The 115,343-nt window shown below is 72.5% G+C and carries 8 protein-coding genes and 1 pseudogene (2 of these 9 cut by a window edge); 7 read left to right on the top strand and 2 right to left on the bottom strand.

The genetic code is table 11. The features are described from left to right. On the bottom strand, positions 1-31,428 hold the 5' portion of the coding sequence (locus tag OG257_RS32635) for a type I polyketide synthase (RefSeq protein ID WP_329213248.1). 1,449 nt of this gene lie to the left of the window's left edge; only the first 31,428 of its 32,877 coding nucleotides appear in the window; the start codon lies at positions 31,426-31,428; the stop codon falls past the left edge of the window. Between the two features lie 439 nt (positions 31,429-31,867). Between OG257_RS32635 and OG257_RS32630 the strand changes: the two genes are divergently transcribed. The 4 genes from OG257_RS32630 (at position 31,868) to OG257_RS32615 (ending at position 87,508) form a co-directional block, all read left to right on the top strand. Beyond that, on the top strand, positions 31,868-32,668 hold the full coding sequence (locus tag OG257_RS32630; protein WP_329213246.1) for an ABC transporter ATP-binding protein: 801 nt from the start codon (positions 31,868-31,870) through the stop codon (positions 32,666-32,668). Continuing rightward, positions 32,653-34,578: a hypothetical protein gene (locus OG257_RS32625; RefSeq protein WP_329213244.1), complete on the top strand. Its 1,926-nt coding sequence runs from the start codon at positions 32,653-32,655 to the stop codon at positions 34,576-34,578. Before OG257_RS32630 ends, OG257_RS32625 begins: the two co-directional genes overlap by 16 nt. Before the next feature lie 295 nt (positions 34,579-34,873). After that, complete coding sequence (locus tag OG257_RS32620) at positions 34,874-68,716, top strand: type I polyketide synthase (protein ID WP_329213242.1); 33,843 nt, start codon at positions 34,874-34,876, stop codon at positions 68,714-68,716. Positions 68,717-68,764: 48 nt separating this feature from the next. Continuing rightward, positions 68,765-87,508 (top strand): type I polyketide synthase, encoded by an 18,744-nt coding sequence (locus tag OG257_RS32615; RefSeq protein ID WP_329213240.1) that lies wholly within the window; start codon positions 68,765-68,767, stop codon positions 87,506-87,508. Positions 87,509-87,612: 104 nt separating this feature from the next. Here the strand turns inward: OG257_RS32615 and OG257_RS32610 are convergent, their stop codons facing one another. After that, positions 87,613-88,812: a cytochrome P450 gene (locus OG257_RS32610; protein WP_329213238.1), complete on the bottom strand. Its 1,200-nt coding sequence runs from the start codon at positions 88,810-88,812 to the stop codon at positions 87,613-87,615. Positions 88,813-89,059: 247 nt separating this feature from the next. On the opposite strand from OG257_RS32610, the gene OG257_RS32605 reads away from it, so the two are divergent. From OG257_RS32605 to OG257_RS32595, 3 genes and pseudogenes are all read left to right on the top strand, one after another. Further along, a complete protein-coding gene (locus OG257_RS32605) occupies positions 89,060-105,529 on the top strand; it encodes a type I polyketide synthase (protein WP_329213236.1) in 16,470 nt (5,489 codons plus the stop codon). After that, positions 105,526-109,837 (top strand): annotated as a pseudogene (locus tag OG257_RS32600) (type I polyketide synthase); the annotation flags it as partial. The gene OG257_RS32605 and the pseudogene OG257_RS32600, both read left to right, overlap by 4 nt. A 300-nt stretch (positions 109,838-110,137) precedes the next feature. After that, positions 110,138-115,343, top strand: partial view of a type I polyketide synthase gene (locus tag OG257_RS32595; RefSeq protein ID WP_329213232.1) — the 5' portion only. The gene runs 9,830 nt beyond the window's last position; 5,206 of the gene's 15,036 nt are visible here — the first part of the coding sequence; the start codon lies at positions 110,138-110,140; its stop codon lies beyond the right edge, outside the window.

The raw sequence follows: 115,343 nt of genomic DNA, 5'->3' as shown, positions 1-115,343 counted from the left end.
GGCATCCATGACCTCAGGAAGATCGACCAGACCACCCCAACGGTCCGGCACCTCCAACGCCGCAACCCTGCCCAGACCCCACACCGAGGCAAGGCCGGGGTTCACCAGCCGGTCCGAACCACCCACCGACACAGCGCCACGCGTCACCACCCACAACGGCGCCGTGACCTCACCCAGCCCCTGCACCACGGCCAGCGTCTCCGCCATCCCGGACGCAGACAGCACCACACCAGCCAGGCCAGGCAGACCCGACACCTCCTCGACCGGGACACTGACCACGGTCGCACCAGCCAAGGACAGGGCCTCGGACACCTCGGGGTCCTCGGTACCGACGACCGCCCACACACCAGTCAGCACCGCCGACGACGACAGGCCGTCCAGCGGCTTCCACGTGACCCGATAACGCCACGAGTCCTGGACCTCCTGCATCGGCAGCTGCGGCCAGTAGCGCTCGCGCTGGAAGGCATACGTCGGCAGATCGACCACCCGGCCGCCCCAACTGGCGAACAACTTCGTCCAGTCGACGTCGGATCCGGACGTCCACAAGCGGCCGGCCGTGGTGAGCGCGGTGTCGGTCTCGTCCCGATCCTTGCGGAGGACGGAGATGAACTCGGCCTCGACAGCGTTGTTTTGGGCCATGGCTGACAGGACGCCGTCCGGGCCGAGTTCCACGTACTGCGTCACACCCATCGCATCGAGCGCCGCGATACCGTCGGCGAAACGCACCGCCTGCCGCGCCTGGTTCAGCCAGTACTCCGGCCGCTGCATGACACCGGGCTCGGCCACCGCGCCGGTCAGGTTCGACACGACCGGAATCCGCGCTGCGTGGAACGTCAGGCCGGACAGCACCGTGGCGAACTCGTCCAGCATCGGATCCATCAGCGCGGAGTGGAACGCGTGCGACACCGACAGGGCACTGACCCGCAGACCGCGCTCCGCGCACTCGGCCGCGTAGCGGTTGATCCTGTCGAGGTCACCGGAGAGGACCACAGACCGGGGGCCGTTGACGGCCGCGAGATCCAGTCCGGAGTCGGCGACGTCGGCTTCGGTCGCCTCGACGGCGAGCATGCCGCCGCCAGCAGGCAGTGCCTGCATCAGTCGGCCGCGCTCGGCGACCAGCACGCACGCATCGTCCACATCGAGGATCCCTGACACGTGCGCGGCGGTGATCTCGCCCAGCGAGTGGCCCAGGAGCACATCCGGGATCACGCCCCAGGACTCAAGGAGCCGGAACAGGGCGACCTCGAGAGCGAACAGGCCCGCCTGCGCCCACATCGTCCGGTCCAGGTCCACACCGTCGGTCAGAACCTCCCGCAGCGGACGCTCCAGCCGGACGTCGAACCGGGCGCACACCGCGTCGAAGGCTTCCGCGAACACCGGGAACGCCCCGTACAACCCCAGCCCCATACCCGCGCGCTGCGAACCCTGACCGGTGAACAGGAACGCCAGACGCCCGTCACCGGCGGCGCCGGTGGCCAGGACCGCATTACCGGCCAGCACCGCGCGGTGCTCCAGCACGGCCCGGGTGGTCGCCAGTGACCACCCCACGTCCACCGGATCCAGCTCAGGCTGCTCGGCCGCGAACCACCGCAGTCGTTCCACCTGCGCCCGCAGCGCGGGCTCGGACTGCGCTGAGACCGGCCACGGCACCAGATCCGGAGCCTTCGGCGTCACATCGAACGCTCCCGGTCCGGACTGAGGCGGCGACTCGAGGATCACATGCACGTTGGTACCGCTGATACCGAAGGACGAGACACCCGCACGCCGCGGCCGACCGGACTCCGGCCAGGAACGCGCCTCGGTCAGCAGCTCCACCGCACCCGCCGACCAGTCCACCTGAGGCGACGGCTCATCCACATGCAGCGTCGCCGGCAGCACACCGTGCCGCATCGCCATCACCATCTTGATCACACCGGCCACGCCAGCGGCCGCCTGGGTGTGACCGATGTTCGACTTGATAGAGCCCAGCCACAGCGGCACGTCGCCCTCGCCACGGTCCTGGCCGTAGGTGGCCAGCAGCGCCTGCGCCTCGATCGGGTCACCGAGCCGCGTGCCGGTGCCGTGCGCCTCCACGACGTCGACATCCGCGCCGGTGAGACGGGCACTGGCGAGTGCCTGGCGGATCACCCGCTGCTGCGACGGACCGTTCGGCGCCGTCAGACCGTTCGAGGCGCCGTCCTGGTTCACCGCGCTCCCGCGCACCACCGCGAGCACCTGATGCCCGTTGCGCTGAGCGTCCGAGAGCCGCTCCACCAGCAGCAGACCTGCACCTTCGCCCCAGCCCGTCCCGTCCGCCGCACCCGCAAACGCCTTGCACCGACCATCCGCAGCCAGCCCGTCCTGCCGGTCGAACTCCGTGAACGCAGCCGGGGTGGACATCACCGTCACACCGCCCACCAGGGCGAGTTCGCACTCACCGGCCCGCAGTGCCTGCCCCGCCCAGTGCAGAGCGACCAGCGACGACGAGCACGCCGTGTCCACGGTGACCGCCGGGCCCTCCAGCCCGAACGCGTACGAGACCCGGCCGGACAGCACCGCCGCCGCGTTCCCCACAGCCGCGTGCCCGTCACCGGCGTCCTGCGACGCCGCGAGAACCTGTGCGTAGTCCTGGCCGTTGGTTCCGGCGAAGACCCCCACACTGCGGCCGCGCTGCGACCGCGGGTCCAACCCCGCCGACTCGAACGCCTCCCACGCAGTCTCCAACAGCAACCGCTGCTGCGGATCCATCGCCAGCGCCTCACGCGGCGAGATCCCGAACAACGCGGCATCGAACCGGTCAGCATCGGTGACGAACGCGCCTACGCCGCCGGGTGCGTCGGACGGCCAGCCGCGGTCGGCCGGGAACGGCGACATGCCGTCCACTCCGTCGGCGACGAGGTCCCACAATTGGGCGGGAGAGGTGACGCCGCCGGGGAACCGGCACGCCATTCCGACGATCGCGAGCGGCTCGTCCACCGGCGCGAGCACCGGGGTCGCGGTCTCGGGCGCCGCGGTGACGCCGATGTCGGTCAGTTCGGCGGACAGGTACGCGGCCAGGACTGCCGGTGCCGGGTGGTCGAAGACGAGGGTGGCGGGCAGTCGTAGCCCGGTCCGCGCGGACAGCAGGTTGCGCAGTTCGACTGCCATCAGCGAGTCGAAGCCCAGATCCCGGAACGCCCGCCCCGGCTCCACCGCCTGCGCACCGGAATGCCCCAGCACCGCAGCCGCCTGACCCTGCACCAGATCCAGCAGCACTTGCTGGCGCTGCCCCGCCGGAACCATCGCCAACTGCTCCCGCAGGCTCGGCCCACCGCCACCTGCAGGCAACACCGGTGCAACAGCAGCTACTTCGGGAAGTTCCGCCAGCAGACGACTGGGACGCGCCGACACGAACCCGGGAACAAACCGCTCCCAGTCGATGTCCGCCACCGTCACATCCACACCACCACGAACCGCCTCACCGAACACCCGCAACGCAAACTCCACGTCCAACGGACGCACCCCACCACGCCGCAACCGCTCCACCACCACACCGCCAGCCGCCATACCCCCCTCAGCCCACGGACCCCACGCCACCGACACAGCCGGCAGACCACGCCCACGACGCCACTCCACCCACGCATCCACACACGCATTAGCCGCCGCGTAATTACCCTGACCCGCACTACCCACCGTCCCCGCCAACGACGAGAACACCACCAACCACTCCACCGGCAAACCCGACGTCACCACATCCAGATTCACCAACCCATCCACCTTCGGCGCCATCACCGACACCAAACGCTCCGACGACAACCCCTCCAACAACCCGTCATCCACCACACCCGCCGCATGCACAACCCCGGTCAACGGCAAGCCGACGGGAACACCCGCAACAACCTCCGCCAACGCCTCCCGATCAGCCACATCACAAGCCACAACAGTGACCCGCGCACCCAGCGCCGACAACTCCTCGACCAGACCCTCCGGCGCCACACCCCGCCGACTCGTCAACACCAGATGCGGCACACCCCGACCCGCCAGCCAACGCGCCACCTCCACACCCAACGCACCCGTACCACCCGTAACCAGCACCGTCCCCGACGGACACGGATTCCACGACGCATCCACCGCCCCCGCCGGAACCGCACGAACCAACCGCCGACCGAACACCCCGGAACCACGAACCGCAACCTGATCCTCACCACCACCGGCAGCCAGAACCCCCACCAAACGGGCACCCGCCCGGCCATCCAGAACCTCAGGAAGATCGACCAGACCACCCCAACGGTCCGGCACCTCCAACGCCGCAACCCTGCCCAGACCCCACACCGAGGCAAGGCTGGGGTTCACCAGCCGGTCCGAACCGCCCACGGACACCGCGCCACGCGTCACCACCCACAACGGCGCCGTGACCTCACCCAGCTCCTGCACCACGGCCAGCGTCTCAGCCACCCCGGACGCCACCAGCACCACACCCGCCAGGCCAGACAGCCCCGACACCTCTTCGGCGGGAACACCGACCACGGTCGCACCAGCCGAGGACAGGGCCTCGGACACCTCGGGGTCCTCGGTACCGACGACCGCCCACACACCAGTCAGCACCGCCGACGACGACAGGCCGTCCAGCGGCTTCCACGTGACCCGATAACGCCACGAATCAAGCGTCGAGCGTTCCTGGTGACGCTGCCGCCAGGCGGACAGCGCCGGCAACGCCGACTCCAGACCCGCAAGTTCCTGCAGATCCTCACGCTCGACTGCATCCCAGAACGCCGAGTCCATGCCATCTCCGGCGGCCGACGTCGCCGACGGCTGCGGCCAGTACCGCTCACGCTGGAAGGCGTAGGTGGGAAGCGGCACCGCTCGGCCGCCCCAGCCGTTGAACACACCGGGCCAGTCGATGTCGGTCCCGGCGGTCCACAGGCGGCTGATGGCGGTCAGGGCGGTGTCGGTCTCGTCGCGGTCCTTGCGAAGGACCGGCGCGAAGAGCATGTCGTCGGCGGTGGCCTGGGCCATGCCGGACAGGACACCGTCCGGTCCGAGTTCCAGGCAGGTCGTCACGCCCATGGCCGCGAGGGCCGCAATGCCGTCAGCGAAACGGACCGTCCGACGGACCTGGTCCAGCCAGTACTCCGGCCGCTGCATGGCACCGGGCTCGGCCACCCCACCGGTCAGGTTCGACACAACCGGAATCCGCGCCGAGCGGAACGTCAATCCGTGCACCACGTCGGCGAATTCGGCCAGCATCGGTTCCATCAGGGCGGAGTGGAACGCGTGCGACACCGACAGGACACTGACCCGCAGACCGCGCTCCGCGCACTCCGTCGCATATCGTTCGATCGCGCCCAAGTCACCTGACAGCACCACGGAGTCAGGACCATTTACGGCGGCGATGTCCAGGCCGGAGTCCGAGACATCCGCCTCGGTCGCCTGCACCGCAAGCATGCCTCCGCCCTCGGGCAGCGCCTGCATCAGTCGGCCGCGCTCCCCTACCAGCACGCACGCGTCATCCAGGTCGAGGATGCCCGCGACATGGGCTGCGGTGATCTCGCCCAGGGAGTGCCCCAGGAGCACGTCAGGGGCAACCCCCCAGGACTCAACCAGCCGGAACAGGGCGACCTCAAGGGCGAACAGGCCCGCCTGCGCCCACATCGTCCCGTCCAGGTCGACGCCGTCGGTCAGGACCTCCCGCAGCGGACGCTCCAGCCGGACGTCGAACCGGGCGCACACCGCGTCGAACGCCTCCGCGAACACCGGGAACGCCTCGTACAACCCCAGCCCCATACCCGCGCGCTGCGAACCCTGACCGGTGAACAGGAACGCGGTCCGGCCCTCGTTCGCCACACCCGTGGCGAGCACGTCCCCGGTGGCGGCGAGGACGACCCGATGTTCCAGACCGGCCCGGGTGGTGGCCAACGACCAGCCGACGTCCACCGCGTCCAGCTCGGGACGCTCGGCCACGTACGACCGCAGCCGCTCCACCTGGGCCCGCAACGCGGCATCGGACTTCGCCGAGACCGGCCACAGCACCGGGGCCGGAGCCGAGACGTGCGGCGCCACATCGGCCGCCGGTTCGGGCTCGGGCGGCGCCTCGAGGATGACGTGCGCGTTGGTGCCGCTGATGCCGAACGACGACACCGCCGCACGGCGCGGCCGATCGGACTCCGGCCAGGAACGCGCCTCGGTCAGCAGCTCCACCGCACCCGCCGACCAGTCCACCTGAGGCGACGGCTCGTCCACGTGCAATGTCGCCGGCAGCACACCGTGCCGCATCGCCATCACCATCTTGATCACACCCGCGACACCAGCAGCCGCCTGGGTGTGACCGATGTTCGACTTCACCGACCCCAGCCACAACGGCTCGTCGCCGTCACCGTGGCCTCGCTCCTGGCCGTAGGTGGCCAGCAGTGCCTGCGCCTCGATCGGGTCCCCCAGACGCGTACCGGTGCCGTGAGCTTCGACGACGTCGATGTCCGCGGTCGTGAGCTCGGCATTCGCCAGTGCCTGACGGATCACCCGCTGCTGCGACGGACCGTTCGGCGCCGTCAGACCATTGCTCGCACCGTCCTGGTTGATGGCACTGCCGCGCACCACCGCCAGCACCTGGTGCCCATTCCGCCGCGCGTCCGACAACCGCTCCACCAGCAGGACACCGACGCCCTCGGACATGCCCGTGCCGTCCGCGGCGGCCGCGAACGACTTGCAGCGGCCGTCCGAGGCGAGGCTGCCCTGCCGGTCGAACTCGGTGAAGATGCCGGGCGTCGCCAGGACGGTCACACCGCCTGCGAGGGCCAGCGAGCATTCGCCGGCGCGCAGCGCCTGGACCGCCGAGTGCAGGGCCACCAGGGACGACGAACACGCCGTGTCGACCGTGATCGCCGGTCCTTCGAGACCGAAGGCGTACGCGACGCGGCCGGACAGGACACTGCCCGCGTTGCCGGTGCCGAGGAAGGCCTCGACGCCTTCCGGGACGTGGCCCATGCTCGCGGCGTAGTCGTGGTACATCACGCCCGCGTAGACGCCGGTGCTGCTGCCACGCAGAGACGTCGGATCGATGCCCGCCGACTCGAACGTCGCCCAGGCGGTCTCCAGCAGCAACCGCTGCTGCGGGTCCATGGCCAGGGCCTCGCGCGGCGAGATGCCGAACAGTTCGGCGTCGAACCGGTCCGCGTCGTGGACGAACCCGCCGACGGGTGCGAACGGCGCGCCGCGCAGGGCTTCGGCCCAGCCCCGGTCCGCCGGGAACTGGGACATCGCGTCGCCCGCGCCGGCCACCAGTTCCCACAGGTCGTCCGCGGAGGCGACTCCGCCTGGGAGGCGGCAGGCCATGCCCACGATCGCGATCGGCTCGTCGGAGGTGCTGACGGCGGTCGGGGACGCGGCGGCCGACCGGGTTCCGGCGACCTGGCCGCGCAGGTGCTCGGCGAGGACGAGTGCGCTGGGGTGGTCGAACACGAGCGTGGCCGGCAGCCGCAGGCCGGTCGCCGCCTGGAGGCGGTTGCGCAGGCGTACGGCGAGGAGCGAGTCGAAGCCGAGGTCCTTGAAGGGGCGACCGGGCTCGACGTCCTGCGGCCCTGCGTGCCCGAGGACCGCGGCAATCTCGGTACGGACGAGGTCGAGGACAGCTCGGGTCCGTTCGGCTTCGGGAAGTTCGGCCACTCGCCGCGTCCACGTGCCGGCTTCGGCCACGTCGGCGGCGCGGCGCAGTCGGCGGCGGGCCAGGGCCCGGAGCATCGGCGGTGTGTCGCCGTCGACGCTTGCCGCGGTGTTGAGCCGGACGGGAAGGACGTGCGGGCGGGTGGAGGCGCGGGCGACATCGAACAGCGCCATACCGTCCGCGGCGGACAGCGAGCCGGTCAGCTCGGCGGCGCGCGCCGCATCGGCGTCCGCCAGGTGGCCGGTCAGGCCGGTCGCCTGCTGCCACAGACCCCACCCGAGCGAGATGCCCGGCCGGCCCTCGGCGCGGCGCAGGTGGGCCAGGGCGTCCAGGAACGCGTTCGCCGCGGCGTAGCCGGCCTGGCCCGCCGCTCCGAACGTGGCGGCGGCGGACGAGTAGAGGACGAACAGGCCCAGGTCCGCGTCCGCGGTGAGTTCGTGGAGGTTGACCGCTCCGTCGGCCTTGGCGCGCAGAGCGGTCTCGACGCGCTGCGGGGTCAGCGACTCGATCATGCCGTCGTCGAGCGTCCCGGCCGCGTGGATCACCCCGGTCAGCGGGGCGTCGTGCGGGACGGCGGCCAATACGTCCGCCAGGGCGGCTCGGTCCGCGATGTCACAGGCCACGATGTCCACCGCGACGCCGGCGTCACGCAGCGCCTCCGCCAGGCCGGCCGCGCCGGGGGCCTCGGGGCCCTGCCGGCTGAGCAGCAGGAGCCGCTGTACGCCGGGGTCGTCCGCGAGCCGCCGTGCCACGAGACCGCCGAGGACGCCGGTCCCGCCGGTGATCAGAACTGTTCCCCGCAGGCTTCCGGGCTCCGGCACGGCCCGGCGTTCGGCCGGTGCCGTCCGGACGACGCGCGGGACGAGGAGCTCGCCGCCGCGCACGGCCAGTTGTACCTCGCCGTCCGCCACGGCCTGCCTGATCAGCGCCCAGGGCAACGGCGCGGCCGGGTCCTCGACGTCGAGCAGGACGAAGCGGCCGGGGTGCTCGGTCTGCGCGGTACGGGCCAGACCCCATGCCGCCGCGGCGGCAGGGTCGGTCGACGCGCCGTCGGTGCCGGTCGCCATGGCGGAGCGGGTCAGCAGGACCAGCGGGGCGGCCTGCTCGCTTTCGCCGCGCAGCCGCTGCTGGATGACCTCCAGGGCCCGGACGGTCAGGGCCCGTGCCCGGTCGGCTGCCCCGTCGTGTGCCTGCCCGGACGCGGTCGAGGTGAGGTCTGCGGAGGTGAGGTCTTCGACCTGCCACGACACGTCGGCGGGCGTGGGGCCGTCGTGGACCGTGGTGTCGTGAGCAGCGGGCAGGGGCTGCCATTCGACGGCGAAGAGCGAGTCGCCGACGGCGGGCCCGGCGTCCCCGGCGCTCCACGGACGGACGTTCAGCGAGCGGACCCGCGCCAGGGGCGCACCGGTGCCGTCGGTGATCTGGAGCGACACGGTGTCAGGACCTGCCGGGGACAGCCTGGCTCGCAGGACCGTCGCACCGGTGGCCTGGAGCGAGACCCCGGACCATGCGAACGGCACCGGGGTCGCGCTCGGATCCTCGAGGAGCCCGGCGACGCCGAGCACGTGGAGCGCGGCGTCCAACAGGGCGGGGTGCAGACCGAAGCGGGCGGCGTCCTCACCCGCGGACGCGGGAAGCCGTACCTCGGCGAAGGCGTCGTCTCCGGCGCGCCACGCGCGGCTCAGGCCCTGGAACGCCGGTCCGTAGCCGTAGCCCGAATCTGCCAGCGCCGGGTAGAACCCGTCGAGGTCGACCGGCGTCGCGCCCGGGGGCGGCCAGGCGGAGAGATCGAACGCCTCGGCGGCCGGGACGTCGGAGGCCGAGTCGCCGGCGAGCACGCCGTCGGCGTGCAGGACCCAGTCTGCGGCGGCGGAGTCGACCTGGGCGTGGACGGAGACGTCGCGATTGCCGCCCGGCCCGGGCGCTCCGACCCGCACCTGGATGCGCGCACCGCCGGTCGCCGGCAGCAGCAAGGGCTCGTGGAGCGTCAGTTCCAGGACCTCGGCGCAGCCGGCCTCGTGGCCGGCCCGCAACGCGAGCTCCACGAAAGCGGTTCCGGGGACCACTACGCGACCGTGGAGCGTGTGGTCCGCCAGCCATGGCTGCGCCGACACCGACAGCCGGCCGGTGAGCACCACGTCGTCGGCGGCGGCCAGGGCGACCGACGCGGACAGCAGCGGATGGTCCGCCCCGACCAGGCCCGCCGCAGCGACGTCCCCGGCGCCGGCTCGGGGGCTGAGCCAGTACCGCTGGTGCTGGAACGCGTAGGTGGGGAGCGGGACTTGGTGCCCCGTGAGCACCGTAGCCCAGTCGACGTCGACGCCGGCTGTCCATGCCTCGCCCAGGGAAGCCAGGACACGGCTCATCCCGCCCTCACCACGCCGCAAGGTGCCCAGGACCACGGCCTCGACACCAGCCGAGTCAACAGTCTCCTCAACGCCCACCGTCAACACCGGGTGCGCGCTGACCTCGATGAACGTGCGCATGCCCTGTTCGAGGAGGGAGCGGACAGCGGTCTCGAACTCCACCGTGGAACGAAGGTTGTCGAACCAGTACTGGGCGTCGAGATCACCGTTGACAGCGTCACCGGTCAGCGTGGAGAGCATCGGAACCGTACCGGCAGCCGGGGACAACCCGGCCAGATCCGCAAGGATCCGCTCCCGCAGCTGGTCCATCCGCTGCGAGTGGGAGGCGTAGTCCACCGGGATCCGGCGTGTGCGGATTCCCCGCTGTTCGCACTCGGCCATGAACGCGTCGAGGGCTTCGTCATCGCCGGAGACCACGGTGGAGGACGGGCCGTTCACCGCCGCCACCGACACCCGGTCCGACGTCAGCTCCTCGACCGTCTCCCGCCCAGCGGCGACGGACATCATGCCTCCGCCGCCGGCCACAGCAACCAGTGCCTTCGACCGCAACGCCACAACCCGGGCAGCGTCGTCCAGCGAGAGCCAGCCCGCCACACACGCGGCGGCGATCTCACCCTGCGAATGACCGACGACCGCGGACGGCATCACGCCCGCAGACCGCCACACCTCCGCCAGAGCGACCATGACCGCCCACAGCACCGGCTGGATCACGTCCACCCGGTCCACATCACCGTCCTGCAGGACGACGTCGGTCAGAGACCAGTCCACAAACGGGGCCAGTGCCGTCTCGCACTCGGTCAGCCGCTCCCGGAACACCGCCGACGTGTCCCACAACTCCCGTGCCATGCCAACCCACTGCGACCCCTGGCCCGGGAACACGAACACCACACCACCAGAACCCGCAGCAGACCCGACGGCCGTGGGCAGGGCAGCCAACAGCTCGTCCCGGTCCTCCCCCACGACCACCGCACGATGCTCCAGCGCCGCCCGCGTCGTCGCCAGCGACCAGCCGACGTCCACCGGTTCCAACTCCGGCCGCTCCGCGACATACGCCCCGAGCCGATCCACCTGCGCCCGCAAAGCTGTCTCGGACTTCGCCGACACCACCCACGCCGACACACCCGTCACAGAGGCAGCCGGAGCCTGGGCCGGAGCTCCGGCCGACGCCTGCTCCAGAATCACGTGCGCGTTCGTGCCGGACATCCCGAACGACGACACCGCCGCACGCCGCGGACGATCCACCTCGGGCCACGGACGGGACTCCGTAAGAAGCTCCACCGCACCCGCCGACCAGTCCACCTCCGGCGACGGCTCATCCACATGCAACGTCGCCGGCAACACACCATGCCGCAGCGCCATCACCATCTTGATCACACCCGCGACACCAGCAGCCGCCTGCGTATGACCGATGTTCGACTTCACCGACCCCAGCCACAACGGCTCATCGGACTCGCCCCGCTCCCGGCCATACGTCGCCAGCAACGCCTGAGCCTCGATCGGATCACCCAGCCGCGTCCCCGTCCCGTGCGCCTCCACAACATCGACATCCGCACCCGTCAACCGCGCATTCACCAACGCCTGCCGGATCACCCGCTGCTGCGACGGACCATTCGGCGCCGTCAGACCATTGCTCGCACCGTCCTGGTTGATCGCGCTGCCGCGCACCACCGCGAGCACCTGATGCCCGTTGCGCTCGGCATCCGACAGCCGCTCCAGGACCAGTACACCGACGCCCTCGGCCCAGCCGGTTCCGTCGGCCGCCGCGGCGAACGCCTTACAGCGCCCGTCGTCGGCCACGCCGCCCAGTACCTGGAACTCGGTGAAGATGTCCGGGGTGGTCATGACCGTGACCCCGCCCGCGACGGCCAGTTCGCACTCCCCGGCACGCAGCGCCTGCGCCGCCAGATGCAGGGCCACCAGCGACGACGAACACGCCGTGTCCACCGTCACCGCAGGGCCTTCGAGCCCGAACGTGTAGGAGACGCGGCCGGAGATGACGCTGGTGGCGGAGCCGGAGACGACGTGTCCCCTGACCTCGGGCGGGAGGTCGGCGCTGACGCCGTAGTGGCTGGAGCCGGCGCCGAGGAACACTCCGGCCGGTCGGCCCCACAGGGTCGACGAGTCGATCCCGGCGTCCTCGAAGGCCTCCCAGACCGCTTCCAGGGCCAGGCGCTGCTGTGGGTCCATCGCCAGGGCCTCGTGCGGGCTGATCCCGAACAGGCCGGCGTCGAACCGGGTCGCGGTGCCGAGGAAGCCGCCGCGCAGGGCGAAGCGGGCGTCGGCGAGGCCTGTCTCCCAGCCGCGGTCGGCGGGGAACGAGGTCATCGCGTCGGTACCGCCGACGAGGAGCTGCCAGAAACGGTCGGCGCTGTCCGCGTCGCCGGGGTACCGGCAGCTCATGCCGACGATGGCGATGGGGTCGTCGGTGGGCGCCGGCTGCGCCGGTGCCTTCGGCGGCGCGGCGGCCATGCTGCCGACGAGCTCTCCCAGCAGGTACTCGGCGAGCGGGGCGGGGGCCGGGTGGTCGAAGACGAGGGTGGCCGGCAGTCGCAGGCCGGTCTCGGCGGCGAGGCGGTTGCGGAGTTCGACGGAGGTGAGCGAGTCGAAGCCAAGGTCCTTGAAGGCGCGGCGTGGTTCGACCGCTTCGGCGGAGGCGTGGCCGAGGACCAGGGCGACCTGGGTCCGGATGACGTCGACGACCAGCGCGATCCGCTCGTCGCGCGGGAGCCCGGCAAGGCGGTGGGCGAGGGACGAGGCGTCGGTGGCGCGGTCGCTGACCGCCCGTCGCGGTGCGGGGCCCGCCAGTGCGGCCAGGATCGGCGGAACGGGCGCGGCGGCGGAGTTCAGGGCCGCGACATCCAGGTTGGCCGGGACGATGTGCGAGCGGTGCGTGGTGCCGGCCTCGTCGAACAGGGCCAGGCCCCGTTCGGCCTGCAGAGGCGCGCCCAGGCGGGTGGCCCGCGCCAGGTCGACGTCGGTCATCCGGCCGGTGACGCCGCTGTCCTCGGCCCACAGGCCCCAGGCCAGTGACACCGCGGGCAGCCCGTGGGTGCGCCGGTGCCGGGCCAGGGCGTCCAGGAAGCTGTTGGCCGTGGCGTAGCCGCCCTGGCCGGCCGGTCCGAGTTGCGCGGCCACGGAGGAGTAGAGGACGAAGGCGGTCAGGTCGTGTCCGGCTGTCAGCTCGTGCAGGTTGACGGCCGCGTCGACCTTGGGCCGCAGGACGTCGTGCAGCCGCCCGCTGTCGAGTGTCTCGAGGACTCCGTCCTCGGCGACTCCGGCGGCGTGGACCACGGCGGTGAGCGGGTGGGCTGCCGGGATGCCGGCGAGCGCCGCGCCGAGGGCCGTGCGGTCGGCGGCATCGACGGCCAGGACGGTGGCGTGGGCGCCGAGCCGCTCGATGTCTGCGACGAGCTCGGTCGCGCCCGGCGTGGCGGGGCCGCGGCGGCTGAGCAGGAGCAGGTGCCGGATTCCGTGTTCGGTGACGAGGTGGCGGGCCAGAAGCGCGCCGAGGGTACCGGTGCCGCCGGTGATCAGTACGGTGCCGTCGGGGTCCGGGGCCGCGGGGACGGTGACGACGTTCTTGCCGATGTGGCGGGCCTGGCTGATGTGCCGGAACGCGGCGGCGCTGTCACGGATGTCCCAGACCGTCGCCGGGGGCAGTCGGAGTGCTCCGTGCTCGAAGAGGGCGAGGATCTCGGTCAGGATCTCGCCGAGCCGGTGCGGGCCGGCCTCGGAGGGGTCGAAGGAGCGGTAGCGGACGCCGGGGTGGTCGGCCGCGACCTGGCCGGGGTCCCGCAGGTCGGCCTTGCCCATCTCGGCGAGCCGGCCTCCGGAGGTGAGCAGGCGCAGGGAGGCGTCGAGGATGTCGCCGGTGAGCGAGTTGAGGACGATGTCGACGCCGCGCCCGCCGGTGGCGGTCCGGAACCGGGCTTCGAAGTCGGTCGTACGGGAGGACGCGATGTGTTCGTCGTCGAGGCCGGCCTGGCGCAGGGCGTCCCATTTGGCGGGGCTCGCCGTGCCGAAGACCTCGAGTCGGAGGTGGCGGGCGAGCTGGACGGCGGCGGTGCCGACGCCGCCGGTCGCGGCGTGGATCAGGACCGATTCGCCGGGCAGGGCGCCCGCGACGTCGACGAGTCCGTAGAACGCGGTGACGAAGGCGACGGGCACGGTGGCGGCCTGGCTGAACGACCAGTCCTGCGGGATGCGGGCGAGCTGGGCCCGCGGGGCGGTGGCGAGGCTGCCGAGACCTGCGGGAACGAGGCCGAAGACGCGGTCTCCGGGGGCCAGGTCGGTGACGGCGGTGCCGACCTCGACGACGATGCCGGCCGCTTCGGAGCCCATCGGGGCCGGTTCCGGGTACATGCCCAGGCCGATGAGGACGTCGCGGAAGTTGACGCCGGCCGCGCGGACGGCCACGCGGACCTGGTCGGGCTCCAGCGGTGGGGCGTCGACGGGGACCAGGGCCAGGTTCTCCAGGGTGCCGGGTCCGGAGGTGTCGAGGCGCCAGGCGGGTGCGCCGTCGGGGAGCGGCAGGCCGTCCGGGGCGGGCACGCGGACGAGGCGGGGTGCGCGGAGTTCGCCGCCGCGCAGCGCGAGCTGGTGCTCGCCCCGGTCGGCGGCGTCGCGGACGGCGGTCCAGTCGACGCCGTCGGCGACGGATCCTTCGGAGTCGGCGGGTACTTCGGTGCCGGAGAGGTCGAGAAGGACGAAGCGGTCCGGGTTCTCGGACTGCGCGGTGCGCATCAGTCCCCATACGGCGGCGGCGGCCAGGTCCGGTCCGGCCTCGCCCGGTCCGGCCTCCACGGCGCCCCGGGTGACGAGGACGAGCCGTGACGACGCAGGCCGTCCGTCGGCCAGCCAGCGCTGGATGAGCCCGAGGACGGCGGCGGCGGTCTCGTGGACGTTCTCGGCGAGGTCGCCGCCGCCCGGGCCGACGGGGCACACGACGAGGTCGGCCACGGCCTCGTCGAGGTCCTCGGTGGCCGGGCCGTCGGGCAGGACGCTCACGCCGACCGGCTCGCCGGAGTCGGAGCCGGTGCCGGCCGGCACCGTGGTCCATTCCACGGCGAACAGCGACGAGTTGGCCGTGGCGGCCACCGCCAGCTGCTGGGGGCGCACCGGGCGCAGGGTCAGTGACCGCACCTCGGCGACGGGGCGGCCGGTGGTGTCGGCCGCCTGGATCGACAGGGTGTCAGGGCCGGCGCCGGCCAGTCGCACCCGCAGTGCCGTCGCGCCGGTGGCCAGGAGCGTCACGCCGGACCACAGGAAGGGCAGCGGGGTGGCGCCGGTGTCGTCGAGGAAGCCGCCGATGGTCGTGGCGTGCATGGCCGCGTCGAGGAGAGCGGGGTGCAGGTCGAATGCGTCGGCGTCGGGTGCGGCTGCCGTTGGCAGGACGATCTCGGCGTAGACGGCGTCGGCGGCCCGCCAGGCGCGGCGCAGGCCGCGGAAGACCGGTCCGTAGTGGTATCCGGCACCGGCCAGCGTGGCGTCGTAGTAGCCGTCGAGGTCGACCGGTTCGGCGCCGGGCGGCGGCCAGGCCGACAGGTCGAAGCGGGTGGCTTCGGCCTCGGGGGCGAGCAGGCCTGAGGCGTGGCGGATCCAGGTGCCGTCGCCGTCCTCGGGCTGGGAGTGGATCGACACCTCACGGTCGGCGGTCCCGGCCTGGGGGCTCACCCGGACCTGGACGCGGACCCTGCCGGTGGGGGGGACGACGAGAGGGGCCTGCAGGGTCAGTTCGCGGATCGCCCCGCAGCCTGCCTCCCGCGCGGCGCGCAGAGCCAGCTCGACGAATCCCGTGCCGGGCAGGATCGCGGCGCCGAGGACCTGGTGGTCGCCGAGCCAGGGCTGGGCGGACAGGGACAGGGTCCCGGTGAGGACCAGGCCGCCGTCCTCGGCGAGCGGAACCGCGGCGGTGAGGACGGCGTGGCCGGTGCTCAGCCCGCCGGCCGCGCCCGCGGAGGCCGGCCGCAGCCAGTACCGCTCCCGTTGGAAAGCGTAGGCGGGGAGGTCGACGCGTGTGCCGCCCCGGCCGGCGAGGACCGCGGCCCAGTCGACGTCGGCGCCGCGGGTCCAGCCGGCGGCAACCGTCCGCAGCAGTGTGGCGGTCTCGGGCCGGTCGTCGCGCAGCGCGGGGGTGATCGTCATGGTGCCGGCGTCGTCGCGTTCGGCGAGGGTGTGCTGGGCCATCGCGCTCAGTACGGTGCTCGGGCCGATCTCGAGGAACCGGGTGGTTCCGTGGTCGGCCAGCCAGGTCACACCGTCGGCGAACCGGACGGCGTGCCGCACATGCCGCACCCAGTAGGCCGGCGAGCAGTATTCCTCGACGGGCAGCGGGGCGCCGGTCAGGTTCGACACGATCGGGATGACGGGCGGCCGGAACGTCACGGCGGAGGCGACCGCGGCGAACCGTTCGAGCATCGGGTTCATCCGCTGGGAGTGGAAGGCGTGCGAGACGCGCAGCCGGGTCGCCTTGCGGCCGGAGAGGGTCCAGCGGGCGGCCAGTTCGGCGATGGCGTCCTCGTCCCCCGACATCACCAGGGCGGACGGGCCGTTGAGGGCCGCGATGTTGACGCGCCCTTCGAAGGCGGCGAGGGCCTCGGCCGCCTCGGCCTCGGAGGCGGTGACGGCGAGCATCGCGCCGCCGGGCGGCAGATCGGCCATCAGCAGGGCACGGGCGGTGACGAGTTTGCAGGCGTCGTCGAGCGACAGGACGTCGGCGACGTGCGCGGCCGCGAGTTCGCCGACGGAGTGGCCGAGGAGGTGGTCGGGGCGGACGCCCCAGGACTCCAGGAGCCGGAAGAGCGCGACCTCGAGGGCGAACAGGGCGGTCTGGGTGTAGGCGGTCCGGTCGAGCAGGGCCGCCGCGTCGGTGCCGGGTTCGGCGAACATCACCTCGCGCAGCGGGTGGCCGAGGTGCGGGTCGACGCGGGCGCAGACGGCGTCGAGCGCGTCGGCGAACACGGGGAACGCCCGGTACAGGTCGCGGCCCGTGCCGGGGCGCTGCGAGCCCTGGCCGGAGAACAGCATCGCCTGCCGCCCGTGCCCTGTGGCGCCGGTGACGACGGCGGGGTGGGGGCGGTCCGCGGCGATCGCGTCGAGGCCCGCGAGCAGGGTGTCACGGTCGTCGGCGAGTACGGCGGCCCGGTGTTCCAGGCCGGTACGGGTGACGGCCAGCGAGTGGGCGATGTCGTGGATGCCGTGGGGGCCGCCGTCGGCGGCGGCGAAGTCGCGGAGCCGGGCCGCCTGGTCGCGCAGCGCGGCGGGGCCGGCCGCCGATACCAGCCACGGCGCCACCGGTCCGTGGGAAGGCGCCTCGGCGGGCACGGGGACGGCAGGGTCGGGGACGACGGCGGACGGAGGGGCCTGTTCCAGGATGACGTGGGCGTTGGTGCCACTGACGCCGAAGGACGACACGCCGGCCCGGCGCAACCGGCCCGCTTCTGGCCAGGCCCGGTTCTCGGTCAGTGGCACGACGGCGCCGGTGGACCAGTCGACGTGGCCGGTCGGTTCCTGCAGGTGGAGGGTGCGGGGCAGCACGCCGTGCCGCATGGCCAGCACCATCTTGATCACACCGGCGACGCCTGCGGCTGCCTGGGTATGGCCGATGTTCGACTTGAGCGAGCCGAGCCACAGCGGTTCGGCGTCGCCACGGCCCTGGCCGTAGGTGGCCAGCAGGGCCTGTGCCTCGATCGGGTCGCCGAGAGCGGTTCCCGTGCCGTGCGCCTCGACGGCGTCCACGTCGGCCGGGGCGAGCCGCGCGTTCGCCAGGGCCTGCTGGACGACCCGCTGCTGCGCGGGCCCGTTGGGCGCGGTGAGGCCGTTCGAGGCCCCGTCCTGGTTGACGGCGCTCCCGCGCAGCGTGGCCCAGATCCGGTGCCCTTGACGCTGTGCGTCCGAGAGGCGTTCCAGTACCAGGACACCGGCGCCTTCGGACCAGCTGGTGCCGTCCGCGGCCGCAGAGAACGGCTTGCAGCGGCCGTCGGCGGCCAGCCCGCGCTGGCGGCTGAACTCGACGAACGCCTCAGGGGTGGCCATCACGGTGACGCCGCCGGCCAGGGCGACGGCGCACTCGCCGTTGCGCAGCGCCTGGGCGGCCAGGTGCAGGGCGACCAGGGAGGACGAGCAGGCGGTGTCGACCGTGATCGCCGGGCCCTCGAGACCGTAGGTGTAGGCGAGGCGGCCGGAGGCGACGCTCGTGGCGGTGCCGGTGAGGAGGTGCCCCTCGACGCTGTCCGGCAGTCTGGCGGCGCGGCCGTAGCCGGAGGCGGTGACGCCCATGAAGACGCCGCCGGGGACACCCCTGATCGCGGCCGGGGCGATGCCCGCGTCCTCGAGCGCCTCCCACGACGCCTCGAGCAGCAGCCGCTGCTGCGGGTCCATGGCCAGCGCCTCGCGCGGGGAGACTCCGAACAGTTCGGCGTCGAAGTCCCCGGCGTCGGGCAGGAATCCGCCGTGGCGGGTGTAGGTCGTGCCCTGGCGGTCCGGGTCGGGATCGAAGAGCGCGTCGGTGTCCCAGCCCCGGTCGGAGGGGAATTCGGTGATGGCGTCGCCGCCGTCGCTCAGCAGCCGCCACAGCGCCGCCGGGTTCGTGGCCCCGCCAGGGAACCGGCAGCTCATGCCGACGATGACGATGGGGTCGTCGTCGGTGGCGGACTCGGCCACGGCCGCCGGGGCGCCGGGGACGGTGAGGCCGCGGGCGAGATGGCCGGCCAGGATCCGCACGCTGGGGTGGTCGAAGACGGCGGTGGCGGGCACCGCCACTCCGGTCGCCGCCCGCAGCCGCTTGCCGAGTTCGACGGCTGTCAGTGAGTCGAAGCCGAGGTCCTTGAACGAGCGGCCCGGGTCGACGCTTTCGGGGCCGGAGTGGCCGAGGACAGCGGCGACCTGCGCGCGGACCACGGTGAGCATCTCCTGCTCGCGTTGGACGCCGGTCAGGGCAGCGACGCGGCCGGCCCGGTCCGGCTCGTCGTACCGGTGGGTCGGCTGAGGCGCGGGCTGCAGGTCCGGCAGGTCCGCGAGCAGCCGGCTGGGTCGCGTCGAGGTGAACGTCGCGACGAACGCCGGCCAGGTGATGTCGGCGACCGCTACATACCCGTCGCCGTGGTCGACGGCCCGGTCGAGCGCGGCCAGCGCCATCCCGGGAGCCATCGCGGTCAGGCCCCGGCGATGCAGGTGTTCGAGGCTGTGGCCGTCGGGAACCTGGGCGCCGTCGTCCCAGGGGCCCCAGGCGACGCAGGTCGCCGGCAGGCCGCGGCAACGGCGGAACTCGGCGAGGGCGTCCAGGTAGGCGTTGGCCGACGCGTAGGCGCCCTGTCCGGCGCCGCCCCACGTTCCGGCGACCGAGGAGAAGAGGACGAAGGCGTCCAGCGGGGTGTCGCCCAAGGCCCGATGCACGGCGGTGGCGCCCAGGACCCTGCCTGCCAGCGCCTGGCCGAACCCTTCAGGGCCGGTCTCGTCGACGGGGCCGCTGGACGGTACGGCGGCGGTGAACACCACTGCGGACAGCGGCTCTTCCGCCGGTATCGCGGCCAACAGGTCCTGGACGGCGTGCGAATCGGTTACGCGGCAGGCAAGGACGGAGACCGGGACGCCGGCGCCCGACAGCTCGGTGGCGAGCTCCGCCGCGGCTTGGTCGTCGGGTCCGTTGTCACTGACGAGCAGCAGCCGTGACGGACTCCGGCCGACGGCCCAGCGCGCGGCGTGAGCGCCCAGCGGACCGTCGGCGCCGGTGACCAGCACGGTGCCGCCCGGCTGCCACCGCTCGGCGGTCCGCTCGCGCAGCGGCGCTCGTCGCAGCCGGCGGGCGTAGGCGCCGGAGGGGCGCAGCGCGACCTGGTCCTCGCCGGTGCCGCCGGCCAGGAGAGCGGCGAGCCGGCCGCCCGTCCGCGCGTCGACGTCGGCGGGCAGGTCTATCAGCCCGCCCCACAGGCGCGGGTGCTCAAGTGCGACGACCCGGCCGAGGCCCCACAGCTGTGCCTGGACCGGGGCGTCCAGCCGGTCGGAGCGGCCGGTGGAGACCGCCGCACAGGTGGCGGTCCACACCGGCGCGCCGAAGCCGGCGACGCCGAGGGCCTGCACCAGGGTCAGGGTCGCCGCGACGCCGGCCGGCAGCGCGGCGGTGGGAAGGCCTTCGTCGGCGAGTGCGGCAAGGTTGAGCACGCCGGCCGGGTTCGGGTCGGAGGCTTCGCGGATCTTGGCGGCGAGGGCGGCGGGATCGGTGTCCTGGGCGCCCACCGTGAACTCGACGACGTCGGCGCCGGCGCGGCGGAGCGCGGTCACCACGGGGCCTGCCATGTCACCCTGAGCCGGGGTGACCTCGGGGAGGACGACCAGCCAGGTGCCGGAAAGGGTGGCGGTCGTCGGCAGGTCGGTGAGCGGTTTCCAGGCGATCCGGTAGCGCCAGGTGTCGATGACGGAGCGCTGCCGTCGCTCCCGCCGCCACGACGCCAGCGCCGGAACCACCGACCCCAACAGTTGCGGGGCCTCCGACAACTGGAGCGTGCCCGCGAGCTCGTCGAGATCACCGCGCTCCACAGCGTCCCAGAACCGGGACTCGACCGCGTCCACCACCCCTGCGGCGCCCTGGACCGACGGCGACGGCACGTCCAGCCAGTACCGATCGTGCTGGAACGCGTAGGTGGGGAGCGGGACTTGGTGCCCTGTGAGCACCGTAGCCCAGTCGACGTCGACGCCGGCCGTCCACGCTTCGCCGAGGGAAGCCAGGACACGGCGCATCCCGCCCTCACCACGCCTCAGCGTCCCCAGTACCACGGCCTCGACACCGACCGCGTCGACCGTCTCCTCGACACCTACCGCCAGTACGGGGTGCGCGCTGACCTCGATGAACGTACGCATGCCCTGTGCGAGGAGAGACCGGACAGCGGTCTCGAACTCCACCGTCGACCGCAGGTTGTCGAACCAGTACCCGGCATCGAGACCGCCCTCGACGACGTCACCGGTCAGCGTGGACAGCATCGGAACCGTACCCACAGCCGGCGTCAGCCCGGCCAGATCCGCAAGGATTTGTTCCCGCAGCTGGTCCATCCGCTGCGAGTGGGAGGCGTAGTCCACCGGGATCCGGCGTGTGCGGATCCCACGCCCCTCGCACTCCGCCATGAACGCGTCGAGAGCTTCAGCATCGCCGGAGACGACAGTGGACGACGGACCGTTCACCGCCGCCACCGACACCCGGCCCGCCCAGCCCGACACCAGGTCCTCGACCGCGTCCCGCCCGGCCGCCACGGACACCATGCCTCCGCCGCCGGCCACAGCGACAAGCGCCTTCGACCGCAACGCCACCACGCGCGCGGCGTCGTCCAGCGACAGCCAGCCCGCCACACACGCGGCGGCGATCTCACCCTGGGAGTGACCCACCACCGCGGACGGCATCACACCGGCCGACCGCCACACCTCCGCCAGAGCGACCATCACCGCCCACAGCACCGGCTGGATCACGTCCACCCGGTCCACATCACCGTCATGCAGGACGACGTCGGTCAGAGACCAGTCCACGTACCGGGAGAGCGCGGTCTCGCACTCGGTCAGCCGCTCCCGGAACACAGGGGAGGTGTCCCACAACTCCCTTGCCATGCCCACCCACTGAGAGCCCTGGCCCGGGAAGACGAACACCACACCACCAGAACCAACGGTGCCCGAAGTGGCCATGGGCAGGGCAGCCAGCAGCTCGTCCCGGCTCTCACCGACGACCACCGCGCGGCGCTCCAGCGCCGCCCGCGTCGTCGCCAGCGACCACCCCACATCCACCGGATCCAGCCCCGGATCATCCGCGACATACGCCCCGAGCCGCTCCACCTGCGCCCGCAAAGCCGCCTCGGACTTCGCCGACACCACCCACGCCGACACACCCGTCACAGAGGCAGCCGGAACCGGAGCCGGGACCGGAGCCTGCTCCAGAATCACGTGCGCGTTGGTCCCGCTGATCCCGAACGACGAAACGCCCGACCGGCGCGGACGATCCACCTCAGGCCACGGACGGGCCTCCGCCAGCAGCTCCACCGCACCCGCCGACCAGTCCACCTCCGGCGACGGCTCGTCCACGTGCAGCGTTGCGGGCAGGACGCCGTGGCTCATCGCCATGACCATCTTGATCAGCCCGGCCACGCCCGCGGCGGCCTGGGCGTGGCCGATGTTCGACTTCACCGAACCCAGCCACAACGGACCGACCTCGTCGCGGTCCTGGCCGTAGGTGGCCAGCAGTGCCTGCGCCTCGATCGGATCCCCGAGACGGGTTCCGGTGCCGTGCGCCTCCACCACGTCGATGTCGGCGCCGGTGAGCCGGGCGTTCGCCAGCGCCTGACGGATCACCCGCTGCTGCGACGGACCGTTCGGTGCCGTCAGACCGTTCGACGCACCGTCCTGGTTCACCGCACTGCCACGTACCACCGCCAGCACCTGATGCCCGTTGCGCACGGCGTCCGACAGCCGCTCCAGCAACACCAGGCCGACGCCCTCGCCGAGGCCGAAGCCGTCGGCTTCCGCGCCGAATGCCCGGCACCGGCCGTCCTGGGACAGGGCGCGCTGGCGGCTGAACTCCACGAACAGTCCGGGGCCCGCCATCACCGTCACGCCGCCGGCGAGAGCGAGGTCGCAGTCGCCGTTGTTCAGGGCCTGGACCGCCAGGTGCGTCGCCACCAGTGACGACGAACACGCGGTGTCGACCGTGATCGCGGGGCCTTCCAGACCGAGGGCGTAGGCGACTCGTCCGGACGCGACGCTGCCCAGGCCGCCGCTCAGCCGGTAGCCCTCGGATCCTTCCAAGGGCTGGTCGAGCGGCGGGCCGTACTCCTGGGTGGCCGCGCCGGCGAAGACTCCGGTCCGGCTGCCGCGCAGCGTCGTCGGGTCGATACCGGCGCGTTCGAGAGCCTCCCACGCGGTTTCCAGCAGTACCCGCTGCTGGGGGTCCATGGCCAGGGCCTCGCGCGGCGAGATACCGAAGAACGCCGGGTCGAACTGGTCGGCGTCGAGGAGGAATCCGCCTTCGCCGGTGTAGGAGCGGCCGGGCTCGTCAGGGTCGGGGTCGTAGAGGGCGTCCAGGTCCCAGCCGCGGTTGTCGGGCAGGGCCGAGATGACGTCGCCCCGGCTGGTGACGAGCCGCCAGAGGTCTTCGGGAGAGGCGACGCCGCCGGGGTACCGGCAGGCCATGGCGACGACGGCGACGGGTTCGCCGACGTGGGTCGTCGTGGGCGTGGCCGCGTCGGCGGACTCCGTCGGCCGCTGCAGCAGACGCGCGACGAGCTGCTCGGCAAGGGCGTTCGGCGTGGGGTGGTCGAAGGCGATCGTGCTCGGCAGCCGCAGACCGGTGGCGGCGTTGATCCGGTTGCGGAACTCCACCGCGATGAGCGAGTCGAAGCCGAGGCTCTTGAAGGCCTGCGCGGCATCCACGTCACCGGTGGCGGTCCGGCCCAGTACGGCGGCGGCGTGACCGCGGACGAGGTCGAGCACGGTGCGGTGCCGCTCCGCTTCCGGAAGCGCCGCCAGGTCCAGGCCGAGGCCGGTAAGGGCCTCGGGGGCTGCGGCGGCACGCCGCCGTGGCTCGCCGACCAGACCGCGCAACGGTGCGGCGACGGCGTCCGGGTCGGTCCGGGCGGCGGCCCGCAGTTCCGGCAGGTTCAGCCGGGCGGGCGCGAGCAGCGGTTCGCCGCCGGGCAGCGCCGCGTCGAAGAGGGCGAGAGCCTGTTCGGGGCGCATGGGGGCGAGTCCGGTGCGCGTCAGCCTGGCCCGGTCGGCGTCGCCGAGCCGGCCGCCCATGCCGGTGTCCCACAGCCCTGACAGCAGCGACACCGCGGGCAGGCCTCGGGCGTGGCGGTGCTGGGCGAGGGCGTCGAGGAAGGCGTTGGCCGCGCCGTAGCTGCCCTGTCCGGCGGTTCCGATGGTGCTGGCCAGCGAGGAGACGAGGACGAACGCCGCGAGATCGAGGTCCGCGGTGAGTTCGTGCAGATGCCAGGCCGCGTCGGCCTTGGGCCGCAGCACCGTGGTGAGCTGGTCGGGGGTGAGCGTGTGGATCGCGGCGTCGTCGACGACGCCGGCGGCGTGGACGACCACGCGCAGCGGGTGTTCGGCGGGGATGCCGTCGAGGAGCGTGCGGAGCGCCTGCGGGTCGGCGGCGTCGCAGGCGGTGACGGTGACGTCGGCGCCGAGTCCGGTGAGTTCGGCGGTGAGTTCGGTGGCTCCGTCGGCGTCCGCGCCGCTGCGGCTGGCGAGCACGAGGCGGCGGGCGCCGTGCGTGGTGACCAGGTGCCGGGCGATGAGCCGGCCGAGGGCGCCGGTGCCGCCGGTGATCAGGACCGTGCCGTCGGCGTCGACGGGGCTTGCCTGGGGCGTGGTGGTGACGCGGGCGAGTCGCTCGGCCAGCACGCGGTTGCCGCGGAGCGCGAGTTGGGGCTCGTTGCGGTGGATCGCCTCGGCCTGCGCCCGGTCGATGGGTGTGCTGTCGTCGAGGTCGACGAGCACGAACCGCCCGGGGTGTTCGGCCTGGGCGGTGCGGATGAGGCCGCGAGCGGTGGCGACGGCCAGGTCGTGGACGTACTCGTCGCCGCCGGTGGCGACGGCGCCGCGGGTGAGCAGGACGAGCCGGGTGCCGGTCAGGCGCTGGTCGGATAGCCAGGTCTGGAGCAGTGTCAGCGTGTCGAGGGCGGCGCGGTGGGCGTCGGCGACCGGGTCGCCGGTTCCTCCGGTGAGGTCTCCTCCGACGAGGTGTGCGGCGACTGCTTCCGGTGCTGTCCCGCCGGCGGTGAGGGCGGCCTGCAGGGTGGCGAGGTCCGGGTAGTGCCTGGCGGGGGCGTCGGAGCCGGTGGCCGGTTCGCCGATGAGCGCCCAGTCGCCGGGCGTGGCGGGGATGTCGTCGTGGAGCGTCACCCACTCCAGGCGCCAGAGCGGGTCGGGGCCGGTCGTCGCGGCCGCGAGCTGCTTCGGGTCGACCGGGCGCAGCGTGAGCGCTTCGATCGTGGCGACCGCGCCGCCGGAGGGGTCGGTCAGTTCGACGGTGACCGCGCCGTCGCGGTCGGGGGCCCCGATGCGGGCCCGCACGGCGCTCGCGCCGGTGGCGTGCAGTTGGACGCCGCTGAAGCTGAAGGCCAGCCGGGTGTCGGCCGGGCCGCCGTCGAGGGGCAGCAGGGCGTGCAGCGCGGCGTCGAGAAGGGCGGGGTGGAGCTCGAATCCGGCGGTGTGCTGCGGGTCGGTGTCGGGGAGGGCGGCCTCGGCGTAGATTTCCTCGCCGTGCCGCCAGCAGGCGCGCAGCCCTTGGAAGGCGGGGCCGTACGCGTAGCCGAGGTCGGCGAGCCGGGGGTAGGCGCCGTCGAGCGGGACGGCCGTCGCGCCGGGGGGCGGCCAGGCGGCCGGGGCCGGACGGGGCGACCGGGCGGGGCCGGCGGCGCGGAGTGCGCCGGTGGCGTGCCAGGTCCACGGGACCCGGTCGGCGCCGGTGGCCGGGCGGGAGTGCATGGTGACGGGCCGTCGGCCGGCGTCGTCGGGCGGCAGCACCACGATCTGCAGCTGCAGCGGCTCGTCCTCGGGCACGATCAGCGGCGTCTGCAGCGTGAGTTCGTCCACGCGGGGGTGGCCGCACCGGCGGCCGGCGTACAGCGCGAGGTCGATGAGGGCGGAGCCGGGCAGCACGGTCCGGCCGAGGAGCGTGTGGTCCGACAGCCACGGCTGGGCCGCCGCCGACAGGCGGCCGGTGAGGAGGAGCGTGCCGTCCTCGGCGACGTCGACCATGGCGCCGAGCAGCGGATGGTCGGCGCTGTCCAGGCCGAGGGCGTCGGCCCCGGCGCGCGGCCGGGCGGGAGCGAGCCAGAAGCGTTCGCGCTGGAAGGGGTAGGTGGGCAGTTGCACCTTGCGGGCAGGTGCGGTGAGCACGGTCGTCCAGTCGGGCCGTACGCCGTGGGTCCAGGCGTCCGCCATGGCGGTCACGAACTGGGCGTGGTCGCCATGGTCGCGGCGGAGGGTTCCGAGTGCGGCGCCGGACCGGCCCATGGCGTCGAGCGTGTCGGCGACGGCCGCGGTCAGCACCGGGTGGGCGCTGGATTCGAGGAACACGTCGTGCCCGGCGGCGCGAAGGGCGCGCACCGCCGGCTCGAAGCGCACGGTCTCGCGCAGGTTGCGGAACCAGTAGTCGGCGTCCAGGTGCGCGGTGTCCAGTGGTTCGCCGGTGACCGTGGAGTAGAACGGGACGTCGCCCGTGCGCGGGGTGAGGGCGCCGAGCGCGTCGAGGAGTTCGTCGTGGAAGGCGTCCACGTGGGGCGAGTGGGACGCGTAGTCGACCGGGAGGCGGCGTGCCCTGATCCCCTCGGCCTCGCAGTCGGTGAGGAGTGCGTCGAGTGCTTCCGCGTCGCCGGAGACGACGGTGGCGGAGGGGCCGTTGAGGGCGGCGACTCCGATCAGGCCGCTTCGGCCGGCCAGCCGGGACCGGACGTCGGCGGCGGGCAGCGGTACGGACACCATGCCGCCGGTGCCGGCGAGGGTTCGTACGTACTGGCTGCGCAGTGCGACGATCCGGGCGGCGTCGGGGAGCGTCAGGCCGCCGGCGACGTAGGCCGCGGCGATCTCGCCCTGGGAGTGGCCGACGACTGCGGCCGGTTCGACGCCGGCCGAGCGCCACAGGGCTGCCAGCGACACCATGACCGCGAAGAGGGCGGGCTGGACCACGTCGTCCCGGTCCAGGGGCGGTGCGCCGTCGGCGCCGCGGAGCACGTCGACGAGGGACCAGTCCGCGTAGGGCTCGAAGGCTGCCGCGCAGGCGTGGATCTCGTCGCGGAAGGCCTCGCTGGTGTCCAGCAGGGAGGCGGCCATGCCGGCCCACTGGGAGCCCTGCCCGGGGAAGACGAACACGGTCCCGTCCGGCCGGCCGGCGGTCCCCTCGACGACGCCGGGCGCGGGAAGCCGGGCCGCCAGCGCGTCGAGTCCGGCGAGGATCCCGTCCCGGTCGCCGGCGACGACGGCGGCCCTCCGGTCGAACGCGGCGCGGCCGGTGGCCAGGGTGTGGCCGAGGGCGGCGAGGTCGAGGTCGTTCCGGTCGCGCAGGAATCCGGCCAGCTGGTTCGCCTGGGCGCGCAGCGCGGCGTCGCCGTGCGCGGAGATCAGCACGGGCACGGCGGGCGGCGGGTTGCCGGGTTCGGGGGCGGGGGGCTCCGCATGGCCTTCGAGGATCAGGTGGGCGTTGGTGCCGCTGATGCCGAAGGAGGAGACGGCGGCTCGCCGCGGCCGGTCGAGTTGCGGCCAGGGCGTCGTCTCCGTCAGCAGCCGCAGCTCGCCTGCGGACCAGTCGACCCTGGGGGTGGCTTCGTCGATGTGCAGGGTGCGGGGCAGAACGCCGTGCCGCATGGCCAGCACCATTTTGATGACGCCGGCGACGCCGGCGGCGGCCTGTGTGTGCCCGATGTTCGACTTCACGGAGCCGAGCAGAAGCGGGTGTCCGGCCGGGCGCTGCCTGCCGTAGGCGGCCAGCAGCGCCTGTGCCTCGATCGGGTCTCCGAGGGCGGTGCCGGTGCCGTGGGCCTCGACGGCGTCCACGTCGGCGCTGGTCAGCCGGGCGTTGGCCAGGGCCTGCCGGACGACGCGTTCCTGGGAGGGTCCGTTCGGCGCGCTGAGGCTGTTGGAGGCCCCGTCCTGGTTGACGGCGCTGCCGCGTACGACCGCGAGGACCTCGTGGCCGAGGCGCCGGGCGTCGGAGAGGCGTTCGAGGACCAGGAGGCCGGCGCCCTCGCCCCAGCCGGTGCCGTCGGCTGCGGCGGCGAACGGCTTGCAGCGGCCGTCCGGGGCCAGGCCCTGCTGGCGGCTGAACTCGGTGAACATGCCCGGGGTCGCCATCAGTGTCACGCCGCCGGCCAGCGCCATGTCGCACTCGTCGGCCCGCAGGGCCTGTGCGGCCAGGTGCAGTGCCACGAGTGAGGACGAGCACGCGGTGTCGACGGTGACGGCCGGGCCCTCCAGGCCGAGCGTGTACGCGATACGGCCGGAGGCGACGCTCGGCGTGCTGCCGGTCAGCAGGTGGCCTTCCAGCTCCGGGGGCGCCTCGTGCATGCGAGGGCCGTAGTCCTGAGCGGTGGCGCCGACGAACACGCCGGTCCGGCTGCCCCGGAGCGAGTCCGGATCGACGCCCAGGCGCTCGACGGCCTCCCACGCGGTTTCCAGGAGCAGCCGCTGCTGGGGGTCCATGGCCAGTGCCTCGCGCGGCGAGATACCGAAGAAGGTGGCGTCGAAGTCGCCTGCGCCGTCGAGGAACGCGCCGGCGGGGCGCAGCGTGCCGTTCGGGTTGCGGGCGGCGTCGCGGTAGATGTCCTCGGCGTTCCAGCCCCGGTCGGTGGGGAAGCCGGTGACGGCGTCGCCGCCGTCGAGCAGGAACTGCCACAGCTGTTCCGGGGTGGCGATCCCGGCGGCGTAGCGGCAGCTCATCGCGACGATCGCGATCGGCTCGGCGGGATCGGCGGCCGCGGCCGGCGTGACGGGAGGCAGGGCGGGGTCGGCGCCTCCCTCCAGCCGGTCCTGGAGGTGTGAGGCGAGCCGGGCCGGCGTCGGGTGGTCGAACAGCAGCGCGTCCGGCAGCGACAGGGTGAGCGCCGTGGCGAGCCGGTCCCGCAGCTCGACGGAACCGAGCGAGTCGAATCCGAGGTCGTGGAAGGTCTGCCGGGCGTCGACGTCGTCGGGGCCGTCATGGCCGAGCACGGCGGCGATGTGTTCCAGGATCAGCCGCAGCACGGCGCGGGTCCCGGCTCCGGGACGCTCCGGCACCGACGTCGGCTCCTGCGCCTTCGGACCGGGGGCCGGCGCGGCTTCGGCGGTCGGCTCCGGCGGGGCGGGCAGTGGGCGGGCGGGGAGGTTGTCGAGCCAGTACCGGCGCCGCTGGAACGCGTAGGTGGGCAGGGCGACCTGGCGAGGGCGGTGAGCGGCGAGCAGCGCCGTCCAGTCCAGGCCCACGCCCGCCGCGTACATGCGTCCGATCGCACCGATCAGGGTCTCGGCCTCGTCCCGGCCCTTGCGCAGTGCCGCTGCCAGCACGGGGCCGTCGGTGCGGCAGGTGCTCGCCATGGCGGCGAGCACGCCGTCGGGGCCGAGTTCGAGGTAGCGGGTGACGCCCAGTGCGGCGGTGGCGGCGACGCCGTCGGCGAAGCGGACGGTGTCACGGACCTGCCGCAGCCAGTACTCGGGCTCCTGCATCAGCCCGGGTTCGGCGATCGCTCCGGTGAGGTTCGACACGACCGGGATGCGCGCCTGACGGAACGTCAGTCCGGCGAGCACTGCGCCGAACTCCGCCAGCATCGGCTCCATCAGGGCCGAGTGGAAGGCGTGCGACACGGGCAGGACGGTGGACTTCCAGCCCCGCGCCGCGCACTCGGCGGCGTAGCGGCCGATCGCCTCGGCGTCGCCGGACAGCACGACCGAGCGCGGGCCGTTCACCGCCGCGACATCGAGGCCGGAGTCCGTGACGTCGGCCTCGGTGGCCTGCACGGCCAGCATGCCGCCGCCGGCCTGCAGTTCCTGCATCAGCCGGCCGCGCTCGGCCACCAGCACGCAGGCGTCGTCGAGCGACAGGATCCCGGAGACGTGTGCCGCGACGATCTCGCCGAGCGAGTGGCCCAGCAGCACGTCCGGGGTGACTCCCCACGACTCCACGAGCCGGTACAGGGCTACCTCGAGGGCGAACAGACCCGCCTGGGCCCACATCGTCCGGTCCAGGTCGACGCCGTCGGTCAGGACCTCGCGCAGGGGACGCCCCAGCCGCGGGTCGAGGCGCTCGCACACCGCGTCGAAGGCTTCCGCGAACACCGGGAACGCCTCGTGGAGCCCCATCCCCATGCCGGGGCGCTGCGCGCCCTGGCCGGTGAACAGCAGGGCCGTCCCGCCGGTTTCGGCGGCGCCGGTCACGACGCCCGGGTCCTGGCGGGCGTGGACGAGGCTGTCGAGCCGCCCGAGCAGTTCCCGCCGGTCCCGGCCGACCACGACCGCCCGGTGGTCGAACGCCGACCGGGTCGTGGCCAGCGAGAACCCGACGTCGGCGGGGTGCAGATCGGCGCGGTCCGCGAGGTGCTCCGACAGCCGCCGCGCCTGGTCGCGCAGGGCTTCGCCGGTCCGCGCGGACAACGGCCAGGCTACGGGAGCGCCCGGGCCGGCGGGCCGTCCGGCGGCACCCGGCCGGGGCTGCTCCCATCCGGTGAGCACCAGGTGGCAGTTGGTGCCGCCCATGCCGAAGGAGCTCACGCCTGCGATACGCGACTGCTCGTCGGCGGGCCAGGGCGACAGCTCGGTCTGGACGGTCAGGCCGAGGTCGTCGAGGGGGATCGCGGGGTTCGCCGTGACGAAGTTGAGGCTGGGCGCGAGCTCGTTGTTGCGCAGGGACAGTGCGACCTTCAGCAGTCCGACGGCACCGGCGGCGCCCTCCAGGTGCCCGACGTTGGTCTTGGCCGATCCCACCCGCAGGCGGCTGCCCGCAGGCCGTCCCCCGCCCAGCACGGTCCCGAGGGCGCGCGCCTCGACGGGATCGCCGGTCGGCGTTCCGGTGCCGTGCAGTTCCACGTACTGGACGTGCTCGGGCCCGACGCCCGCCGCCCGGTACGCGCCGCGCAGGACCTCGGCCTGGGCGTCGGCGTCGGGCACGGTCAGGCCGCTGCCGCCGCCGTCGTTGTTGACGGCACCGCCGCGGATGACGCAGTAGATCTCGTCGCCGTCGGCGACGGCCTGCGACAGGGTCTTCAGAGCGACGACGACCCCGCCCTCGCCGCGCACGTACCCGTTGGCGCGGGCGTCGAAGGTGTGGCAGCGGCCGTCGGGTGACAGTGCGCCGAAGGCCGCAGCGGCCACGGCGCTCTCGGCGGCGATGTTGAGGTGCACGCCGCCGGCGAGCGCGAGCGTCGACTCGCCGCGGCGCAGACTCTCGCAGGCCACGTGCACGGCCACCAGCGAAGAGGCCTGTCCGGCGTCGACGGTCATGCTCGGGCCGCGCAGGCCGACGGCGTAGGAGACCCGGTTCGCGATGATGCCGCGCTGCACACCGGTCAGCGAGTGACGGCCGACGGCGGCGAGGCCGGCGCGGTGGCTCAGGGTGGCGTAGTCGTTGCCCATGACGCCGACGAACACGCCGGTCCGGCCGCCGGTCAGCCGCTGGGGAACGATGCGGGCGTCCTCCAGGGCCTCCCAGCTCAGTTCCAGCATCAGCCGCTGTTGCGGGTCCATCGCCGCGGCCTCGCGCGGCGAGATTCCGAAGAACCGGGGATCGAATTCGTCGACGCGGTCCAGGAAACCGCCGCGGCGCACAGCACGGTCCGCATTCGGGTCGTCGTCGGTGAAGTCCCAGCGATGTTCCGGAATTTCGCCGACCGCGTCCACGCCGTTCCGCAGGAGCTGCCAGAAAGCGTCCGGGGTGGGGGCACCGGGAAGCCGGCAGGCCAGCCCGACCACGGCTACCGCTTCCTGCATTTCGGCAGAGATTTCAGGCATGGAAACTCCAACTACCTCTGAATGCGCCATGGATACCGCTGCCGTGATCCGGGTCGGCACCCGACCCTAACCAGGCCCTGTCGGAGCACCAACCCCTATTGGGAGTCTGACCAGCCCCTACGTGCCTGGCGTGAACTTCCGGAAAGGCACGCCGCCGAGCCGGCGCGCCTTTCCTGGCGGGGGCCGTGCGGCCGCCTGCCGCGGGTGGTGACCGCCGGGTGCGCGACCAGGAAGATCACTGTCCTCCACCGGAGTTCTAGGGGTACTCGGTAGGGGCGTCGTGCCGGGTAGGGTCCTCCAGCGGCGCCCGCGGCGCCACGGTACGTGTGCTGCCGGGAACATCCGGAACCCCTTCCGCCTGTTCACCTCTCCTCGCCGCCGCGCCCTGCCAGGCTGGGCCCGACGGGGACCGGCCGGTGCTATCAGGAAGGAACGGGAAGTGACGGAGCAGAAAGCCGACGATCCGGGATCCGCCCCAGGCAGCGAGCCGCCCGCGCTGCGGCTGATCGGCCTGCACAAGGAGTTCGGTGACAACGTCGCCGTCCGGCACGTCGATCTGACCATCCCTCAGGGTTCCTTCTTCGGCCTCGTCGGGCCCAACGGCGCCGGCAAGACCACGGCCCTGTCCATGGCCGTGGGCCTGCTGCGCCCGGACGGCGGCCGCTGCGAGGTCTTCGGCGTCGACGTCTGGTCCGACCCGGTCCGGGCCAAGTCCGTGCTGGGCGTGCTGCCCGACGGCCTGTCGATGCCCGAGCGGCTCACAGGCCGTGAAGTCCTGACGTACATCGGCCAGTTGCGCGGCATCGAGCCGACCGAACTCACCGGGCGTGTCGACGAGCTGCTGGAGGTCATGCAGCTCACCGAGGCCGAACGCACCCTCGTCGTCGACTACTCGACCGGGATGCGCAAGAAGATCGGCCTCGCCACCGCGCTGCTGCACCGGCCGCGGCTGCTGGTACTGGACGAGCCGTTCGAGGCGGTCGACCCGGTCTCGGCCGTCGCGCTCAAGACGATTCTGCAGCGCTTCGTCGCGTCCGGCGGGTCGGCCGTCCTGTCCAGTCATGTCATGCCCCTGGTCGAGCAACTCTGCGACACGGTCGCCGTCATGGCCGGCGGCGACGTCGTGGCCGCCGGGCCTCTGGACGAGGTGCGCGGCGACAGCACACTCGAGGAGGCCTTCGTCCGCCTGGTCGGGGCCGCCGCGACAACGGGAGAGGGCCTGTCGTGGCTGGCGTCCTGATACGGATGAAGCTGCGGATCATCCGCAACTCCATGACCGGCGGCAAGGCCGTCTGGATGGTCGTCGGCGCCGTCCTGGGCCTGGCGTTCGCCGCTGCCACCGTCGCCCTGGCATTCGTGCGGCTCGACACGCCGGGTCTGGTCGCCGACCTGCTCGCCACGACGTACCTGATCTGGACGCTCGGTTGGATGGTCGGTCCGCTGTGGGGCGGCTCCGCGGTTCTGCGCAGCGATCACTTCGCGCTGCTGCCGCTCCCCCGCCGCCGACTCGCCCTGGGGCTGCTCGCGGCCGGGCTCGTCGGCATCACCACCGTGGTGACCGCACTGGCGTTCCTCGGCCTCGTCGTCCACGGCGTCCGCACCGGCGTGGGGCCGGCCCTGGTGTCGGTCCCGGCCGCCGCCGCGCAACTGGCCTTCGTGGTCCTGCTCTCGAGGGTCACCCACGCCCTGTTCGGTGCGGTCGCCGGCTCCCGGTTCGGCGCTGCCGTCACCGGTCTGCTGTTCGCGGCGATGCTGGTGCTCACCCAGTCCGGCTGGATGCTCATCGTGGCCGTCGTCTCCTCCCGGGTGACCGAGACCGGCTTCTCCACCTTCGTGTCGGCCGCGATCCGTGCCGTCCCGTCCGGGTGGGGCGTCGTCGCCGTCGACGCCGCCGGCCGCGGCGACTGGTGGCAGTCGCTCGGCGCCCTGGCCGGACTCCTCGCCCTGTGCGCGCTGCTGCTGGCCGCCTGGGGCCGTGCTCTCGGCCGTGCCCGTAGCGGCCGTTCGGTCGTCCGCGGGAGCGCCCGCCGGGCGGCACCTGTGCGCGGCGCTCTGTCCGGCGCGACCGGGGCGGTGCTGCGGAAGGAACTGAGGACGTGGCTGCGGGACCCGCAACGCGTCACCATGGCGGTCACCCCTGTGGCCTGGGCCCTGGGAACGGCACTGCTGCCGCTCACCTTCCACACCGGGGCGCTGCTGCCCTGGGCGGGCCCGGCCCTGCCGGTGATGCTCGTCGCGACCGCCTACAACCTGTACAGCCAGGACGGTACGGGCCTGTGGCTCACCCTCACCACGGGAAGCCAGCGCGCCGACGTCCGCGGCCGGCAATGGGCGTGCCTGCTGCTGTTCGGCCCGCTCACCGTCGTCGTCACCGTCGTGTTCACCGCCCTGAGCGGGTACTCCTGGGCCTGGCCCTGGGTCGCCGCGCTCGTCCCGGCCCTGCTCGGCGGCGGCATCGGCATGATGGCGTACGCCTCGGTCACGGCCCTCGTGCCCGGCCCCGACGCCCACAAGCGCCCGGACAGCCCGCTCGACCGGGCCGACACGACCGGGCCGTCCAACATGTTGTTCTTCGCCGCCCTCCTCCCCGCCCTGCCGGCGGCCGGCCTCGTCACCCTCGGCACCGTCCTCGACAACCCCGTCGTCAGCTGGCTCGGCGTCCCGGTCGGTGTGGCCACCGGTGCCCTGCTCGCCCGATGGCTGGGCCGGGTCGCCGCCGACCGGCTCACCGCGAACGGCCCCGAACTGCTCGTCCTCATGCGGACCGGGCGCGCCGGAACGTCGGGCGCAGGGACATCGGGCGCAGGGACGTCGGGCGCAGGGCCTCGGGTCAAGCCGCAACTGACCAAGCGCCAGGAAGTGGTCGCACTCCTGTCCTGGGTGTTCGGCGGCCTGGCGCTCTTCCCGCAAGGTCTGGTGCCCCTGCTCTTCCTGATCTTCGACGTCCAGGTGAAGGTCTGGTTCCTAGCTCTCTACACGCCCCACCCCTGGTCCTGGGCGGTCGCGTTGGTGATGATCGCGATCGGCCTCACGCTGTTCACGAAGGCCGTCCGGCTTTCCTCCGGCCGCGCGGGCGACGTGGCGGCGCGGGACGGCGGAGAAACCGCGGACACTTCCGGCAGCCGTCGCGAAGAATACGAATCCGCCTGACATCCCCTGACCCGTCCCTACTGAATCACAATTCCGCCATTCCGCGATTTCATGATTCCGTGATTTCGCCGTTCCGCCGCTTCGCCGTTTCGCCGTTCCATCATTCCGCCATTCGCCAGGAATTCATTTCCCGCGGACGGTCAGGGGTCCGTTAGGGGTTGTCGAATTGGCACATTGACCTCCTAATCTAATCCCGGTCTCCGTTCTCTGCAGCTCTTGGCTGCTGGGTCACAGAGGGCTGTTGGGGTCTGGCTTGACCTTTCTACCCACTGCCCCGGAAGTAAGGTGGATTCGGGTGGAGAATGAAGAGAAGTACGTCGAGTACCTGAAGCGCGTGATGGCTGATCTCCGCCACACACGCAGCCGCCTGCAGTCGGCGCAGGACCGGGAAACCGAGCCGATCGCCATCATCTCGATGGCCTGCCGGCTTCCCGGGGACGTGCGCTCTCCCTCCGACCTGTGGCGTCTGGTCAGCACGGGCGGGGACGGCATCACGCCGTTTCCCTCCGACCGCGGCTGGTCCTCCCAACTGCCCGCCGACGTGGCGGCGATGGGCGGCTTCGTCCACGACGCCACCGACTTCGACCCCGGCCTGTTCGGCATCTCGCCCCGCGAGGCCGTCGCCATGGACCCGCAGCAGCGTCTCCTCCTGGAGACCGCCTGGGAGACGTTCGAGACGGCCGGGCTGGACCCGCGTTCGCTGAAGGGTCGCGGTATCGGAGTCTTCGCCGGGGCGGCCACCTCCGGCTACGGCGACGCACCACTGCCCGAAGCCGGCGAGGCGTTCCGCGGGACGGGCAACGCGACCAGTGTCGCGTCCGGCCGCGTCTCCTACACCTTCGGCCTCGAAGGCCCCGCCGTCACCATCGACACCGCCTGCTCCTCCTCCTTGGTCGCCCTCCACCTGGCCGGACTCGCCCTGCGGGCCGGCGATTGCGACATGGCGTTGGCCGGCGGTGTCACCGTCATGGTCGGCCCCGGCATGTTCGTCGAGTTCGACCGGCAGGACGGACTGGCGGCCGACGGGCGCTGCAAGTCGTTCGGGCAGGCCGCGGACGGGACGGGCTGGGGCGAAGGCGTCGGCCTGCTCCTGCTGGAGCGGCTGTCGGACGCACAGCGCAACGGTCACGAGATTCTCGCGGTGGTGCGGGGCAGTGCGATCAACCAGGACGGCGCGTCCAACGGCCTGACGGCGCCGAACGGTCCGTCGCAGCAGCGGGTGATCCGGCAGGCGCTCGCGAACGCCCGGCTGACCGGTGCGGACGTCGACGCCGTCGAGGCCCATGGGACGGGCACGCGTCTGGGCGACCCGATCGAGGCGCAGGCGCTGCTGGCCACGTACGGCCAGGAGCGGGGCGACGGCGGTGAACCGCTGTGGCTCGGCTCGGTCAAGTCGAACATCGGGCACACGCAGTCCGCGGCAGGTGTCGCAAGCGTGATCAAGATGGTGATGGCACTCCGGAACGGTGTGCTGCCGGCGACGTTGCATGTGGATGAGCCGTCGCCAGAGGTGGACTGGTCGACGGGTGCGGTGGAACTGCTCACCGAGGCGCGCCCGTGGCCTGCGGCGGACCGGCCGCGCCGAGCGGGGGTCTCGTCGTTCGGAATCAGCGGCACCAATGCGCATGTGATTCTGGAGCAGGCTCCGGAGTCCGAGCCGGCTGAGGCCTCTGGGAAGACCAGCGAGCCTGGTGTGTCTGCGTGGGTGGTGTCGGCACGGTCCGAGGCGGCTTTGCGGGCGCAGGTGGAGCGGCTCGGGGCATATGTCGCCGATGATCCGGGGCTGGATCCGGTGGATGTGGGGTGGTCGCTGGCGACGGCGCGGGCGGCGCTGGAGCACCGCGCGGTGGTCGTCGGCGAGAGCCGGGACGAGCTGCTGGCTGCCCTGCCCACGGCCGTCGGGTCTGCTGCGGGTTCTGGTGGTGTGGTGTTCGTGTTCCCGGGCCAGGGCTCGCAGTGGGTGGGCATGGCACACGAGCTGTGGGACACCTCGCCCGTCTTCCGCGAGCGGCTGACCGAGTGCGAGACGGCACTGGCCCCGTTTGTGGACTGGTCTCTGACCGACGTCGTCCTGCAGGACGGTGATTTGGACCGAGTGGACGTGGTCCAGCCGGTGCTGTGGGCGGTCATGGTCGCTCTGTCGGAGGTGTGGCGGTCTGCGGGTGTGGTGCCGTCCGCGGTCGTGGGTCATTCGCAGGGTGAGATCGCCGCTGCCTGTGTGACGGGCCGGCTGTCGTTGGACGACGCCGCACGCGTCGTGGCGCTGCGGTCGAAGGTACTGATGGCCGTGGCCGGCGAGGACGGCATGGTCGCCGTTGCGGCGGGGCGGGAGACGGTCGAGGACCTGGTCTCGGGCTGGACGGGCCACGTGTCGGTGGCAGCGGTGAACGGCCCGTCCTCCACCGTGGTCTCAGGTGACGCCGAAACCCTCGACGCGCTCATGGTCGAGTGCGAACAGCGGGAAATCCGCGCGCGCCGCATTGCGGTGAACTACGCGTCGCACTCGCCGCGGATGGAGGAAGTGCGGGAGCGGATCCTTGCGGATCTGGCCGGGCTGTCCCCTGCCGTCGGCACGATTCCGATGATCTCCACGCTGACGGGCAGCCCCGTCGAGGGCGGTCTGGACGCGCAGTACTGGTTCGACAACCTTTGTTCCACGGTCGAGTTCGAAACCGCGGTCCGTTCCCTGCTGTCGCAGGGGAAGCACACGTTCATCGAGGTCAGCGCCCACCCGGTTCTCACGGTGGGTGTCGAGGAGACCATCGACGCGGTCGGTGTCGAGGCTGTGGTGCTGGGCACCTTGCGGCGTGGCGAGGGCGGGATGCGCCGCGTCCTGACTTCCCTGGGCGAGGCATGGACGGCAGGCGTCGACGTGGACTGGACTGCGGTGCTCACCGGCCGCCAAGTCTCTTTGCCGACATATGCGTTCCAGCATGAGCGGTTCTGGTTGGACGTCCCGTCGCCGTCGGCCCAGAGCGCCGGGGTGGTGGATCCGGTCGAGTCCCGATTCTGGGACGCCGTGGAGCGCGGTGATCTCGACGAGCTCGCGGGCACGCTCCAGCTGTCGGAGGCCCCGCAACTGCTGGGGTCGGTGGTTCCTGCGCTGGCGTCATGGCGCCGGGAACGACAGCAGAGGTCCGTCATCGACACCTGGCGCTACCAGGTCGTTTGGAAGCCCTTGGACACTGTGCCTGACACCTCTCTGTCGGGCACCTGGTTGGTGGTGGGGCCTGAAGGCAGCGATGTGGCCGGGGCGTTGACCGGTGCGGGTGCCGAGGTGGTGGGCCTGCCGGTGGAGGCGGTGTCGGACCGTGCCGCTCTGGCCGGGCGGATCGCCGAGGTCCGGGACGTGCGTGGTGTCGTGCTGGTGGCCGGGTCGGCTTCAGCCGCCCGAGCTGCCGGTGGCGGCGTGGTCGCGGACGAACTCACCCATCTGACGGTCCTGTTGCAGGCGCTGGGTGATGCGGGGGTCGACGCGCCGTTGTGGGTGGCGACGCGGGGTGCGGTCGCTGTGGGCGCCTCTGACCGGGTGGTCGATCCGGTGCAGGCTGCGGTGTGGGGTCTGGGCCGGGTCGCTGCCCTGGAGTTCCCGCAACGCTGGGGCGGCATGATCGACCTGCCCGAGGTCCTGGACGCACGCGCCGGTGCCCGGCTCGTGGGCATCCTGACTGCCGACGGTGGCGAGGACCAGGTCGCGGTCCGCGGCTCCGGGGTGTACGGCCGCCGTATGGCACGTGCGGTGCCGACGGCTGTGGCGGATGAAGGATGGCAGCCCTCGGGGACGGTGCTGGTCACCGGCGGTACCGGTGCGCTGGGTGTGGAGGTGGCGCGCTGGCTAGCGGGCACGGGTGTGCCGCACCTGGTGCTGACCAGCCGCCGCGGCATGGCGCCGGAGGGCTTGGTGGAAGAGCTGGCCGCGCTCGGCACTCGTGTCAGCGTCGTCGCATGCGATGTCGCCGACCGGGATGCGCTGGCTGAGGTGATCTCCGGTGTTCCGGCCGAGTGGCCGCTCACGGGTGTGGTGCATGCGGCTGGTGTCGGGGATGCGCAGTTGCTGGAGGTGGCCGATCGGGACACGACGGCCGCGGTGGTCGGTGCGAAGATCGACGGCGTCGTGCACCTGGACGAGCTGACGGCCGGCCTGCCGCTGGACCTGTTCATTGTGTTCTCCTCCGGCGCCGCCATTTGGGGCGGCGCGGGCCAAGGCGCCTACGCAGCTGGCAACGCGTTCCTCGATGCCTGGGCACAGGACCGCCGCGAGCGGGGCCTGCCCGCAACGTCGGTGGCCTGGGGACCCTGGGACGGCGCCGGAATGGCCGTCCAAGGCGACACGCAGCAGCTCCTGCGCAGGCGCGGCATGTCGCCGATGGATCCGGCCCTGGCTCTGCGGGCACTCGCGGCAGCCGTCGACGCCGACGAGTCGGGACTCACGGTCGCCGACATCAACTGGTCTGCTTTCGCCGCATCGTTCACCGCGATCCGCCCCAGCCAGCTCCTCACCGAACTACCGGAAGCCACCGCCGCGCCGGACACGCCGGTGTCGCCGGAGAAGGATGCCGGGTCGGCCGGTCTGCGACAGCAGCTCGACGGGATGCACGCCGGACAACGTCGGCAGCTGGTGCTCGGCGTGGTGCGCACGCACGCGGCGGCGGTCCTGGGACACACCGGATCGGAGTCGGTGGAGGCGGGCCGGGCGTTCCGGGACTTGGGCTTCGACTCCCTGATGGCCGTAGAAATCCGCAATCGCCTGCAGTCAGTCACGGGCCTGCGGCTTCCCGCCAGCCTGGTCTTCGACCACCCCACCCCACTCGTACTGACAGAGTTCCTCCTGGCCGAACTCACAGACGGGGAACCGAGGGTGACGGCCCCCGCGGTCGCGGTGTCCGTGGCTGCGGACGAGCCGGTCGCGATTGTGGGCATGGCCTGCCGCTTCCCCGGCGGTGTGACCTCCGCCGAATCCTTGTGGAACCTGGTCGAGAGTGCGGGCGACGCAGTCGGCCCGTTCCCGGCGGACCGTGGCTGGCCCGCCTCGATCGCCGGCTGGGGTGCGTTCCTCGATGGTGCCGACGAGTTCGACGCCGACCTCTTCGGCATCAGCCCCCGCGAAGCCCTCGCCATGGACCCACAGCAACGGCTCCTGCTCGAAACAGCGTGGGAGGCGTTCGAGTCGGCAGCTCTCGACCCCGGCAGGCTGCGCGGGTCTTCGACCGGCGTGTTCGTGGGCGGCACCGCGTCCGGCTACGGCACCGGCACACAGATGCCGCAGGGCGCCGAAGGCCACCTGCTGACCGGTAACGCGACCAGCGTCATGTCGGGGAGGGTTTCCTACGCGTTCGGCCTGGAAGGCCCCGCGATCACCGTCGACACAGCCTGTTCCTCATCCCTGGTCGCCCTGCATCTGGCCGCACAAGCCCTGCGTACCGGTGAGTGCGACATGGCGCTGGCCGGGGGTGTGACCGTGATGGCCAGCCCCGGCGTGTTCGCCGAGTTCGACCGCCAGGGCGGACTCGCCTCCGACGGCCGCTGCAAATCCTTCGCCGCCTCCTCCGACGGCATGGGCTGGGGCGAAGGCGTCGGCCTCCTCCTCGTCGAACGCCTCTCCGACGCCCACCGCAACAACCACCACATCCTCGCCGTCCTGCGCGGCAGCGCCGTCAACCAGGACGGCGCCTCCAACGGCCTCAGCGCCCCCAACGGCCCCTCCCAACAACGCGTCATCCAGCAGGCTCTCGCCAACGCGCAGCTGACGACCGCGGACGTCGATGTCGTCGAAGCCCACGGCACCGGCACCCGCCTCGGCGACCCCATCGAAGCCCAAGCACTCCTGGCCACCTACGGCCAAACCCGGGACGAAGGCAGCGAACCCCTCTGGGTCGGATCCGTAAAGTCCAACATCGCCCACACCCAAGCCGCCGCGGGCGTCGCCGGTGTGATCAAGATGGTCATGGCCCTGCGCCACGGCCTCATGCCCGCCACCCTCCACATCGACGCACCCACCCCACAGGTCGACTGGACCGCCGGCGCGGTAGAACTCCTCACCGAAGCACGCCCCTGGCCCGAAACCGACAACCGGCCCCGCCGCGCCGCAGTGTCCTCCTTCGGCATCAGCGGCACCAACGCCCACGTCATCCTCGAACAAGCCCCCACCCCGGAACCCCAGCCGACTGTTCCGACACAGCAGGCACCAGGACTGGTTCCGTGGATGATCTCGGCGAAGTCCGACACCGCCCTACGAGCCCAGATCGCACGGCTGCGGTCCTTCGTGGCCGAAAAGCCCGAGCTGAAACCCGTCGACGTGGCCTGGTCCCTCGCGACCAGCCGGACCGCGCTGGAGCACCGCGCCGTGCTGGCCGGGGAGACGACCCTCGCCACGGGTGTCGCGGGCGAAGGCCGGACCGCGTTCCTGTTCACCGGACAAGGCTCCCAGCGAACCGGCATGGGACTCGGGCTGCACAAGCAGTTCCCAGTGTTCGCCGAAGCCTTCGACGCAGTCTGCGCCCGCCTCGACATACGGCTGCAACGCCCCCTGCGCGACGTCCTCACCGACGGCACCGACCTGGAACAGACAGCATGGGCACAAGCCGGGCTGTTCGCTCTTGAGGTCGCACTGTTTCGGCTCGTCGAATCGTGGGGCGTCACCCCCGACGTGCTGCTCGGCCACTCCCTGGGTGAGATCACCGCCGCGCACGTCGCAGGAATCCTCGACCTGGACGACGCATGCACCCTGGTCGCCGAACGCGGCCGGCTGATGCAGGCACTGCCCACCGGCGGAGGCATGCTGGCGGTGCAGGCGACCGAGGCCGATGTCGCGGACTCCGGCCTCGACATCGCCGCCGTCAACGGCCCCAACTCCGTAGTCCTCTCCGGCACCACCGAAGCCATCGAGCACTACGCAGCCCAATGCACCGCCCGCGGCCTGCGGTTCAACGTCCTGTCCGTATCGCACGCGTTCCACTCCGCCCTCATGGAACCGATGCTCAACGAGTTCGCGACCGTCCTGACCGGCCTGACATTCCACCCGGCCCGGATCCCGGTCGTCTCGAACCTCACCGGAGCCATCGCCGAGGCCGACGCCATGCAGCAGCCGGAGTACTGGCTGAACCAGGTGCGGAACACCGTCCGTTTCGCGGACGGGGTCGCGGCTGCCGCTGAGCTCGGCGTGACACGGTATGTGGAGCTCGGCCCCGACGGCGTCCTGTCCGCCATGGCCCAGGACACCACCTCCGACGCCGAGTTCGTCCCCGTCCTGCGCAAGGACCGCGACGAGACCCACACCGCGCTCACCGCGATCAGCCGCTTGTGGACGTCCGGAGTCGACGTCGACTGGCCTGCGGCGTTCGCCGGTTGGGGCGGCGGGGTCGTCGACCTGCCGACCTATGCGTTCCAGCGGGAACGGTTCTGGCCGGACGTTTCACTGCCGTCCGCAACGGGCACTGGCGGTGACCTGGTCGATGCCGCGTTCTGGGACGCGGTCGAGCGCGAGGATCTGCAGGAACTCGCGGGTCTGGAGTCGGCGCTGCCGGCACTGTCCGCGTGGCGGCGGCGTCACCGGGAACGGTCGACGCTCGACTCGTGGCGATACGGGGTCACCTGGAGGCCGCTGGACGGTCTGCCGTCGTCGGCGGTGCTGACCGGGGTGTGGGCGGTCGTCGGTACCGAGGACCCGCAGGTGTCCGCCGCGTTGGAGGCTGCGGGCGCGACCGTGGTCAGTGTCCCGGTCGAGGAGATATCGGGTCTGCCTGATGTGGCGGGTGTGGTGTTGTCCGCGTCGGGGTGGGCGGAGACGCTGGCCGTGGTGCAAGGGCTGAGCGAGGTCACGGCGCCGTTGTGGGTGCTGACGCGTGGTGCGGTGTCGGTGGGCGGTTCGGACCGGCTGGAGAGCCCGGACCTGGCGGCGGTGTGGGGTCTGGGCCGGGTCGCGGCACTGGAGTTCCCACAACGCTGGGGCGGTCTGGTCGACCTTCCCGAGGTCATGGACGCCCGGGCCGGTGCCCGGCTCGTGGGCGTCCTGGCTGGTGAGGCTGGTGAGGACCAAGTCGCTGTGCGCGGGTCCGGTGTGTACGGCCGGCGGCTGGCACGTGCGGTGCCGGCGGCTGTGGTCGGCGAGGGGTGGCAGCCCTCGGGAACCGTCCTGGTCACCGGCGGCACCGGCGCCCTGGGCACGGAGGTGGCCCGCTGGCTGGCGGGCCGGGGTGTGCCGCACCTGGTGCTGACCAGCCGTGGCGGCGTGGCACCTGAAGGCCTGGTTGAGGAATTGTCCGGGCTGGGCGCACAGGTCACGGTCGCCGCCTGCGACGTGGCCGACCGCGACGCCCTTGCCACAGTGATCGCCGGTGTCCCGGAACAGTGGCCGCTCACCGGCATCGTGCACGCGGCCGGACTCGACGTCCCGCAATGGCTGGAAGGAGTCACCGCGGATGCGTTCGCGTCGGTGTTGCGGGCCAAGGTCGACGGAACCAGATACCTCGACGAGCTGACCGGCGATCTGCCGCTGGACTTGTTCGTGGTGTTCTCCTCCATCGCCGCGACCTGGGGCAGCGGCGGCCAGGCCGCCTACGCAGCAGGCAACGCCTTCCTCGACGCCTGGGTGCAGCACCGCCACGACAGTGGGCTTCCGGGAACGTCGGTGGCGTGGGGCCCGTGGGCCGGGGCAGGGATGGCGGTCCAGGGCGAGACCGAACAGGTACTGCGGCGGCGTGGGTTGCTGCCGATGGATCCGGCCCTGGCGGTCCGGGCCCTGGCGGCAGCGGTGGACGGCCAGGAATCGTGCGTGACCGTCGCCGACATGGACTGGTCGGTGTTCACCCCGGCCTTCACCTCCTCCCGCCCCAGCACCCTGCTCTCCGACCTCCCCGAAGCAGCCGACGCACTCAAGACCACATCCAGCGGTGGCGCCGAACCAGCTTTGCTGCAGCAGCTGTTGGACGCACCTCCCGTGGAACGGGCACGGATCCTGCTGGATCTGGTGCGCGGCCGGGCCGCCACGGTACTGGGACACGCAGGCGCGGAAGCGGTCGAGCCCGGCAGGGCGTTCCGGGACCTGGGCTTCGACTCGCTCATGGCGGTCGAGCTGCGCAACCTGCTGACCACGGACACCGGACTGTCGCTCCCTGCGACCCTGGTCTTCGACCACCCCAGCCCGACCGTTCTCAGCGACCACCTGCTGTCACAGTTCTTTGACGGGTCCGCAGCACAGCCCGACGTGTCCCGGCCCGTGCTCACCACCGGAAGCGACGAGCCGGTGGCGATCGTGGGCATGGCCTGCCGCTACCCCGGCGGTGTGACGTCGCCGGAACACTTGTGGGATCTGGTCGCCACCGGATCGGACGGGATCACTCCGTTCCCCGACGACCGGGGCTGGCCCACCGGCCTGGTCGACGCAACCGCCGCGGTGGGCGGGTTCGTCCACGACGCCGACGAGTTCGACGCCGCCCTCTTCGGCATCAGCCCCCGAGAAGCCCTCGCCATGGACCCCCAGCAGCGCCTACTCCTGGAAACGGCGTGGGAGACCCTCGAATCAGCCGGCATGAACCCCCGCTCGCTCCGTGGTGAGCGGGTGGGTGTGTTCGCGGGAGCGTCCTCGTCGGGATACGGCACCGGGGTGACAGGCGCCGAGGGACACCTGCTGACCGGCACCGCGAACAGTGTGATCTCCGGCCGCCTCGCCTACGTCTTCGGGCTGGAGGGCCCGGCGATGACGGTGGACACCGCGTGCTCGTCCTCCCTCGTGGCCCTGCACCTGGCCGCACAGGGACTGCGGACAGGTGAATGCGACCTGGCGCTCGCCGGTGGCGTCACCGTGATGGTCTCCCCGGGCGCGTTCGCCGAGTTCGACCGCCAGGACGGACTGGCCTCCGACGGCCGCTGCAAATCCTTCGCCGCCACCGCCGACGGGACCGGCTGGGCCGAAGGCGTCGGCCTGCTGCTGGTCGAGCGGCTGTCGGACGCCAAGCGCAACGGCCACCACATCCTCGCCGTCATGCGGGGCAGCGCCGTCAACCAGGACGGCGCCAGCAACGGCCTCACCGCACCCAACGGCCCCTCCCAGCAACGCGTCATCCACCAGGCTCTCGCCAACGCCCAGCTGACGACCGCGGACGTCGACGTCGTCGAAGCCCACGGCACCGGAACACGGCTCGGTGACCCGATCGAAGCCCAGGCACTCCTGGCCACCTACGGCCAGAACCGTGGTGAGGGCAACGGACCCCTCTGGCTCGGCTCGATCAAGTCGAACATCGGCCACACCCAGGCCGCCGCCGGCGTCGCCGGCATCATCAAGATGATCATGGCCATGCGCCACGGACTCATGCCCGCCACCCTGCACATCGACGAGCCCACCCCCCAGGTCGACTGGACCGCCGGCGCGGTGGAACTCCTCACCGAAGCACGCCCCTGGCCCGAGACCGACAACCGGCCACGACGCGCCGCAGTCTCCTCCTTCGGCATCAGCGGCACCAACGCCCACGTGATTCTGGAACAGGCTCCGGAGCTGGAACCGACTCAGGAGCCTGTACGGACTTACCCCCCGGGGCAGGTGCCGTGGGTGGTGTCGGCGAAGTCCGAAGCCTCTCTGAGGGCGCAGGTGGAGCGGCTGCGGTCCTTCGCGGCCGAGCGACCGGAGCTGGATCCGGTGGACGTCGCCTGGTCCCTGGCGACCACCCGAGCCGCGCTGGAGCACCGTGCGGTGCTGGCAGAGGACTCCACACTCGCCACAGGCCTCGCCGGTGAAGGCCGGACCGCGTTCCTGTTCACCGGACAGGGCTCGCAGCGCCCCGGCATGGGCATGGGCCTGTACGAACAGTTCCCCGTCTTCGCGGAAGCCTTCGACACGGTCTGCACACGGCTCGACGTCCGCCTGGAGCGCCCACTACGCGACGTCCTCACCGACGGTGTCGACCTGGACCACACCATGTGGGCGCAGGCAGGCCTGTTCGCCCTCGAGGTCGCCCTGTTCCGGCTGGTGGAATCCTGTGGAGTGACCCCGGACGTCCTGCTCGGCCACTCCCTGGGCGAGATCGTCGCCGCGCACGTTGCCGGGATCCTGTCCCTGGACGACGCGTGCACCCTGGTCGCCGAACGCGGCCGGTTGATGCAGGCGCTGCCCGAGGGCGGTGGCATGCTCGCAGTCCAGGCGGCTGAGGCCGACGTCGCGGACTCCGGCTTGGACATCGCCGCCGTCAACGGCCCCCGGTCCGTGGTCCTCTCCGGCGATGCCGCGGCCATCGAGCGGTACGCGGCCCAATGCGCCGAGCGGGGCCTGCGGTTCAACGTGCTGTCCGTGTCGCACGCTTTCCACTCCGCCCTCATGGAACCGATGCTGGAGGAGTTCGCGACTGTCCTGTCCGGACTGACGTTCAAACCGGCACGGATCCCGGTCGTGTCGAACCTGACCGGTGCGGTGGCCGAAACCGGCGTCATGCAGCAGCCGGAGTACTGGCTGAACCAGGTGCGGAACGCGGTCCGTTTCGCGGACGGAGCCGCGGCTGCTGCTGAGCTGGGCGTGACGCGATATGTGGAGTTGGGACCTGACGGCGTCCTGTCCGCCATGGTCCAGGACACCACCAGCGATGCCGAGTTCATCCCCGTCCTGCGCAAGGACCGCGACGAGACCCACACCGCACTCACCGCGATCAGCCGCCTATGGGCCACCGGCACCGAAGTCGACTGGACGGCCGTGTTCACCGGTTGGGGCGGCCGCGTGGTCGACCTGCCGACGTATGCGTTCCAGCGGGAGCGGTTCTGGCCGCAGCCGGGCGTGTTCGGCGGGGATGCGGGTGCGCTAGGTATCGAGGGCGCGGGGCATGCGCTGCTGGGTTCTGTGGTGGCGTTGGCCGAGGGCGACGGAGTTGTGCTGACCGGTCTGCTGTCGGTGGGTGCGCAGCCGTGGCTGGCTGATCACGTGGTGTCGGGGCATGTGGTGGTGCCGGGCACGGCGTTGGTGGAGATGGTGCTGCGGGCAGGCCAGGAGGTGGGTTGCGGTTTGCTGCGGGAGTTGGTGCTGCAGGCGCCGCTGGTGCTGCCGGAGTCGGGTGGCGTCCAGGTTCAGGTGCGGGTCGAGGACCCGGACGCCTCGGGCGACCGGCCGGTCCACATCCACGCCCGTGCCGAGGGCACGGACGAGTGGACGCTGCACGCGTCCGGCTCGCTGGCTGAACAGACCGCTTCGCACGCGGATTTCGATCTGAGTGTGTGGCCTCCGCAGGGTGCGGATGCGGTGGACGTCGACGGGTTCTACGAGGCGTTGGCCGGGGCGGGTTTCGGTTACGGCCCGGCGTTCCAGGGTGTGCAAGCGGCCTGGCGCGACGCATCCGGTGTCTACGCCGAGGTCACGATCGCGGAGTCGGCGGACGGGTTCGGTATCCACCCGGCACTGTTCGACGCCGCACTCCACCCCTCCGGCCTCATCCTCAGCAACGGAACCGAGACCGACGGGCCGCGACTGCCGTTCGCGTGGTCGGGTGTGGAACTCTTCGCGGTCGGGGCGACGGCCTTGCGGGTTGCGATCCGCCCGGAGGGCGAGGGCGTCAGTGTCCGGGCGGCCGACGGTATCGGTGCGCCGGTCGCGGTCGTGCGCTCGTTGGTGTCGCGTGCGGTGTCGACGGAGCAACTGTCCTCCGCCGGGCATTCCGACGAAGCACTGTTCGCGGTGGAGTGGGTGACGTTGCCGCCGGGTGCTGCTGTCTCCGGCGAGGCGGCAGAGGTTCCGGCGTGGACGGTGCTGGCGGCCGGTGACGGCCCGGTGGAGCAGGTGCTCGGTGACGTCCTGCACGGTGTGCAGGAGTGGCTGGCGGACGAGAGCACGTTCGGCTCACGCCTGGCAGTGGTGACCCGGGGCGCGGTTCCGGCTGGTTCCGGTGCGGTCGATGTGGTGGGTGCGGCGGTGTGGGGTCTGGTGCGCTCAGCCCAGTCGGAGCACCCGGACCGGATCGTCCTGGTCGACACCGACCCGGCCACCGAAGAGCAACTAGATGTTGCGCTGCTGGCCGGTGTCGACGAGCCGCAGGTCGCCATCCGTGACGGTGCACTCCTGGTGCCCCGCCTGACCCGGGCCGTGCGCGGTGGGCTGGTGCTGCCGGACCACAACTGGCACCTGCTGCCCGGGACGGACGGCACGCTGGAGTCTCTCCACACCGAGGCAGCCGGCACGTTGCCTCTGGAGAACGGCCAGGTACGGATCGAAGTCCGTGCGGCAGGCGTGAACTTCCGTGACGTACTCCTCGGCCTGGGGATGTACCCGGAGCCCGGCACGATGGGTTCGGAAGCGGCCGGTGTGGTCATGGAAACCGGCCCCGGTGTCGACGACCTCGCCGTCGGGGACCGGGTGTTCGGGTTCTTCGACGGAGGTTTCGCTGCCGAGGCGGTGACCGGCCGGGAACTGATCGTGAAGGTGCCCCAGGGCTGGTCGTGGGCGCAGGCGGCAGCAGTACCGCTGGTGTTCGCAACGGCCTGGTACGGGCTGCGGGACCTGGCCGGGGTCAGGGCCGGTGAGTCGGTACTGATCCACGCTGCCGCCGGCGGCGTCGGCATGGCCGCGGTGCAGCTGGCCCGACACTGGGGACTGGAGGTGTTCGCCACCGCCAGCCCCGGCAAATGGCCCACTCTCATCGCCAACGGAGTTGACCCCGCAAGGATCGCCTCCTCCCGCGACCTCGACTTCGAGGAGCGGATCCGCACCGCGACGGGCAGCCGTGGCATCGACGTCGTCCTCAACTCCCTCGCAGGCGAGTTCGTAGACGCCTCACTACGCCTTCTGACACCGGGCGGCCGATTCATCGAAATGGGCAAGGCTGACGTCCGCGCCGGTCTCGACGTCCCGTACTTCGCGTTCGACCTCACCGACGCAGGCACCGAACGCATGGGCCAGATCCTCGCCGAGGTCGTCGCACTGTTCGAACAAGGCGTGCTCGAACCCCTGCCGCTGACCGTGTGGGACGTACGCCAAGCGGTCACCGCCTGGCGTCACATGGCACAGGCCAAGCACATCGGCAAGAACGTCCTGACCCTCCCCGTCCGCCCGAACCCGGACGGCACCGTACTGATCACCGGCGGCACCGGCACGCTGGGCGGGCTGCTGGCCCGCCACCTTGTGACCGAACACGGCATCCGCAACCTTCTCCTGCTCTCCCGCCAGGGCTCTGACGCGTCTGGCGCGTCCGATCTCGTCGCAGATCTCGCCGAACTCGGCGCCCAGACACGGATCGTGGCCTGCGACGCCGCCGACCGCGACGCCCTCGCAGCCGTCCTCGCGACCATCCCCACCGAGGCTCCCCTGACCGGCGTCGTCCACGCGGCGGGTGTCCTCGACGACGGCATCTTCACCGCCCTCACCCAAGAACGCCTGGAAACCGTCCTGCGGGCCAAGGCCACCGCCGCCACGAACCTCGACGAACTGACCCGCGACACCGATCTCGCCATGTTCGTCCTCTACTCCTCGGCATCGGCGACCTTCGGCACTCCCGGCCAGGCCAATTACTCCGCCGCCAACGCCTACCTCGACGCCCTCGCCACCCGCCGCCGCACGCAAGGCCTCCCCGGCCTCTCCCTCGCCTGGGGCATGTGGGAACAGACCAGCACCATGACCGGCGCACTCGCCCACACCGACCGGGCCCGCGCGACCACCGCCGGCACCACCCTGTCCACCACCCAAGGCCTCGCCCTCTTCGACACAGCCCAGAAACACCCCACCGCACACCTGGTACCCATCAATCTCGATCTGGCAGCGGTACGGGCGGCCGGTGAAGTCCCCCCGTTGTTGCGGGGGCTGGGCGCCGGCCGGGTGCGGCGTGCGGTCGCGCAGGAGTCGGTCGTGGGTCTGGCGCTGGTGCAGCGGCTGCGGTCGGTTCCTGAATCCCAACGGCCGCAGATGTTGCTGGAGTTGGTGCGCGGCAGCGCCGCTACCGTACTGGGCCACGGTTCTGCCGACGCGATCGGTGAGCGTCAGGCGTTCAAGGACCTGGGCTTCGACTCGCTCACCGCAGTGGAGCTTCGCAACCTGCTGACCTCGGCCACCGGCCTGCGGCTGCCCGCAACCCTGGTGTTCGACTACCCCACACCGGCTGCTCTCGGCGACTATCTGCTGTCACAGTTCTTCGGAGCCTTGGAAGCACAGCCGGACACTCCGCGACCCGCACTCACCATCGGGAACGATGAGTCGATCGCGATCGTGGGGATGGCCTGCCGCTACCCCGGCGGCGCGACCTCTCCGGAGCAGTTGTGGGACCTGGTCGCCGGCGCGACTGACGGCATGTCGGCCTTCCCGGCAAACCGCGGCTGGCCGGTCGGCGTGTCCGATGCCGCCGGGGGTGTGGGCGGGTTCGTCCATGACGCGGACGAGTTCGATCCCGGCCTGTTCGGCATCAGTCCCCGTGAAGCCCTCGCGATGGACCCGCAGCAGCGGCTGCTGCTGGAGGCGGCATGGGAGACGCTCGAGTCGGCTGGAATCACACCTGCGCGGGTACGGGGAACCTCGACCGGCGTGTTCATCGGGTCGTCGTCCTCCACCTATGGGGTGGGCATGCACCTGCCGGAGGGCGCCGACGGCCATCTGCTGACCGGTAACGCGCCGAGCGTGATCTCGGGCCGCGTCGCCTACTCCTTCGGGCTCGAAGGGCCCGCAGTCACGGTCGACACCGCGTGTTCCTCGTCGCTGGTGGCTCTGCACTGGGCGTCGCAGGCTCTGCGGGCAGGCGAGTGCGACCTGGCGTTGGCCGGCGGCGTCACCGTGATGGCATCCCCGGGTATGTTCGCCGAGTTCGATCGCCAGGACGGCCTCGCGTCGGACGGCCGCTGCAAGGCGTTCGCCGCGGCGGCCGACGGAACCGGCTGGTCCGAAGGCGTCGGCCTGCTGCTCGTGGAGCGGCTCTCCGACGCCCGGCGCAACGGGCATCAGGTGCTGGCGGTGGTACGCGGAAGTGCGATCAACCAGGACGGCGCGAGCAATGGCCTGTCGGCGCCGAACGGTCCGTCGCAGCAGCGGGTGATCCGGCAGGCGCTGGCGAACGCCCGGCTGACCGGTGCGGACGTCGACGCCGTCGAGGCGCACGGCACCGGAACCCGCCTTGGGGACCCCATCGAGGCGCAGGCCCTGCTGGCGACCTACGGTCGGGAGCGGGGCGACTCCGACGAGCCGTTGTGGCTGGGTTCGGTGAAGTCGAACATCGGTCATGCGCAGGCGGCTGCGGGTGTCGCAGGCGTGATCAAGATGGTGATGGCACTCCGGAACGGTGTGCTGCCGGCGACGTTGCATGTGGATGAGCCGTCGCCGGAAGTGGACTGGACGGCGGGTGCGGTGGAACTGCTCACCGAGGCGCGCCCGTGGCCCGAGGCCGATCGTCCGCGGCGTGCGGGTGTGTCGTCGTTCGGGATCAGTGGCACGAACGCGCATGTGATTCTGGAGCAGGCTCCGGAGTCCGAGCCGGCTGAGACCACTGGGAAGACCAGCGAGCCTGGTGTGTCTGCGTGGATGGTGTCGGCAAGGTCCGAGACCGCGCTGCGGGCACAGGTGGAGCGGTTGAGGTCGTTCGTGGCGGAGCGGCCGGGGCTGGATCCGGTGGATGTGGGGTGGTCGCTGGCGACGACGCGGGCGGCGCTGGAGCACCGCGCGGTGGTCGTCGGCGAAGGCCGGGACGAGCTGCTGGCTGCCCTGCCCACGGCCGTCGGGTCTGCTGCGGGTTCTGGTGGTGTGGTGTTCGTGTTCCCGGGTCAGGGGTCGCAGTGGGTGGGCATGGCCCGCGAGCTGTGGGACACCTCCCCTGTGTTCCGGGAGCGGCTGACCGAGTGCGAGACCGCACTGGCTCGGTATGTGGATTGGTCTCTGACCGAAGTGGTGCTGCAGGACGGTGATGTGGACCGGGTGGATGTGGTCCAGCCGGTGCTGTGGGCGGTGATGGTCGCCCTTGCCGAGGTGTGGCGGTCGGCCGGTGTGGTGCCGTCCGCGGTGGTCGGGCACTCGCAAGGTGAGATCGCTGCTGCCTGTGTGACGGGCCGGCTGTCGTTGGACGACGCCGCACGCGTCGTGGCGCTGCGGTCGAAGGCTCTGATGGCCGTGGCCGGCGAGGACGGCATGGTCGCCGTTGCGGCGGGGCGGGAGACGGTCGAGGACCTGGTCTCGGGCTGGACGGGCCACGTGTCGGTGGCAGCGGTGAACGGCCCGTCCTCCACCGTGGTCTCAGGTGACGCCGAAACCCTCGACGCGCTCATGGTCGACTGCGAGGGAAGGGGAATCCGCGCGCGCCGGATTCCGGTGGACTACGCGTCTCATTCGCCGCGGATGGAGGAAGTGCGGGAGCGGATCCTTGCGGATCTGGCCGGGCTGTCCCCTGCCGTCGGCACGATTCCGATGATCTCCACGCTGACGGGCAGCCCCGTCGAGGGCGGTCTGGACGCGCAGTACTGGTTCGACAACCTGTGTTCCACGGTCGAGTTCGAAACCGCGGTCCGTTCCCTGCTGGCGCAGGGGAAGCACACGTTCATCGAGGTCAGCGCCCACCCGGTTCTCACGGTGGGTGTCGAGGAGACCATCGACGCGGTCGGTGTCGAGGCCGTGGTGCTGGGGACGCTGAGGCGTGGCGAGGGCGGGATGCGCCGCGTCCTGATTTCCCTCGGCGAAGCATGGACGGCAGGCGTCGACGTGGACTGGGCTGCGGTGCTCACCGGCCGCCAAGTCCCGCTTCCCACCTATGCGTTCCAGCACGAGCGGTTCTGGCTGGACGTCCCGTCGCCGTCGGTTCTGGGTGCTGCTGGGGTGGTGGATGCGGTCGAGTCCCGGTTCTGGGACGCTGTGGAGCGCGGTGATCTCGACGAGCTCGCGGGCACGCTCCAGTTGTCGGAGGCCCCGCAACTGCTGGGGTCGGTGGTTCCCGCGCTGGCGTCATGGCGGCGGGAACGACAGCAGCGCTCCGTCATCGACACCTGGCGCTACCAGGTTGTCTGGAAGCCCTTGGAGGCCACGCCAGCTGCAGCCCTGACAGGCACCTGGCTGGTGGTGGGGCCTGAAGGCAGCGATGTGGCGGGGGCGTTGACCGGTGCGGGTGCCGTGGTGGTGGGCCTGCCGGTGGATGCGGTGTCGGACCGTGCCGCTCTGGCCGGGCGGATCGCCGAGGTCCGGGACGTGCGTGGTGTGGTGCTGGTCGCCGGGTCGGCTTCGGCGGGCCGGGCTGCCGGTGGCGGTGTGGTCGCGGACGAACTCACCCATCTGACGGTGCTGTTGCAAGCGCTGGGTGATGCGGGGGTCGACGCCCCGTTGTGGGTGGCGACGCGGGGTGCGGTCGCTGTGGGCGCCTCTGACCGGGTGATCGATGCGGTGCAGGCTGCGGTGTGGGGTCTGGGCCGGGTCGCTGCCCTGGAGTTCCCGCAGCGCTGGGGCGGCATGATCGACCTGCCGGCAGAACTCGATGCCCGAGCCTCCGGCCGACTGGCCGCGGTTCTGGCCGACGCTGCCGACGGTGGCGAGGACCAGGTCGCTGTCCGCGGCTCCGGTGTGTACGGCCGCAGGCTGGCACACGCAGTGCCGACGGTTGTGGCGGATGAGGGATGGCAGCCCTCGGGGACGGTGCTGGTCACCGGCGGTACCGGTGCGCTGGGTGTGGAGGTGGCGCGCTGGCTCGCGGGCAGGGGTGTGCCGCACCTGGTACTGACCAGCCGCCGCGGCATGGCGCCGGAGGGCCTGGTGGAAGAACTGGCCGCGCTCGGCACTCGGGCCAGCGTCGTCGCATGCGATGTCGCCGACCGTGATGCGCTGGCCGAGGTGATCTCTGGTGTTCCCGCCGAGTGGCCGCTCACGGGTGTGGTCCATGCGGCCGGTGTCGGGGATGCGCAGTTGCTGGAGGCGGCCGACCGGGACACGACGGCCGCGGTGGTCGGTGCGAAGGTCGACGGTGTCGTGCACCTGGATGAGCTGACGGCCGGCCTGCCGTTGAACCTGTTCATCGTGTTCTCCTCCGGCGCCGCCATTTGGGGCGGCGCCGGCCAGGGCGCCTACGCAGCTGGCAACGCGTTCCTCGACGCCTGGGCACAGGACCGCCGGGAGCGGGGCCTGCCCGCAACGTCGGTGGCCTGGGGACCCTGGGACGGCGCCGGAATGGCCGTCCAGGGCGACACGCAGCAGCTTCTGCGCAGGCGCGGCATGTCGCCGATGGACCCGGAACTCGCCATACGTACCCTCGCGGCAGCCGTCGACACCGACCAGTCGGGACTCACGGTCGCCGACATCAACTGGCCCACGTTCGCCGCGTCATTCACCGCGATCCGCCCCAGCCGGCTCCTCGCCGAACTACCGGAAGCCATCAGCACGCCGGTCTCGTCGGACGAGAATGTTGGGTCGGCCGGTCTGCGACAGCAGCTCGAGGGGATGCCTGCGGGGCAACGCCGGCAACTGGTGCTCGACGTGGTGCGCACCCATGCGGCGGCGGTCCTGGGACACACCGCTTCAGAGTCGGTGGAAGCGTCCCGGGCGTTCCGGGACCTGGGCTTCGACTCCCTGATGGCCGTAGAGATCCGCAATCGCCTGCAGTCCGTCACAGGCCTGCGGCTTCCCGCCACGCTGGTCTTCGACCACCCCACCCCACTCGTACTGACAGAGTTCCTCCTGGCCGAACTCACAGACGGAGAACCGGGGGTGACGGCAAGGGCCGTTGCCATGCCCGTGACCGTGGACGAGCCGGTCGCGATCGTGGGAATGGCCTGCCGCTTCCCCGGCGGTGTGACCTCCGCCGAATCCTTTTGGGACCTGGTGAAGAGTGCGGGCGACGCGGTCGGCCCGTTCCCCTCCGACCGTGGCTGGCCAGCCTCGATCGCCGGCTGGGGTGCGTTCCTCGATGGTGCCGACGAATTCGACGCCGACCTCTTCGGCATCAGCCCCCGCGAAGCCCTGGCCATGGACCCACAGCAACGACTCCTCCTCGAAACAGCGTGGGAAGCGTTCGAGTCGGCAGCCCTCGACCCCGGCATGCTGCGCGGCTCCTCCACCGGGGTGTTCGTGGGCGGCACCGCGTCCGGCTACGGCACCGGGACACAGATGCCCCAGGGCGCCGAAGGCCACCTGCTGACCGGCAACGCAACCAGCGTCATGTCAGGGCGGGTCTCCTACACATTCGGCCTGGAAGGCCCCGCCGTCACCGTCGACACAGCATGCTCCTCCTCCCTGGTCGCCCTGCACCTGGCCGCACAAGCCCTACGCACCGGCGAATGCGACATGGCGCTCGCCGGCGGAGTGACCGTCATGGCCAGCCCCGGCGTGTTCGCCGAGTTCGACCGCCAGGGCGGACTCGCCTCCGACGGCCGCTGCAAATCCTTCGCCGCCTCCTCCGACGGCATGGGCTGGGGCGAAGGCGTCGGCCTCCTCCTCGTCGAACGCCTCTCCGACGCCCACCGCAACAACCACCACATCCTCGCCGTCCTACGCGGCAGCGCCGTCAACCAGGACGGCGCCTCCAACGGCCTCAGCGCCCCCAACGGCCCCTCCCAACAACGCGTCATCCACCAAGCCCTCACCAACGCCCACCTCACCGGCGCCGACATCGACCTCGTCGAAGCCCACGGAACCGGCACCCGCCTCGGCGACCCGATCGAAGCCCAAGCACTCCTGGCCACCTACGGCCAAACCCGAGGCGACAACCACGAACCCCTCTGGGTCGGATCCGTAAAGTCCAACATCGCCCACACCCAGGCGGCTGCCGGTGTCGCCGGTGTGATCAAAATGGTCATGGCCCTGCGCCACGGACTCATGCCCGCCACCCTCCACATCGACGCACCCACCCCCCAGGTCGACTGGACCGCCGGCGCGGTAGAACTCCTCACCGAAGCACGCCCCTGGCCCGAGACCGACGACCGGCCCCGCCGCGCCGCGGTGTCCTCCTTCGGCATCAGCGGCACCAACGCCCACGTCATCCTCGAACAAGCCCCCGAACCGCAACTTCAGCCGGCTCTTCCGACACAGCATTCGCCAGGCCTCGTGCCGTGGATGGTCTCAGCGAAGTCCGACACCGCCCTCCGGGCACAGATAGAGCGGCTGCGGTCCTTCGTGGCCGATAAGCCTGAGCTGAACTCCGTCGACGTGGCCTGGTCGCTCGCGACCAGCCGGACCGCGCTGGGACACCGCGCCGTGCTGGCCGGGGACGGGATTCTCACCCAGGGTGTCGCGGGCGAGGGCCGGACCGCGTTCCTGTTCACCGGCCAGGGCTCCCAGCGAACCGGCATGGGGCTCGGGCTGCACAAGCAGTTCCCGGTGTTCGCCGAAGCCTTCGACGCAGTCTGCGCACGGCTCGACATACGGCTACAACGCCCCCTGCGCGACGTCCTCACCGACGGCACCGACCTGGACCAGACAGCATGGGCACAGGCCGGGCTGTTCGCTCTTGAGGTCGCCCTGTTCCGGCTGGTGGAGTCCTGGGGCGTGACCCCGGACGTGCTCCTGGGCCACTCCCTGGGCGAGATCACAGCCGCGCACGTCGCGGGCATCCTCGACCTGGACGACGCCTGCACCCTGGTCGCCGAACGCGGCCGGCTGATGCAGGCACTACCCACCGGCGGAGGCATGCTGGCGGTGCAAGCGACCGAAGCCGACGTCGCGGACTCCGGCCTGGACATCGCCGCCGTCAACGGCCCCAACTCCGTAGTCCTCTCCGGCACCACCGAAGCCATCGAGCACTACGCAGCCCAATGCGCCGCCCGCGGCCTGCGGTTCAACGTGCTGTCCGTGTCGCACGCGTTCCACTCCGCCCTCATGGAACCGATGCTGGGCGAATTCGCGACCGTCCTGTCCGGACTGACGTACCACCCGGCCCGGATCCCAGTGGTCTCGAACCTGACCGGAGCCATAGCCGAACCCGGTGTCATGCAGCAGCCGGAGTACTGGCTGCGGCAGGTCCGCCACACGGTCCGCTTCGCCGACGGGGTCGCTGCAACCGTCGAGTCGGGGGTCACCCGCTATCTGGAACTCGGCCCCGACGGCCTGTTGTCGGGTATGGCCCAGGAGACCGCCGCCGACGCCGAGTTCGTCCCCGTCCTGCGCAAGGACCGCGACGAGACCGACACCGCACTCACCGCCATCAGCCGCCTATGGGCCACAGGCACCCCCGTCGACTGGACAGCCGTGTTCGCCGGCTGGGGAGGCCGGGTCGTTGATCTGCCCACCTATGCCTTCCAGCGTGAGCGGTACTGGCCGGAGCCGGTCGTTCAGGCGGCGGGCGGTGATCTGGTCGACGCGGCGTTCTGGGATGCGGTGGAGCGTGAGGACCTGCGGGAACTCGTAGGCCTGGAGTCGGCGTTGCCGGCTCTGTCCGCGTGGCGACAGCGCCATCAGGAACGTTCGGCCCTGGACTCATGGCGCTATCAGGTCACGTGGCAGCCGCTGACCGACCCGGTTACGGCGGCCCTGTCCGGCACCTGGGTGATCGTCGGTTCCGAGGATGCCGACGTGTCCGCGGCACTGTCCGCCGCGGGCGCGACCGTGGTCGGCGTCCCGGCCGACGAGGTGTCGGGGCTGCCTGGGGTGGCCGGGGTGGTGCTGCTCGCGGATGACCTCGTGGGCACGCTGGCTGTGGTGCAGGCACTGGCTGATGTCGAGGCGCCCTTGTGGGTGCTGACGCGTGGCGCTGTGTCGGTGGGCCGTTCGGACCGGCTGGTGAACCCCGGCCTTGCCGCGGTGTGGGGTCTGGGCCGGGTCGCCGCGCTGGAGCTGCCGCAGCGCTGGGGCGGCCTGGTCGACCTTCCCGCGTTCCTGGACGCCCGGGCCGGTGCCCGTCTCGCCGGCGTCCTGGCCGCCGGTGGCGGCGAGGACCAGATCGCGGTCCGCGGGTCGGGGGCGTACGGCCGACGCCTGGCACGTGCGGTGCCTGCGGCTGTGGTCGGCGAGGGATGGCAGCCCTCGGGCACCGTCCTGGTCACCGGCGGCACCGGCGCCCTGGGCGCAGAGGTGGCCCGCTGGCTGGCGGGCCGCGGCGTGCCGCACCTGGTGCTGACCAGCCGATCGGGCGTCGCACCTGAGGGCCTGGCCGAGGAACTGGCCGGGCTGGGCGCACAGGTCACGGTCGCTGCCTCCGACGTGGCCGACCGCGACGCCCTTGCCACAGTGATCGCCGGTGTTCCGGAACAGTGGCCCCTCACCGGCATCGTGCACGCAGCCGGGATCGGGGACACGGGAGAACTGGAGCAGACCTCCGCTGCGGCGTTCACGGACGTGGTGCGCGCCAAGACCGAGGGCACGGTGCTGCTGGACGAGCTGACCGCGGACCTGCCCGTCGACCTGTTCGTGGTGTTCTCCTCCATCGCCGCCACATGGGGCAGCGGCGGCCAGGCCGCCTACGCAGCAGGCAACGCCTTCCTCGACGCCTGGACACAGCACCGACACGACCGTGGACTTCCCGGCACGTCGATCGCCTGGGGCCCGTGGGCCGGAGCAGGGATGGCGGTCCAGGGCGAGGCTGAACAGGCCCTGCGTCGGCGCGGGTTGCTGCCGATGGATCCGGCCCTGGCGATTCGGGCTCTGGCCGCGGCGGTGGACGGCCGCGAGTCGTGTGTGACGGTCGCCGATGTGGACTGGCCGCAGTTCGCCCCGGCGTTCACCTCTGTACGAGCCAGCGCGCTGCTGTCGGATCTTCCCGAGGCCTCAGCCGCTCCTGAACCGGCGCGCTCGGGGGAATCCGGATCGGCATGGAACCGGCAACTCGCGACGGCAACAGTCGAGCAGCGCCGTCGGCTGGTTCTGGATCTGGTGCGGGCGCAGGCCGCACGGGTGCTGGGGCACGTGGATGAGGAGTCGGTGGAAGCGGGCCGGGCGTTCCGTGACCTGGGCTTCGACTCGTTGATGGCGGTGGAACTGCGCAATCTGCTGGCTGCGCACACCGGGCTGTCACTGCCGGCGACGCTGGTGTTCGACTACCCGAGCCCGACGGTGCTGGGCGACCACCTCCTGACGCAGCTCGCAGGGGACGACCAGCCGGATTCCACGCTGCCGACGCACGTCGCGGGTTCGGCGCCGGACGAACCGATCGCGATCGTGGGCATGGCGTGCCGGTATCCGGGCGGAGTGAGCTCGCCGGAGCAGCTGTGGGATCTGGTCGAGGGCGCGGCCGACGGCATCACTCCGTTCCCGGCCGACCGGGGCTGGCCGGTGGAAGGCCTGGACGGTGTGGCCGGGCTGGGTGGATTCGTCCATGACGCGGACGAGTTCGACGCCGCACTGTTCGGGATCTCGCCACGTGAGGCCCTGGCGATGGACCCGCAGCAGCGGCTGCTGCTGGAGGCGGCCTGGGAGACGTTCGAGTCGGCAGGGGTGGACCCGCGGTCGCTGAAGGGCCGCAGTGTCGGCGTGTTCGCGGGAGCCTCGTCGTCGGGGTACGGCAACAACGGCGTTGCCGGTTCCGAGGGGCATCTGCTCTCCGGCACGGCGAACAGTGTGATCTCCGGCCGGGTGTCGTACGCGTTCGGCCTGGAGGGTCCGGCGGTGACGGTGGACACGGCGTGTTCCTCGTCGCTGGTGGCCCTGCATCTGGCCGCGCAGGCGCTGCGGTCGGGCGAGTGCGGTCTGGCTCTCGCCGGTGGTGTGACGGTGATGGTCAGCCCTGCCGCGTTCGCCGAGTTCGACCGGCAGGACGGCCTGGCCGCGGACGGCCGCTGCAAGTCGTTCGCCTCGGCGGCCGACGGTACCGGCTGGGCCGAGGGCGTCGGTCTGCTGCTGGTAGAGCGGTTGTCGGACGCCGAGCGCAACGGCCACCAGATCTTGGCTGTTGTCAGGGGGAGCGCGGTGAACCAGGACGGCGCGAGCAACGGCCTGACGGCGCCGAACGGCCCCTCCCAGCAACGGGTGATCCGCCAGGCGCTCGCCAACGCCCGCCTGACGGTCGCGGACGTCGACGCGGTGGAAGCCCACGGCACCGGAACGCGTCTGGGTGACCCGATCGAGGCCCAGGCACTGCTGGCCACCTACGGTCAGGACCGCGGTGAAGGCGACGAGCCGCTCTGGCTGGGCTCTATCAAGTCGAACATCGGTCACACCCAGGCGGCCGCGGGCGTGGCCGGTGTGATCAAGATGGTCATGGCGATGCGGCACGGCGTGCTGCCCGCAACGCTGCACGTGGACGAGCCGTCGTCCCAGGTGGACTGGTCGACCGGCGCGGTGGCGCTGCTGACCGAGGCACGTTCCTGGCCGGAGGCCGATCGACCCCGCCGGGCGGCCGTGTCCTCGTTCGGGATCAGCGGCACCAACGCCCACGTCGTCCTGGAGCAGGCGCCTGAGCCGGAGCCGGCCCGGAAGGCGGTGCGGACTCACGTACCGGCTCTGGTGCCGTGGCCGGTCGCGGCGAAGTCCGAGACCGCGTTGCGGGCCCAGGTGGAACGGCTTCGGTCGTACGTGGCCGACCGTCCGGAGCTGGACCCGGTGGACGTCGGCTGGTCGCTGGCGACGACGCGTGCCGCGCTGGAGCACCGCGTGGTGCTGGGCGGCGAGGACGTACTCGCGGCCGGTGTCGCCGGCGACGGCCGGCTGGCGGTCCTGTTCACCGGCCAGGGCTCGCAGCGTGCCGGCATGGGCCTGGGGCTTTACGAGGCGTTCCCGGTGTTCGCGGAAGCCTTCGACGCGGTGTGTGCCCGTTTGGACGTCCGGCTGGAACGCCCGCTACGCGACGTCCTCACCGACGGCGTCGACCTGGACGGGACGATGTGGGCGCAGGCGGGCCTGTTCGCTCTTGAGGTCGCCCTGTTCCGGCTGGTGGAGTCCTGGGGGGTCACCCCGGACGTGCTCCTGGGGCACTCCCTGGGCGAGATCACCGCAGCCCATGTCGCGGGGATCCTCGACCTGGACGACGCGTGCGTCCTTGTCGCCGAACGAGGCCGCCTGATGCAAGCGCTCCCCGCTGGTGGAGGCATGCTCGCCGTCCAGGCCACCGAAGGCGACGTCACCGGCTCCGGCCTCGACCTCGCCGCCGTCAACAGCCCCAACTCCGTTGTGCTGTCCGGTGACTTGGACGCGATCGAGCGCTACGCGGCGAAGTGCGCGGAGCGCGGACTGCGGGTCAGTGTCCTGTCGGTGTCGCACGCGTTCCACTCCGCCCTCATGGAACCGATGCTCGACGAGTTCGCGACCGTCCTGTCCGGCCTGACGTTCCGCCCCGCTCACATCCCGGTGGTCTCGAACCTGACCGGAGCAATCGCGGAACCCGGCGCCCTGCAGCGGCCGGAGTACTGGCTGGACCAGGTCCGTCGGACGGTCCGCTTCGCCGACGGCGTCGCGGCCCTCGCGGCCATGGGCGTGACAACCTGCCTGGAACTCGGACCGGACGGTGTCCTGTCCGGCATGGCCCAGGCCACCGCCGACGACATGCTCTTCGCGCCGGTCCTTCGCAAGGACCGCGACGAGACCGACACCGCCCTGACCGCCATCAGCCGCCTGTGGACCGCCGGGACCGACATCGACTGGCCCGGCGTGTTCAACGGCTGGAACAACCGAACGGTCGACCTGCCCACCTACGCATTCCAGCGCCGACGGTTCTGGCCGCAGACGCCGCCGGGCGGAGCCGGCTCCCCCGGCGGCTCCGGGCACGCGCTGCTGGGTGCGGCGGTGTCCCTGGCCGGCGGCGACGGCATGGTGTTCCACGGCCGTCTGTCCCTCGACGCGCAGCCCTGGCTCGCCGACCATGTGGTGCTGAGCCGCATCGTGGTCCCCGGCACCGCGTTGCTGGAGATGGCGCTGCGTGCCGGTCACGAGGCCGGCTCCGGTCTGGTCAGGGAACTGGTCCTGCAGACGCCGATGATCCTGCCGACGGCGGGCGGCGTCCAGGTCCAGGTCCGGGTCGACGATCCGGACGCCTCAGGCGATCGTCTGATGCAGGTGTACGCCCGCGCCGAAGACACGGACGGCTGGACGCTGCACGCCACCGGAGTCCTGGGTTCCCCGGAAGCCGGAACGCCCGGATTCGGTCTCGAGGTGTGGCCACCGCGGCACGCGACGGCAGTGGGCCTGGCCGGGTTCTACGAGGCTCTGGTCGAGGCCGGATTCGAGTACGGTCCGATGTTCCAGGGGGTGCGGGCCGCCTGGCGCTACGAGTCGGGTGTCTACGCCGATGTGGAACTGCCGGACACGGGCGCAAGCACGACTGCGGTGGAGGGTCTGGGAATCCATCCCGCCCTGCTCGACGCGGCGTTGCACCCGTGGGGCCTGCTTCCCGCCGACGCCGACACCTCCGGTCCACGCCTGCCGTTCGCCTGGTCCGGCGTCGAACTGTTCGCGGTCGGGGCCACCTCGCTGCGGGTGGCGATCCGCCCGGAGGGCGAGGGCGTCACAGTGGAGGCTGCGGACGGCACCGGTCAGCCGGTGGTGCGGGTGGGTTCCCTGATGGCGCGGGCGGTCTCGCAGGAGCAGTTGCCTGTCGTCGCCTCTCGGGGCGACTCCCTGTTCTCGGTGGACTGGGTCCCTGCGCCGCTTGCCTCCACCGCTGCCGCGGAGGACGCGGTGGACGCCTCGGCATGGACGACGCTCCCGGTCGGTACCGGGCCGGTGGACGTCGTGGTCGGCGACGTGCTGCGCCAGATCCAGGAGTGGCTGGACGACGCGGATTCCGCGGAGTCGCGACTGGCCGTAGTGACCCGCGGTGCGGTTCCGGCAGGGCCGGGAACGGTGGATGTGGTGGGTGCGGCGGTGTGGGGTCTGGTGCGCTCAGCCCAGTCGGAGCACCCGGACCGGATCGTGCTGATCGACACCGACCCAGCCACCGAAGAACAGGATCTGGACCTGGCGCTGCTGGCCGGTGTCGACGAGCCACAGGTCGCCGTCCGCGACGGTGCACTCCTGGTACCCCGCCTGACCCGTGCCGTGGGCGGCGAGCAGACTGCGCCGCTGGACGGTGACGGCACCGTACTGATCACCGGCGGCACCGGCACCCTCGGCGGGCTACTGGCCCGCCACCTGGTCACCGAGCACGGCATCCGGCACCTCCTCCTGCTGTCCCGGCAAGGTCCGGATGCCCCCGGCGCGGCAGACCTCACCACCGAACTCGCCGAACTCGGCGCCCAGGCACGGATCGTGGCCTGCGACGCCGCCGACCGCGACGCCCTCGCAGCCGTCCTCGCCGACATCCCCACCGACACACCGCTGACCGGCGTCGTCCACGCCGCCGGAGTCCTCGACGACGGTGTGTTCACCGCCCTCACCCAAGAACGCCTCGAAACCGTCCTGCGCGCCAAGGCCACCGCCGCCGCGAACCTGGACGAGCTGACCCGCGACACCGACCTCGCCATGTTCGTGATGTATTCCTCGGCATCGGCAACCTTCGGTACTCCCGGCCAGGCCAACTACTCCGCCGCCAACGCCTACCTCGACGCCCTCGCCACCCGCCGCCGCGCGGAAGGCCTGCCCGGCCTGTCCGTGGCCTGGGGCCTGTGGGAGCAGGCCAGCGGCATGACCGGCCACCTCCAGGACCGGACCGGCCGGCTCGGCCCCGGACTCACGGACGAGCAGGGCCTGGCCCTGTTCGACGCCGCCCTGAACGCGGACCGCGCCGACGTGGTCGCCATGCTCCTCGACACCCGCGCCCTCCGCTCCTGGAACGGCACCACCCCCATACCCGCACTCCTGCGCGGCCTCGTCCCGGCCGCCGTCGTCCGAAGGGCAAGCCAGGCCCAGGCCGCCGTAGGCGAGTCGCCGTTGCTGCGGCAGCTGGCAGGGCTGTCGTCGGCCGAGCGGCGCAAGCTGCTGCAGAACACGGTGCTCACGGAGGTGGCCCACGTCCTCGGACACACCTCCGCGGATGCCGTCGGCGAACGTCAGGCGTTCAAGGACCTGGGCTTCGACTCGCTCACCGCGGTGGAGCTCCGCAACCGGCTCAACGCCGCCACCGGGATCCGACTGCCCGCGACACTGGCGTTCGACTACCCGAGCGTCCAGGTCCTGGCCGATCATCTGGCCGGCCTTCTGTCGGGTTCCGACGAGCCGACCGCCGTGGCACCGACGCGGCCGGCAGCCGCCGACGAGCCGATCGCGATCGTGGGAATGTCCTGCCGGCTGCCGGGCGGTGTGGTCTCCCCGGCAGGGCTGTGGGATCTGGTCACGGCCGGCGGCGACGGGGTGACGGACTTCCCGGACGACCGCGGCTGGGACGTGACCTGGGGCGGGGTCTCCGGATCCGGTGGCTTCGTCACCGGTGCCGGTGACTTCGACGCCGGGCTCTTCGGGATCAGCCCGCGTGAGGCACTGGCCATGGACCCGCAGCAGCGGCTGCTGCTGGAAGGCGTCTGGGAGGCCTTCGAATCCGCAGGGCTGGACCCGATGTCGCTCCGCGGTTCGTCGACCGGCGTGTACGCGGGCGTCATGTACCACGACTACGCCCAGAGCCTGGGCGTCGTGCCCGAGGGCGTGGAGGCGTTCCTGGGCACGGGCAACGCCGGAAGCGTGTTCTCCGGGCGGGTGGCCTACACCTTCGGACTCGAGGGTCCGGCGGTGACGGTGGACACGGCATGTTCGTCTTCACTGGTCGCCCTGCACCTGGCTTCTCAGGCTCTGCGGTCGGGTGAGTGCGGGCTGGCGGTGGCCGGCGGTGTGACGGTGCTGTCCACGCCGGGCGTCTTCGTCGACTTCGCCCGGCAGGGCGGACTGGCCTTCGACGGCCGCTGCAAGTCCTTCGCCGCCGCCGCGGACGGCACGGGCTGGTCCGAGGGCGCGGCGGTGCTCGTTCTGGAGCGGTTGTCGGACGCGGAGCGCAACGGGCATGAGGTGCTCGCGGTGGTGCGCGGCAGTGCCGTCAACCAGGATGGCGCGAGCAACGGTCTGACCGCGCCGAACGGTCCGTCGCAACAGCGGGTGATCCGCCAGGCACTGGCCAACGCCCGGGTGGCGGCTGCGGACATCGACGTCGTGGAGGCGCACGGCACCGGCACCCGGCTCGGGGACCCGATCGAGGCGCAGGCACTGCTGGCCACCTACGGCCAGGACCGTGGTGAGAGCGACGAGCCGCTATGGCTCGGTTCCGTCAAATCGAACATCGGGCACACCCAGGCCGCCGCCGGAGCGGCAGGCGTGATCAAGATGGTCATGGCCCTACGACACGGCCTGATGCCGGCGACCCTGCACGTCGACGCCCCCTCCCCCCAAGTGGACTGGTCCGCAGGCGCGGTGGAACTGCTCACCCAGGCACGTTCCTGGCCCGAGGCGGGCCGTCCGCGCCGCGCTGCGGTGTCCTCGTTCGGTATCAGCGGCACCAACGCGCACGTCATCCTGGAAGAGCCGCCCGCCACCCACGCCGTCAAGGCGCCGTCGGCACGTGCCGGGCGCCCCGCTCCGGTGCCGTGGCCGGTATCGGCGAAGTCACCGGACGCCCTGCGGGCACAGATCGAGCGGCTGCGGTCGTACGTGGCCGAGCGTCCGGACCTGGATCCGGTGGACGTCGGCTGGTCGCTGGCGGCCGGCCGGGCGGCGCTGGAGCACCGCGCGGTGCTGGCCGGGAACGGGATTCTCGCCGAGGGTGTCGCGGGTGAAGGCACAACCGCGTTCCTGTTCACGGGGCAGGGCTCGCAGCGTGTCGGCATGGGCCTGGGCCTGTACGAGGCGTTCCCCGTCTTCGCCGAGGCCTTCGACGCCGTCTGCGCACAGCTCGACGCCCGGCTGGAACGCCCTCTGCGCGACGTGCTGACCGACGGCGTCGATCTCGACCGGACGATGTGGGCGCAGGCCGGGCTGTTCGCCCTCGAAGTCGCGCTGTTCCGGCTCGTCGAGTCCTGGGGCGTCACTCCGGATGCGCTCCTGGGTCACTCCCTGGGCGAGATCACCGCCGCGCACGTCGCGGGCATCCTCGACCTGGACGACGCCTGCGTACTTGTCGCCGAACGGGGCCGCCTGATGCAGGCACTGCCCACCGGCGGCGGCATGCTCGCCGTCCAGGCCACCGAAGCCGACGTCGCAGACTCCGGCCTGGACATCGCCGCAGTCAACGGGCCGAACTCCGTGGTCCTCTCCGGCGACCTCGAAGCAATCGAGCGCTACGCAGCCGAATGCGCCGGGCAGGAACGCCGGTTCAACATCCTGACCGTGTCGCACGCCTTCCACTCCGCCCTGATGGAACCGATGCTGGACGAGTTCGCGACCGTTCTGAACGGGTTGACCTTCCACCCGGCCCGGACCCCCGTCGTGTCGAACCTGACCGGCGCCGTCGCCGAACCCGGCGCCATGCAGCAGCCGGAGTACTGGCTGAACCAGGTCCGCCACACGGTCCGCTTCGCGAAGGGCGTCACGGCGCTCGAAGCGATGGGCGTGACGCGGTACGTCGAACTCGGGCCCGACGGCGTCCTGTCGGGCATGGCCCAGGACACCGTCACCGACGCCGAGGTCATCCCTGTCCTGCGCAAGGACCGCGACGAGACCCACACCGCGCTGACCGCCGTCAGCCGCCTGTGGACCTCCGGCGCCGGCATCGACTGGCCCGGCGTGTTCAACGGCTGGGACGGCCGAACGGTCGACCTGCCCACCTATGCCTTCCAGCACGAGCGGTACTGGCCGCAGCCGAAGATGGCCGCCGGCGACCTGGGTGCGGTCGGCCTGACGGGCGCCGGCCACGCGCTGCTGGGTGCGGCCGTGTCGCTCGCCGACGGTGACGGCATGGTGCTGACCGGCCGGCTGGCGGTCGGTTCGCAGCCGTGGCTGGCCGACCACGTCGTACTGGACCGTGTCCTGGTGCCCGGTGCCGCGCTCGTCGAGATGGTTCTGCGGGCGGGCCGCGAGGTGGGCTGTGCCCTGATCCGCGAGCTGGTCCTCCAGGCCCCGCTGGTCCTTCCGACCACAGGCGGCGTCCAGGTCCAGGTCCGGGTCGCGGCCCCGGACACGTCGGACGACCGGTCCGTACAGGTGCACGCCCGCACCGACGATGCGGAGGCGTGGACGTTGCACGCATCCGGGGTGCTCGCCGCATCGGGCGCCGGAGTCCCGGAGTTCGATCTGGCGGTCTGGCCGCCGAAGGGCGCGACGGCCGTCGAGGCCGACGGCTTGTACGACGTTCTGGCCGGTTCGGGATTCGCGTACGGCCCGGTGTTCCAGGGCGTGCAGGCGGTGTGGCGGGACGAGTCGGCGGTCTACGCCGAGGTGGTGCTGCCGGAGCCGGCTGTGAGCCAGGTCGACGGATTCGGCATCCATCCGGCGCTGCTCGACGCGGCGTTGCACCCGTCCGGACTCGTTGCGGGCGATGCCGAAGCCTCCGGGCCGCGGTTGCCGTTCGCGTGGTCGGGTGTGGAACTGTTCGCGGTCGGGGCGACGGTGCTCCGGGTGGCGATCGTTCCCGACGGTGACGGAGTGTGCGTCAAGGCGGCCGACGGCGCCGGCGTGCCGGTCGCGATCGTCCGCTCTCTGGTCTCCCGTGAGCAGTTGCCTGTCGCCGCCACCCGCGGCGACACACTCTTCGCGGTCGACTGGGTCCCCGCGTCACCGGCTCCCACTCCCGCTTCCGCTGCCGAGGACGGGACGGACGGCTCCGCGTGGACGGTGTTCTCCGTCGGAGACGGACCGACGGAAGAAGTCACCGGCGACATGATGCGCCGGGTGCAGGAGTGGCTGGGCGAGGAACGACCTGACGATGAACGCCTGGTGGTGGTGACGCGGGGCGCCATGCCCGCGGGTCCTGACGGCATGGTCGACGCGGTGGGTGCGGCGGTGTGGGGCCTGGTGCGCTCGGCGCAGTCGGAGCACCCGGACCGGATCGTGCTGATCGACACCGACCCGGCCACCGAGGAAGAGGGAGTGGATCTGGCCCTGTTGGCCGGTGTCGACGAGCCACAGGTCGCCATCCGCGACGGTGCACTCCTGGTACCCCGCCTGACCCGTGCCGCGGGCGGCGAGCAGACTGCGCCGCTGGACAGTGACGGCACCGTACTGATCACCGGCGGCACCGGCACCCTCGGCGGGCTACTGGCCCGCCACCTGGTCACCGAGCACGGCATCCGGCACCTGCTCCTGCTGTCCCGGCAAGGTCCGGATGCCCCCGGCGCGGCAGACCTCACCGCCGAACTCGCCGAACTCGGCGCCCAGGCACGGATCGTGGCCTGCGATGCCGCCGACCGCGACGCCCTCGCAGCCGTGCTGGCGGACATCCCCGCCGAGGCTCCGCTGACCGGCGTCGTCCACGCCGCCGGAGTCCTCGACGACGGTGTGTTCACCGCCCTCACCCAGGAACGCCTGGAGACGGTCCTGCGAGCCAAGGCCGCCGCCGCCGCGAACCTGGACGAGCTGACCCGCGACACCGACCTCGCGATGTTCGTGATGTATTCCTCGGCGTCGGCGACCTTCGGTACTCCCGGCCAGGCCAACTACTCCGCCGCCAACGCCTACCTCGACGCCCTCGCCACCCGCCGCCGCGCGGAAGGCCTGCCCGGCCTGTCCGTGGCCTGGGGCCTGTGGGAGCAGGCCAGCGGCATGACCGGCCACCTCCAGGACCGGACCGGCCGGCTCGGCCCCGGACTCACGGACGAGCAGGGTCTGGCCCTGTTCGACACCGCCCTGAACGCGGACCGCGCCGACGTGGTGGCCATGCTCCTCGACACCCGCGCCCTCCGCTCCTGGAACGGCACCACCCCCATACCCGCACTCCTCCGCGGCCTCGTCCCGGCCGCCGTCCGGCGAGCCGGCCAGAGCGCTGTGCGCGAGCCGCAACTCCCGAAGCGGCTGGCCGCGCTGTCGCCCGCCGACCAGGGCCGCTTGCTCCAGCACACCGTCCTCACCGAGGTGGCCCACGTTCTCGGACACGCCTCGGTGGACGCCATCGGCGAACGTCAGGCGTTCAAGGACCTGGGCTTCGACTCGCTCACCGCGGTGGAGCTCCGCAACCGGCTCAACGCCGCCACCGGGCTCCGGCTGCCCGCAACACTGGTGTTCGACTACCCGACCTCGGCGAGGCTCTCCGAGTTCCTCGCCGCAGAGCTGCTTCCCGGGCAGGAGATGGCTGCCACAGCCCTGCTCTTCGACAAGCTCCAGGAGATCGAATCCGGTCTCGCGCAGACCGCCGACGCGGGTGCTCTCACGAAGCTCGTCCGGCGCCTGGAATCCATGATCTCCAAGTACGGCGACGACGGCATGCAGCAGGTCACTGCCCCTTCGGTCGTCGACGCGCTCGACCAAGCGACGGACGACGAGATGTTCGCGTTCATCGACAGGGAGCTCGGCGATGAGTAACCGGCCCTTCCGGATCCGACCACGACACACAGCGACAGCGAGGCCCTGATGTCCGACGAGCTGAAACTGCGGGACTACCTCAAGCGGGTCACGGCCGATCTGCACAGCACCAAGCAGCGGCTCCGGAACGTCGAGTCGGCGGAGCGCGAGCCGATCGCGATCGTGGGTATGTCCTGCCGGCTGCCGGGCGGTGTGGTCTCCCCGGAGGGGCTGTGGGATCTGGTCACGGCCGGCGGTGACGGGGTGACAGACTTCCCGGACGACCGCGGCTGGGACGCGGCCTGGGGCGGCGTGTCCGGGACGGGTGGTTTCGTCACCGGTGCGGGAGACTTCGACGCTGGCCTGTTCGGGATCAGCCCGCGTGAGGCGCTGGCCATGGACCCGCAGCAGCGGCTGCTGCTGGAAGGCGTCTGGGAGGCCTTCGAGTCCGCAGGGCTGGACCCGATGTCGCTCCGCGGTTCGGCGACCGGCGTGTACGCGGGGCAGATGTATCACGACTACGCGTCGAGCATGAGTGTGGTGCCGGAGGGCGTGGAGGCCTTCCTGGGCACCGGCAACGCCGGAAGCGTGCTGTCGGGTCGGGTGGCCTACACCTTCGGGCTCGAGGGTCCGGCGGTGACACTGGACACGGCGTGTTCGTCCTCGTTGGTCGCCCTGCACCTGGCAGCACAAGCACTCCGGTCGCGCGAGTGTGATCTTGCGGTGGCCGGCGGCGTGACGGTGCTGTCCACGCCGGGCGTATTCGTCGACTTCGCGCAACAGGGCGGGCTGTCGTCGGACGGGCGCTGCAAGTCCTTCGCGGCAGCGGCGGACGGAACCGGCTGGTCCGAGGGCGCGGCGGTGCTGGTCGTGGAACGGCTCTCCGACGCGCGGCGCAACGGACACCACGTCCTGGCCGTGGTGCGGGGTACCGCCGTGAACCAGGACGGCGCGAGCAACGGTCTGACAGCGCCGAACGGCCCCTCCCAGCAACGGGTGATCGAGCAGGCGCTGGCCAACGCCCGGCTGACGAGCGCGGACGTCGACGTCGTGGAGGCGCACGGCACCGGCACCCGCCTCGGCGACCCGATCGAGGCGCAGGCCCTGCTGGCCACCTACGGCCAGGACCGTGGTGAGAGCGACGAGCCGCTGTGGCTCGGTTCCGTCAAGTCGAACATCGGGCACACCCAGGCCGCCGCCGGAGCGGCAGGCGTGATCAAGATGGTCATGGCCCTACGACACGGGCTCATGCCGGCGACCCTGCACGTCGACGCCCCCTCCCCCCAAGTGGACTGGTCCGCGGGCGCGGTGGAACTGCTCACCCAGGCACGACCCTGGCCCGAAGCGGAGCGTCCGCGCCGCGCTGCGGTGTCCTCGTTCGGCATCAGCGGCACCAACGCGCACGTCATCCTGGAGCAGGCGCCCGATGGCGTCGAGGACGCGGAACCGGTTCGCGTGGTGCGGCCGGTAACGGTGCCGTGGCTGGTCTCGGCGAAGACCGCGGCCGGGCTCCAGGAACAGGTCCGTAACCTGCGCGCGTTCACCGCCGAACGTCCCGGCCTCGACCCGGTGGATGTGGGCTGGTCGACCGCGACGACACGGGCCGCTCTGGAACACCGCGCGGTGCTCACGGGCCCCGGCGCCGAGGAGACGGCGTCCGGTGTCGTCAGCACCGGTCGGCTGGCGATGCTGTTCACCGGCCAGGGCTCGCAGCGCGCCGGCATGGGGCTGGAACTGTACGCCGGGTTCCCGGTGTTCGCGGGAGCGTTCGACGCGGTGTGCGCCCGGCTCGACGCGCGCCTGGAGCGCCCGCTGCACGAGGTTCTGGCAGATGGGGTAGGTCTCGATCGGACGATGTGGGCGCAGGCGGGCCTGTTCGCGCTCGAGGTCGCGCTGTTCCGGCTCGCCGAGTCCTGGGGTGTGGTCCCGGACGTCCTGCTGGGCCACTCGCTGGGCGAGGTCACCGCCGCGCACGTGTCCGGCATCCTGTCCCTGGACGACGCCTGCGTGCTGGTCGCGGAGCGCGGCCGGCTGATGCAGACGCTGCCCGAGGGCGGAGGCATGCTCGCCGTCCAGGCCGCCGAAGCCGATGTCGCCGACTCCGGGCTGGAGGTCGCCGCCGTCAACGGCCCCCACTCCGTGGTGCTCTCCGGTGACGTGGGCGCGATCGAGCAGTACGCGGCCCGGTGCGCGGCCCGTGGCCTGCGGTTCAACGTGCTGTCGGTGTCGCACGCGTTCCACTCCGCCCTGATGGAACCGATGCTGGACGAGTTCGCCGGGGTGCTGGCCGGGCTGACGTACCACCCGGCACGGATCCCGGTGGTCTCCAACCTGACCGGCACCGTGGCGGAACCCGGGCTGATGCAGCGTCCGGAGTACTGGCTGGAGCAGGTGCGGCGGACCGTTCGGTTCGGCGACGGGGTCGCGGCGCTGGATGCCATGGGCGTGACGCGGTGTCTGGAGCTGGGCCCGGACGGTGTCCTGTCCGGGCTGGCACGCGAGACCGCCGGGGAAGCCGTGCTCGTGCCGATGCTGCGCAAGGACCGGGACGAGACCACCTGTGCGATCGGCGCTGTCGGACGGCTGTGGACGGTCGGCGTCGAGGTCGACTGGGCCGGGGTGTTCGCGGGCTGGGGCGCGCGCGTCGTCGCCCTTCCGTCATACGCGTTCCAGCGGGACCGGTACTGGCCCGAGCCGGGGGCCGGCCCGGCCCGCGCCGATGCCGCGGACTCGGTTTTCTGGGACGCGGTGGAGCGAGGGGACCTGCGGGAACTGGCGGGCCTCGAGGCCGCGCTGCCGGCGCTGACGTCGTGGCGGCGGCAGCGGCGGGAACAGGCGGCCGTGGACTCGTGGCGTTATCAGATCGCGTGGAAGCCGCTCGCCGGGCCGACCCCGGCTTCGCTCACGGGCACCTGGGTGGTGTGCGGGCGCCTGGACGAGAATGTCGTCCAGGCCCTGGGTGCTGCCGGCGCGACAGTGGTCAACGCGCCGGCCGACGAGGCCGCCTCCCAGCCGGACGTCGCCGGCGTCGTGCTGATCGCCGACGGCTGGGCGGACGTACTGGTCTCGGTACAGGCGTTGCGTGACGTCACCGCGCCGCTGTGGGTACTGACCCGGGGCGCGGTCTCCGTGAACCCGTCGGACCGGTCGGCGGACTCCTCACAGGCGACTGTGTGGGGAATGGGCCGCGTCGCCGCCCTGGAACTTCCGCACCGGTGGGGCGGTCTGGTCGACCTGCCCGCCGAGTGGACCGCCCGGACGGGCGCCCTGCTCACGGGCATCCTGGCCGACGGCTCCGAGGACCAGGTCGCCGTGCGTGGGCAGGGCGTCCACGGACGCCGGCTGGTGCGCGTCACTCCGGCACCCCGGACCGCTCCGGAGTGGCGCCCGGCCGGCACGGTCCTGATCACCGGCGGGACCGGCGCGCTCGGCATGGTGGTGGCGCGCTGGCTGGCGGGGCGCGGCGCCCCGCATCTGGTGCTGACCAGCCGCCGCGGCGTGGCGCCGGAAGGCCTCGTGGAGGAGCTCGGCGCGCTCGGCACCCGCGTCAGCGTCGTCGCGTGCGATGTCGCCGACCGGGACGCCCTCGCCTCGGTCATCGCCGGCGTTCCCGAGCAGTGGCCCCTCAGCGGTGTCGTCCACGCGGCCGGGATCGATGACCCCGAGGCGCTGGAGCGGACCGGGCAGGAGGCGATGGCCCGGGTGATGCGCAGCAAGGTCGAGGGAACGGTCCTGCTCGACGAGCTCACCCGGGGCCTGCCGCTCGACCAGTTCGTGGTGTTCTCGTCCATCGCAGCGACCTGGGGCGGCGGCGGTCAGAGCGCCTACGCGGCCGGCAACGCGTTCCTGGACGCGTGGGCGCAGAGCCGCCGTGACCGGGGGCTGCCGGCCACGTCGATCGCCTGGGGCCCGTGGGCCGAGGCGGGCATGGCCGTCCAGGGCGACGCCGGACAGCTGCTGCGCCGACAGGGACTGTCGCCGATGAGCCCTGACCTGGCCGTGCGCGCGTTGGCTCAGGCGATCGAGCAGGAGCACACCTGCGTGACCGTCGCGGACGTGGACTGGCCCAGGTTCGCCGCGGCGTTCACGCTGGTGAGGCCGAGTCCGCTGCTGTCCGACCTCCCCGAAGCGGCCGAAGCGACGGCCACCGGCGCCGTCCGCGGGAACGGCTCGGGCGCCGGATCCGGCTCCGAACTCCGGGACCTGCTCGCCGGCACCCCCGTCGCCGAGCACCAGCGGATCCTCCTGGACATGGTCCGGACCGCGGTCGCAACCGTTCTGCAGTACCCCGACACGCAGGCGGTCGACCCCGGACGGGCGTTCAAGGACCTGGGGTTCACCTCGCTCACGGCCGTGGAACTGCGCGATCTCCTCGTCGCACGGACCGGGCTGCGGCTCCCCGCCACCCTGGTGTTCGACTATCCGATGCCGCTGGCGCTGGTGCAGTACCTCATCGGGCAGGTGCTCGGCGAGGCCGACCACTCCCCCACGACGACGACGTCCACGCACGTCGATCCCCAGGAGCCGCTCGCGATCGTGGGCATGGCCTGCCGGTACCCCGGCGGCGTGACGTCCCCGGAGGAGCTGTGGCGGCTGGTCGCCGACGGGGCGGACGGCATCTCACCGTTCCCCCTCGACCGCGGCTGGCCGACTGCCGTGCCCAGCGGCATCGTCGAACTGGGCGGGTTCATGCCCGGCGTGGCCGACTTCGACCCCGCGTTGTTCGGGATCTCGCCGCGTGAGGCGCTCGCGATGGATCCGCAGCAGAGGCTGCTGCTGGAGGCGGCCTGGGAGACGTTCGAGTCGGCGGGCATGAACCCGCGGTCACTCCGCGGCCGGAACGTGGGCGTGTTCGCCGGTGCGGCCTCGTCCGGATACGGGGCGGCGGGGATACCGGGTGCCGAAGGGCACTTGATCACGGGTACCGCGGGCAGCGTCATTTCGGGCCGCCTTTCGTACACGTTCGGGCTCGAAGGTCCTGCGGTGACGGTGGATACGGCGTGTTCCTCGTCGTTGGTGGCTTTGCATCTGGCGGCGCAGGCGCTGCGCAGTGGCGAGTGCGACATGGCGTTGGCCGGTGGTGTGACGGTGATGGCCACGCCGGGCGCGTTCATCGAGTTCGACCGGCAGGACGGGCTGGCCGGTGACGGCCGGTGCAAGGCGTTCTCCGCGGCGGCCGACGGGACGGGATGGTCCGAGGGCGTCGGTCTGGTGATGCTGGAGCGGCTGTCGGATGCCGAGCGCAACGGGCACCAGGTGCTGGCGGTGGTGCGCGGCAGTGCCATCAACCAGGACGGCGCGAGCAACGGTCTGACCGCGCCGAACGGTCCGTCGCAGCAGCGGGTCATCCGACAGGCACTGGCGAACGCCCGGCTGACCGGTGCGGACGTCGACGCGGTCGAGGCCCATGGGACGGGCACGCGTCTGGGCGACCCGATCGAGGCCCAGGCGCTGCTGGCCACCTATGGCCGGGAACGGGGTGAGGGTGGCGGCCCGCTGTGGCTGGGTTCGGTGAAGTCGAACATCGGCCACGCCCAGTCCGCGGCGGGTGTCGCGGGTGTGATCAAGATGGTGATGGCGTTGCGGCACGGTGTGTTGCCTGCGACGTTGCATGTGGATGAGCCGTCGCCGGAGGTGGACTGGTCGGCGGGTGCGGTGGAGCTTCTTACGGAGTCCCGGGCTTGGCCCGAGGTGGAGCGTCCGCGGCGTGCGGCGGTGTCGTCGTTCGGGATGTCCGGCACGAATGCGCACGTGATCTTGGAGCAGGCGTCGCCGGGGGTTCCGGTCCAGGCTCCGACAGCTCCGGCTTCGGGTGTGTCAGCGTGGGTGGTGTCGGCGAAGTCCGAGGCGGCGCTGCGGTCGCAGATCGAGCGGTTGCGGTCGTTCGTGGCGGAGGCTCCGGAGCTGGATCCGGTGGACGTGGGGTGGTCGCTGGCGACGACACGTGCCGCGCTGGAACATCGCGCGTTCGTCGTCGGCGAGAGCCGGGACGAGCTGCTGGCCGCCCTGCCCACGGCCGTCGGGTCTGTCGCGGGTTCTGGTGGTGTGGTGTTCGTGTTCCCGGGCCAGGGCTCGCAGTGGGTTGGCATGGCAAGGGAGTTGTGGGACACCTCCCCTGTGTTCCGGGAGCGGCTGACCGAGTGCGAGACCGCGCTCTCTCCGTATGTGGACTGGTCTCTGACCGACGTCGTCCTGCATGACGGTGATGTGGACCGGGTGGATGTGGTCCAGCCGGTGCTGTGGGCGGTCATGGTCGCCCTCGCCGAAGTATGGCGGTCTGCGGGCGTGGTGCCGTCCGCGGTCGTGGGCCATTCGCAGGGTGAGATCGCCGCCGCGTGTGTGGCGGGCTGGCTCTCGTTGGACAACGCCGCGCGCGTTGTGGCGTTGCGGTCGCAGGCACTGGTCGCCATCGCCGGCGGCGGAGGCATGGTGTCGGTCGCGGCCGGGCTCGGGACGGTCGAGGACTTGGCGTCGGGCTGGGCCGGCCGGGTGTCGGTGGCGGCGGTGAACGGCCCGTCCTCCACTGTCGTCTCCGGCGACGCCGAGGCCTTGGACGAGTTCATGGCCGAGTGCGAGGGGCGTGACATCCGCACGCGCCGGATCCCGGTGGACTATGCGTCCCACTCGCCGCACATGGACCAGCTCCGGGAACAAATCCTTGCGGATCTGGCCGGGTTGTCCCCGGTTGTGGGTACGGTTCCGATGATCTCCACGCTGACCGGTGACGCTGTCAACGGTGATCTCGACGCCCAGTACTGGTTCGACAACCTTCGCTCCACGGTCGAGTTCGAGACCGCGGTCCGTTCCCTCCTCGAACGGGGCATGCGTACGTTCATCGAAGTCAGCGCGCACCCGGTGTTGACCGTGGGCGTTGAGGAGACGGTCGACGCGGTCGGTGTCGAGGCCGTGGTCCTGGGCACGCTGAGGCGTGGTGAGGGCGGGATGCGGCGCGTCCTGTCCTCCCTGGGCGAAGCGTGGACGGCAGGCGTCGACGTGGACTGGACTGCGGTGCTCACCGGCCGTCAAGTCTCTTTGCCGACATATGCGTTCCAGCATGAGCGGTTCTGGCTGGACGCGCCGTCGCCGTCGCCGTCGGTCCAGGGCACCGCCGGGGTGGTGGATGCGGTCGAGTCCCGGTTCTGGGATGCCGTGGAGCGCGGTGATCTCGACGAGCTCGCGGGCACGCTCCAGTTGTCGGAGGCCCCGCAACTGCTGGGGTCGGTGGTTCCTGCGCTGGCGTCATGGCGCCGGGAGCGACGGCAGAGGTCCGTCATCGACACCTGGCGCTATCGGGTGGTGTGGAAGCCCCTGGAGGCCACGCAAACCGCCACCCTGTCGGGCACCTGGTTGGTAGTGGGGCCTGAAGGCAGCGATGTGGCCGGGGCGTTGACGGGGGCGGGTGCCGAGGTGGTGGGCCTGCCGGTGGACGCGGTGTCGGACCGTGCCGCTCTGGCCGTGCGGATCGCCGAGGTCCGGGACGTGCGTGGTGTGGTGCTGGTGGCCGGGTCGGCTTCGGCCGGCCGGGCGGCTGCCGGTGGCGGTGTGGTCGACGAACTCACCGATCTGACGGTGCTGTTGCAGGCGCTGGGTGATGCGGGGGTCGACGCGCCGTTGTGGGTGGCGACGCGGGGTGCGGTCGCTGTGGGCGCCTCGGACCGGGTGGTCGATGCGGTGCAGGCTGCGGTGTGGGGTCTGGGCCGGGTCGCTGCCCTGGAGTTCCCGCAGCGCTGGGGCGGCATGATCGACCTGCCGGCAGAACTCGATGCCCGAGCCTCCGGCCGACTGGCCGCGGTTCTTGCCGACGCTGCCGAGGACCAGGTCGCTGTGCGCGGCTCCGGGGTGTACGGGCGCAGGCTGGCACACGCAGTGCCGGCGGCTGTGGCGGATGAGGGATGGCAGCCCTCGGGGACGGTGCTGGTCACCGGTGGCACCGGTGCGCTGGGTGTGGAGGTGGCGCGCTGGCTAGCGGGCCGGGGTGTGCCGCATCTGGTGCTGACCAGCCGCCGCGGCGTGGCGCCGGAGGGCCTGGTGGAAGAGCTGGCCGCGCTCGGCACTCGTGTCAGCGTCGTCGCGTGTGATGTGGCCGACCGGGATGCGCTGGCTGAGGTGATCTCTGGTGTTCCCGCCGAGTGGCCGCTCACGGGTGTGGTGCATGCGGCTGGTGTCGGGGATGCGCAGTTGCTGGAGGTGGCCGACCGGGACACGACGGCCGCGGTGGTCGGCGCGAAGATCGACGGTGTCGTGCACCTGGACGAGCTGACAGTCGGCCTGCCGCTGGACCTGTTCATCGTGTTCTCCTCCGGCGCCGCCATTTGGGGCGGTGCCGGCCAGGGCGCCTACGCAGCCGGCAACGCGTTCCTCGACGCCTGGGCACAGGACCGCCGGGAGCGGGGCCTGCCCGCAACGTCGGTGGCCTGGGGACCCTGGGACGGCGCCGGAATGGCCGTCCAAGGGGACACACAGCAGCTTCTGCGCAGGCGTGGCATGTCGCCGATGGACCCGGAACTCGCCATACGCGCCCTCGCGGCAGCCGTCGACGCCGACCAGTCGGGACTCACGGTCGCCGACATCAACTGGCCCACGTTCGCCGCGTCATTCACCGCGATCCGCCCCAGCCGGCTGCTAGCCGACCTGCCGGAAGCCATCAGCAGGCCGGTCTCGTCGGACGAGCACGACGGGTCGGCCGGTCTGCGGCAGCAGCTCGACGGGATGCACGCCGGGCAACGCCGGCAACTGGTGCTCGACGTGGTGCGCACCCATGCGGCGGCGGTCCTCGGGCATGCGGGCACGGAATCGGTGGAGGCGTCCCGGGCGTTCCGAGACCTGGGCTTCGACTCCCTCATGGCCGTGGAAGTACGCAACCGCCTCCAGTCAGTCACGGGCCTGCGGCTTCCCACCACACTCGTCTTCGACCACCCCACCCCACTGGAGCTGACGGAGTTCCTCCTGGTCGAACTCACGGGGACCGAACCCGGCGCACCGTCGCAGACACGACCGGTGTCAACTGCGATCGGCGCCGATGAGCCGGTCGCGATTGTGGGCATGGCCTGCCGCTTCCCCGGCGGTGTGACCTCCGCCGAATCCTTGTGGAACCTGGTCGAGAGTGCGGGCGACGCGGTCGGCCCGTTCCCGGCGGACCGTGGCTGGCCCGCCTCGATCGCCGGCTGGGGTGCGTTCCTCGATGGTGCCGACGAGTTCGACGCCGACCTCTTCGGCATCAGCCCCCGCGAAGCCCTCGCCATGGACCCACAGCAACGGCTCCTGCTCGAAACAGCGTGGGAGGCGTTCGAGTCGGCAGCTCTCGACCCCGGCAGGCTGCGCGGGTCTTCGACCGGCGTGTTCGTGGGCGGCACCGCATCCGGCTACGGCACCGGGACACAGATGCCGCAGGGCGCGGAGGGTCATCTGCTGACCGGTAACGCGACCAGCGTCATGTCGGGGAGGGTTTCTTACGCGTTCGGCCTGGAAGGCCCCGCGATCACCGTCGACACAGCATGCTCCTCATCCCTGGTCGCCCTGCACCTGGCCGCACAAGCCCTACGCACCGGCGAATGCGACATGGCGCTGGCCGGCGGTGTGACCGTGATGGCCAGCCCAGGTGTGTTCGCCGAGTTCGACCGCCAGGGCGGACTCGCCTCCGACGGCCGCTGCAAGTCCTTCGCCGCCTCCTCCGACGGCATGGGCTGGGGCGAGGGCGTCGGCCTCCTCCTCGTCGAACGACTCTCCGATGCCCACCGCAACAACCACCAGATCCTCGCCGTCCTGCGCGGCAGCGCCGTCAACCAGGACGGCGCCTCCAACGGCCTCAGCGCCCCCAACGGCCCCTCCCAACAACGCGTCATCCAGCAGGCTCTCGCCAACGCGCACCTGACGACCTCGGACGTCGATGTCGTCGAAGCCCACGGCACCGGCACCCGTCTCGGCGACCCGATCGAAGCCCAAGCACTCCTGGCCACCTACGGCCAAACCCGGGGCGACAACCACGAACCCCTCTGGGTCGGATCCGTAAAGTCCAACATCGCCCACACCCAAGCCGCCGCAGGCGTCGCAGGCGTCATCAAGATGGTCATGGCCCTGCGCCACGGACTCATGCCCGCCACCCTCCACATCGACGCACCCACCCCACAGGTCGACTGGACCGCCGGCGCGATAGAACTCCTCACCGAAGCACGCCCCTGGCCCGAAACCGACGACCGGCCCCGCCGCGCCGCTGTGTCCTCCTTCGGCATCAGCGGCACCAACGCACACGTCATCCTCGAACAAGCCCCCACCCCGGAACCCCAGCCGACTGTTCCGACACAGCAGACGCCAGGCCTCGTGCCGTGGATGGTCTCAGCGAAGTCCGACACCGCCCTGCAGGCCCAAATCGAACGCCTGCGGTCCTTCGTCGTGGAGAGACCGGAACTGGACCCGGTGGACATGGGCTGGTCCCTGGCCACCACCCGGAACCAACTCCAGCACCGCGTCGTCCTGGCCGACGGTGACGTGCTTGCCACAGGTGTCGCCGGCGAAGGCAAAACCGCGTTCCTGTTCACCGGCCAGGGCTCCCAGCGAACCGGCATGGGCCTCGGGCTGTACAAGCAGTTCCCAGTGTTCGCGGAAGCCTTTGACGCGGTGTGCGCACGGCTCGACGTCCGCCTGGAACGCCCGCTGCGCGACGTCCTCACCGACGGCACCGACCTGGACCACACCGTGTGGGCGCAGGCGAGCCTCTTCGCTCTTGAGGTCGCCCTGTTCCGGCTGGTGGGGTCCTGGGGCGTGACCCCGGACGTGCTCCTGGGCCACTCCCTGGGCGAGATCACCGCCGCGCACGTCGCGGGCATCCTCGACCTGGACGACGCCTGCACCCTGGTCGCCGAACGCGGCCGGCTGATGCAGGCACTGCCCGCCGGCGGCGGCATGCTCGCCGTCCAGGCCACCGAAGCCGATGTTGCGGACTCCGGCCTGGACATCGCCGCCGTCAACGGCCCCAACTCGGTAGTCCTTTCCGGCACCACCGAAGCCATCGAGCACTACGCAGCCCAATGCGCCGCCCGCGGCCTACGGTTCAACGTCCTGTCCGTGTCGCACGCGTTCCACTCCGCCCTCATGGAACCGATGCTGGGCGAATTCGCGACCGTCCTGTCCGGACTGACGTACCACCCGGCCCGGATCCCAGTGGTCTCGAACCTGACCGGAGCCATCGCCGAACCCGGTGTCATGCAGCAGCCGGAGTACTGGCTGAACCAAGTGCGGCAGCCGGTGCGATTCACCGACGGTGTCACCGCCATCGATGCCATGGGCGTGACACGGTATGTGGAGCTCGGCCCCGACGGCGTCCTGTCCGCCATGGCCCAGAACACCACCTCCGACGCCGAGTTCGTCCCCGTCCTGCGCAAGGACCGCGACGAAACCGACACCGCACTCACCGCGATCAGCCGCCTGTGGGCCACCGGCACCGAGGTAGACTGGACGGCCGTGTTCTCCGGCTGGGGCGGCCGCGTCGTCGACCTGCCGACCTACGCCTTCCAGCGCGCCCGGTACTGGCCGGAGCCGGCCGCCGAACCCACCGCCGCGCCGAGTAACGGCGACCTGACCGAGACCCGGTTCTGGGACGCCGTCGAACGCGAAGACCTCCAGCAACTGGCCACCGAACTGGAACTGTCCGAAGCCCCCGCCGCGCTCGGCGACGTGCTCCCGGTGCTGTCGACCTGGCGGCGACGACGACGCGAACGCTCCGTCGTGGACTCCTGGCGGTACCGGGTCACATGGAAGCCGCTCACCGGCCCTCCGCCCACGGCGTCCTTGACGGGGACATGGGTGGTCGTCGGTTCCGGGCGGACGGATGTGGCCGCGGCGCTGACCGGGGCCGGGGCTTCAGTGATCAATGTGCCCCTCGACGACGGTTCGACAGGGCGGCAGGACCTGGCGGCGACACTCGAACGCCTTGCCGGCGAAGCCCACGACCTGTCCGGTGTCGTGCTGCTGGCCGATGCCGCCGAGGCCACCCTGCCGGCGCACAGTGGCATTCATGCACCTCTCGCGGTCGTGCTGTCGATGGTGCAGGCCTGGGCTGATGCGCAGGCATCCGTGCCGTTGTGGGTGGCAACCTGTGGCGCGGTGTCGACCGGGAAGTCGGATCCGCTGCGCAGCCCTGGCCAGGCCGCCGTCTGGGGCCTGGGCCGGGTCGCCGCGCTGGAGTTCCCCCAGCAATGGGGCGGCCTGGTCGACCTGCCAGCCGAACTGGACGCCCGTGCCGCCGCCCGGTTCGCCGGAGTCCTGGCCGACGGCGGCGAGGACCAGGTCGCCGTTCGCGGGTCCGGCGTCCACGGCCGGCGCGTCCTGCGGGCCGAGCCCGTGGCACCGACCAGCGGGACGTGGAGTCCGTCGGGAACGGTGCTGGTCACGGGAGGCACCGGTGCGCTGGGCTCCATGGTGGCGCGCTGGCTCGCCGGCCGGGGTGTGCCGCACCTGGTGCTGACCAGCCGCGGCGGCGTGGCACCCGAGGGCCTGGTGGAGGAACTGTCCGAGTCCGGCGCCCGGGTCACCGTAGCCGCGTGCGACGTCGCCGACCGGGACGCCCTCGCCGCGGTGATCGCCGCCATTCCGGCGGAATGGCCACTGACCGGCATCGTGCACACCGCCGGCCTGGACGCTCCGCAGCGGCTGGAAGAGGCCGCACCGCAGGTGTTCGCTTCCGTGCTCCGGGCGAAGACCGAGGGGACCGTGCACCTGGACGAGCTGACGGCCGGTCTGCCGATAGACCTGTTCGTGGTCTTCTCGTCGATCTCGGCGACGTGGGGCAGCGGCGGTCAGGGTGCGTACGCGGCAGGCAACGCGTTCCTGGACGCCTGGGTGCAGCACCGCCGCGATCGTGGACTCGCGGGCACGTCGGTGGCATGGGGCCCGTGGGCCGAGGTGGGAATGGCCACGCTGGGTGAGACGGAGGACTACCTGCGTCGGCGGGGGCTGAACACGATGAACCCGGTGCTCGCGATGCGGGCACTGGCCCAGGCGATCGACGCAGGACCGGACACCTTGACGGTGGCCGACGTGGACTGGCCCGCCTTCGTTCCCGCCTTCACCTCGGCCCGGTCCAGTGCGCTGTTCGCCGACCTGCCCGAGGCCACCGACCGGTCCGGCACTGCCGACGGCGGGACTCTCGGCGCAGAGCTGCCGTTGCGCAATGAACTGACGGCCGTGTCCGAGGTACGGCAGCAGGAGATACTGCTGGACCTGGTACGGGAACAGGCTTCGAGGGTGCTGGGTCACTCCGGCGCCGGAGCGGTGGAGCCGGGCCGGGCGTTCCGTGATCTGGGCTTCGACTCGCTGATGGCCGTCGAGCTGCGCAATGTGCTGTCCACTCACACCGGGCTCGCCCTGCCCGCGACGCTGGTGTTCGACTACCCCACGCCGCGTGTTCTGGCCGAGTACCTCCAGTCCCAACTGCTCGGCGTGGCCCAGCCTGTGGAACTGGTGCGGACCCGGACGGGTGCGGCTGACGAACCACTGGCGATCGTGGGCATGGCCTGCCGCTACCCGGGCGGGATCACATCGCCCGAACAGCTGTGGGACCTGGTGGCCGGTGGGGTGGACGGACTGTCGGTGTTCCCGGCGGACCGCGGCTGGCCGGTGGAGGTGTCAGGAATCGCCGGTGGCCTGGGCGGGTTCGTCGAGGACGCGGACGGGTTCGACGCCGGCCTGTTCGGAATCAGCCCGCGTGAGGCACTGGCCATGGACCCGCAGCAGCGCCTGCTCCTGGAAACCGCGTGGGAGACGTTCGAGTCGGCCGGAATGGATCCGCAGTCACTGCATGGCCGCAGCGTCGGCGTGTTCGCCGGCGCGTCCTCGTCCGGATACGGAGCCGCGGGAGTACCGGGTACCGAAGGCCACCTGCTGACCGGTACCGCAGGCAGTGTCATCTCCGGCCGCCTCTCGTACACGTTCGGGCTGGAAGGTCCGGCCGTGACAGTGGACACGGCGTGTTCCTCGTCGCTGGTGGCCCTGCACCTGGCCGCCCAGGCACTGCGAGGCGGCGAGTGCGAAGTGGCACTGGCCGGCGGGGTGACGGTGATGGCCACGCCAGGAGCGTTCGTCGAATTCGACCGGCAGGACGGCGTGGCCGGTGACGGACGTTGCAAGGCGTTCGCGGCGGCCGCCGACGGAACCGGATGGGCCGAGGGCGTCGGTCTGGTGATGCTGGAGCGGCTCTCCGACGCCCGGCGCCACGGACATCAGGTGCTGGCGGTGATGCGCGGCAGTGCGATCAACCAGGACGGTGCGTCCAACGGGCTGACAGCACCGAACGGCCCATCCCAGCAGCGAGTGATCCAGCAGGCCCTGGCCAACGCCCGGCTGACCGGCGCCGACATCGATACGGTAGAAGCCCATGGCACAGGCACACGGCTGGGTGACCCGATCGAGGCGCAGGCCCTCCTGGCCACCTACGGTCAGGACCGCGGCGAGGGCAACGAACCGCTTTGGCTGGGCTCGGTCAAGTCGAACATCGGCCACACCCAGGCCGCCGCGGGCGTCGCGGGTGTGATCAAGATGGTCATGGCCATGCGACATGGCCTGATGCCCGCCACCCTGCACGTCGACGAGCCGTCGCCGCAGGTGGACTGGGAGGCGGGCTCGGTGGAACTGCTCACCGAGGCACGTCCCTGGCCCGAGATCGATGATCGCCCCCGGCGTGCGGCGGTGTCCTCCTTCGGGATGTCCGGGACGAACGCACACGTGATTCTGGAGCAGGCACCGGTCCAGGAACCGGAGCTGGTTCCGGAGCTGCCCGGTCCGGGTGTGCTGTCACCTGATTCGGGTGTGTCGGCGTGGGTGGTGTCGGCGAGGTCTGCGGAGGCGTTGCAGGCACAGGCGGAGCGGTTGCGGTCGTTCGTGGCGGATCGGCCGGAGCTGGACGTGGCGGACGTGGGATGGTCGCTGGCGACCGGCCGGGCTGCGCTGAAGCATCGTGCGGTGGTGGTGGGTGAGGGACCGGAAGAGCTGCTGGCCGGTCTGTCCGGGGTCGTTACGGGGCTTGGCGCGGGTTCTGCCGGTGGGGCGGGTCCTTCGGGTGGTGTGGTGTTTGTGTTCCCGGGTCAGGGTGCGCAGTGGGTGGGCATGGCGCGGGAGTTGTGGGAGTGCTCGGACGTGTTCCGGGAGCGCTTGCTGGAGTGCGAGGCGGCGCTGGCGCCGTTTGTGGACTGGTCGTTGTCCGGGGTGTTGCTGGAGGGCGGGGACCTGGGCCGGGTGGATGTGGTCCAGCCGGTCTTGTGGGCGGTGATGGTGGCGTTGGCGGAGGTGTGGCGGTCGGCGGGCGTGGTGCCGTCGGTGGTGGTGGGTCACTCGCAGGGGGAGATCGCCGCTGCGTGTGTGGCGGGCCGGCTCTCGTTGGAGGACGGGGCGCGGGTGGTGGCGCTGCGGTCGAAGGCGCTGGTCTCGGTGGCCGGTGGTGGCGCGATGGTCTCGGTGGCCGCGGACCGGAAGGCTGTCGGGGATCTGGTCTCGGGCTGGGCGGGGGTGTCGGTGGCGGCCGTGAACGGCCCCTCGTCCACCGTAGTGTCCGGGGAAGTCGGTGCCCTCGAGGAGCTGATGGCCGAGTGCGAGCGGCGGGGGATCCGGGCGCGGCGGATCGCGGTGGACTACGCGTCGCACTCCTCACGGATGGAGGAGCTGCGTGAGCGGATCCTGACGGATCTGGCTGAGCTGTCCCCGGCCGTCGGCGGCACGGTGACGATGTTCTCCACGCTCACCGGCCGGCTGGTGGAGAGCCGCCTGGACGCGCAGTACTGGTTCGACAACCTGCGCTCCACGGTGGAGTTCGAGGACGCGGTCCGCACCTTGCTGGAACAGGGGATGCGTACCTTCATCGAGGTGAGCCCGCATCCGGTACTCACGGTCGGCATCGAGGAGACCCTCGACGCGGCGAACGTCCAAGCTGCGGTACTGGGCACGCTGCGGCGTGACGAAGGCGGGCTGCGCCGAGTGCTGACCTCCCTGGGCGAGGCCTGGAAGGCCGGCATCGACGTCAACTGGCCCGCCGTACTCAACGGCCACCGCACCCAGCTCCCGACGTACGCCTTCCAGCGCGAACGGTACTGGCCGCAGCCGGTGAAGACGACCGCTGCCGATATGGCGGACGCCCCGTTCTGGGACGCCGTCGAGCGCGGGGATCTGGAGGAACTGCCCGGACTCGAATCGGCTCTTCCCGCCCTGTCCGAGTGGCGACAGCGTCACCAGCAGCGTTCGCTGCTCGACTCGTGGCGCTACCGGATCGTCTGGAAGCCGAGCGCCGATCTGCCGGTCGCCACGGGCAACCCCGGTACCTGGCTGCTCGTCACGTCGATCGACGAGCCGCGGACCGAGATCGCTGCCGCACTGGCCGACGCCGGCGCCACCGTGGTGCGCCTGCCTGTTGACGGTGCCCGCATGACACGGCAGGGCCTCACGGAGCAGCTGAAGCACGCACTCGTCGAATCCGACCGGCTCGCCGGAGTGGTGTCGCTGATGTCGCTCGGCGCGAGCGACGAGAGGGCGGGAGTCGAGGGGACGCTGGAGCTGACCCACGCGCTCCGCGACGCCGGTATCGACGCCCGGTTGTGGTGCGTCACCTCGGGCGCGGTGTCGACCGGTGCGTCCGACCCGGTCCGCAATCCCGCACAGGCGCTCCTCTGGGGCCTCGGCCGTGCGATCGACCGCGCCGGATCGGACCGCTGGGGCGGCCTGATCGACCTGCCCGAGGAGCCGGCTGCCCGTCACTGGCCGCTGTTCACCGCCGCGCTGCTGGCCGGACCCGAGCAACTGGCCATTCGTGACCAGCAGATGCGGGTGCCCCGGCTGGTGCCGGACGTGGCGAACCCCGTGACCGACGGCGAGCCGGTCCGCTGGCCCGAATCCGGGACCGTACTGGTGGTCGGCGGCACCGGCGTGATCGGTGCGGGAACGGCACGTTGGCTCGCCGACAACGGGGTGCGGCACCTGCTGCTCACCGGACGGGAGGGCGCGGCGGGCCGCGGCGTGACCGAACTGGTCGCCGACCTGACCGGGCGTGGGGCGCAGGTGACGGTCGTGGGCTGCGAACCGGCGGACCGTGCCGCTCTGGCACGGGTGCTCGCGGAGATCCCCGGCGAGCAGCCGCTGGCCGCCGTCGTGTATGCGCCCGAGATCGCCTCGGACACCGAGCCGTCGGCTCTGGGCACCGCCGGGATCGACGTGATCGACCACGTCGTGGCCGGTGCCCGGCACCTGCACGAGCTCACCATCGATCTCGACCTGACCGCGTTCGTGCTGCTGGCCTCGGTCAGCGGGGTCTGGGGGGACGCCCGGCAGGTGACCCGTTCGGCCACCGGCGCCTACCTCGACGCCCTGGCCGCATACCGGCGCGCGGGGGGAGCTGCCGCGGTCTCGGTGGCCTGGGGGCCGTGGACGGACTCCGCCGCCGGTGATCCGGAAGAGCTGGAGTGGCTGCGGCAGAGCAGCCTGCGGGCGATGCCGCCGGAGGCCGCGGCGGGTGTCCTCGGACGGCTTCCGGTCCGGTCCGACGCCGGCGGCGTGGTCGTCGCCGACGTCAACTGGCCCCGGTTCGCCGCCGCATACACGGAGGACCGTGACCGGCACCTGCTCAGCGACCTGCCCGAGGTGCGCCGCCTGCGCGGCATCGGCACGACGGCCGGTGAGGGCGACGGTCCCGGCGACCTCCGCGAGCGGCTGGAGAAGCTGCCACGCGCCGAGCGGCGCCGAGCGACCCTCGACCTGGTCCGGGCACACACGGCCGCCGTACTCGCCTATCCGGACGTGGAGGCGGTCGAGCCGGACCGCGAGTTCCTCGAGTTGGGTATGAGCTCCCTGACTGCGGTCGAGCTGCGCAATGCGCTGCAGGTCGCCACCGGTGTGCCGCTGTCCAGTGCGATCGTGTTCGAGCACGCGACACCAGCCGCACTGGCCGCACACGTGCAGCAGATACTGCTCGGCCCTGACACCGACGACGCCGAGGCAGGCCCCGACGCCGGATCGCGCGGCGGTGGAATCCTGCGGTCGCTGCTGCAGGAGGCCGCGCGCGAGGACAGATTGGGCAAGTTCATGGAGTTCCTCATGGAGGCGGCGAGCTTCCGCCCGAAGTTCGAGGACCCCGACGAACTCGAGGTGTCGCCGGCTCCTGTCTTCCTCGCCCGTGGTGACGGGCGGCTGCGGATCATCGGCCAGTGCGGCACCTCAGCTGTGGCCGGACCTCATGAGTTCGCCCGGTTCGCCACGCCGTTCCGCGGGGAGCGCGACGTCATCGCGCTTCCGGTGCCCGGCTACCGTGACGGCGAGCTGTTGCCGTCCGGCCCCGACGCGGTGCTGACCTGGCAGGCGAAGACCCTGCTGGAGAGCGTGGGCGACGACCCGTTCGTGATCGTCGGACACTCCGGCGGCGGTCTGTTCGCCCACGCGCTCGCCTACCGGCTGGAACAGATGGGCGTCGTGCCGGCCGGTGTCGTCCTCGTCGACGCCTACCAGCTGGACCAGCCGGTGTACGAGGAGTGGAAGAACGAGCTCAACGACGGCATGTTCCAGCGTGAGGACCTGTACGTGCCCATGAACGACATCCGCCTCACCGCGCAGGCCTGGTACGGCAGGATGTTCGCGCTGTTCCAGCCCCGGGCCATCCAGGCTCCGACGCTCGTGGTGCGGGCGTCGGAGCCGATCGGGGAGTGGAACCGCGAAGAGGACTGGCGGGCCTCCTGGAGCCTGCCGCACACGGCTGTCGACGTGCCGGGCAACCATTTCACGATCATGCGCGAGCACGGCGGGACGACCGCCATGGCGGTCAGCAGGTGGCTGGAGGAACTCGGTTGAGGGTGATCGGCGGTGGGCTACGGCCCACCGCCGGCCGGTCGCGGTGGCGGCCGGGCGATCACGGGGACGTGCTCGGACTGAAGCCCGAGCTCAACCTCGGTCGGCTACCGGCGGTACGCGACCCGCAGCGGGAGGCTCTTGAGCCCGAGGACGAAGCTGAAGCGGGTGTGCCACCGCAGGTCGTCCGTGGCGAACTCGATGGTCTCGTACCGCCGGAGGAGTTCGGTCAGGGCGATGGAGACCTCCGCCTTGCCCAGCATCGCGGCTATGCAGGCGTGCGGGCCCGAGCCGAAGGCGAGCGACCTCACCCCGGTGCGGCGCACGTCCAGCCGGTCCGGTTCCTCGAATCTGGCCGGGTCGCGGTGCGCGGACCCGGTGATGCCCAGCACCGAGGAGCCTGCCGGGATGACGGTGCCGTCGAGGACCAGGTCGCCGCTCAGCTGCCGGGCGATGATCTGCACCGTGGCGTTGTACCGGGCGAGTTCCTCGAAGGCGGGTTCGACGAGTTCGGGGTGCTCGCGCAGGATCCGCAGCTGGTCCGGGTGCGTGAGCAGCGAGTGGATCGCGTTCCCGATGACGTTGACCGTGGTCTCGTGGCCGGCGTTGAACAGCAGCAGCACCTGGGCGATGACGTCCTCGTCGCTCAGCCCGTCGCCGTTGGCGTCCTTCCGCATCAGCATGGAGAGGACGTCGTCGCGTGGGTGGCTGCGCCGGAGCTCCATCTGCTCCCGGATGTAGGCGTTGAACTGGGGTTCCGCCCGGTTCATCGCGATGCGCATCTGCGGGGTGATGAGGGGGTCGACGATGTTCGCGATGGCGTTCGTCCACTCCAGACAGCGCCCGGCGTCCTCGACCGGGATGCCGAGCAGCCCGCAGACGATGGCGATCGGCACCGGCGTGGCGAACTGGCCGATCAGGTCGATCTCGCCCTCGCCCAGCTCGTCGATCAGGCTGCTGACGATCCGGTGGATCTCCGGCCTCAGTCCCTCGACGGCGTTCGGAGTGAGCGCCCGGGCCACCAGGCGGCGCAGCCGCCGGTGCTCGGCGCCGTCCTTCACCACCATCCACCGCCGCATGCTGCGCATGGCGGGGGCGTCCCGGCCGCCGCGCAGGGCGGTGAACAGGGGGTCCTCGGGGACGGCCGCCGATGTCTGCGGCGCGCGCAGGAAGGCATCGACGTCGGCGTAGCGGGCGAGTGTCCAGAAGCCGTGCGGTGAATGATGGATCGGCTCTGTTTCCCGCAGCCGCCGATAATAGTTGTACCGGTCGTTCATCAGGGCCGGGTCAGTCAGGTCGAAAAGCATTCGGGCATTGTCCACTTGTCGCCCAGCCAATCCGATCGGAAGCAGCGGCAAAAGCGTATGAGAAAGACGGACGACGTCAACCCCTAAATGCCACCCCTAGAGTTCTCGGGGGTCTGACCAGCCTGGCAGGGGTTGGTTCCCGCCCTCTGCGGTGACTAGCCTTCCCCCCGACCGGGGTCTGTTCATGAGGTCTTCGGCAAACGACAGCCGACCGCTGCGTCGTCCTCGGAAATGGGGTTTCCTTCAGATGGTGGACGACGGAACGCTGCGTGAATATCTGAAACTTGTCACCACTGATCTGCATCGGACCAGGCAGCGGTTGCGCGAGGCCGAGAAAGAAAACCGGGAGCCGATCGCCGTCGTCGGAATGGGCTGCCGTTTCCCCGGCGGGGTGCGCACGCCCGAGGACCTGTGGCGGCTCGTGCTCGCGGACGCCGATGCCGTCGGCCCGTTCCCCGAGGACCGCGGCTGGCAGCTCTCCGGACTGCTGGGCGCGGACGCCGGTCCGGACTCCGGAGAGTCCGGCGGCTACGTCCGGGAAGGCGGTTTCGTCGACGACGCCACCCGGTTCGACCCGGGGTTCTTCGACATATCGCCGCGCGAGGCCCTCGCCATGGACCCGCAGCAGCGGCTGCTCCTGCAGACGTCCTGGGAGGCCGTGGAAGCCGCGGGTATCGACCCGTCGTCGCTGCGCGGCAGCCGCACCGGCGTGTTCGTCGGCGCCAACGACCAGCACTACACCTCGCTGCTGGCCGGCGCCGAGCAGGACAACCAGGGTTATCTGCTGACCGGCGGCGCGACCGCCGTGATCTCCGGCCGGGTGTCCTACACGCTGGGCCTGGAGGGGCCCGCGGTCACCGTGGACACGGCCTGTTCGTCGTCGCTCGTCGCCCTGCACCTGGCGTGCCAGTCGCTGCGGCGCGGCGAGAGCACCCTCGCGCTCGCCGGCGGTGTGACGGTGATGGCCACGCCCGGTGTGTTCGCCGAGTTCAGCCGGCAGGGCGGCCTGGCCGCCGACGGCCGGTGCAAGTCCTTCGCGGCGGCGGCCGACGGCACCGGCTGGTCCGAGGGCGTCGGCGTCCTGGTGGTGGAGCGGCTGTCCGACGCGCTCCGGCTGAACCACCCGGTGCTCGCCGTCGTGCGCGGTTCGGCGGTGAACCAGGACGGCGCGTCCAACGGGCTGACCGCCCCCAACGGGCCCTCGCAGCAGCGGGTGACCCTGCAGGCCCTGGCCGACGCCCGTCTGGCGCCCGGTCAGGTCGACGCCGTGGAGGCGCACGGCACGGGCACGAGCCTCGGCGATCCGATCGAGGCCCAGTCCCTGATCGCGGCCTACGGGCAGGACCGGCCGGCCGACCGGCCGCTGTGGATCGGCTCGGTCAAGTCCAACATCGGCCACGCGCAGGCCGCCGCAGGCGTCGCGTCGGTGATCAAGATGGTGCAGGCGCTGCGGCACGGCGTCCTGCCGCGGACCCTGCACGTCGACGAGCCCACCGGGCACGTCGACTGGACCGCGGGCTCTGCCAGGCTACTCACCGAGGCCCGCGACTGGCCCCGGACCGGCGAACCCCGCCGGGCGGGCGTCTCCTCGTTCGGGCTGAGCGGTACCAACGCCCACCTGATCCTCGAGCAGGCGCCCCAGCCGGAGGCGGAGTCGGCCCCGACCGGCACCCGTCGGCCGGCCGGCACGACGCTGCCGTTCCCGGTCAGCGCCAGGACGGCGTCCGCGCTGTCCGGCCAGGCCGCCCGGCTGCGGGAAAGGGTGGCGTCCGAGCCCGGGCTCGACCTCACGGACCTCGGCCACGCGCTGGCGACGACCCGCGCGGCGCTGCCGCACCGCGCCGTCGTGACCGCGGGCGACCGCGACGAACTGCTCGACGCCCTCGCCGCCGTCGAACAGGGCGCGGAGAGCGCCCGGGTGCGGTACGGGGTGGCCCGCGGGACGCGGCCGGCGGGGAAACTCGCGATGCTGTTCACCGGGCAGGGCGCACAGCGGGCCGGCATGGGCCGCGAACTGTACGCCGCGGAGCCGGTGTTCGCCCAAGCGCTGGACGAGGTGTGCGAGGCCCTGGATCCGCACCTGGGCCGCCCGCTGCGCGAGGTGCTGTTCGCCGGGCCGGAATCGCCCGGGGCCGAGCTGCTGGACCGTACCGAGTACGCCCAGCCCGGGCTGTTCGCGATCGAGGTCGCGCTCCACCGGCTGTTCACGCACTGGGGCGTCGCCCCTGACTACGTGCTGGGCCACTCCGTCGGCGAACTCGCCGCCGCCCATGTGGCCGGGGTGTGGTCGCTGCCGGACGCCTGCGCCCTCGTCGCCGCCCGGGGCCGGCTGATGCAGCGGATGGCCGGGGACGGCGCGATGCTCGCGGTCCGGGCCACCGAGGACGAGGTCCGCACGACGCTCGCCGGGACGGCCTCCGGGGCCGTCGTCGTCGCCGCCGTCAACGGGCCGGCCGACGTGGTCGTCTCCGGCGACCGCGACGCCGTCGGCGCGCTGGCGGCCCACTGGAAGGAGCGAGGGGTGCGGACCCGGCTCCTGCGGGTGTCCCACGCCTTCCACTCCGCCCATATGGACCCGATGCTCGACGAGTTCCGCACGATCGCCGCCGGGCTGACGTACGGGAGCCCGTCCGTCCCCATCGTCTCGAACCTCACCGGGACGGTGGCGGGGGCCGACGAGCTCGCCGACCCCTCCTACTGGGTCCGCCAGGTCCGCGAGGCTGTCCGGTTCGGGGACGGTGTCGCCTGGCTCGACGGGCACGGCGTGGGCCGGTACCTCGAACTCGGGCCGGACGGCGTCCTGTCCGCCATGGCCGAGGAGTCGCTCGCGCACCGCGACGAACCCGCCGTCGTGGTACCGGCGTTGCGGCGCTCCCTCCGCGAGCCGGCCGCCGCGACGGGGGCACTGGCCGAGCTGCACGCAAACGGTGTGACCCCCGACTGGACGGCCGTGTTCCCCGGTGCCGGCGGCCGGCCGGTGGCGCTGCCCACCTATGCCTTCGAGACGGAGCACTACTGGCCGCGGCTGACGTGGTCGCCCGGCGACGTGACGGCGGCCGGGCTCGGCGCCACCCGGCACCCGCTGCTGGGCGCCGGCGTCAGCCTCGCCGACGGCGACGCGCTGCTGTTCTTCGGGTGGCTCTCGGCCGGGCGGCCGCAGTGGGCGGCCGACCACGTGGTCCTGGGGCGCACCGTGCTGCCCGGCACCGCGTTCGTGGAACTCGCGGTCCGCGCCGGCGACCAGGCCGGCTGCGGCCACGTCGAGGAGCTGGTGCTGGAGACGCCGCTGGCGCTGCCCGAGCGGGGCGGCGTCCAGATGCAGGTCGCCGTCGGCGCCGCCGACGCGACCGGGCGGCGGGACGTGAGCGTGTACGCGCGGCCCGACGCGCCCGCGGACGAGGGCTGGCCCGAGCGCCCCTGGACCCGGCACGCGAGCGGTGTCCTGGCCCCCCAGCCAACCGCGGAACGGGACCCTGACAACGGCTGGTCGCTGCAGTGGCCGCCGGTCGGCGCGGTGGACGTGCCTGCGGACGGCGCCTACGAACTGCTGGAGGGCGCAGGCCTGCAGTACGGCCCGGCGTTCCGCGGCATCCGGAGCCTGTGGCGGCGTGGCGACGAGGTCTTCGCCGAGGTGGGTCTGGCGGAGTCCGACGAACCCCAGGCGCGCGCGTACGGCATCCATCCGGCGCTCCTGGACGCCGCTCTCCAGGCCCAGGCCGGAGCCGGCCCGGGCGGGCCGGACACGGCGGGGGTCCCGTTCTCCTTCACGGGCGTGACGCTGCGGGCGGCCGGCGCGGCGGCGCTCCGCGTCCGGCTCACCCCGCTCGACGGCGGCGGCGTCGCCGTCGCCGCCGCGGACCACACCGGCGAGCCGGTCCTGTCGGTCGACCGGCTGGTCGTCCGCCCAGTAGCGGCGGCGCCCGAGTCCGCCGACCGGTCCGACGGTCTCTGCCGGCTCGAATGGAGCCCGCTCGCGGCCGACCGGGCTCCCGGCACGACGCCGCCCGGCGTGGCCGTGGACGCCTTCGATCCGGCCCCTCTGCTCCCCGAAGGCCCGCTCCCCCGGACCGTGGTGCTGCGCGTCCGCGACACCGCGACAGCCGCCGACGGGCCGGCCCGGGCACGGGCCCTCACCGGGCGGGTGCTGGGCGCGCTCCAGCAGTGGCTGGCCGACGAGCGGTGCGCCGATTCCCGTCTGGTGGTGCTCACCCGCGACGCGGTACTCGCCGTCCCCGGCGACCGTGCCCCCGACCCGGCCGCCGCGGCGGTATGGGGACTGGTCCGTGCCGCGCAGTCCGAGGAACCCGGCCGCTTCGTGCTGGCGGACACCGACAGCGACGGCGTGCCCTGGGAGGCCGTCGCTGCCGCGGTCGACGCGGGCGAGCCGCAGATCGCCGTGCGCGCCGGGGCGGCGTTCGCCGCCCGGCTGGTGCGGGCGGCGCATCCGGCCGGCCTGCCCGTACCGGCGCGGGCGGCGTCCTGGCGGCTCGACACCCGGGAGCCAGGCACGCTGGAGAACCTCTGGTTCGCCCCCGTGGACTTGGCGGGGCCGCTCGGTCCGGGGCAGGTCCGGGTTGCCGTGCGGGCCGCCGGGCTGAACTTCCGCGACGTCCTGTACGCGCTGGGCATGTACCCGGGCGAGGTGGAACTGGGCGGCGAGGCTGCCGGCGTCGTCCTGGAGACCGGGCCGGAGGTCACCGGCCTGTCGCCCGGCGACCGGGTCATGGGTGTGTGCACGGGTGCGTTCGGGCCGGTCGCGGTGACCGATCACCGGCTGCTCGCCCCGATGCCGGCGGACATGACGTTCGCGGAGGCGGCCGCGGTGCCGATCGCCTACGCGACCGCGTACTACGGCCTGGTCGACCTGGGCGGTCTCCGGGCCGGCGAGGCGGTCCTCGTGCACGCAGCCGCCGGCGGTGTGGGAACCGCCGCCGTCCAGCTCGCCCGGCACCTCGGCGCCGAGGTCTTCGCCACCGCCTCCCCTGGCAAGTGGGACGCGGTGCGGGCCATGGGCGTTCCCGACGACCACATCGCCTCGTCCAGGGACCTCGGTTTCGAGGACAGCTTCTCGGCCGTCACCTCCGGGCGCGGCGTGGACGTCGTCCTCGACGCGCTCGCCGGCGAGTTCGTCGACGCCTCGCTGCGGCTCCTGCCGCGCGGCGGCAGGTTCGTCGAGATGGGCAAGAGCGACCTCCGGGACGCCGGCGAGGTCGCCGTCGCCCACCCCGGCGTCCGTTACAGGGCGTTCGACCTGGTGGAGGCGGGCCCGCAGCGCATCGGGGAGATCCTGGCGGAGCTGCTGGAGCTGCTGCGGACCGGCGCGCTGCGGCTGCCGCCGGTCCGGGCGTTCGCCCTCCCGCAGGCGCCGGACGCGTTCCGCCACGTCAGCCAGGCCCGCCACATCGGCAAGGTCGTCCTCACCGTCCCGCGACCGCTCGACCCCGACGGCACCGTCCTCGTCACCGGCGGTACCGGCGGTCTGGGCGCGCTCCTCGCCCGGCATCTGGTCACCGCCCACGGCGTCCGCCGCCTCGTCCTGCTCAGCCGGAGCGGACCGGACGCCGCGGGCGCCCGGGAACTGACCGCCGAGCTGACCGCGCTGGGCGCCGACGCCGAGATCGTGGCCTGCGACGCCGCCGACCGCGGCGCCCTCGCGGCCGTGCTCGACGCGATACCGGACGACCGTCCGCTGACCGGCGTCTTCCACACCGCCGGCGTGCTCGACGACGGCACCGTCGCGGCCCTGACACCGCAACGGCTGGACACCGTCCTGGGACCCAAGGCCGACGCCGCGTTCCATCTGCACGAGCTGACCCGCCGTCACGACCTCGCGGCCTTCGTACTGTTCTCCTCGGTCGCCGGGACCCTCGGCGCACCCGGGCAGGGGAACTACGCCGCGGCCAACGCCTTCCTCGACGCCCTGGCCCAGCACCGGCACGCCGTCGGCCTGCCCGCGCTGTCCCTGGCCTGGGGCGCCTGGGACGGCACCGCCGGCATGGCCGCCCGCCTCACCCGGGTGGACCGCGAACGCGTCGCTCGCTCCGGCTTCCCGCTTCTTGCCGCCGGCCACGGACTCGCTCTCCTCGACGCCGCCCTGGCCTCGCCGCACGGGGCCCTGGTGGCGACGGGGCTGGACACCGCTGCCCTGACCGCGGCGGGTTCGCTGCCGCCGATGCTGACCGGTCTGCTCCGACCCGGCGCCCGGCGCACGGCCCGCGGCGCCGCCCCGGCCGAGGGCGCCGCGTCGGCGGACCGGCTCGCCGCCCTCGGTCCCCAGGACCGTTCCCGGTTCCTTCTCGACCTGGTCCGCTCCGCGGCCGCCGCGGTCCTCGGCTTCCCCGGTCCGCGGGCGGTCGAGGCCGGGCGGGCGTTCAAGGAACTCGGCTTCGACTCGCTGACCGCCGTCGAACTGCGCAACCGACTGGCCGCTGCCACCGGACTGCGGCTGCCTGCCACTCTGGTCTTCGACCACCCGACCCCCCGCCTGCTGGCCGAGATGCTCGGCCGGGCCGTCGTGGGCGACCGTGAGGAGACCGCCGTCGCCCCGGAGACGGCGGGCGGGCCGGCGCCGGCCGACGATCCGATCGCGATCATCGGGATGAGCTGCCGGCTGCCCGGCGCCGCCGACACCCCCGACGGGCTGTGGCGGATCGTCAGCGAGGGCATCGACGCCATCGCGCCGTTCCCCGACGACCGGGGCTGGCGGCTCGACGCCGTCTACGCCGCCGACAGCGCCGAGGCCGGACTCAGCCGCACCTTCGAGGGCGGGTTCGTCGACGGCATGGCGGACTTCGATGCCGAGTTCTTCGGCATCGGCCCGCGTGAGGCCCTCGCCATGGACCCGCAGCAGCGGCTCCTGCTGGAGACCGCGTGGGAGGCGGTCGAGCACGCCGGGATCGCCCCCGGCTCACTCGCCGGCAGCCCCACCGGTGTCTTCGTGGGAGCGGCGTCGACCGGCTACGGCGCCGGCCCGCTCGACATCCCCGAGGGGACGGGCCCGCACCTGCTGCTGGGCACGTCGACGAGCGTCGCCTCCGGCCGGGTCTCGTACGTGCTCGGTCTGGAGGGCCCCACCCTCACGGTCGACACCGCCTGCTCGTCCTCGCTGGTGGCCATGCACATGGCCGCGGAGGCGCTGCGCCGCGGCGAGTGCTCGCTGGCCCTGGTCGGCGGCGTCACCGTCATGAACACGCCGAGCATGTTCACGGACGGCAGCCAGGGCGGCGCCCTGGCCGCCGACGGCCGGTGCAAGGTGTTCTCCGCCGACGCCGACGGCACCGGCTGGAGCGAAGGCGCCGGGATGCTCCTGACCGAGCGGCTCTCCGACGCCCGGCGCAACGGCCACCGGGTGCTGGCGGTGCTGCGCGGCTCCGCCGTCAACCACGACGGCGCCAGCAACGGCCTCACCGCCCCGAGCGGCCGGGCCCAGCAGCGCGTCATCCGCCAGGCGCTGCGCAGCGCCGGGCTGGACGCCCACGAGGTCGACGCCGTCGAGGCCCACGGCACCGGAACCGCGCTCGGCGACCCGATCGAGGGCCGGGCGCTCCTGGACGTCTACGGCCGGGATCGTCCCGCCGGGCGCCCGTTGTGGGTCGGCTCGGTCAAGTCCAACATCGGCCACTCCCAGTGCGCCGCCGGCGTCGCAGGCGTCATCAAGATGGTCCAGGCCCTGCGCCACGAGGTGCTCCCGGCGACCCTGCACGCCTCCGAGGCGACCCCGCACGTGGACTGGTCGTCCGGGGCGATGCGGCTGCTGACCGAGCCGGTGCCGTGGCCGCGCGACGGCGTCGTGCGCCGGGCCGGTGTGTCGTCGTTCGGCATGAGCGGTACCAATGCCCACGTCGTCCTCGAGGAGGCGCCGGCCGAACCGCCGCCCTCGGCGGTCGCCGAACCGCCGTTCACCCCGGCGGTCGCCGACTCGCCGGTGCCGTGGGCCCTGTCCGGCCGGACCGTACCGGCGCTGCGCGCCCAGGCGGCGCGGCTGCGCGCGCGGCTCGACGAGCGGCCCGGCCTCGCCGCCCCGGAGTCCGTCCCTGAGGTGGCCCGCGCCCTGGCGACCGGGAGGACCGCGTTCCGCCACCGCGCCGTCCTGCTCGGCCCCGATCCGGAGCGCTACCTCGACCAGTTGGACGCCCTCGCCGCCGGCCGCGGCGTCAGGGGCCTGATCCGGGACGACGCCGGACCGGGCGGCCCGGTCGCGTTCGTCTTCCCCGGGCAGGGCTCGCAGTGGCCGGGGATGGCCACGGAACTGCTGCGGTCCGCCCCGGTCTTCCGCGACACGTTGCGCGAGTGCTCGGCGGCGATCTCGGAGCACGCGGACTGGTCGGCCGAGGACGTCCTGCGGGGCGCCGAGGGCGCGCCGTCACTCGACCGGCTCGACGTCGTCCAGCCGGCCCTGTTCGCGATGATGGTGTCCCTCACCGCCCTGTGGCGTGCGCACGGCATCGTGCCGGAGGCCGTCGTGGGGCATTCGCAGGGCGAGATCGCGGCGGCCTGCGTCGCCGGGGCCCTGACCCTGCCGGACGCCGCGAGGATCGTCGTGGCCCGCAGCCGGCTGCTCGCCTCCCTCGACAGCGGCGGCGCGATGCTGGCGGTGACCCTGCCCGTCGAGGAACTGACCGAACGGATGGCGCGGTGGCCGGGCCGACTGCACCTCGCGGCCGTCAACGGCCCCCGGGCCACGGTGGTGTCCGGTGACCCCGAGGCGGTCGAGGAACTCGCCGCCGCGCTCGCCGCCAACCGGATCGCCGCCCGGCGGATGGCCATCACCGGCACCGCCCACTCGCCCGAGGTCGACCGGCTCCACGACGAGGCTCTCGCCGCGTTCGCCGGGATCACCCCCCGGACCGCGGCCGTCCCGCTCTACTCGGCCGTCGAGGGCGGCCCGGTCGACGGCGCCGCCCTCGGTCCCGAGCACTGGTACCGCAACATGCGCCTTCCGGTGCGATTCGCCCCGGCGATCGCCGCCATGCTGCGCGACGGCTTCCGCGCGTTCGTCGAGCCCAGCCCGTATCCGTCCCTGACCGCGAACGTCGAGGACGTCGCCGACGCCGAGGGCGCAGACGACACGGTCGTCGTCACGACTCTGCGCCGCGACAACGGCGGCCCGGACCGTTTCCGGGAAGCGGTGGCGACCGCGTTCGCCCGGGGCCTCGCCCCCGACTGGGACGCCGTCCTGGCCCCGCCGTCCGCCTCCGCCGTCCGCCCCGAGCTGCCCGGATACCCGTTCCAGCGCCGGCGGTACTGGCTGGAGGCCGCCGCGCCGGCGACGACGGCAGGCCCCGGCGTCGCCGACCCGGCCGACGAGGCGTTCTGGGACGCGGTCGCGGGCGGCGATCCGCAGGTGCTCGCCGACGCGCTCGACGTGTCCGACCCGCGGCAGCGCGAGCTGCTGGACGGTGCCGCGGCCGCGCTGCCCGTCCTGTCGGCGTGGCGGACCGATCGCGGTGACCGGTCCACCGTGGACGGCTGGCGCTACCGGATCGAATGGCGGCGCAAGGCACGCCTTCCGCGGCCGGTCCTGTCCGGCATCTGGCTGCTCGTCGCCCCGGCCCACGACCCCGACGGCGTCGCCCGCCGGTGCGCCCATGCGCTCGCCGAGCGGGGCGTCTCCCAGGTCCTGACGGTGGCCCCGGCCGCCGACGACCCGCACGGCGAAGGCCTGGCCGCCCGGCTGGCGGACGCTCTGGCCGAGGCCGCCGCCGTCGCCGGACCCGGCCCCGCGGGCGGCCGCGTCGAGGGGCTGCTGAACCTGCTCGGCCTCGACACCCGCCCCGGCCCCGTCGGCGTCGCGACCGGTGTCGCCACCACGCTCGCGCTGGTCCGGGCGGCCGAGGACCTCGACGTGGCCGCGCCCCTGTGGACGGCGACCCGCGGTGCGGTGTGCGTCGGCGCGGCCGACCCGTCGCCGGACCCGGCCCAGTCGGGACTGTGGGGCCTCGGTCTGGCCGCCGGGCTGGAACTGCCCGCCCGCTGGGGCGGTCTGGTGGACCTGCCGGCCGAGATCGACGAACGGGCCGCCGACCGCCTTGCCGGCGTTCTGGCCGGCCTGGACGACGAGGACCAGGTCGCGGTGCGCCCCGCCGGGGTCTTCGCCCGCCGTCTGGTGCGCGCGCCCCTGGGCAACGCGCCCCGCACCGATCCGTGGCAGCCGACCGGCACCGCGCTGGTCACCGGCGGCACCGGCGCTCTCGGCGCGCACGTCGCCCGCTGGCTGGCCGGGCTGGGCGCACCCCGTGTCGTCCTGACCAGCCGCCGGGGACCGCAGGCGCCGGGCGCCGCCGAGCTGGTCGCGGAGCTGGAGGCGGCCGGGACCCAGGTGCTGGTGGTGGCCTGCGACGTGAGCGACCGTGAGGAGCTGCGGGCCCTGCTCGCGGCGCTTCCCGACGGCCCGCCCGTGACCACCGTCGTCCATGCCGCCGGCGTGACCCGGTCCGCCCCGGTCCTGGACACCACAGCCGAGGAAGTCGCACAGGTCATCGCCGCGAAGGCGGACGGCGCGCGCCACCTCGACGAACTCCTCGGCGACGGCCTCGATGCCTTCGTCCTCTTCTCGTCGGGCGCATCCGTCTGGGGCGGCGCGGGCCAGGGGGCCTACGCGGCCGCCAACGCCCACCTTGACGCGCTGGCCCTGCGGCGGCGCCGCAGGGGACAGACGGCCACGTCGGTGTCCTGGGGCGGCTGGGACGGCGGCGGCATGGCGGACGCCGGCGCGATCGAGCTCCTCGGCCGGCGCGGCCTGCGCCTGATGTCGCCGCAGCTCGCTCTCGTCGCGCTCGGCCAGGCCCTCACCCACGACGAGACGCTGCTCACCGTCACCGACATGGACTGGGCCCGCTTCACCCGCGGCTACACCGCGGCCCGCCCCCGTCCGCTCATCGGCGAGATACCGGAAGCGGCGCGGGCCCTGTCCGACGACGGCGCCGACTCCGGCTCCGACGACGACGCGGGCTCCGGGCTCGGGCGGCAGCTGGCCGCCCTGCCCGCCGGCGAACGCCGGCCGTTCCTGCTCACCCTGGTGCGCGCCGAGGCCGCTGCCGCGCTGGGCCACACCGGACCGGCCGACATCGAACCCGGCCGCGCCTTCCGGGAGCTCGGATTCGACTCCCTCACCGCCGTCGACATCCGCAACCGGCTGCGCGCCGCGACCGGCCTGCGTCTGCCCACCACCGTCGCCTTCGACCACCCGACGCCGAACGCGCTGGCCGGCTTCCTCGCGGACGAGCTGCTCGGCACGCCCGATCCCGCCGGTACGCCCGGGGCCGGGGCCGCGGCACCGACCGCGGCCGGGCCGGCAGACGAACCCGTCGCGATCGTCGGCATGGGCTGCCGGTTCCCCGGCGGGGTGCGCTCACCGGAGGAGTTGTGGGACCTCGTCCTGAACGGCCGTGACGCGATCACCCCGTTCCCCTCCGACCGGGGCTGGGACCTCGACGCCCTCTACGACCCCGACCTGTCGCGGCCCGGCAGTTCGTACGTCCGTGAGGGCGGCTTCCTGGACGGCGCCGGTGACTTCGACGCCGAGTTCTTCGGCATCAGCCCCCGCGAGGCGATGGCGATGGACCCGCAGCAGCGGGTGCTGCTGGAAACCGCCTGGGAGGCGCTGGAGCGCACCCGCGTCGACCCGTCGGGGCTGGCCGGCAGCCGCACCGGCGTGTTCGTCGGCACCTCGTTCCAGGGGTACGGGCTGGGCGACGCCGACGCGCTCGGCGCCGCCGAGGGGTTCTTCCTCGCCGGAACCGGGACGGCCGCCGTGTCCGGGCGGCTGTCCTACAGCCTCGGCCTGGAGGGGCCGGCCGTCACCGTCGACACCGCCTGCTCGTCGTCGCTGGTCGCCCTGCACCTCGCCTGCCAGTCGCTCCGGCAGGGAGAGTGCGACCTCGCCCTGGCCGGCGGCGTCACGGTCCTGCCCACACCGGTGTCCTTCACCGAGTTCAGCCGCCAGCGCGGCCTGGCGCCCGACGGCCGCTGCAAGCCGTTCGCCGCCGGTGCCGACGGCACCGGCTGGAGCGAGGGCGTCGGTGTCGTCGCCCTGCAGCGGCTCAGTACGGCCCTGGCCGAGGGCCGCCAGATCCTGGCCGTGGTCGCCGGTTCCGCCGTCAACCAGGACGGCGCCAGCAACGGCATGACCGCGCCCAACGGCCCCTCCCAGCGCCGCGTCATCGCCGCCGCCCTGGCCGGCGCCCGGGTGGACGCCGGCCACGTCGACCTCGTGGAGGCGCACGGCACGGGTACCCCGCTCGGCGACCCCATCGAGGCCCAGGCCCTGCTGGCCGTCTACGGGCCGGCGCACTCCGCCGAGAACCCGCTGTGGCTCGGCTCGGTCAAGTCCAACATCGGCCACTCCCAGAGCGCCGCCGGCATCGCCGGGGTGATCAAGACCGTGATGGCGCTGCGGCACGGCGTCCTCCCGCCCACTCTGCACGTGGACGAGCCCACCCCGCACGTGGACTGGTCGCAGGGCACTGTCGCCCTGCTCACCGAGGCACGGCCCTGGCCGGACACCGGCCGGATCCGCCGGGCCGGGGTCTCCTCCTTCGGCGGCAGCGGCACCAACGCCCATGCCGTCCTCGAACAGGCCCCTCCCCTGCCGCCCCGCGCCACCACGGGCGAGACGCCGGCCGCGGTGCCGTGGCTGCTGTCCGGGCGCACCGAGCGGGCCCTGCGGGAACAGGCCGGACGACTGGACGACCACCTACGGCACCGGCCCGCGCCGGAGCCGGCCGACGTCGCCTGGTCGCTGGCCACCACCCGTACCGCCTTCGAGCACCGCGCGGTGCTGCTCCCGGGCAGCCCCGACGCCCTGGCCGCTCTGGCGGCCGGGGATCTGCCCGCCGGGGTCGTCCGCGGCCGGGCCGTCGAGGGCCGCACGGCCTTCGTGTTCCCCGGCCAGGGGTCTCAGTGGCCCGGTATGGGAAGCCCGTTGCTGGACTCCGACACCGTGTTCGCCGAGACGGCCGCCGCCTGCGACGAGGCGTTCGCCCGCCACACCGACTGGTCCGTGCTCGACGTCCTGCGCGGTGCCGATGGCGCGGCCTCGCTGGAGCGCGACGACGTCGTCCAGATCTCGCTGTTCACCGTGATGGTCTCGCTGGCCGCGATGTGGCGCTCCTGGGGTGTCGAGCCGGATGCCGTGCTCGGCCATTCGCAGGGCGAGATCGCCGCCGCGTACGTCGCCGGGGCCCTGTCCCTCGATGACGCGGCCCGGGTGGTCGCCCTGCGCGCCGAACTCCTCGGGACCGTGGTCGGCCGCGGCGGCATGCTGTCGGTGGCGCTGCCGGCCGTGGAGATCGAGAAGCGCCTCGCCGCGTGGGACGGCCGGATCTGCCTCGGCGCGCGCAACGCGCCCGGCGCGAACGTCGTCAGCGGCGACCGGGACGCGCTCGCGGAGTTCGCCGGTGCCTGCGCCGTCGAGGGGATCCGCGTCAAACCGGTCCGCATCGGCTACGCGTCGCACTCGCACCACGTGGACGAGCTGGCCGGGCCGCTGCGCGAAGCCCTGGCGGACATCCGGCCCCGGGCGGGCTCGGTCCCGTTCTTCTCCAGCGTGACCGGCGGCTGGGCCGACACCACCACGCTGGACGGCGAGTACTGGTTCGCCAACCTGCGCAGGTGCGTCGGGTTCGAGCCCGCCGTGCGCGGCCTCGCCGACCAGGGCTACCGGCACTTCATCGAGGTCGGACCGCACCCCATGCTGGCCATGGGTATCCAGGAGACCCTCGAGGACATCGGCGACGACGGCATCCCGTGGCCGCCGCCCGTCCCGTCCCTGCGCTCGGGCCAGGCCGACGCGGCCCGCATGCTCGCCTCAGCCGCCCAGGCGCACGTGTCCGGCGTCGGCGTGGACTGGAGCAAGGTGCTGGGCGGCCCTGGCCGGCGCCCCGTCGACCTGCCCACCTACCCGTTCCAGACCGAGCGGTACTGGATGAACTCGCTCGGGGCCGCGCCCGGCACGGACCCGTCGGGCACCGGCCTGGACGCCACCGCGCATCCGGTCCTCACCGCCGCTGCCCCGGTGGCCGGCACCGAAACCGTCCTGCTGACCGGCCGGATGTCGACGCGGACCCACCCGTGGCTCGCCGACCACGCCGTCCTCGGCACGGTCCTGGTACCCGGCACCGCCTTCGTCGAGTTCGCGCTCACCGCGGGCGGCCGGGCCGGCTGCCCGTTCGTCGAGGAACTCACCCTCCAGACGCCGCTGGTCCTCGCGGACTCGGAGGGCGTCCGCGTCCAGGCCGTCGTGGGGCAGCCGGACGGCACCGGGCGGCGGTCCGTGGGCGTCTACTCCCGGCCCGAGGACGGCTCGCCGGACTCCGGCGACGCCGCGGACGACTGGGTGCTGCACGCCACCGCCACCGTCGCACCCGCCGCGCCCGGACCGGCGGCGGAACCGGACGGCCTCACGCAGTGGCCTCCGGCCGGCGCCGCCGAGATCGACCTCGGTGGCTTCTACGACGACCTCGCCGCCCTCGGCTACAGCTACGGGCCCGCGTTCCAGGGCATGCGCGCCGCCTGGCACCGCGACGGAGAGGTGTACGCGGAGGTCGCCCTCGCCCCGGACGGCCCGGAGGCGGACGGCTTTGCCGTGCATCCGGCCCTTCTGGACGCGGCGTTGCACGGCATCGGCATGCTGCGGTCACTGGGCGGGGGAACCGCGCCGACCAGGGCGGAACTGCCGTTCGCCTGGCGCGGTGTGCGACTTCTCCGGCACGGAGTCAGGACCCTGCGGGTCCGGCTGGCCATGGACGGGCAGGGCGCCGTCGGCGTGACCGTCGCCGACGCCGACGGCACACCCGTCGCCACGGCGGACTCGATCGTCTCCCGGCCCGTGCCCGACGGCTTCGGCGCGGCGCGGCACCTGTCCCGCAACGCGCTGTTCCAGGTCGGCTGGGCGGAGGTCCGGGGCGTACCGGCACCCGCCGTCCCGTACTGGGCCGTGTTCGGCCCCGACCCGCTGGATCTCGACGCACAGCTCCGGGCGGCCGGGGCCCCGGTCCGCCGGCCCTCGCAGGCCGACGACGCCGACACGGCCGCCGTCGCCCTCGCGTCCCTGGCCGCGGCGGACGGGTCCACGGAACCGGCCGGCGTGACGCACGACGCGCTCCGGCTCGTACGCCGGTGGCTCGCCGACGAGCGACGCGTGGACGCCCGCCTCGCGATCGTCACCCGGGGCGCCGTGGCGATCGGCGAGGACGAGGACGTCAGTGACCTCCCGGCGGCCGCGGCCTGGGGACTGATCCGCTCCGCGCAGGCCGAACACCCCGGCCGGTTCGTCCTGGTCGACCTCGAAGGCCCCGCCTCCCCTGACGTTCTCGCCGAGGCGCTGAGCTGCCCGGAACCACAGGTGGCGGTGCGCGCCGGCCGGTTGTACGCGCCGCGCCTGGCGCGGGCCGAGCGGCCGGCGGAAGCCTCGGTCGACGCCGAGGGCACGACCCTGATCACCGGCGGCACCGGCTCCCTCGGCTCGGCACTCGCCCGGCACCTGGCCGCCGCCCACGGCGTCCGCCGGCTCGTGCTGACCAGCAGGCGCGGCCCGCGGGCCCCGGGCGCGGCCGGCCTCGTCGCCGACCTCGCCGCGCTCGGCTGCGAGGCCACGGTCGTGGCGTGCGACGTCGGCGAACGCGACGAGGTCGCACGCCTGTTGCGGGCCGTCCCGGCCGACCGGCCCCTGCGGGCAGTCGTCCACACGGCGGGCGAACTCGACGACGGCCTGGTCACCGGCCTCGACGACGCCCGGCTCGACCGGGTGCTGCACGCCAAGGCGAACGGCGCGAGGCACCTGCACGAACTGACCCAGGACCTGGACCTGTCCGCGTTCGTGCTCTTCTCCTCGGCCTCGGCCACGTTCGGCGCCGCCGGGCAGGCCAACTACGCCGCCGCGAACGCGTTCCTGGACGCCCTCGCCCACCACCGCCGGGCCCGCGGCCTCACGGCTGTCTCCATGGCATGGGGCCCGTGGGCCGAGACGAGCGGCATGACCAGCGGGCTCACCGAGGCCGATGTCCGGCGCGTCGAACGGCTCGGTCTGACGCCGCTGTCCACGCGGGACGGCATGGCGCTGTTCGACGCCGTGCTCGGCGCCGCCACCGCGGTCGCCGTCCCGATGGTCCTCGACACCGGCGCGCTGCGCACCCGTTCCGAGACGGTGCCCCCGCTGCTGCGCGACCTCGCCGGGCCCGGCCGCCCCTCCCCCGTCGCCGCCGGCGACGACGGGGCGGGCCTGCGCCGTCGCCTCGCCGATCTCACCGACGCCGAGCGGTACGAAGCGGTCCTAGACCTCGTCCGCACCCAACTGGCCGTTGTGCTGGGCCACTCCGGTCCCGAGGCGGTCCGCGCGGACCGGGGTTTCCTCGAGACCGGTGTCGACTCCCTCACCGGCGTCGAACTGCGCAACCGGCTCGCCGCCCTGACGGGGCTGCGCCTGCCGGCCACCCTGGTGTTCGACCACCCCAACCCCATCGCCCTCGCCCGGCACCTCCGCGGTGAACTGCTGCCGGATCCGGTGGCCCCGTCGGTGCGCGCCCTGGAGGAACTCGGCCGACTGGAGGAGGTCCTGGCCGCCGTGGACGCCGACGACGCCGGCCGGGCCACGGTCGGCAGCCGGCTGCGGGAGCTGCTCGCCCGGTGGAACGACGGACGGCAGCGGACCGAGGACGCCGTCAGTCTCGAAACGGCGACCGCCGAGGAACTGTTCCAGATCCTCGACGAGTCCGACTGAGCAGCCGGGAGCGCGAAATGGCCACCACCGAAGAGCTGCTGCGCTACCTGCGGCAGGCGACCACCGATCTGCGTGAGGCCCGCCAGGACCTCCGCGACCTGGACGAACGCATGCGCGAGCCCGTCGCGATCGTGGGCATGGCCTGCCGGTACCCCGGCGAAGTCACCTCACCCGACGGCCTGTGGCGTCTCCTCGACAGGCGCGGCGACGGCCTGTCCGGCTTCCCCGCCGACCGCGGCTGGGACCTCGGCCGGCTACCGGCCGACGGCCCCCGCCAGGCCGGATTCCTGCACGACGCCGGCCGGTTCGACGCGGCGTTCTTCGCCATGTCCCCGCGTGAGGCCCTGGCCACGGATCCCCAGCAACGCCTCCTGCTGGAGACCGCCTGGGAGGTGATGGAGTCCGCCGGCGTCGACCCCACGACGCTGCGCGGCAGCCGTACCGGCGTCTACGTCGGCCAGATGTATCACGACTACATGGTCGGCGCGGGCGAGATGCCGGCCGGCAGCGAGGCGTACCTGGCCACCGGCACGGCGGGGAGCGCCGCATCCGGCCGCGTGGCCTACTCCTTCGGCCTGGAAGGGCCCGCCGTCACCGTCGACACCGCCTGCTCCTCGTCACTGGTGACGCTGCACCTGGCGTGCCAGGCGCTGCGGGCCGGTGAGTGCGACCTGGCGATCGCCGGCGGCGTCACCGTCATGGCCACCCCCGAGGTGTTCGGGGCGTTCGGCGTCGACCAGGGCCTCGCCCCGGACGGCCGCTGCAAGTCGTTCGCAGCTGCCGCCGACGGGATGGGCTGGTCCGAAGGCGTCGGCGTACTCCTCGTGGAGCGGCTGTCGGACGCGCGGCGCAACGGCCACCGGATTCTCGCGGTGGTGCGGGGCAGTGCGGTGAACCAGGACGGCGCGTCGAGCGGCCTGACAGCACCGAACGGCCCGTCGCAGCAGCGGGTGATCCGTGACGCCCTGGCGAGTGCGCGCCTGGCCCCCGCGGACGTGGACGTCGTGGAGGCGCACGGCACCGGTACACGGCTCGGCGACCCGATCGAGGCGCAGGCGCTGCTGGCGGTCTACGGCCAGGAGCGAGGTGAGGGCGACGAGCCGTTGCGGCTGGGGTCGGTCAAGTCGAACATCGGCCACACCCAGGCCGCGGCGGGCGTCGCCGGCGTGATCAAGATGGTCATGGCCATGCGGCACGGTGTGCTGCCGTCCACCTTGCACGTGGACGCCCCGTCGCCGCAGGTGGACTGGTCGGCGGGCGCGGTGGAGCTGCTGACGGAACCGCGGGAGTGGCCTGCAGCGGACCGGCCGCGCCGTGCGGCGGTGTCCTCGTTCGGTATCAGCGGTACCAACGCGCACGTCATCCTGGAAGAACCTCCCACCGTGCAGGCCGTCGAGCCGTCGGTGCTACGTCCCGGGCTGGTGCCGTGGCTGGTGTCGGCGAAGTCGGCGGACGCGTTGCAGCCGCAGATCGAACGGCTGCGGGAGTTCGTGGCGGAGCGTCCCGAACTGGATCCGGTGGACGTCGGCTGGTCGCTGGCGACCGGCCGGGCCGCGCTGGAGCACCGTGCGGTGCTGGCCGGGGACACGACCCTCGCCACCGGTGTCGCGGGCGAAGGCCGTACCGCGTTCCTCTTCACCGGCCAGGGCTCACAGCGTGCAGGCATGGGACTGGGCCTGTACGAACAGTTCCCGGTGTTCGCAAAAGCCTTCGACGCGGTCTGCGCACGGCTCGACGCCCGGCTGGAACGCCCGCTGCGCGACGTCCTCACCGACGGCACCGACCTGGACCACACCGTCTGGGCACAAGCGAGCCTCTTCGCCCTCGAAGTCGCACTGTTCCGACTGGTGGAGTCCTGGGGCGTCACCCCCGACGTGCTCCTGGGCCACTCCCTGGGCGAGATCACCGCAGCCCACGTGGCAGGCATCCTCGACCTGGACGACGCCTGCACCCTGGTCGCCGAACGCGGCCGCCTCATGCAGGCACTACCCACCGGCGGAGGCATGCTGGCGGTGCAGGCGACCGAGGCCGATGTCACGGACTCCGGCCTGGACATCGCCGCCGTCAACGGCCCCAACTCCGTAGTCCTCTCCGGTCACTCGGGCGCGATCGAGCAGTACACGGCCCAATGCGCCGATCAGGGACGCCGGTTCACCGTCCTGTCCGTGTCGCACGCGTTCCACTCCACCCTGATGGAACCGGTGCTGAAGGAATTCGCCGACGTGCTGGACGGTCTGACGTACCACCAGGCACGGATCCCGGTCGTGTCGAACCTGACCGGGGCGATCGCCGAACCCGGTGTCATGCAGCAGCCGGAGTACTGGCTGGACCAGATCCGCCGTACCGTGCGTTTCGCCGACGGTGTCACGGCCCTGGGCGACCTCGGCGTGACGCGGTACCTGGAACTCGGCCCTGACGGGGTCCTGTCGGCCATGGTCCGGGAGACCACCGGTGACGCCGTGCTCGCGCCGGTGCTCCGCAAAGGGCGGGACGAGGTCGAGACCTTCCTGGCGGCGGTCGGCCGGCTGTGGACAGCCGGCGCCGACGTCGACTGGCCCGCCGTGTTCGCCGGCTGGGGCGGCCGGGTCGTCGACCTGCCGACGTACGCCTTCCAGCACCAGCAGTACTGGCCGCAGCCGTCCGTGAACATCTCGGCGGACCCGTGGCGGTACTCCGTGGTGTGGAAACCCGCGGAGCCCGCCATGTCCGCGCCGGTTCTGGGCGGCACCTGGCTGGCGCTGCTGCCGGGCTCGACGAAACACTCCGAAGTGGCCGAACGGTGCGTACGAGCGCTCACCGACGCCGGCGCGCACGTCGTCACGGTACGGGCGGACGCGGCAGGCCTCCGGAAGCGCGTGGCCGAGGCGTGTGCGGACGGCGGCGAGCCCGCCGGCGTGCTGTCCTTCGCCGCGCTGACCGCCGGCGAAGGCACCGGCGGTCCCGTCCCGCCCGCGTCGGTCACGAGCATGCTGGCCACCGTGGAAGCGCTGCGGCACGGCGGCGTCCGAGCGCCGGTCTGGTGGATCACCTCCGGCGGAATCGCCGTCGACGACGGCGAGACGGTCGACACCGACCAGGCGCAGGTATGGGGCCTCGGCCGGGTGGCGGGGCTCGAGCTTCCCGAGATGTGGGGCGGCCTGGTCGACGTCGGTGACGCCGCCTCGGGTGAGCGTCTCGCCGAGGTCCTTGCCTTCGGCGTCGAGGACCAGGTCGCGCTGCGTCCGGCGGGCGCGTTCGTCCGGCGGCTGGCGCGCTCCGGCGGCGTACCTGCGGGAGAGTGGCAGGGCCGCGGCACCGTGCTGATCTCCGGCGGCACCGGAGGGCTGGGCTGCGAGGTCGCACGGTGGCTGGCTGGGTCCGGAGCCGGGCATCTGGTCCTGGTCTCGCGGCGGGGCCCGGCGGCGCCTGGCGCCGACCGGCTCGTGGCCGAGCTGGAGAGCGCCGGGGCGGCGGTGACGGTCGTCGCCGGCGACATCGCGGACCGCGAGTTCGTACGGTCGGTCGTCGACCGGTACCACCCCTCGGGGGTGATCCACGCGGCCGGCGTGGGCGACCCGACCCCGCTGGCCTCTTCGGGCCCGGAGGATTTCGCGCGGGTGATGGCCGCCAAGGCCGAGGGCGCGCGCCTGCTCGACGAGGCGCTCGGGGACACACCCCTGGACTTCTTCGTGCTGTTCTCCTCGATCGCCGGGGTCTGGGGCAGCGGCGGACAGGGCGCCTACGCGGCCGCGAACGCCTACCTGGACGCGCTGGCGACCAACCGGCGCGCGAGAGGCGCCGTCGCGACATCGGTGTCCTGGGGGCCGTGGGCGGGCGAGGGAATGGCCGGCGGGGCCGACGCCTCCGAGTATCTGCGGCGCCGCGGTCTGCGGGCGATGGTGCCCGGGTCGGCGGTCCGCAGGCTGGGCCCGGCACTGCTCGCCGACGACGGATGCGTGACGGTCGCCGACGTCGACTGGGCGGCTTTCCTCCCGGCGTTCAGCGCCAGCCGCGAACGCCCGCTGATCCACGACATCCCCGAGGTCGCACAGCTGACGGCCGCCGCCACGGAACCGGACGGCGCACTCGCCACCCGGCTGCGCGCGCGGCTCGCGACCCTGGACGGCGACGAGCGGGAAGCGGCTCTCGTCGGTGTCGTGCAGCGGCACGCCGCAGACGTGCTGCATTACCCGTCACCCGAGGCCGTGACAGCCGACAAGGCCTTCCGCGACCTCGGCTTCGACTCCCTCAGTGCCGTCGAACTACGCGACCGACTGGCCACGGAGACCGGCCTGCGCCTGCCCACCACTCTGCTGTTCGACCACCCCAGTGCACGCGCCGTCGCCGGCCTGCTGCGGGCCGAGATGTTCCCGGACAGCGGCGAGGAGATCGACGAGGAACGCGCCGCGGCGATCCGCCGGGCCCTGCGGGGAATCCCGTTGGCCCGCCTGGCCGACGCCGGCCTCATCGCCCCGCTGCTGCGGCTCGCCGCGGACCAAAGTCCGGACGACGGGACGGACCCGGAACCGGACATCCAGGATTCGATCGACTCGATGGACGGCGAGAGCCTGCTCAGGCTCGCTCTCGGCGATCCGGAGTCGCACGGACAGACAGATCGAGGAGCTTGAAATGGCCGCCGCCTCCATGGAGGACTACGTCAAGGCGCTGCGTACTTCTCTGAAGGAGACGGAGCGGCTCCGGGTGGAGAACCGCGAACTCACCGCGGCGTCACGCGAACCCATCGCGATCGTGTCCATGGCGTGCCGCTACCCCGGCGGAGTCCGGTCACCAGCAGAGCTCTGGGACCTGATCGACGCCGGCGCGGACGCCGTCACCGCGTTTCCCGCCGACCGCGGGTGGCGTGTGGACACGGCCGACGAGGCCGCGTCGGGCGGATTCCTCGACGGCGTCGCCCAGTTCGACTCCGGCTTCTTCGGCATCTCCCCGCGCGAGGCCCTGGCCATGGACCCCCAGCAGCGTCTCCTGCTGGAGACGTCCTGGGAGGCGTTCGAGCACGCCGGCATCCTGCCGCCCCGGCTGAAGGACAGCCGCACGGGCGTCTTCGTCGGCGCGGCCCCGTCCGGCTACGGGATGGGCCTGCAGGCGACCGACGCCGGGCAGGCGTACACCCTGGCCGGCGGCGCCACGAGCGTCCTGTCCGGTCGTGTCGCCTACGCGTTCGGCCTGGTCGGCCCGGCCGTCACCGTCGATACCGCCTGCTCATCGTCCCTGGTCGCCATGCACCTGGCCTGTCAGGCCCTGCGCGCCGGCGAGTGCTCGCTGGCCCTGGCCGGCGGCGTCACCGTCATCGCCACCCCGGACGTCTTCGGGGCCTTCAGCGTCGAGCAGGGCCTGGCCGCAGACGGCCGCTGCAAGTCGTTCGCCGCCGCGGCCGACGGGACCGGCTGGGCCGAAGGCGTCGGCCTGGTGCTGTTGGAGCGGCTCTCCGACGCCCGGCGCAACGGGCATCAGGTGCTGGCCGTGGTGCGGGGCAGCGCGATCAACCAGGACGGCGCGTCCAACGGCCTGACGGCGCCGAACGGCCCGTCGCAGCAACGGGTGATCCGTCAGGCGCTCGCCAACGCCCGGCTGACCGGCGCGGATGTCGATGTGGTCGAGGCCCACGGGACGGGGACGCGGCTGGGCGACCCGATCGAGGCGCAGGCGCTGCTGGCCACCTACGGCCGGGAGCGTGGCGACGGCGGCGAACCGCTGTGGCTGGGGTCGGTCAAGTCGAACATCGGGCACACGCAGTCCGCGGCGGGTGTCGCGGGTGTGATCAAGATGGTCATGGCGATGCAGAACGAGGTGCTGCCCGCGACGCTGCACGTGGACGAGCCGTCGCAGCATGTGGACTGGTCGGCGGGTGCGGTCGAGCTGCTCACCGAGCCGCGCCCGTGGCCTGCGGCGGACCGGCCACGGCGTGCGGGTGTCTCGTCGTTCGGCATCAGTGGCACCAACGCCCACGTCATCCTCGAACAGGCTCCGGAGTCCGTCGAATCGAAGCCGGTAACCGAGCCGTCGGTGATACGTCCCGGGCTGGTGCCGTGGCTGGTGTCGGCGAAGTCGGCGGACGCGTTGCAGCCGCAGATCGAACGGCTGCGGGAGTTCGTGGCGGAGCGTCCTGAGCTGGATCCCGTTGACGTCGGCTGGTCGCTGGCCACCACCCGGGCCGCGCTGGAACACCGTGCGGTGCTGGCCGGGGACACGACCCTCGCCACCGGTGTCGCGGTCGAGGGCCGGACCGCGTTCCTCTTCACCGGCCAGGGCTCACAGCGTGCGGGCATGGGACTGGGCCTGTACGAACAGTTCCCGGTGTTCGCGGAAGCCTTCGACGCGGCCTGCGCACGGCTCGACATACGGCTGCAACGGCCGCTGCGCGACGTCCTCACCGACGGCACCGACCTGGACCACACCGTGTGGGCCCAGGCGAGCCTCTTCGCCCTCGAAGTCGCCCTGTTCCGGCTGGTGGAGTCCTGGGGCGTCGCCCCCGACGTTCTCCTGGGCCACTCCCTGGGCGAGATCACCGCAGCCCACGTCGCGGGCATCCTCGACCTGGACGATGCCTGCACCCTGGTCGCCGAACGCGGCCGGCTGATGCAGGCACTGCCCACCGGCGGAGGCATGCTGGCGGTGCAGGCGACCGAGGCCGATGTCGCGGACTCCGGACTCGACATCGCCGCCGTAAACGGCCCCAACTCCGTAGTCCTCTCCGGCACCACCGAAGCCATCGAGCGGTACGCGGCCGAGTGCGCCGAGCGCGGCCGGCGGTGCAGCGTGCTGTCGGTGTCGCATGCGTTCCACTCGGCCCTGATGGAACCGATGTTGGACGAGTTCGCGACCGTCCTGGCCGGCCTGACGTTCAACCCTGCGCGGATTCCTATCGTGTCGAACCTGACCGGCGCGATCGCCGGACCCGGGCTGATGCAGGAACCCGAGTACTGGCTGCGGCAGGTGCGGCAGGCGGTCCGCTTCGCCGACGGCCTCGCAGCACTCGAAGCCATGGGCGTGACACGCCATGCGGAGTTCGGGCCGGACGGCGTGCTGTCGGCCATGGCCCAGGACACCGCCACCGAAGCCGAGTTCATCCCCCTCCTGCGCAAGGACCACGAAGAGACCGCTACCGCCCTCATCGCGACCGGCCGCCTGTGGACCTCCGGCGCCGACGTCAACTGGACTGCCATGTTCGCCGGTTGGGGCGGCCGGGCGGTCGACCTGCCGACGTACGCCTTCCAGCGCGAGCGGTACTGGCCGAAGGACGTGACGCACGCGGTCGGTGGGCAGGCGGAGGACACCGCCTTCTGGGATGCGGTCGAGCGTGAGGACCTGGAGGTACTCGCGGGTCTGGAGTCGGCGCTGCCCGCGCTGTCGGCGTGGTGGCGGCAACGCCAGGAACGGTCCACCCTCGACTCGTGGCGCTACCGGATCGTCTGGAAGCCCCTCGACCTGCCCTCCGGCGGGTCGCTCGACGGAACCTGGCTCGTCGTCACGTCCGGACCGGCCGCTGACTTCGGCGCCCTGCTGCGCACCGCCGGCGCACAGGTGGTCGAGCTTGCCGTCGGTGAGGAGGACACCGACCACGAACGGCTCGCCGGCCGCGTCCACGAGGTCCTCGACGGTGTGCGGCCGTCCGGAGTGCTCTCGCTGACCGGCCTCGACGACCGGCCCCTTCCCGGGACGGTCCTGCCCGTGGGGGCCGCGCTGACGGTCGCGCTGGTGAAGGCGATGAGTGCCCTCGGCATCACGGCGCCGCTGTGGACGGTGACCTCCGGCGCGGTCGGTGTCGGCCGGTCGGACCGGCTGGAGCACCCTGGCCAGGCGCAGGTGTGGGGTCTGGGCAGGGTGGTCGGCCTGGAGCTGCCCGCCCTGTGGGGCGGCCTCATCGACATGCCCGGCACGCTCGACGACGCCGCGGGCTCGCGGCTGGTGGCTGCCCTGGCGTCGGGCGCCGAGGACCAGGTCGCGGTCCGGGGCCCTGGTGTGTACGCCCGGCGGCTGGTGCGGGCCGGCGCCGCCGACGGCTTCGCTCCGGGTGGGCCGGACGGCGAGTGGCGCGGCCGGGGAACCGTTCTCGTCACGGGCGGCACAGGCGCGCTCGGCACCGAGGTGGCGCGCTGGCTGGCGAGGTCCGGGGTCGAGCATCTGATCCTCCTGTCGCGGCGCGGGCGCGAGGCTCCCGGGGCCGACGAACTGGTCGCCGAGCTGGCGGACCTGGGTGTGACGGCATCGGTGCTGGCCGGTGACGTCGCCGACCGGGAGTTCGTACGGCGGGCCCTGGAGCGGGTTCCGGCCGGTTCGGCGCTGACCGGGGTCGTGCACGCGGCGGGCGCCGGCGATGTGACTCCCCTCGACACCGCCGGCGTCGACGACTTCGCGCGAGTCGTGGCCGCCAAGGTCGGCGGCGCGATGTGCCTGGACGAGGTGCTGGAGGACACGCCGCTGGACTTCTTCGTGCTCTTCTCCTCGATCGCCGGGGTGTGGGGAAGCGGCGGCCAGTCGGCGTACGCCGCGGCGAACGCCTTCCTGGACGCACTGGCTGTCACGCGGCGGTCCCGGGGCGTGGTGGCCACGGCGGTGTCGTGGGGCGCCTGGGCCGGCGCCGGGATGGCCGGCGGGCCCGAGATGGCGGCACTGCTCCGTCGTCGCGGGCTTCGTGTGATGGCCCCCGAGCTGGCCGTGGCGGCGCTGGGACAGGCGCTCCGGGCCGACGACACCTGCGTGACGGTGGCCGACGTGGAGTGGGCGGCGTTCGCACCGGCCTTCACCGTCGGCCGCGCGCGCCCGCTCATCGACGACATCCCCGAAGCCCGGCCGGTCCTCGAAGCGGCCTCGGCGGCCGAGCCGGGCGACGCGTCCCCCCTCGCGCGGACGCTGGCCGGCCAGCCGGAGAACGAGCAACTCCGGTTCCTGCTGGACGTCGTCCGGCGCCACATCGCGTCCGTCCTGGGCTACCAGGGCCACACCGACATCGCGGCGGACGCCCCGTTCAAGAATCTCGGCTTCGACTCTCTCACCGCGGTCGAACTCCGCAACCGTCTCACCGCGGAAACGGGGCTCCCTCTTCCGTCGGGCCTGGTTTTCGACCACCCCACGCCACAGGCTCTGGCCGCCCGGCTGCGCACCACACTCCTGGGCACACGGCCCTCCGGCGACGAGCCCGCCGCCCCTGCTGGCGTCACCGGCGACGAGCCCGTCGCCATCGTGGCGATGAGCTGCCGGTACCCGGGCCGGGTCGCCTCGCCCGAGGACCTGTGGCGGCTTGTCGCCGACGGCGTGGACGCGGTGACCGGCCTCCCCACCGACCGGGGCTGGCCGCAGGCCGAGCCGTCCGCCGCGGCCTCCTGGGCAGGCGGCTTCGTGACCGGCGCGGCGGACTTCGACAACGGCCTGTTCGCGGTCTCCCCACGCGAGGCCTTCGCGATGGACCCGCAGCAGCGGCTGCTCCTCGAAGTGTCCTGGGAGGTGTTCGAGCGCGCCGGAATCTCGCCCCGCGCCGTGCACGGCAGCAGGACCGGCGTGTTCGTCGGCACCAGCGGCCAGGACTACGTCGGCATCCTGGCAAGCGGAGAGCAGGACACCGAAGGCCATCGCGGCACCGGGAACTCGGCCTCGGTCCTGTCCGGCCGCATCGCGTACACCTTCGGGCTGGAGGGCCCGGCGGTCACGGTGGACACGGCGTGCTCGTCGTCACTGGTGGCCCTGCACCTGGCTGCCCAGACCCTGCAGAGAGGGGAGTGCGACCTCGCCCTGGTCGGAGGGGCGACCGTGATGTCCACCCCGACCGCGTTCGCGGAGTTCTCCCGGCAACTGGGCCTGGCCGACGACGGCCGGTGCA

This window comes from Streptomyces sp. NBC_00683 (assembly GCF_036226745.1).
Taxonomy (GTDB): domain Bacteria; phylum Actinomycetota; class Actinomycetes; order Streptomycetales; family Streptomycetaceae; genus Streptomyces.
This window is presented reverse-complemented; position numbering and strand designations above follow the sequence as displayed.

Bases quoted from the DNA above. Each gene is read 5' to 3' on its own strand.
- OG257_RS32615 (WP_329213240.1), top strand. From the start codon at position 68,765: ATGTCCGACGAGCTGAAACTGCGGGACTACCTCAAGCGGGTCACGGCC.
- OG257_RS32610 (WP_329213238.1), bottom strand. From the start codon at position 88,812: ATGCTTTTCGACCTGACTGACCCGGCCCTGATGAACGACCGGTACAAC.
- OG257_RS32605 (WP_329213236.1), top strand. From the start codon at position 89,060: ATGGTGGACGACGGAACGCTGCGTGAATATCTGAAACTTGTCACCACT.